Here is a 113,767-nt window from a genome sequence, read left to right as displayed (position 1 = left end):
CGGGTTGAGCGGGGTGCTGCTATTTTTTTATTGTATTTTGAAGTTACCGCTGGCAACAGCCATTTCTCTGAATAATACCTGGCCTTTGTTTCTTGCTTTTCTGGCGGTGATATTCCTGAAAGAGGAGTTTAACTGGCTACTGGTTGTGGCAGTAGCGGTGGGTTTTATTGGCGTGGTCATGCTGCTTCGTCCTACCCTGGCTGAAGATCAATGGTATATGGCATGGATTGGCGCCGGTTCGGGGCTGTTTGGCGGTATCGCACATTTACATATCAAACAGCTAAGTGAACAGGGTGAATCAGACTGGCGTATCGTGTTTTATTTTACGCTGGTGTGTACGGTTGCTACCGGTATATGGCTGATATTTACTGCCTTCAGCCCGGTGAATCTGCAGAGCCTGACATTGGCATTGGGTATTGGTGTAACGGCAACGCTGGCACAATTGGCAATTTCTCGTGCACACCGAGGGAGCAATATCATTATTGTCGGAGCACTTTCCTATAGCACGGTATTGTTTGCAGGGCTGATGGATCTGTTCTTGTGGGATGACCGACTGCCTGTTTCGGCCTGGATAGGAATGGGGCTGATTATTATAGGAGGATTGTTGAGTATTCGGGGAATATCGGTGCGACGGACAAATATCGTTACTCTTGATGACTGATATTCCATAGCGCTGCCAGCCTGGTTGAAAGGCCTGATTGCGTCAGAACTACCATTTATCTATGATTTAACATTCATTACTCGGAGCTGATGACCAATGATCAATATTGAAGAGACCGGCAATCTTATCGTTGTTGCAATTATCGGGGAGTTTACTCTGGATGACTTCAAACAATTTGAAGAACAGGTACTCTACAAATTTCATTTCAATGGGGAAGCCAATTTGCTGCTGGATTGGCGAGATATGGTGTCTTATACAGTAGGTGTTGCCTGGGAGGAGGTCAGGTTTATGCGCGAACACGGCAACAAAATTAGTCGTGTGGCAGTAGTGACAGATAGTCAGTGGCAAGTATGGAGTGCGTGGGTTTCTAATTTGTTCACTGATGCGGATGTGGTCGTTTTTTCTGATTACGATGAGGCGTATGCCTGGGCCAAGGTCTGATCGAATGCGGGTGTCACATTCAAAATCGGATGGTGATGATATGGCTGACTTGGTGCAGGTATGATGATTGATTATCTGGTGCTGAAATATGTGCATGTGATGAGCGTTGTAGTCAGTTACACATTATTTCTGCTGCGCGGGATATGGATGTTGCGTATTTCACCACTGTTGCAGCAACGTTGGGTGAAAATTACACCACATGTTAATGACACGATCTTATTGCTGAGTGCTGTAACGATGGCAGTGATTGCGCACAGGAATCCACTTGCTGAATATTGGTTGGCGGCTAAGATTATTGGTTTGCTTGTCTATATCGTGTTGGGTTACACAGCTTTCAGACTAGCTAAGACACGTCAAGCAAAGGTAACTGCCTGGCTCCTGGCACAAATTGTGTTTATCTATATTGTGTTAGTTGCTCTGACAAAAAACCCTCTCCTGCTGTTTTAATACCAGGTTGATAATCCTGTCGTGAATCTTTGCGGAATTTTGTTGAAAGATTATCATGAATGAATTTGTCTCAAGGCAGATGCGGTACAACAATCAGATATAATGAATAAAACATTCTGTAACCCGGAGATTGAAAGAACGGGTTTCATAAGTTAATAATTTTACGGGTAAATAATATGGATTATTCCTACGAGTCGGAATATACGAAATTCATGCGGGAGTTGCTTGCCAAGCGGCCTGATCTTATCGAGAAGCAGAAGGAGGCTCGTGCGATCTGGTGGGACAAAGAAGTTGACCGAGACGCATTAAAACGTTTCAAGGAAGCCAGAACACCACAAAAGAGCTATGTCTATTTTTCATGGCCGGAACCAGCCAGGGAGCAGGAGCAAAAAACAGAGGAATAATTCTATTTACGGCACCTTCGTTCCTGATGTGTTCAAGCGGTAATTAGAAGGTAATAGTATAATACCCGCATATATAACCCTCAGTCCAACGCTGCTTGCCGTTTTTCAAACTCCTTGGGTGGAGCATACAACAGTACATCAGCAGATCGTTTTTTCTCACGCGCCCATAGCTCAGTGGATAGAGTACCGCCCTCCGAAGGCGGGGGTCGCACGTTCGAATCGTGCTGGGCGCGCCATCTTTCAATAGTAAATCTGATCAAGGGGCATCTAGCACGAATGATCCTTCTCAGCCTTCTGTATTAATTTGGTGATTACCAGAACTAACCCAATCGAAAGATCGGAGAAGTTTTTGTTAGCGTTGCCGGTAACCGGGCCGCTGATAGTAGGGTTCTCTCCGTCCCAAGGCTGGTGTGGTGAAATAGCTGAACAGCATTACGTCTACTATTTTGGCCTGTTCTCGATTCTGGTGTACCAGCCCTGATAGACTTCATCCGGCCACAGGGATTTTATCCAGATCAGGATGTCATCAATTTCTTGATCTTTGAGGATCCCTTCCCAACCAGGCATGCGGCCTTCACCCGGAGGACCACCATTCAGTATAAAGCGTTTTAGTTCTTCAGTGGAATGGTGCCAGGCGTGCGCAGTGCCATTCAGTGGTGGCGGCGGGTACCTGCCGTTTTCTAGTGGTTTGCGCCAATCCGAAGTGCCCTCCGCGTTCTGGCCGTGACATACCGCACAGTTTTTCTGGAAAAGTGTTTGGCCATGCGCAACTTGATCGGGGTTAAAATTGCGTGTGATTTGTTCCGGAGATATATCCCTGCCCAGAATGCGATCTAAGGCACTGCCTGCCGAGCGAGTATCAGTTTGCTCTGAGCAGGCAGCAATAAGTAACAATGACATAAGCGCTACGGCTCTTGCAGATATCACGTTATTTAAGTCTTAGAATTGATTCGGTTGTACTATTTTCAGGTATTTTATCTGCCTGTTGTAATTTTCCCGGGCCATATCGATTGTAGATTTCTGCTGAGCCCCGTTTGTCTCCAGGTTTTCTGATCAGCAGCACGTTATAGGCATCAACACGTCCGGTTTCCATGCCCGGGGAACCATGTGGCATTCCAGGAGCTGACAAGCCGACTGCTCTCGGGCGTTCTTTCAGCAATTGTTTGATATCATCAACCGGAACATGCCCTTCTATGGCATAGCCATTAACCAGGGCGGTATGACACGACCCCAGTTCGGTGGAGATGCCAGCTTCTGCTCTGGCATCATCGTTGCCTACGTCATGGATGTTAACGGTGAATCCGTTGTCACGCATGATATCCACCCATTTAGCACAACAGCCGCAAGTTGGACTTTTATACACTTCCATGGTTGCAGCCACTGCCATGCTGGCGGCGCCTGTTAGTGCGATAGTTAGCAGGGAACGGGTAAAGAATTTATTGAATTGTCTTTTCATGTGCTCTCCGATATGGTTTTGCCTTGTATTCACTTGAATTGGCTAGAAAGGGGTAATTAATGATAAATGCGTCCTGAGCATTTAGAAAAATGGAACTGTTTCTTGCGCGGTTAGACATTGATAACATGTATAACGTTCTCCCCGATTTCTGGCTGGCTAATCGTTACATTGTTATAATTTTTTGCTTGAGTGGTGTTGTTATTTAAATATGAAGCCTTGAAGATATAACTATAACTGACTTTCTCATATATCCGTGATAGACAGCAGAAACAACTAATTATTGTGTTGTTCAAGTGTGAATTTATACAAATGTTCTTTCTTTAACTTTTTGTGGAATAGTTACCCGGCTGATTTTTTTGATAGCTTTCTTACTTTATTTTTCTATAAATTCATATGATTACGGATACATTTTCCAGAAAATTCGAATACAGCACTAATAAGTTGCGTAAAAGACTGAGGCGGCTTGTTGGCACGGCCATTGCCGATTTTAATATGATTGAGAGCGGTGACCGGATTATGGTGTGTTTGTCCGGTGGAAAGGATAGCTATGCGCTGCTGGATATTTTACGCAATTTGCAAGCACATGCGCCGCTGGATTTCGAGCTGATTGCAGTTAATCTGGACCAGAAGCAGCCGGGTTTTCCTGAGCATGTATTGCCTGGTTATTTGTCAGAAATAAATATGCCCTTTCGCATTGTTGAACAGGATACCTATAGTGTTGTAAAACGAGTGATTGCTGAGGGGAAAACGACCTGTAGCCTGTGTTCCCGTCTGCGCAGAGGGGTGCTTTACCGGGTGGCAACCGAGCTGGGGGCAACCAAGATTGCTCTGGGACATCATCGCGACGATATTTTGGAGACTTTTTTCCTGAATATGTTTTATGGGGGCAAACTGAAAGCAATGCCTCCCAAACTGGTAAGTGATGACGGGTGTCATGTGGTAATCCGACCGCTGGCATATTGCAAGGAAAAGGATCTGGCTGCTTATGCTCAGCTTGTCCAGTTTCCTATTATTCCTTGCAATTTATGTGGTTCACAGACGAACCTGCAACGGCAGGTAATCAAGGAAATGATGCAGCAATGGAATAAGAAATACCCCGGCCGGCTTGAAACGATGTTTACAGCTTTACAAAATATTCAGCTTTCACACCTGGTGGATACCAGCCGCTATGATTTTGTTGGAATCAAGCCGCATGGTATTGCGACGGAAGAAGGAGATAAGGCATTTGATGAGGAGTCACTTCCTGCCAGCCCGGTTGGTATGAATCATGATGATGACGCATCCGAGCTGGATGAAGCATGCAATACCGGGGCTGTCCAGGGTGGCACTATATAGCATGTCTTCTTCAGTATATCTCTGCTTTACTCAATCCCGGCTTCGTGCGCTTGTTGATCAGCATGATAGCTGGAGCGCACCATTGGACCACAAGCAGCGTGGCTGAATCCAAGATTGGTGGCAATGCGCTCGAAGGTTTTAAAATCTTCGGGTGAAACATAGCGCATGACCGGGTGGTGACCAATACTGGGTTGCAAATATTGGCCAATGGTCAGCATATTGACCTGATGTACGCGTAAATCCTGCATAACTTCAATAATTTCTTCATCGGTTTCCCCCAGCCCCAGCATCAGACCGGACTTGGTCGGAATATGAGGGAAAGCTACCTTGAAATCCTTGAGCAGTTGCAATGAATGTGCGTAGTCTGCGCCCGGCCGACACTGCTTATATAAGCGCGGCACAGTTTCGAGATTATGGTTCATCACATCAGGGGGACAGGCGGATAGTTTCTCCAGTGCGATTTCCAGCCGACCACGAAAATCCGGGACAAGGATTTCAATCCGTGTTTGTGGAGATTGAGCACGAATTGCGCGGATGCAATCTGCAAAGTGTTGTGCGCCACCGTCTCTAAGATCATCGCGATCTACGCTTGTGATGACAACATAATTGAGTTTTAGCACTGCAATAGATTTGGCCAGATGCATAGGTTCATCCGGATCGGGGGCATGAGGCCGGCCATGCGCTACATCACAGAACGGGCAACGCCTGGTGCATAAGTCACCGAGTATCATGAAGGTTGCTGTACCACGCCCGAAACATTCCCCAATATTCGGACAGGAGGCTTCCTCGCAGACGGTATGCAATTTATTTTCACGCAGCAGGCGTTTTACTTCTTGGTATCTCTGGCTGTTAGGTGAGCGCACGCGAATCCAGGAAGGCTTGCGCAATAGTTGGCCAGATTTTTCCAGATCTATCTTGATTGGGTTGCGTGCCGTTTTGGCGGTACCTCTTTGGTGGGTATCAGCGACCATGAGTGGTGATTATCCTATGTTAAGCATTGGTTAATTGAGCAATAAAATTGTGCACCAGTTTGGTGGCAAGTACTTCTTTGTTGTCCGATATGCCGAGATCTATTGCCTGTGTGACACGCAAGCCGGGATAACCACAAGGATTGATTGCAACAAAGGGAGTAAGATCCATGTCAGCATTAAAGGCGATACCGTGATAGCATGCGCCGCGTCTTATTTTCAGTCCCAACGAGGCAATTTTGGCGCCGTTGACGTACACTCCGGGCGCATCTTGGCTGCCGTTTGCAACGATATCGTATTCATCCATTAAGTTTATCACGGCCCCTTCCATTTTTCTGACTAGTTGTCTGATACCAAGCTGCCAGCGATGTAAGTCCAGCAATAGATACATGATTACCTGCCCGGGGCCGTGATAGGTTATTTGTCCTCCCCGGTCGGTTTTGATGACGGGGATGTTGTTAGGAAAAAGCAGGTGCTCAGGTTTCCCGGCAATTCCCTGAGTGTAAACTGGAGGGTGTTCCAATAGCCAAATCTCATCAGGGGTTTCACGAGTACGCTGCTGCGTAAAATCTTTCATGGCCTGCCAGGCTGTGAGGTATTCCGTAATCCCCATGTTTTTTACTGTAACAGTAAACATATAGCTTGTTTTCGGAACATGATTCGGTTTGTGTGCCCGTTGTTCAGGGTGAAGGCATGTGTTTTTCTATAGAATGGGCTTATTACTCGTGGTGAGTATGATGATATCGAACACTGATCAGCCTACAGAAGCATCGTTACCATTGGGTGGTTATACAGTGTCTGATAGAGAGAATCCAGCTGTGTGCGCGAAGTTGCGCGGATTGTGCAGGTGAGGCTCAGGTAAGTTCCACTTTTACTAGTGCGAACTTCGAGAGTTGTATCGTCAAAGTCAGGAGCATGTGTTTTGACAATGGTCAGCATGGATTGAGTGAATCCCTGCTGTGCCTTCCCCATAATTTTTATCGGGAAATCACAAGGATATTCAATAAGTGATTCTTCTGTCATGAGATTGTATTACTGGGGTAAGGCGTGTCCGCGCATTACTGCTTGTTTATATGCTTGATAGTGTCTATTGAGCTGCTGAAATATGGGGCCGGGCACACCATTGCCTACTGGCTGCCCGTCGAGCTGGGTAATGGGAAGGATCTCTTTAGTGGAAGAGGTGAGCATGACTTCCTGCGCGGTACGTAATTCGGTCTCTGAAACATCTCTTATTGCGTGAGGAATGTCATGAGTTACAGCCAACTCGAGTACCACATCGTAGGTGGTACCAGGCAAAATACGATGATCTTTGGGGGGGGTCAGCAGCTGGTTACCTTTCACAATAAAAATATTGCTGGCTGCTCCCTCGGTCAGTAATCCATTACGCAGCAGGATGGTTTCTATGGCATGTTCATCTACCGAAAGCTGACGTAATAATATATTAGGCAAGAGAGAAATAGTCTTGATATCGCAGCGACCCCAGCGATTGTCTTGTGCGGTGACAGCCGCTGCTCCGGATGCGAGCAATCCTTCGGGCGGTGTCAGTAGAGGGCTGCTCATCATAAAGACGGTTGGTGTTACTCCGTGAGGGAATGCGTGATCACGTTTCGCTACGCCACGAGTAATATGCAAGTAAAGATACTGGTCATCGTATTCATTCAGCTCAATTATGCGTGTAACCAGATCAATCCATTGTTTTTCAGTATGTGGATTCTGGAGGCGTATCCCGTCAAGGCTGTACTGCAGGCGGGAAAGATGTTCGTTCAGCCGGAACGGCTTGCGCGAATAGACTGGTATAAGCTCATAGACCCCATCCCCAAAAATGAAGCCCCTATCCAGTATCGGAACTGTAGCTTGTTCTATTGGTAGAAATTTTCCGTTGAGATAAATCATGCTTTTATTGTCCGCGAGATTAGTTGAACAGCATTTTCAGATTATCCCATGCGCGCCCGAAGAAATTGGCTGTATCAACAGCCTCCAGCGCAACCAGGGGGTAAGTGGCCACTTCCAATCCGTCCAGGACGAATTTTACCTTTCCTATTTCCTGGCCTTGATCAACGGGTGCAATAAGTGGCTGGCGATATTCCATTCGAGCCTTTACCCCTTCGACTTTGCCTTTAGGGAGTGAAAAATAGATATCCTGATTAAAGCCGATTTTTATTTTATTTTGTGTGCCTTTCCAGATTTGAACATTTGCGACCGGCTGGTTCTTTTTGTAAGGGTGTGCCGTATCGAAAAACTGGAACCCATAATTCAGCAGGCGTTGGCTCTCGATACTGCGTGCATTAGGTGAAGCGGTACCCATCACTACAGAGATAAGGCGCCGGTGATCACGCTTTGCTGAGGTAACCAGGCAGTATCCGGCAGCTTCTGTCCACCCTGTTTTCATGCCGTCAACATTAGGATCCGTCCATAGAAGGCGGTTACGGTTTTGCTGGGTAATGCCATTGTAGGTGTATTCGCGTAAGGAATAGAGTGGATAGTATTCTGGAAAATCCTTGATAATTGCTGCTGCCAGTAATGCCAGATCATTAGCTGTGCTGTAGTGATCAGGATGAGTTAAGCCGGTTGAGTTGGTAAAATGCGTGTTGTACATGCCCAGGCGTTTTGCTTCTTCATTCATCATGTGCACAAGCAGATCCTCCGAACCGGCGATCAGTTCTGCCAGAGCAACGCAGGCATCGTTCCCTGACTGTACAATTACCCCATGAATTAACTCATCAACAGTTACTGGTTTGTTTGGCTCGATAAACATACGTGATCCTGCCATGCGCCAGGCTTTTCTGGATACGGGCACGATCTGGTCCAGCTTTATACGTTCCTGCTTCAGTGCGGAGAAGACAACGTAGGCTGTCATCAGTTTGGTGAGTGAAGCAGGATCCAGTCGCTCATGCTGGTTAGAGTTGGCGAGTGTCTGGCCGCTGTGAAAATCGGTCAGAGTAAAGGATTTGGCAGCAATCGACAGTTCCGGCTGTTGTGACCATGCCGGAAAAACGGGCATTAATAAGAACAGGAAGAGGATAAACTGTTTCATGAGGGTCAGCAAAAGCTTCATTATACTCTGACTTTGCAGTATGTATTTCTTGAATCCAGCTTGTCTGGATGCAAATTTGACATTCTTAATGCGCTAACTCATAATTCGCGGTTATCTTGTACTATAAAAACAAAGGAAATTCAGTGAAAACCTTTTCTGCCAAGCCATATGAAGTAAAGCACGAGTGGTTTGTGGTTGACGCAACCGATAAAGTTCTGGGTAGATTGGCGGCAGCTATTGCTCATCGCTTGCGTGGCAAGCATAAGCCTATTTATACACCGCACGTAGATACTGGTGATTATATTGTGGTTATCAACGTGGATAAATTGAGAGTTACTGGCAACAAGGCGGAAGATAAAATATATTATCGCCACAGTGGCTATCCCGGGGGTCTCTATGAGACTACTTTTAAAAAGATGCATGCGCGTTTTCCTGCCAGACCACTTGAAAAAGCTGTGAAAGGTATGTTGCCCAAGGGTCCGCTTGGGTATGCCATGATAAAGAAGTTGAAAATTTATGCCGGGGATATACATCCTCATGCGGCTCAGCAACCGCAGTCACTGGAAATTAACGCTTAATCTTATAAATTATGGCTATTCAATATAACTACGGAACCGGTCGCAGAAAAAGTGCAGTTGCACGGGTTTTTATTAAACCAGGTACGGGTGTCATCACGGTAAATCATAAACCTGCTGATGAGTATTTTTCTCGTGAAACAGGGCGTATGATCATCCGTCAGCCATTGGAGCTGACTGGAAATAGTGCCAATCTGGACATTATGGTCAACATACACGGAGGCGGAGAATCCGGGCAGGCTGGTGCGGTCAGGCATGGCATTACCCGTGCGTTGATTGATTATGATGAAACACTGAAATCGATCTTAAGTAAAGCAGGCTTTGTAACAAGAGATGCACGTGAAGTAGAGCGGAAGAAGGTTGGTTTTCGCAAAGCAAGACGTCGCAAGCAGTTTTCTAAACGGTGATTGTTGTTTTCCAAACGATACGAAAAAGCCGCCCTCTTTGTTGGGCGGCTTTTTCGTATTAGGTTTACTGTACAAAATACCGACTGCTTTTTGATAAATAATTAATTTTTCAGCTGTTGTTTCCTAGAGATGATTAATGTTGGTATTGTAGGCGGGACAGGTTATACGGGTGTCGAGTTATTACGTATTCTCGCACAGCACCCGAAAGCCAAGCTTAAAGTTATTACCTCTCGTCAAGAGGCTGGAACAGGAGTTGATGATCTTTTTTCCAGTTTGCGCGGACAGATTGCGCTTAAATTTACTGATCCGCTCAAGGTGGATTTTGGGAAATGTGATGTTGTCTTTTTCGCAACACCAAACGGTATTGCTATGCAACAGGCAAGTGCACTACTTGAGTCTGGAATAAAAATTATTGATTTGTCTGCTGATTTCAGGATTAAAGATGTTGCGGAATGGGAAAAATGGTATGGCATGTCGCACGCAGCTCCTGAATTGGTGGCTGAAGCAGTCTATGGCTTACCCGAAGTTAACCGTGAAAAAATCAGGAATGCAAGATTGCTTGCCAATCCCGGTTGCTATCCAACAGCGGTGCAGCTGGGTTTTATCCCACTGATCGAGGCAGGTGCTGTTGATGCAAGTCATCTGATAGCTGATACCAAATCGGGTGTTTCCGGAGCAGGGCGCAAGGCTGAGATACACACGCTGTATGCAGAAGCGTCAGACAATTTCAAGTCTTATGCCGTGGCGGGTCATCGTCATTTACCTGAAATCAGACAAGGCTTATCTGAAAGATCAGATAAGCCGATTGACCTGACTTTTGTTCCCCATCTGACCCCAATGATTCGGGGCATTCATGCCACATTATATGCAAGACTTACCCGGGATGTTGATTTACAAGCTTTGTATGAAAACCGTTATGCCAATGAACCCTTTGTTGATGTTCTCCCGGCAGGCAGTCATCCGGAAACACGTTCTGTACGCGGTTCAAATTTCTGCCGGATTGCCGTTCATCGTCCCCGGAATGGCGATACCGCAGTAATACTTTCGGTTACCGACAACCTGGTTAAAGGGGCTGCCGGGCAGGCTGTTCAAAATATGAATATTATGTATGGCCTGCCGGAGAGTATGGGTATTCAGCATATTCCGTTGTTACCCTAGCAGTTTGTGATTGAAGAGTGAAGTGACTGAAAGAACGTCATTCTGCAGATAATGTATGCATAGTAATACCCCGGGAATTTCTAAAGAATGAGAGAACGAGTTGCTGCATAACAAAAAAAATATTAATGCACCCAGGGTGGTTATACGTCCTCATGTTCCCTGGTATCGACGTTTGCTGATAGCAGCTATTGGGATATTACTGGTAGCCTTGCTTGCTTATGGAATGTACATGGTCGGGCAAGGAGCGGCTCAACCAGCCAGTAATGTTGCAGCAGCAGACCCGGTTCTCGAACAGATATTGGAATCAAACAGTTGTCTGGAGAAATATGACTCTGTTCTTTGCTCACAGCTTGCAGAGCTTGTCAGGCAGTTGCAGATCAGTAATGCGACACGCGCTGATCTGGTGAAGCAGGTTAAATCTCTGGATGAGGAAAATGAGCGCCTGAGAGAGGACCTGAACTTGTTTCAGCAGATGGTTTCCGGTAACGAGGAATTACCTGGCGTCGAGCTGGTTATTCATCGCTTTACGCTTGAACAAGGTCAACTTCCTGGTGAATACCTGTATACACTATTACTTGCCCAAGGCAGTCAGCGTTCAAAAGAATTTAACGGCAAGCTGGAGTTTGTGGTTGGGTTACTTCAGAACGGTGAAGAAAAATTTATTTCTCTTGTAGACGAGAATGCATCCAAGGAATTTCCGATAAACTTTCGCTTCTACCACAGACTGGAGAAAAGTTTCCAGATACCAGCTGATACGGTAGTAAAAAATTTGCAGGTTTTTATCTATGAGAATGGTTTAAATGAAGCGGTGCTGACAAAAACGATTCAGTTATCTCAAAAGGAATCGGGGAATGTTCGGAAAAAAACGTAGGGTAGTTAGTGATATTGATACATTAATCGGGGAAAATACCGTGATTACCGGCGATATCCAGTTTGCTGGTGGGTTGCGGGTTGATGGCCGTATCAGCGGTAGCATCATGGCGGCGGGTAATACGCAGCATTCCTTGCTCGTGTTGAGTGAACAAGGGGTGATTGAAGGAAAAATCAAGGTGCCGTATCTGGTGATTAATGGAATTGTCAAAGGACCGATTCACTCCGATGAGAGTCTTGAACTGCAGCCCGGTGCAAAAATTACCGGGGATATTTACTACAAAACTATAAAAATTCACCAGGGTGCTGTAGTTGAAGGAAAAATGGTTTGCCATGAGAACTCGCAACCGGAGAAGTTGATTACCTACGTCGCATCAGCCGAGGAGCAGAAAGAAAAAGTGGAATAATTCTATTGTGGCTGGTTTGATCTGACTAACCCAGCATTTCTATTGCGTGCTGAAGTGTGGCAGCAGTCAGATTTTCACCACCCAGCATACGAGCAATTTCCTCAACTCTTTCTGCTGCATCAAGTTCTGTAATATGGCTAGCTGGCAGTTGTTTATCATCTGTTCCGGCAATTTTAGATACGCGCCAATGATGATCTCCCTTGGCCGCTACCTGCGGAAGATGCGTAATGCTGATTACCTGTCGCGTTTCTCCCAGTTGGTGCAGTAATTTACCGACTATTTCAGCAATGCGTCCACCTATTCCGGTGTCTACTTCGTCAAAAATAAGAGTGGGAGTGGTACCAATCTTGCTGGTAATAACCTGAATCGCCAGGCTGATGCGCGATAATTCACCGCCGGAGGCTACTTTATTCAATGGCCGCAATGGTAGATCCTTGTGGGCGGACACCTGAAATTCAATCTGCTCCAGGCCATGCAGATTGCCTGATGTCACAGGTATCATTGCCACATTGAAGCGACCACCGTCCATGGCCAGCACCTGCATGGATTCTGTGACCTGCCCGGATAGTTGCGTTGCCGCACGCTGTCTTGCCAGACTTAATCTGCCTGCAAGATTTTCATAATCATTCCGAGCGGATTTCTCTACTTCTGCCAGCATTTCATTGTTTGAAATGTTTTCCATTACCTCCAGACGCTGCCTGGTTGCTTCCAATAGCTCTGATAGCATTTCCGGAGAGGTGCGATATTTTCTGGCTGTTCCATGGATAGCAGCAATACGTGTCTCGATTTCCTGCAGCTTGTGGGGATCAATATCCAGATGTTGCTGGTAGTATTTTAGTTCATACACTGCTTCCTGCAGTTGTATTTGCGATGATTGTAACTGGCTGCAAATTGGTTCGAGTGTTTTGTCAATATTCGTCAGGTTGTGCAGGTGGGTGATCACTGCGCTGAGTTGTGGCAGTGTCGCAGTTTCACTTTCCGATAATACTTCCAGACTGGACTGAGCAGTTTCCAGCAGGCTGGCTGTATGCGTCAACCGGTTATGTTCCGCTTGCAGGATTCCCCATTCTTCAGATAAAAAGTTCAGAGCGGTCAGTTCCTGCAGTTGCCATGACAAAAGCTCGTACTCTCGTGTGTTTTGCTCGCTTTGCTGCTCCCGTGAGAATCTTTGTTGACATAGATCTTGCCAGTGCCGATAGGAGGAGGAGACTTGCCGGGCAAGATCTGATTCACCTGCCCAGGTGTCGAGCAGTTCGCATTGCTTGTGGCCCTGCATCAGCAATTGGTGGGCGTGTTGGCTATGGATATCGATCAACCATTCACCTGCTGTTCGCAATTGCTGCAGGGTGGCAGCATGTCCATTAATGAAATTACGCGAACGCCCGCTGGTTTCCATGATTCTGCGCAGCAGACAAATGCCAGTTTCATCTTCCAGTGCATTCTCCTGTAGCCATGTCTGTAGCGCAGGAATGGCACTTATATCAAATTGTGCGGTGATTTCGGCACGTTTACAGCCATGCCTGATTTGACTTGTATCGGCGCGCCTGCCTAATACAAGTTCCAGTGCGTCGATCAGAATGGATTTTCCTGCACCTGTTTCACCTGTCAGAACGGTAAAGCCGGGTTTGAAGAGCAGATCAATGTGATCAACGATAACAAAATTCTGAATGGATAAATTTTGCAACATGGATACTAACGGCTGTTTTTCTGAAGGATGCTGCTCCAACCGAGTTTCTCCCGCAGCATACGGTAGTAACTGTGATGGACGGGATGCAGAAGTTTTATTGTTTCCGGACAGCGCCGAACTAATACTCTGTCATGCTCGCCCAGATCAAACCAGGAATGGCTATCTGTATAGATCTTTGTCTCAGTTGTATAATGAACCTTGATTTCAATGACTGCATCTGCACCGATTACGATTGGACGGTTGCTAAGCGTATGCGGGCAGACAGGAACCAATATCATCAGGTTGAGCCCGGGGTGTAGGATTGGCCCGCCGGAGGAAAGTGCATAGGCAGTTGATCCGGTAGGGGTTGCAATAATGAGGCCATCCGATCTTAAAGAATAAACGTATTCTTCATTAATATGGACCTCAAGCTCGATCATGCCGCTGCTGATGCCGCGATGAAGCACTACATCGTTGAAAGCCAGTTCTTTAAAGACGCTTTCCCCATGACGTGTGACTTCGGTGGTGAGCAGCATCCTGTTTTCCACAATAAATTGGCCCGCCAGCATGTCATTCAGTGTTGCATACATGGTGTCGACTGTAAGGTCTGTCAGAAATCCTAATCTGCCCTGATTGATGCCAATCAGCGGAACACTGAATGGAACGAGTGTGCGAGCAATATTAAGCATGGTGCCATCTCCCCCCAGCACAATTGCAAGATCAGCCTGTCTGCCGATTTCTTCCAGAGCCACTACAGGATATTGGTTTTTGCCAATATGCATGGCTGTTAAATCATCCAGTACCACGCTGGTGCCCCGGTCAGTCAGATATTCTGCCAGATTCAGCAGAGGCGTCATGATATCGGGATTTTTGTGTTTCCCAATTAATGCAATTGTTTTGAATAAAGTGCTGCTCATGTATGAAAAGAGAGGTGGAACAGTAAAAATATCTGGATTTCTGCTTTAGGTGATCTGGATGAATTCAAGTGATTGTAAGTACTGGATATTACCGCAGCCTATACCGAAAAAGTAGAAATGAGTCGAAAAACTGTATTCTACTTATGCGTAATATTTGAAACCTCCGCTTCAGGCTGTCCCTGCTCGTGGTGGGACTGATTCGTGTAAAATAAATAAATGCTTAACGAACGCGCAAAAATTCTGCTTAAAACCCTGGTTGAACGGTATATCCATGAAGGCCAACCTGTTGGTTCGCGTTCACTCGCCAAATTTTCAGGACTGGATCTGAGCCCGGCCACGATTCGTAATGTAATGACTGATCTGGAGGAAATGGGGTTTGTTTCTAGCCCGCATACATCTGCCGGGCGTATGCCAACCACACTTGGCTACCGTTTTTTTGTTGATACCTTGCTGGTGGTGCAATCCCTGGATAATGAACAGATTACTCTGCTGGAAAACCGGATGCACCCAAATAACCCATCGCATTTGATTAATGTTACCTCTCGCCTGCTTTCAGATTTGACCCAGTTTGTTGGTGTGGTGGTAACACCCAAGCGAATGGGAGGGGCGGTATTTCGCCATATTGAATTTGTGCCATTATCTGAAAAACGGATCTTCCTGATTCTGGTAACGCCAGAGGGAGATGTTCAGAACCGGATTATTTTTACTGAAACGGCTTACAGCCAGTCTGATCTGATTGAGGCTGGAAATTTTCTCAATCAGCACTATGCTGGTTGTGCACTGGAAGAAATTCGTTCCGGGTTACAGCACGAATTGACACAGTTGCGCCGGAATATGACAGACCTTATGAATGCGGCAATAGAAATAGGTAATGATGCTCTGCAAGAAAGCAGTGAAGCAGTGGTGATTGCCGGAGAACACAAATTGTTTGATGTCCGTGATTTATCGGATAATCTGTCTAGTTTGAAACAATTATTCGAGCTGTTTGAGCGAAAATCAAAGTTGTTGCAGTTAATGGAATTAAGTCGTCAGGCGCGTGGCGTTAAAATCTTTATTGGTGGTGAGTCTGATGAAACCATGCTGGAAGAGGTCAGCGTGGTAACCGCCCCCTATGAAATGGAAGGAAAAATTGTGGGTACTGTGGGGGTGATCGGTCCACGGCGCATGGCTTATGAGCGCATTATCCCTATTGTTGATATAACTGCCCGTCTGCTTTCAAATAATCTGTCGTAATATTCCGCCCCCTATTTTTTATGTCACGAATAATGTTGCCGGAGCCAGCTTATCGACACGGTTCAATTGATAGAGTCGGTGTTCTGCTGATTAATCTGGGTACGCCAGATGCTCCGAACGCCAAGTCTCTGCGAATCTACTTAAGACAGTTTCTGAGTGAACCTCGTATTGTGGAGTTCCCGCGCTGGTTGTGGTGGCCTATTCTGAACGGTATTATTTTGAATATCCGGCCGGGCAAATCAGCGAAGAAGTATATGCAAATATGGGCACCGGAAGGTTCTCCACTGAAAATACATACCGAGCGGCAGACAGAACTTGTCGCGGCTTTATTGAAGAAAGAGCTCACCCCGGTTCCGATAGTTGAATATGCAATGATTGTCGGCAATCCATCTATCGCAGAGAAGCTACGGCAGATGAGAGAGCAGGGTTGCAGCCGGATTTTGGCGCTGTCGTTATTTCCCCAGTATGCTGCCAGTAGCGCTGGTTGTGCATTGGATAGTGTTTTCACCGAGTTGAGAAAGATGCGTAATATCCCTGATATTCGCACCATCAAGCATTATCACGATGATCCGGGCTATATTGCAGCATTGGCGCAGAATGTTCGTGATTACTGGGAGAAACACGGGAGACCTGACAAGTTAGTCATCAGTTTTCACGGTGTGCCACGTAAAACTCTGGAGATGGGAGATCCTTATCATTGTGAATGTCAGAAAACCGGGCGATTACTGGCTGAGGCACTGGAATTGACGAATGACCAGTATCAAATATGTTTTCAGTCGCGTTTTGGCTTTTCCCAGTGGTTGAATCCCTATACTTCAGAAGTTCTAAAAGAATTAGGTAAACAGGAAACCAGGCGGGTGGATGTTGTCTGTCCAGGATTCGTCTCAGATTGTCTGGAAACACTCGAAGAAATCGCAATGGAAGGTAAAACAATCTTTACCGAGGCCGGAGGGGGAGAATTTCACTATATTCCCAGCCTCAATGAACATCCGAAGTGGATTAAAGCGATGGGAGACATTATTCAAACACACTTGACAGGATGGGTTGCCCGGCAGTATTCCGAAGAAGATGCAGAGCAGTCACGCAAGCGTGCGCTGGGGCTGGGAGCAAAAGAATGATTTACGCATCTGTATTTCTTGTTGATTGATAATCCAGCAGTGGATTTGCCCTGAATTGGGGCTGAATATATGATTGATTTATATCCGGTTGTAGTTGGGAGAAAAGAATGGGTATATCCATGATGAAGCTATTGCTCACCTTCCTGCTTGTCAGCTTTCTGGCGGCTTGCGCGACTTCTCCTACCGGTCGGACACAGCTCGTATTTATGCCGGATACTGAAGTGAACAGTATGGGTTTACAGGCCTTTGATACCTTGAAGCGTGAGAATCAGATCAGCCATAATGCGGCGAACAACCGGTTTGTCAATTGTGTTGCCAGCGCAATTACCCGGGAAGTGGGGGGTGAATGGGAAGTGGTTGTATTTGAAGACCGGTCATTGAATGCATTTGCATTGCCCGGTGGAAAAATTGGCGTGCATACCGGCTTGCTCGATCTGGTGGATAACCAGGATCAGCTGGCGGTTGTCATTGGCCATGAAGTCGGGCATGTGACGGCACGCCATAGTAATGAACGTTTATCTCAGCAGGTTGGAACGAATCTGGGAATATCACTTGTCCAGGCAGTTGCTGCGCCTCAATCTGCGTTGGGACAAACTGCAGTCGGTTTGCTGGGGATTGGAGCGCAATATGGGATTATTATGCCGTATAGCAGATTGCAGGAATCTGAGGCGGATATGATTGGTCTGGATCTAATGGCCAAAGCAGGATTCAATCCATCGGAAAGTATAAAACTGTGGCAAAAAATGGAACAGGCCAGCCAGGGTGCACAGCTGGTGGAATTTCATTCCACTCACCCCTCGCATACCTCTCGTATCCAAAATCTGCAGGCATATTTACCAAAAGCGCAACAATTACGGCAGCAGGCGAATGCTGCAGGGAAAAATCCACGTTGTACTAAATGAAGAATATCGAATTTATTGGCAGCTGCAGACTGATGGCCAGAATCATTTGCTATGCAGTCACTGAATAGCTGTCTACCAGTTTTTTGGAGATCATTTTTTATATTTAGGAGATAAAAACAAATGTCGCAGAAACACCCTGTTATCGCTGTAACTGGATCTTCCGGAGCCGGAACATCTACTGTCAAGGCAAGTTTTGAGCATATTTTTCGGCGTGAACGGCTGAATGTTGCCGTGGTAGAAGGCGACAGTTTCCACCGTTATGACCGAGAATCCATGAAGCGAGCGGTTGAGGAATCGGAAAAAGGAGGCGGACGACCTATCAGCCATTTCGGCCCGGAAGCCAATGAGTTTGAAAAGCTGGAAACCTTGTTTCGAACATATGGAGAAAGCGGTTCCGGGGAAACTCGTCTTTATCTGCATAATGAAGAAGAAGCCAAGCCCTACAATCAGAAACCCGGTACATTTACTCCCTGGAAAACAATTGCACCCGGCACAAACCTGCTGTTCTACGAAGGTCTGCATGGCGGAGTGAAGAGTGATACAGCGGATGTCGGCCAGTATGTAGATCTACTGGTGGGTGTAGTTCCAATCGTCAACCTGGAATGGATTCAAAAAATATACCGTGATACCGCTGCCAGAGGGTATTCGTGCGAGGCGGTGACGCATACTATTCTGCGTCGCATGCATGATTATGTCCATTACATTACCCCCCAGTTCTCACGTACACACGTTAATTTTCAGCGTGTGCCAACAGTTGATACCTCCAATCCGTTCATTGCACGGGATATTCCTGCACTGGATGAAAGTATGGTCGTTATCCGCTTTCGTGATTATCACGGTGCTGATTTTTTCCCTTACCTGCTTAGCATGCTGAATGGATCGTTTATGTCCCGCCCCAATACCATCGTTGTTCCTGGTGGCAAAATGGGTATGGCGATTGAATTGATCCTGACGCCCCTGATCCTGGATCTGGTGGCAAAAAGCAAGAAATAGTTTTTCTGATATCATCCCGTCTGGCTCAGATAGCAGCCGGGAAATTCGGCTGTTCCCTCTTATATGACTGCTCTACTTACTGATCTCAACCCGGAACAGCTGGAAGCCGTAACTTGGCCGCACCGGTCCGCTCTGATACTGGCGGGTGCCGGAAGTGGCAAAACCCGAGTGCTGACTACACGGATTGCGTATTTGCTGCAATCAGGTCTTGCTCAGCCACAGAATATTCTGGCAGTTACATTCACTAATAAGGCTGCACGCGAAATGATCGCGCGTATCAGCACAATGCTGCCTGTCAATATTCGTGGTATGTGGATCGGCACATTTCATGGCTTGTGTCATCGCATGCTGCGTGCCCATTATGAAGATGCAGGGCTGCCGCAGGTATTCCAGATACTGGATATGGCCGATCAGCTGGCTGTTATCAAGCGGATACTGAAAGAGCGCTCGTTGGATGAGAAAGCGCTACCACCCAGACAACTGCAATGGTTTATCAATAACGCCAAGGAAGAGGGATTACGAGCCTCACAGGTTGATACACGTGGTGGTTTCAATCGGACTCTGGCTGAATGCTACCAAGCGTACGAAGCTGTCAGTATGCGAGAAGGTACCGTTGATTTTGCTGAGCTATTGCTGCGTTGCTATGAATTGTTAAGTCGTAATGAAATTCTGCGGAACCATTATCGTAGCCGTTTTGAACATATATTGGTAGATGAATTTCAGGATACTAACCGGCTGCAATATAAATGGATCAAATTACTGGCAGGCTCGGGTTCACAACAACATGCTGCCATTTTTGCTGTCGGGGATGATGACCAGAGCATTTATGCATTCCGGGGAGCGCATGTTGGAAATATGCGTGATCTTGAAAAAGATTTCAGCGTATCTAAAATTATCAGGCTGGAGCAGAATTATCGCTCACAAGGCAATATTCTGGACGCAGCCAATGCACTGATCGAGAACAACGAAGGACGCCTAGGTAAGAATCTGTGGACTGCTGTGGGGAAAGGTGAATCTGTGCGGGTTTATTACGCTGCTACGGATATGGATGAAGCCAGCTTTATTGTTGATGAAATCAAGGCCCTACACGCTGAAGGATTATCCCTCTCCGAGATAGCTCTGCTTTATCGTTCCAATGCGCAATCACGGGTGCTGGAACATGGTTTGTTCAATGCATCTATTTCTTACCGTGTTTACGGTGGTATGCGTTTTTTCGATCGGCAGGAAGTAAAGCATGCACTGGCTTATTTGCGACTGGCTGCTTCGCCGGATGATGACAATGCCCTGCTGCGGATCATCAATTTCCCTCCCAGAGGAATTGGTGCACGCACATTGGAGCAATTGCAGGACCAGGCGGGAATACTTGGAATTAATCTTTGGCAGGCGGCACTTAAGGCATGCGGGGAAGGGAAAGTTGTTTCTACCAGGGGTAGTCAATCTGGAAGAGGGATAGCAGGTTTTGTTAATCTGGTTCTATCCATACAGCAAGCATGTGAAGGACAGCCATTGCCGGAAATAATCCGGCGTGTAGTGGATCAAAGTGGGCTGGTGGCACATTACCAGGCTGAGCGTGAGGGTAACAATGAGCGCCTGGAAAACCTTAAAGAGCTGGTCAATGCTGCAACCAGTTTTGTGCATGAAGCCGAAGATGACAGTCTCACAGCTTTTTTGGCACATGCCTCACTTGAAGGTGGTGAGCACCAGGCGGAGGGCTATCAGGATGCGGTTCAATTGATGACGGTGCATGCTGCAAAAGGATTGGAATTCCATTCAGTATTTATCAGTGGCCTGGAGGAGGGGTTGTTTCCTCATGAAAACAGCCGTAATGAGCCGAATGGGCTGGAAGAAGAAAGACGCCTGATGTATGTGGCAATGACGCGCGCACGGCAGCGCTTGTATCTGAGTTATGCAGAGAGCCGTATGTTACACGGCCAGGTACGGGTGAATGTGCCTTCCAGGTTTGTTGATGAAATTCCGGAGGAACTACTGAAAAGGTTACGATCATCCGGTTTTTCTGGGGCGGGGTATCGGCAGGGATTTTCAGGAACCGGACAAAGTACTGTCAGCTCTGCCTATTCTCGCCAGGGAGGAGGGAAAAATATACCCGTCGCTACAGCTGGGGTGGCTTCGCAAGGATTGAATACGGCAGGGTTTCATATTGGTCAGCAGGTATCGCACACAAAATTTGGTACGGGCACTATTGTAAATTATGAGGGCAGTGGATCTGATATACGAGTTCAGGTGAATTTCCGCCAGGCGGGTACAAAATGGCTCTCACTTACCTATGCAAAACTGGTTCCTTTATAAATTGGATTATTTTGGCTCATCGTTCTCAATCTGGCTGGCATTTTCCTTGTTTTCATTTGTATCCTGATCAGACTTGGTGTTTTCATCTTGTTCGTAGTGAAAAATATCCTTGTAACTGACGTATGCTGAGGCGAATGCAACCGGGAACCATACGATGAAGCCGAGTCCGTAGAGCATGGCTGAAAGCATGGCAAGAATAAACAGGACAATAAAATAAATCTGGAAAGCAAAGAGATTTTTTAGGCACGCAAAAAAACTTTTACGTATGGCGATGAGAGGAGGCATTTTCTCAAAGATCACCAGCATGGGAGCAAACCAGATTGCCATCAGCAGTGGAATACTTAGCAACAGGGAAAATAAAGTAGCCGACAATATGTCGTTCATGACCCCAGCCAGCTCGGTTTCATCAAATCGTTTGCCATGCAGCCACATGTCAATAGCGGCATCTCCTCCGCGCAGCATGAAGAAACCGGTAATTAGAACATCACCGACCAGGTAAATTCCACCGATCGTGATAAGGGATACGGTATATTTCTTGAATCCGTAAAACAGATATTCCAGTTCGAGTTTGCCGTTTAAATCCAGCTGCCTGCATCCAGCCATAATACCAGCTACAAAGACAGGTACGGTCAATATGCCGATGAGACTTCCCAGATAGGGGATAAGCCCCAGTGTCGTTCCGATCAGTAAATAAGTAAAACACAAAAAGATCCAGTTAAGAGGCGTCTGGCGGAAAAAATAAAAGCCGCTCAAAATCCACTGTAATCCCTGTTTGCCGCGTACATATCGTGCTTCCATCGTAATTTCTCCAGTATTTAAAGTACGCTCGGCCAGAATTTTAATTGTTTATAGAGCGTATGTGAAAAGGGTGACGATAATCTGCCTGGCTTCAGACCTGAAGAGAAGGGAGCACACTCGGATTGGTCAGATGGTATTCCAAAATTCTTCTGAAGTGTTCTGGATCCTTTTTATGTGTCAGCTCGCCCGGGCGAGGCAGATAATAGTCATACAGACGCGATAACCAAAAACGCAGCGCACCCGCTCGCAGCATAGTGGGCCAGGCAGGGTGTTCTTCCGCTGTTAATGGCCGGGCGGCCTGGTAGGCCTTCACGAGGGCATGCATGCGCGCTTTGTCCGTTACCCCATCCTCAAGCGTACACCAGTCGTTTGCAGTAATAGCCAGATCGTATAGTAAAGCATCGTTACAGGCAAAGTAGAAGTCGATAATTCCGCCAATGCCGGTGGATGTAAATAAAACGTTATCACGGAAAAGATCGGCATGGATAATGCCTTGAGGAAGGTTGGTTGTGTGCTGTTTTATCTGGAATTGCAATTCCTCATCAAGCAGGCTTTGCTCCGAGCGGGAAAGGAAGGGCATGACTGTTCCGGCAGCAGTTTGCCACCAGTCCAGTCCGCGTGGGTTTCTGTTTTTGCCAGAGTAGTTCAGTCCTGCCAGGTGCATTTTGGCGAGTGTTTTTCCGACCTGTGCACATTGTTCTTCCCTGATTTGTGTCATGGATTGCCCAGGTAGGAAGGTCACGATAGAGGCTGGTTTACCATTGAGCATACCTAGCAAAGCGTGATCTTGTGATTCAACAGGTTTGGGGCAGGGAATACCCTGCCCGGAGAGATATGCCATTAGATTGAGATAAAAGGGCAGTTCAGTGCTGGTCAGCTTCTCGAACAGGGTAAGAATAAATTTACCTTGTGTCGTGGTAACAAAATAATTGGTATTTTCGATTCCGGATGAAATACCCTGCAAATCAATCAGTAATCCAAGTGAGTAATTCTGTAGCCAGACGGCAAGTTGTTCTTTAGTAACCGGAGTGAAGACGGACATGAATGAAGCGCTGAAAAGATGGTTTGTAAAGGGTAAGGTGGCAAATAAATTGGCGAATTTACTGGAGATTGCTCAGGTCCCGGTGAATCTTGCTCAAAAGCGATAAATCTCCCACATTGGGACACTTACACCAGACCCCATATCCCCCCGGTGAGTCATTCCGGCAGCACTGCGCCGGTTCAGGAGGTAATAAGGTTTTCCGATTCGAGGGGTAATTTTGATCATGTATAACTCGCCATTAACACGATATTCCTCGATTGTTTTGTCTTTTCCTTCGTGGATTGTTATTTCTGGCTCTAGGGATGGATCCAGATCCAGTTCGGGGGGAAGAGCGCTCTCTTCGCGACTAGAAGGAGGCTCCGGAATTTCCGGTAATGGAATCAGGTTATCCGGTTGCGGTTTACTTTGTGCGAATACCAAAGGGGACATCCAGACCAGATTGCTGCAGAAAAATAAAATAGTTACTGACCTCATGCTGATGTATCCGGATAGTTGGAATATTCTGGTATTTTCCTGACAGAAATGAATCTGTCGATGTCAAAGATTGAGTTGTATGTTACGTTCAGCAGCTGAAGGCTCAAACCCGGAGGTTTCGTAGTAGCGGAAAATTGCGTCTACGACTTGAGCGGGTTCATCAACGATTTGAATAAGATCCATATCCTCTGGGGAGATGAAATTATCCTGGACGAGTACCTGGCGAAACCAGTCAATCATTCCCTGCCAGAAATCTGAACAGACCAGAATGATCGGCATCTTGCGGGTCTTTCCAGTCTGGACCAGGGTCAGCGCTTCCATCAACTCATCCAGTGTGCCAAATCCACCTGGCATAACGACGTAGGCGGTTGCAAACTTGATGAACATATATTTGCGAGCAAAGAAGTGGCGGAAGGTCTGACTGATATCTTGATAGACGTTACGACGTTGTTCGTGAGGTAGCTGAATATTTAGCCCTACACTGGGAGATTTACCATAAAAAGCGCCTTTGTTGGCGGCTTCCATAATGCCTGGCCCTCCACCGGATATGACTGAGAATCCGGCATCCGACAATTGTCTTGCGATTGCTTCGGTTAATTTATAATGCGGGTGGTCGGGATGAGTTCTGGCGCTGCCAAAAATACTGATGGCAGGCTGGATACATTCAAGTCGCTCCGTGCCTTCAACAAATTCTGCCACAATACCGAAAACTCGCCATGATTCTCTGGCTGACCAGGGTTTTTCCAGGGTAAGAGCATCCCCCAACTTTGCTTGTAAACTCATAAAGGTCCTTATTTGATGAAAACACTCGTGCTGGTCGATGGTTCTTCTTACCTGTATCGTGCCTTTCATGCATTGCCCGATTTGCGTAATCGCCTGAATGAACCTACTGGTGCAATTTATGGCGTACTGAATATGTTGCGTCGCCTGTATAAAGAATATCAACCAGATTATAGCGCGTGTGTGTTTGACGCAAAAGGTAAAACATTCCGGGAAGATATCTATCCACAATATAAAGCAAACCGTCCGCCGATGCCGGCAGATCTGGCTAGCCAGATAGATCCCTTGTATGCCTGTATCCGGGCAATGGGATGGCCGCTGCTGGTGGAAGAGCGGGTTGAGGCGGATGATGTCATCGGTACGCTGGCCAGACGTGCGGCAGGTGAGCAGATACAATGTGTTATATCGACGGGTGACAAGGATATTGCGCAATTGGTTGAGCCAGGTATACGACTGGTAAATACTATGAATAGTGAATCACTGGATGAGGCGGGTGTTCTACAAAAATTCGGTGTGATGCCTGCGCAAATTATCGATTTTCTGGCATTGGTGGGGGATAGTGTAGATAACATTCCCGGAGTAGAAAAAGTAGGCCCTAAAACTGCGGTGAAATGGCTTAATCAATATGGCTCATTGAATAACCTGGTCGCACATGCACATGAAATAAAGGGTGTGGTAGGTGAGAATTTGCGCAGGGCACTAGACTGGTTACGGGTTTCAAGAGAGCTGCTGACAATCAAATGCGATGTTCCGCTTACAATGGGTTGGCCGGATCTGGTTGCTGCTCCTCTTGATGCTGCCCGGTTGATAGAGCTTTATGAGCATCTTGAATTCCGGAGCTGGTTACGCGAACTCAGGCAATCAGATCCTGAAACAAACACAGCAGCTATACCTATATATGATCCATTAGTGCAGGGAGAAAGAAACAGGGATAGCCGGGATTATCAAATCATCTTGACTGATTTTCAGTTTGAAGAATGGATCCAGCAATGCGAGTCAGCTGAACTGGTTTCGATTGATACTGAAACAACCAGCCTAAATCCAATGGAAGCAGAACTGGTGGGGCTTTCGTTATGTATGGAACCGGGCCACGCGGCTTACATACCGCTGGCACATCATTACCAGGGTATGCCCTCACAGCTGAATCGTGAACAGGTACTGCAACGGTTGAAGCCCTGGCTGGAGAATAGTGATATACCCAAGGTAGGTCAGAATCTGAAATACGATCGGCATGTATTTGCTAACCATGGGGTCATGCTGAACGGAATCGCACACGATACACTGCTGCAATCGTATGTGCTGGAGTCCCATCTGTCACATGATCTGGATAGCCTGGCCCGCCGACACTTGGATATCCAGACCATCAGCTATGATGATGTAACCGGGAGGGGCGCAAAGCGTATCGGATTTGAACAGGTGGAAATTCAACAAGCGGGGATTTATGCTGCTGAAGATGCTGATATTTCCTTGCGTCTGCATCATTTTTTATATCCGATCATCAGTAAAGATGCTCACCTTGGGCATGTTTATCAGCAGATTGAAATGCCATTGCTGGAAGTTCTGTTCCAGATAGAGCGTAATGGCGTGTTGTTGGATACCGATCTTCTGCGGGAGCAAAGTGGTGAACTGGCACAGCAATTGGTCATACTTGAGCAGCAGGCCCATTCCCTGGCTGGCCATGCTTTTAATCTGAACTCGACTAAACAGATACAAGAGATTTTATTTGGGCAGCATAAGTTGCCAGTCATCAAAAAAACACCAAAAGGTGTGCCATCCACTGATGAAGCTGTTTTACAACAGCTGGCTCTGGATTATCCGTTACCCAAGGTCTTACTGGATTACCGAAGTCTTGCCAAGCTCATATCGACTTATATCGATAAGCTACCACAAATGGTGAATAGACAGACCGGTCGTGTCCATACGAATTACGCACAGGCTGTGGCGGTTACTGGTCGCCTGGCGAGTAACGATCCCAATCTGCAGAATATTCCGGTACGCACGCCGGAGGGCAGGCGTATCCGTGAGGCATTTATTGCTCCGGATGGCTGGTACATTGTTTCAGCAGATTATTCCCAGATTGAGTTGCGTATCATGGCGCATATTTCCCAGGATGCTGGATTAATACGGGCATTTTTAGGAGGGCAGGACATCCATAGTGCTACTGCTTCCGAGGTATTTGGCACTTCTGTTGATCAGGTGAATGCGGAGCAGCGCCGCTACGCTAAAGTCATCAATTTTGGTCTGATTTATGGCATGTCGGAATTTGGGCTGGCTACACAACTGGGTATTGATCGTAGTGCTGCGCGAACGTTTATTAATCGTTATTTTGCGCGCTACCCAGGAGTGGCAGATTACATGCAACGTACAAGAGAGTTTGCGAGGCAGAATGGATATGTTGAAACCGTGCTGGGAAGAAGGTTGCAGTTACCCGATATTCGCAGTAGCCAGCATAATCGCCGGATGGGAGCCGAACGGGCGGCAATTAATGCCCCCATGCAAGGTACGGCGGCTGATATTATTAAATTGGCAATGATTTCTGTACATCAATGGCTGGCAAAAGCGCAACTTCAAAGTAAATTGATCATGCAGGTACATGATGAATTGGTGTTAGAGGTGATTGAGGATGAACTATTTGTAGTTAAGGAAAATCTAAGGGGATTGATGGAAAATACGTTTAAGCTGGATGTGCCATTGAAGGTTGAGATCGGGGTTGGAAAAAATTGGGATCAGGCGCATTAACTTTCTATCTGATCCACCTTCTTTTCGAGAATCTTGTGAAATTTCTTGACTAATAAGTGGCATCTATTTAGATTGAGCTGTTATAGAATAATTTATGATTATAAAGGAGGATATTTACAGATATGGATATCGCATCGGTATTGTTAACCGGACTTATTGATTTGCCGTGGTGGGGATATATTATCGTGACGTTGGTGTTTACCCACATAACGATTGCCAGCATTACTATCTTTTTGCATCGTCATCAGGCACATCGAGCATTAGATCTACATCCCATACCTAGCCATTTTTTCCGTTTTTGGTTGTGGTTGTCATCTGGCATGGTAACTAAGGAGTGGGCGGCAATCCATCGGAAGCATCATGCAAAATGTGAAACCGTGGATGATCCCCACAGCCCGCAAATTTTTGGGATCAGAAAGGTATTGAGCGAAGGAGCTGAGCTCTACAAGATCGAAGCCAAGAATCAGGAAACGCTTGATCGCTATGGACATGGCACCCCGGATGATTGGATGGAGCGCCATGTATATTCCAAACACAGTGTGGCTGGCATCGTGTCAATGCTAATTATCAATGTGGTATTGTTCGGTCCGATCGGTTTATCGATCTGGGCTGTACAAATGATGTGGACGCCGGTATTTGCAGCGGGTGTCATCAACGGTATTGGTCACTACTGGGGTTATCGCAACTTCCGTCCAGGGGATGCGAGTCGCAATATTAGTCCATGGGGGATACTGATTGGCGGGGAAGAGCTGCATAATAATCACCATGCCTATCCGACCTCCGCCAGATTGTCTAACAAATGGTATGAGTTTGATATCGGCTGGATGTATATCCGGATACTGGAGATGATGGGATTGGCAAAGGTGAAAAAAACAGCTCCCAAGCTGCAACTTAATAAAGCCAAAACCCAGTGTGATCTGGAGACATTGCAGGCGGTTATTTCCCATCGATATGAGGTGTTGGCGAAATATACCAAATCATTGAAAATTGCATTCAAGAATGAACTGTCATCTCTACAGCAAGCAGCAGTTGAGCTTGGAGTGGATGGCTCGACTCTGAAAAACTGGGTACTGGCTGACGCAAAAACCTTGAAGGAAGAGGAGCGTACCAAGCTGGATCAAGTATTGAGCCATACTCAGAAGCTGGATACGCTTTACCGTATGAGAGAAGAGCTGTCCGCGATATGGGAACGGTCGGCGGCAACCAAGGATGAGTTGCTCAAGCAACTTGAAGACTGGTGTCGTCGCGCAGAAGAAAGTGGTATTGAGCTGTTGGAGAATTTTTCACGCAGACTAAGATGCTATGCGTAACATCTTCTTTCTGCTTCGGAAGGAAGTAAGTTAAGCAATAAAAAACCCGCTAAAAGCGGGTTTTTTATTGCTGGTAACAAATTAAAAGAACAAAATGCATTTATTTTAGTTTTGTTTCTTTGTACATAACATGTTTTCTCGCTACCGGATCAAATTTTTTGAGCTCCAATTTTTCCGGGTTGGCGCGCTTGTTTTTGGTCGTGGTATAAAAGTGACCTGTACCTGCTGAGGATTCCAGTTTTATTTTTTCACGCATAAATACACCTTTCTTGGTTCGTCGTCTTGCCGAGTGTCAATCAGATACGTTCTCCGCGCGAACGCATGTCGGCAATTACTGCATCGATGCCGTTTTTATCTATGGTACGTAACGCGGCATTGGTAAGACGTAAACGTATCCAGCGATTTTCACTTTCTAACCAAAAGCGGTGTGATTGAAGGTTGGGTAGAAAGCGGCGTTTGGTTTTGTTGTTTGCATGAGAGACATGATGGCCGCTCATGGGACGCTTTCCCGTGACTTGACATACACGCGCCATGTTACTAACTCCTGTCATTAAAATACTGAAGCCTTGCATTATAGCTTGTAGAGATATGTTTTTTCAATTTAAATCAAGCCCCGTTCTGCAAATGATACGGTTTCATTGTTACCAATTACAAAGTGATCAAGCACTTTCACATCTACCAGCGCAAGCGCCTGTTTGAGAGATTGGGTCAACATTTCATCTGCCCTGCTGGGTTCGGCGACTCCGGAAGGGTGATTATGCGCGAAAATCATGGCAGCTGCGTTATGATACAGGGCGCGCTTGACTACTTCACGTGGATAAACACTGGCTTGGGTGAGTGTGCCACGAAATAGTTCTTCGATCATTATGGTTCGGTGTCTGGCATCCAGAAAAATACCGACAAAAACTTCATGTGGCTTTCCTCCCAGGCTAAGACGGAGATAACTGCGCACAGACTGTGGTGAATCCATAATATCACCGCTTTTGAGCTCTTCTGCCAGTGCACGTCTTGCCATTTCCATAACTGCCTGCAATTGTGCAAATTTTGCCGGCCCCATTCCAGGCAATTTACTAAATTCGTGTAAATTCGCTGCACATAGTTTTGTCAGGCTGCCAAAATGAGTTAACAGATTACGTGCCAGCTCAACTGCACTTTTTCCGGTAATTCCAGTACGCAGAAAAATAGCTAGTAATTCCGCATCGGAAAGTACGGTTGCGCCTTTCTGGATTAACTTTTCCCGTGGACGTTCGGCTTCCGGCCAGTCTGAAATTGCCATATTTAAATGAATCCTGTAAAAATGAGTGTGTTTAATTTAGTAATACGAATGAACGGTCATTGTGGGTAAAAATGAATAGCTATTTGTTTTTATTCAAAAATATGTCTAACCAACTGAATATAGATTTATTGTCATGATTTCAGCTTGCTCGCTTGCAGGAAAGCGCCTGTTATTGGGAGTAACAGGCGGTATTGCTGCCTATAAGGTGGCGGAACTGACCCGGTTGCTGATGCAGGAAGGAGTGGAGGTACAGGTTGTAATGACTGAATCTGCTTGCCGGTTTGTCGGTGCACCTACATTTCAGGCGCTGACAGGCAGGAAAGTATTTACTGAGCTTTGGGATGCAGGTGTGCTAAACAGCATGGCGCATATCAATCTTTCCCGGGAGGCAGATGCGATTTTGATTGCGCCAGCGAGTGCAGATTTCATTGCCAAAATCGCGCATGGCTTGGCTGATGATTTGCTTTCTACGCTTTGTTTAGCGCGAAACTGTCCTTTGCTGATCGCTCCAGCCATGAACTTACAAATGTGGGAAAACGCTGCAACTCGACGTAATCTGACTACCTTGCAACAGGATGAGATTACAGTACTCGGCCCGGATAGCGGTTATCAGGCATGTGGAGAAACCGGGGCAGGGCGCATGCTGGAGCCGATAAATTTGCTGGATGCAGTGCGCAGTTTCTTTCAGCCTAAATATCTTGATGGCAGGCGAGTACTGATTACAGCCGGACCTACTTTTGAGGCGATTGATGCGGTCAGGGGGTTAACTAATCGGAGTTCCGGAAAAATGGGATTGGCAATTGCGCAAGCTGCGCTTGCGGCTGGAGCGCAAGCGACGCTTGTATGCGGCCCAATCTGCCTACCATTTCCGGCTGTCCACAAACTTATTCGTGTTGTTAGTGCTGAGGCAATGTTTGCTGCTGTAAAAGATGAGGTGAGCAGCAGTGATATCTTTATCAGTGTGGCAGCAGTTGCGGATTATCGTCCGGTTGAACAACATTCTTTCAAACTGAAAAAGACAGCAGCGGATATTACGCTGGCGCTGATTCCTAATCCAGATATTTTGCAATATGTGGCCGGCCTGACCAATCCTCCGTTTTGTGTTGGGTTTGCGGCGGAAACGGATAGTATTGAACAATATGCGGAAGAAAAAAGAAAAAGTAAAAAATTACCACTGATTGTTGCTAACAATGCTGTTGAAGCCATTGGCGCAAATGAGAGCGCACTGATTCTGTTGGATGAGAACGGATCACATTACTTGCCAAGAACTGACAAGAACGCACAAGCAAGGCTAGTGATGGCGCACATCGCTGGTCTCTACAATAAACACAAAGGATGAATCATCACAATGAAACAAGTTGACATCAAATTGCTCGATCCCCGTCTGAAAGATTGCTTTCCCGGTTATGCCACGCCCGGATCAGCTGGCCTGGATTTACGCGCCTGCATTGATGAGCGCACCGAGATTCACCCGGGTGAGACACTTCTGATTCCCTCCGGAATAGCTATTCATCTGGCTGACCCCGGTTTCGCCGCCGTGGTTCTGCCACGCTCTGGCTTGGGGCATAAGTATGGAATCGTGCTGGGCAATCTGGTAGGGCTGATCGATTCGGATTATCAGGGACAAATCCTGGTTTCCTGCTGGAATCGGGGGCAGACTACATTTGCACTGGCGCCATTGGAACGAATTGCGCAACTGGTCATCGTCCCGGTAATACAAGCCAGCTTCAATGTGGTGAATGATTTTCAGCAGAGTCAGCGTGGAGAGCAGGGATTCGGCAGTACCGGCAAATGCTGAGAGCCTGTTTTGTCGTACTGTTGGTAATCAGCGGGTTGAGTACGGCTGATGCCGAAAACCAACAGTTACCAATCATGAAGCTTAGTATTTTGGATCACGTAATCACCATTGAGCTGGCGGATACCACTTCAGCTCGTATGATTGGACTGATGTATCGACATAGCCTACCGGAAAATGATGGCATGCTTTTTGTTTTTCCAGCTCCTGGTATCCACTGCATGTGGATGGAAGATACCATTATCCCTTTGAGTGTTGCCTTCCTGGATGAAACAGGGAAGATCATCAATCTTGCTGAAATGGCACCCGAAACACTCACTCCACACTGCCCGGCCAGTGCAGCTCGATATGCACTTGAAATGAACTCTGGCTGGTTTGAAGAACGAGAAATCAGGGCAGGAGATCAGGTCGCGGGAATTCCGGATATGGGTGGTATGTAGTAGTGCATGCATCAATATCCTTTTGGTTACTACTCCTGATGTTATCGCTCGGCACAGAGTCCAGCGCCATTCTTTCAAGAACGCCACGTGAGTTTGAAAGAATGGCGTCAATGAACTCCTGGTAGCGAGCTTGCCAATTTTTCTTCGCGGGCTCATACAGTTCTTCTTGTATCTTGAGTGTGAGGTTTTCTTCATCAACCACGACCTTGTCCGATTTTACTGGCTCCCGGGTTGGTTGAGTCCGTCTTGCGTCGGTGTGTCAACCAGCCCGGGTAGATAGCATGCCATAGTGCCTACAATATTTCGTCTGATAAATGCTGTATCTGCTACCAGATAACTCTGGTGTAATTTATATTAATGTGAACACCTACCGCATACCGGGGAGCATTCCCTTGACTGCGCGCATCATTTTTGCCATTCCCCCCTTATTCATCATTTTCATCATCTTGCGTGCCTGCTCAAACTGTGTAAGCAGACGATTGACTTCCTGTACAGAAGCGCCGGAACCTGCAGCAATTCGGCGTTTGCGGGAGGCTTTGATGATTTCCGGTTTGGCTCGTTCCTGAGGCGTCATAGAGTTAATAATGCCTTCGGTACGATTGATAACTTTCTCATCCACATTCATGTTCTGGGCGGCTTGGCTGAGCTGATGCGGTAATTTATCCAGCATGGCGCTCATGCCTCCCATTTTTTTCATTTGCTGAAATTGCTGCTGGAAATCATTCAGATCGAAGCCTTTACCTGATTTCATTTTTTTCATCAGGCGTTCTGCTTCTTGCTGATCGGTGGTGCGTTGTGCTTCCTCAATCAGTCCAAGCACATCCCCCATACCAAGGATACGCGAGGCCATGCGATCAGGATAAAACGGCTCCAATCCGGTAAGTTTTTCAGCAACACCAGCAAATTTGATCGGTTTGCCAGTGATGTGCCGGACGGACAGTGCCGCTCCTCCGCGTGCATCACCATCGAGTTTGGTAAGAATCACCCCGGTCAACGGCAGTGCTTCAGAAAAGGCTTTGGCGGTATTGACTGCATCCTGCCCCTGCATGGCATCGGCAACAAATAATGTTTCAACCGGTTTCAGCAATTGTTCCAGCTGGCTGATTTCCTGCATCATGGCCTCATCGATACCCAGTCTTCCGGCGGTATCAACGATTACTACATCATGATGATGCTTGCGTGCGAAATCCAGAGCAGCAGTGCTAATTTCGGCTGGTTGCTGGCCGGTTTTTACCGGAAAGAAATCGGCTCCGGTTTGCTCGGCCAGAAGTGCCAGTTGTTCAATTGCAGCCGGACGGTAAATGTCACAAGATACCAGCAGCACTTTCTTTTTTTTCTGCTCCATCAACCACTTTGCCAGCTTGCCGCTGCTGGTGGTCTTACCAGCACCTTGTAGACCCGCCATTAAAATGACGGCAGGTGGAGCAACATTCAGATTGATATCCGCTTTATCTCCACCCATGATGGCCATCAGTTCTTCGTGGACAACGCCGATAAAAGCCTGCCCGGGAGAGAGTTTGCCCAGTACTTCGTGGCCGATGGCGCGTTGTTTGACCTGTTCAATAAACACTTTAATTGCAGGCAGGGCGACATCAGCCTCAATCAAGGCTATGCGCACCTCACGCAGAGCTTCCTGGATATTGCTTTCGGTCAGGCGTGCTTCACCACGCAGAGTTTTGATAACGCCGGAAAGTCGTTCAGTTAAATTGTCAAACATGTAGGCTCCTGTTGAAACGGTATCCGCTGGTGAGAGTTATTCCCTGTGTTAAACTTCATGAAAACTGTCAAACAGCACTTCAGCTTTATCCGGACGAAGGGTAGACTGGTTGTTTCCCACCAATTGTTCAGATTGATTGCCAATGCCCAGTATTCTAACTTATCTCAGTACTTCATTGCTTTACGGGATTTCCGGATGGTATTTCTGGCGAACCTTGCGCACAGTTGTACCAGCGTTGCAGGCGAATACTGCAGGAACGGCACCGAATGTGAAGTTACAGCAGTTTATGATGCTTATCCCTCTGGTGATGCATGGCGTGGTGCTTTACCGTTCGGTGTTTATGGATGATATGCTGAGCTTTGGTGTTGGCAATGCCATTTCAGCCATTGTATGGCTGACTGCCCTGATTTATTGGATATCAGGTTTTTTATCCTCGCTACAGGGATTACAAAATCTCATCGCACCGATTTCTGCCATAGCGGCGATCGCAGTTCTGATTCCACTGTTACTGCCTTCCGTCCATCCGCTGGCACATGCCGGGATGACAGCTTTCAAGGCACATTTGCTGACAGCAATGCTTGCTTACAGTCTGTTTACGATTGCCGCTCTGCATGCAGCTCTTATGACACTTCTTGAGCGTCGCCTGCATCATTCTGTTGTGTCCTCGCTCTTTGTACAGCTGCCACCGCTGCTGGTGATGGATAAAATGCTTTTCCGCCTGGTATGGATCGGGTTTATTCTGCTTAGTCTCACTTTGCTCAGCGGTATCGTATTTTCAGAGGAATTGTTTGGCAAGTCGGTGCCGTTTACGCACAAGTCATTGTTTGGTTTTATTTCCTGGGGGATATTCGCAGCTCTGCTGGCTGGCAGACATCTGTACGGATGGCGCGGGCGTACTGCCATTCGCTGGATGTTGGCTGGATTTGTTGCGCTTGTTCTATCCTATATTGGCAGCAAGTTTGTGCTGGAAATCATCCTCAATCGCTGATCGGGTTTGTGGAATAGTCTGAAAAAATTCCTGCTCTGCCGTTATTGACAAAAATTATCAATTAACCGAACTTGCTCGTATCCGGAGCTTGTCAATAAAACCACTGTGAATACCTTTGAAGCCAATATCCGGATGCTGGATGAGTTTACGGATGTCTTGTGGCTGGAAGATGGTTTGTCCCGTAATACACTAGCCAGTTATCGATCTGATCTGATGCAGCTGATTGAATGGCTCGGTCGGCAGGAACGGACAAATGGGCTATTGAGCGACGTAACGCAGGCTGATCTATTGGTATTTTTGTCCGACAGGATTACGCAAGGGAAGAAAGCAAGCACTGCCAGCAGGGCATTAGCCTGTATCAAACGGTTTTACCGGTATTTGCTGCGCCAGGGGAAGATTCTTATCGACCCTGCTGTAAATATAGATAGCCCGAAAGTCTCCCGTCATCTCCCTGTGAGCCTGACTGAATCTGAAGTAGAGGCGCTATTGGCAGCCCCGGATATCAAGCAATCACTCGGATTGCGAGATCGCGCCATGCTGGAGATACTTTATGCTGCAGGGTTACGTGTTTCCGAGTTGGTTGGTCTGGCTATTTCTCAAGTCCGCCAGGATATGGGAGTAGTGCGTATTCTGGGTAAAGGCAACAAGGAACGCCTGATTCCTTTGGGGGATGAGGCGTTGTACTGGTTGGATTTATATCTGCGGGAAGCGCGTCCGATACTGCTGGCCGGTAAACACAGCAATAAGCTGTTTATTACAACACGGGGAGATGCTATGACTCGCCAGGCGTTCTGGTATCTGATCAAGCGTCATGCGCAACAGGCAGGGATTGTAAAGCAACTGTCGCCACATACGTTGCGCCATGCATTTGCTACCCATTTACTGAATCATGGTGCTGATTTGCGCGTGGTGCAGTTGCTGTTAGGTCACAGCGATATTTCTACCACACAGATTTATACGCATGTTGCACGTGAACGACTCAAACAATTGCATGCCCACCATCATCCAAGAGGAAAACTGTAGCGACAATGGTATTCATCAATCTATTATGGGCCGCGCAATAACGGACACGCTAACTATTATAGTCGGCGCGTCCGTTATAGACACATTTATTTTAGAAGTGCCATTTAGCTGTTGCGTATCAATCTCTGGTTTCTATTTGTACCAGAGGTTCAGAACTTGTTGCATCCGGCTCTGCTAAGTAGCTGGATCTAATACGCGGCCTTTTAGCTGGCGCCAAGGATTCCTCTGGTGCTTCGGCTATTTTATCTGGAGCTGTTTCTATCATGACCAGTCCACTCTGGGTGAGATCGGGTAGTTCGATTGGCTGGCGGGGTTCAGAAGCGGCCTGTGATTCAGTATCTGATTCAGCGTCAATATTTATTGGCTCGACTACCTTGGCAGAGGCTGCTTCCTGCTCTGCTGTAATATCATCGGCTGATGTTATTGGCATAATATACTGAATCGGTTCTATGGGAGGCAGGAATGAAAGTTCCCTATCTTCCTTGCCATCAGCAGAAGGTACAGCTGGCTCAATATTTTCGCTGTCTGTAATCTGAGCTACCTCTGCCTGTTCAGTGGTTTTATTTGCATCTGCCCGCTCTTCTCGGTCACGATGCAGACCTCCGCGACGACGGCGTGAACGGCCTCCTCGTTTATCTGTTTTTCTTTCACTGATAGAATCCTCTGCCGGCGTTGTGTCTTCTCCGGTTGCCGTTGCATCAGGCAGATTATTTTCCACTCCCGATGCTTGTAACTGATCTTGTTGGCCGGCTTTGTGATGATGGTGATCATCGCTGCTCGTGCCTTCAACGGGATGTTCGGTTGATTGCTCAAGTGACAGCAGATTACCTGTTTCCTGTAATGTCTCGCTTGCTGTTGTTTCTGGGATATTGTTTCTTGTACGCTTGTTGCGACCTCGATCGCGCCTGTTTCGGCCTCGTTCGCCACGAGGAGGTCTTGCTTGGGACTCCTCCGCCGCCTGCTTAGGTTCTATCCGACTGCTGCTTGCCGGTCTGAACAGACTGAAAAATTTATCCAGGAATGAAAGTTGTTCTCTGGGTTTTTCTTCTGGAACTGGTGCGGGTTGTTCGGGCTTGATACCAGTGACTGCAGCTTTTGGCCGGATTGCCTTGGGTTCTTGTGAAGTAGATGGCAGCGTGATTTCTTCAGTGATTTTCTCCACCATTCCGTAGCTTGGCGGCAATTCTGTTGATTTGACATCCTCATGACGCAGCCGGTTTATCGTGTAGTTGGGTGTCTCCATATAGATATTGGGGATCAGGATGATGCCAACTTTCAGACGTGCTTCAAGCCGGTATATTTCTGATCGTTTTTCATTCAGCAGGAATGTGGCAACATCAACCGGCAACTGCACCTGCAGCATGCTAGTCTGCTCTTTCATGGCTTCTTCCTGGATAATTCTGAGTATGTGTAGCGCAGATGAATCTGTTCCCCGGATATGGCCGGTGCCGTGACAGCGAGGACAGGGGATGTAGTTGCCTTCCCCGAGGGAGGGCCGCAGACGCTGGCGGGATAATTCCAGCAATCCAAAACGGGAAATTTTGCCGATCTGGACGCGTGCACGATCCAGGCGCAATGCCTTCAGCAGATTGGTTTCCACTTCCCGCTGATTGCGGGTGACTTCCATATCGATAAAATCAACGACCACCAAGCCTCCCAGATCGCGCAAACGCAATTGTCTGGCGATTTCGTCAGCGGCTTCAAGATTGGTGTTGAGTGCAGTGGTTTCTATATCAGAGCCCCGTATGGCACGCGCCGAGTTGACGTCAATTGAAACCAGTGCCTCGGTATGATCAATCACAATCGAACCACCGGAAGGCAGTGTAACCTGGCGAGAATAGGCCGTTTCAATCTGGTGCTCAATCTGAAAACGGGAAAACAGAGGAATATCGTCCTGGTAGAGCTTTAACCGGTCAACGTTCGCCGGCATGACATTGGCCATGAACTGGTATGCCTGCTCATATATCTCAGGGTTGTCGATCAGAATTTCGCCGATTTCCGCATGGAAATAATCACGAATGGCGCGAATTACGAGACTGCTTTCCTGATAAATCAGAAAGACACCGCTCTCACTATTGGCTGCTTCCTCGATTGCACGCCAGAGTTGCACCAGATAGTTCAGATCCCACTGCAATTCCTCTTCGTTGCGCCCGATGCCAGCAGTACGCGCAATGATACTCATGCCGTCGGGTACCTGAAGATGGTTGATTACTTCACGCAGCTCTGCCCGTTCTTCCGCGCTGACACGGCGTGAAATACCTCCTCCCTGCGGGTTGTTGGGCATCAGAACAAGGTAACGACCAGCCAGTGAGATATAGGTGGTGAGTGCAGCACCTTTATTGCCGCGTTCATCCTTGTCAACCTGTACAATCAGCTCCTGACCTTCGCGCAGCAGTTCACCGATACGGTGACTGGATCGCTCAGTATTTTTGTCAAAACAGGTGGGGGCGATCTCCTTATAGGGTAAAAAACCGTGGCGTCCGGCGCCATAATCAACAAAAGCTGCTTCAAGGCTTGGTTCAAGGCGGGTAACAGCAGCTTTATAAATATTACTTTTGCGTTGTTCCTTGCCCAAGGTTTCAATATCTATATCAATGAGCTTCTGCCCATCTACAATAGCGACACGCAGCTCTTCGGGCTGGGTCGCATTGAATAACATGCGTTTCATTTAGTGTCTCCCGCGCTCGGTGTACGGGTAAACCTTTCGTTCACTGTCAGTGTGGCATCCTGGTATTTTTTACACAGATCTGTCTGTGGCCAGAATGTTGGCCATGGTACGGATAATGGTTTCGATATCCTGGTGAAATAGACTAATCGATAACTGTCACTCGGCATTTCGATCCCCGGCTGACCGGGTCAAAAATGAGTGAGACACAGGGCCGGCAGAGAACATACCCTGTATGGCCGGGTATGGGATCAGGAACTTGAATCTATGTATATGTCGAGCGCGTAAATTAATTACCATCGCTACTTTTTAATATGGTGAGCGACATTAACCAGCCAGAAACTGGATTCATCCAGAGTATGAAAATGAAACTCCGGATATATGACTTCTTAATAGACCACGCAATCGCTTCATGGTGAAAAAACAGATTTACAGGAATTCGGGTTTGAAAAGTATAGGTAAAAGCAGGGCACCCGGTAAAGAGAAAATTATGCCGGGCATTATATCGGAACATGCGGTAGTTAAACAGGTTGATGAAACAGCTGAAGGCCAACGTATTGACAACTTTCTCGTCAAAGCCCTCAAAGATATACCTAGACGTCATATTTATCAATTGCTTCGCAGTGGACAGGTGCGTGTTAACAGCAAGCGCATTAATGCAAGCTATCGTTTGCTGCTGAATGACAAGGTGCGCATTCCACCTGTTCTCAAGTTGGCAAAGCCAATATCCCGGCAGGCACCGTACCGGGCAGAGCAATTCGATGCTCTGTATCAGGATGATCATCTGCTGGTAATCAATAAACCAGCCGGAACAGCAGTTCATGGGGGCAGTGGCATCAGCTATGGTGTGATCGAGCAGTTGCGTAAACAACACCCGGACTGGAAATTTCTGGAACTGGTGCACCGCCTTGATCGTGAAACGTCGGGTGTGCTGCTGCTTGCCCGAAAACGGCAAGCTTTACTGGAGCTGCATAAACAGATCCGCGAAGGGACAGTCCGTAAACATTACCTGACACTGGTTCGCGGGGAATGGAAAAATTCGTTACAAAATATCCGCTTACCTTTGCTTAAATATCTGACTGCAGAAGGAGAGCGGCGCGTGGCAATAGCTACCGGCAGGAATGATCATGACAAAGTGCAGCAGGCCCATACACTATTTGCTTTACAAAAAACCTGGGAAGCTTTCAGTCTGCTGGATGCCGAGCTTAAAACCGGACGTACCCACCAGATTCGGGTGCATCTGGCGCATCTTGGCTTTCCCATTGCCGGGGATGATAAATATGGTGATTTCGGATTGAACAGGCAATTGCAGAAGGATGATGGAAGCGGTTTGGTATTAAGACGTATGTTTCTGCATGCCTCGGTATTTATCTGCACACACCCGGTAACCGGCGAACTTTTGCGCCTGGAAGCGCCCCTTCCAGATGAGTTACGGATGTTTTTGAGAAATCTGGATCCGTATTTCAAGATACCTTGATATTTTTATCAAGAAGTTGGAGGGTACACCCATACAAATTTATTGTAGCAATCCGGTGGTTGTATCAATTTCATCACTCGGGTTTTTGTTAGTGGCAGGTGCCTGTGTTTGTCGTAACTTCAACACGGAAACCAGTGCAGGCCAAATATTATCAAGCATTTTTTCCTGAGCCTGGGCAGTGGGATGTATGCCGTCTGCCTGAAAGAATCCAGTTTGATCACCAAAACCTTCCATCAGGAATGGAGCCAGTTGTAATTGCTGATCCTTTGCCAAACGCGGGTAGATATCACGAAACTTTTGTGTATAACTTATGCCATAATTGGGCGGTAATTGCATGCTGATCAGGAACGGGGTGACGTTGTGTTGTTTGCAGATCAGGATAATTGCTTCCAGATTTTCGTAAATGGATGAGATTGAACGGCCTTGCAAACCGTCATTTGCTCCCAGTGCAACGATGACGATATCCGGTTCGTTGTTTTTAAGTGCTTGCTCTATCCGTTTGCGCCCGCCTAAGGTAATTTCTCCACTGATACTGGCGTTTATCACCTTGTAATTAGCGGGCTGGCTTTGTAATCGCCGTTCCAGTAGATTCACCCATCCGGATTCCGGTGGCAGCCCGTATCCTGCGGATAGGCTGTCTCCCAGCACCATGATTTTGGTGTCTGTTCCCGACCAGGCTGAATTGAATGGGAAGGTACCGAATAAACATAATATGACAAACAATAGTTTTTTCATGGCAAGAAAATTGACTGTTGAACAATTGATTCCCGTAAATGGTAATGATCAGCCTATCATACAGGCCAGCAATTTAACCAGAGAAGTGGAAACAGGGGGAGAGCGGCTGACTATTTTGCAGGATATTAATCTACAAGTCAGCGCGGGAGAATCAATTGCTGTGGTTGGCGCTTCCGGCTCGGGAAAATCGACCTTGCTGGGTTTGCTGGCAGGGCTGGATGTGCCGACCCGTGGTACTGTTTTTCTGGATGGAGAAGATATTTTTAAGCTGGATGAGGATGAACGCGCCAGTTTGCGTGGCAGGCTACTGGGGTTTATGTTTCAGTCATTCCAGTTGCTGCCGTCACTGACCGCGCTTGAAAATGTCATGCTGCCGCTGGAGCTGTCAGGTGCTGACAATGCCCGTGATGTTGCACATAACTGGTTGGCACGGGTAGGGTTAGAAAAAAGGGTTAGGCATTACCCCAGGCAGCTTTCTGGGGGGGAGCAACAGCGTGTGGCGATTGCACGGGCTTTTGTCACACATCCTAAAATGTTGTTTGCTGATGAGCCAACCGGCAATCTGGACGCGACAACCGGAGCCCAGATTATTGATCTGATGTTCCAGATTAATCGAGAGCAGGGAACCACACTTGTTCTGGTGACGCATGATAAAAGCCTTTCTGCCCGGTGCTCCCGGGTTATCGAGCTGGTTGCCGGCCGGGCTGTTGATTGATGGGCACCACACATCCCCTAGATTTTCCTGAAAGACTGATTTTTAGAAGTGCTCTGATATGAATCGGCCTTCCTGGTTTCCAGTCATTCTTGTTTCGAATCATCTGTCCAAGGTCATCCTGAAATGAATATGATCAGGCTTTCTCTACGCATGCTGCTGCGGGATTGGCGGGCGGGAGAGTTGTATATTCTTACGCTTGCGCTCGTTATAGCGGTGAGTAGTGTAGCAACCGTCAGTTTCTTTTCAGATCGGGTGCAAAAAGCACTGGTGCTGGAAAGCAATCAGTTATTGGGTGGGGATCTGCTGATAACTTCCGATAATCCGGTGCCGCCCTCTTATGCCGAGCACGCAAATCAGATCGGGTTGAGGACTACTCATCTGGCTAAATTTCCCAGTATGGTCAGTTTTGGTGACAACAGTCTTTTGACGAGTATCAAGGCAGTCGCACCTGGTTATCCATTGCGGGGAGAGTTGAAGCTGACTAACCCGCCAACGGAAGAAAATGTTGCTCAATCCGTCAGGATTGCCCAGGGAATTCCTAAGCCTGGAACAGTCTGGGTGGGTGAGAAGGTGATAGATGCATTAAAGGTGACCCTGGGCGACAAGGTTGAGGTAGGCGCTGCCGAATTAACGGTTGTGTCCATAGTAGAAAGCGAGCCGGATCATTCTGTCGGTTTTGTCAGTATGAATCCCAGATTGCTGATGAATGAGAAAGATCTGGCTGCTACCCGGTTAATCCAGCCTGGCAGTCGGATTAGTTATCAGCTTCTGGTGGCAGGAGAGGAGCCGCAGGTAAAAGAATTCAGATACTGGATCAAAGACAGATTGTCTCCAGGTGAGCGCGTAGTGAGTATTCAGGAAGCACGCCCGGAAATCCGTTCAGCACTTGATCGCGCTGGCAAATTTCTGAATCTGGCAGCCCTGGCCAGCGTGGTAGTGGCAGCGGCTGCTATTGCACTGGCTATTCGTCGTTTTATTCAACGCCATCTGGATGGTTGCGCGGTCATGCGCTGCCTGGGTGCAACCGAATCGGATCTGCTGCGCCTGTATTCGTACTACTTCATTGTGTTGGGTTTGGTTGCGAGCCTATCAGGGTGTGTACTTGCCGTGCTTACCCAGGAGTTTTTGTCGTACTGGCTGGAGGAGCTGATTGGGGTGACATTGCCCTTGCCAAGCTCGCTGCCCGCTATTCAGGGAATGTTGACCGGTATGGTGCTGCTCTTGGGTTTTGCCTTGCCACCTCTTCTAAATTTGCGGCAAGTGCCTGCGTTGCGGGTGATCCGGAGGGATCTGGAATTAGTCAATATGCACAGCCTGGCTGGCTATGGATTTGGGGTAGGCATACTATCCATATTATTTATATGGAAAGCCGGGTCATTCAAGCTGGGAATAATGATCATGCTGGGTTTTTTGCTGGCGGTCATCTTCTTTGGCCTGTTCGGCTGGCTACTGATCAGGCTGTTTCTGCTGACACGTTCACCTGGCTCCGGCCCGTGGAGCTATGGGCTGGCCAATATCCGCAGGCGGGCCATTCCCAGTCTGGTACAGGCGACTGCGCTGGGGCTGGGGTTAATGGCATTGCTGACATTGACTTTGACCCGCAATGATCTGCTTCAGGACTGGCAAGCGCGTCTGCCGGAGAATGCGCCTAATCGGTTTCTGGTTAATGTTCAGCCGGATCAGCAGGAGAAGCTGATGGTATTTTTCGATGGGTACGCTATCCCGCGACCAAAAGTTTTTCCGATGGTGCGCGGTCGGCTGTTGAAGATCAATGATCGGGCGGTAAGTCTCGAAGATTATCCTGATCCACGGGCGAAGCAGCTGATTAATCGTGAATTTAATTTATCCTGGACAGATACGCTGCAAGCGGACAATGAAATTGTGGCCGGACATTGGTGGCGCGAGGAAGCTGTCTCTTCCGAACATGAGCTGTCGATGGAGGAAGGGTTTGCTGAAACACTTGGCCTCAAACTGGGAGATCGTCTGAGTTTTTATACGGGGGGAGGGAGTTTTTCGGCAACGATTACGAGTTTGCGTACGGTGGACTGGGATACGTTCCATGTAAATTTCTTTGCAGTGGTTCGCCCCGGGTTACTCGACAATTACCCTGCTAGTTATATCACCAGTTTTTACTTACCACCTGACAAGATTCATATCATGCAGGAGCTGACCCGTATTTTTCCTAATTTTCTGGTTATTGATGTGGCAAGCGTGATCGAACGTGTGCAAAGTATGATTGGGCAAGTGACACACGCGATCGAATTTGTCTTTCTGTTTACGTTGCTGGCGGGATTTGCTGTGATGTACGCTGCGATTGCCTCGACTCAGGATGAGAGAATTTATGAAGCCGCAATTTTTCGCACACTCGGAGCAAAAAAACAGCAGCTTGCACGTGCGTGGGCGGTGGAATTTGCAGTACTCGGGGCATTGGCAGGTTCTTTTGCGGCAGCAGGGGCAAGCGTACTTGGCTATCTGATTGGCAAATACGCACTACACATTACTTATTCACCCAGTCCATGGATTGGGGTAATCGGCATACTGGTCAGCGTGATCGGCGTAACAGCGTTTGGCTTGATCGGAACACGTGTAACCTTATCCCAACCGCCGTTACAGGTACTGAGGAAGTAAAGCAGTTATTTATCGGGGGGAACCAAGATTACACTTCCCCGGTATGCGTATTGTTGTGGGTGGGTGTTGGTTCCTTCTCTGGATTTGAGATTTCAGATGTATTGTTAGGCGGATCCAAGGGGGGGACACCAGGGTCATTTTTTGCACGATCACGATACAGTGCGGCACGGCTCAATAATATAAGTGTTACTGGTGTGGTGACGATAACAAATGCGCCGATCAGCAATTGGTGCAGCACAAGCCGTGATTCCATTACACTGAAATAGATAATTGAAGCGGTAATGATACCGGCTGTCCCCCAGCTGGTTCCCAGTGTCGGTGCATGAATACGATCATAGAAACTGCGTAAACGATAGAGCCCGAAAGAACCAATCAGCGTTAATCCGGCGCCAATGAGCAGAAAGAGAGCGATGAGTAATGCGGCCCATATGGGTAAATCAGCAGCCTGATTCATTCGATGACCTCCCCACGCATCAGGAATTTAGCAAGCGCCACGGTTGCCACAAAACCCAGCGCCCCGATAATCAGTGAAGTTTCGAAGTACAGTGAATTTCCGGTGCGTATGCCAAAAACAAGCATCAGTAGCATCGCATTGCCGTAAAGTGCATCCAGCCCCAGTACACGATCCTGGGCGCGTGGCCCCTTGATCATGCGAACCAGTGCCAGCGCCATGGCAATTGCCAGCGCGATCTGTGCGATGGTGACAGCCCAAGAAAGGATAGCGGCGCTCATTCAAATATCTCCCGTAGCAAGTATTCATAGCGATTTTTGATCAAATTCAACCAGGCGTCTTCATCAACCAGATCAAAGATATGCAGTATCAGCACGCTGCGCGCCGAGTTGTAGTCGATCCAGGCTGTACCGGGGGTGCTCGTGATGATGATAGCCAGACAAGCTAGCCCAGTGGGATCGCGTAAATCAAGCGGAATAGCCATGAAATTCGATTTTCCAATCCGTTTGCCGCCATGCAGAATAATGCTGGCGACGGCAATATTGGAACGTACAATATCGTAAAACACGATTGCAAATAGTTTAAGTAACAGATCCCAGCGCCTGAGTCGTGGTTTTGCTGGGCCCAAAGCCGCGAATCCCCAGGCTGCAACAATGGCGGTGATTGAGCCAAGTAAAAATTGATTGAGTGAGAAACCGGCCAGTAGCAGCCAGGTGACAACCAGCGAAACAACAAGCAGCGGATAAGGAAAGAGCTTACTCATTCTGCCACCTCTATCGATTGTGGCGGCGCAGCACGGGGCGCATTCATCACACCTTCAATATAAGGTTGCGGCGTATGCAGGCTGGTTGCTGTTGCTTCCATGAAGCGCATCACTGGCCCCGCCTGTATCGTCAATACCAGTGTTGCGCACAGCAAGGCGGCAATTGGCAGGATTTCGATAAATAGTACTCGTGGCAGCATGGTATCGACTGGAAGTACCCAGAAGGTGTGAATACCGGAACGACTCATGGCAATCAGCGTAGCCAGCCCGGAAAGAATCAACAGTGCCATGAACCACCAGGACGTTGCCGGGATAATATCCATCTGGCTTGTTATATCAGGACTGAATAGCGCGGAAAGGATGACAAATTTAGCAACAAAGCCCGAAAGGGGTGGCAGGCCAATTAATAAAATGGCACAAGCTGCAAAGCAGGTGCCAAGCACAGCAATCGTTCGGGGGATGGCTACGCCTACGATTTCTTCATCTTCCATTTCTTCATCCTGATAACCGAAAGCCTCCATGGTAACGGCCAGCACGCTGGCTGCCATATTTTGTCCCCTTTCAACCAGCTCGATGAGCATGAATAGTGCACTGATTGCCAGCGTGGAGCTTACAAGATAAAACAGGGCACCGGCGGTCACTTCGGTTTGCACCAGGCCTATGCTTGTCAGCAGTGTACCGGATGAGATCAGTACCGAAAAACCAGCAAACCGTCCCAAAGTCTGTGAAGCGAGGACGCCGACAGTCCCGAAGCCAATGGTTGCCAGGCCGCCGTATAGCAGTATCTGTGCGCCTGGACTATCCGGAAAATCGGGATCATTTCCAAAGAAAAGCAGCGCCAGGCGTAACAATACGTAGATGCCAACTTTACTCATGATGGCAAAGATAGCGGCGGAGGGTGCTGGCGCTGCGGCATAGGTAGCCGGCAACCAGAAACTCAAGGGCCACATGCCAGCCTTGATCAGAAAAGCCACACTCAGAATGGCCGCTCCGGATTCCAGCATCATGTGGTTTGCTTCACTGATCTGCGAGATACGTATGGCAAGATCAGCCATATTAAGCGTGCCGGTAACACCATAAATCAGGGCTACTCCGACCAGGAACAGTAGTGAAGCGACAAGATTGATGGCAATGTAGTGTAACCCTGCTTTTATCCGGAGTAAGCCCGATCCATGCAATACCAGCCCGTAGGAAGCAGCCAGCATGACTTCAAAAAATACAAATAGATTGAATAGATCTCCAGTCAGGAACGCACCATTCAATCCCATCAGCAGCAACAGAAACAACGTATGGAAATGTACTCCGGCCTTGTGCCAGCGTCCCAGTGAAAATATCAAGGCGGACAGGGCGAGTGTGGCTGTCAAAACCAGCATCATAGCGGATAAGCGATCCAGCACCAGATTGATAGCGAATGGGGGTGGCCAGTTACCGAGCAGATAGACAGCAATTCTGCCTCCAGTTGCTTCATTATCTGTATGAGTCAAACGCAGCAACAGAACCGAGACTGCCAGCAGAGCAACCGTTGACAGAATGGATAGGGAAGCTTTCAGCTTGCGTCCGCGATCATCCAGGAAAAGTTGTAGTGCACCAGCGATGAGTGGAATCAGAATGGGGGCAATAACAAGATGTTCCGGAGACAATTTCATCGGTCCGGTTCCTCGCCATCTACATGATCGGTACCTGTCAAACCGCGCGCGGCCAGCAGAATAACCAGAAACAGCGCTGTTGTGGCAAAGCCAATGACAATCGCTGTCAATATCAGTGCTTGAGGCACCGGATCGGCGAAGGCAGCCGGATCAACCCGGACACCGGCCTGTGTAACGGGTGGCCTGTCCATTACCAGTCGGCCGACACTGAAGATAAACAGATTGACCGCATAAGAGAGTAATCCCAGTCCGATAATGATCTGATAAGTACGGGGGCGTAGCAGTAGCCAAACACCTGATCCAACCAGTATTCCGATACCAAGCGACAGAATCAGCTCCATCAGTCGTCCTCCTGGGTTTTGGCAGATTCAATGGCACGTGCGCGGTGGCTGCGGATCGACTGGTGTGCGATAGCGATCAACATCAGAGCGGTTGCGCCGACCACCAGCAAGAGGACACCAAGATCAAAGAATAATGCGGTAGCTACAGGTATTTTGCCGATCAGCGGTATCTCCAGGTAAGTGGAATGAGAGGTCAGGAACGGGAATCCAAATAGCCAGGATCCCATTCCAGTTAATGCTGCCAGCAACAGGCCAAGGCCAATCCAACGAACTGGCAAGATACGCAAGCGATCTTCCACCCAGCGGGTGTCACTGGCAAGATATTGCAGTAATAAGCCGATTGCCAAGGTAATGCCGGCGGCGAATCCACCTCCTGGCAGATCATGACCACGCAGAAAGAAATAGACAGCCAGCAGAATAATGAACGGAAACATCCACTGCATGAGAACGGCGGGCACCATCAGGTAATCATGCACTGTTTCCCCAACCTTACGATTGGGATGGCGGTCATCAAAGTCATTTTGTATACGCTGCTGCTCCGGAATTTCAATACTGTCCGGTGCGGGGCGAAAGCGCCTCAGCAGCGCATAAACGGTCAGTGCCACAATACCCAGTACTGTGATTTCTCCAAACGTATCAAAACCACGGAAATCAACCAGGATAACGTTAACAACATTGCTGCCGCCGCCTTCCGAATAGGCCCGTTCCAGGAAGAATCCGGCAATGGTTTCCGGCAGCTCAGCGTTGGTCATTATTGTATAGGCAATCAGTGTCATTCCCCCTCCGCAGCTGACGGCAAGCACGAAATCACGCAGCCGGCGTGTGCGTGCAATCAGTGTCGTGGCGTCATCAATTTGTTCCATCCTTTTTGGCAGCCAGCGCAGGCCAAGCAGGATCAGCACAGTGGTAACGATTTCAACCAGCAGTTGAGTAACCGCCAGATCAGGTGCGGAAAACCAGACAAAGGTGATACAGGTGACAAGACCCGCCCCTCCCATCAGGATCAGTGCAGCCAGCCGGTGATATTTAGCCTGATACGCAGCTCCAAGTGCACAAGCGATGCCAATCCCCCAGAGCACAGCAAAGGCGGGATCCATTCCGGTGGTCGATTCCAGGTTGAAAGCAGGATCTGTTCCGAGAAATGGCCAGCACCCCGCGATCAACGCGATGAAAATGACCAGAAACAACTGTGGCTGCAAACGTTGTGTGCCGAATGTGTCCTCCATCCAGCGTGCCCAACGCCAGGAGAGCGTAACCAGTGATCGCTCAAAAATTCGCTGGCCCTTGAGTTGCCGTATACCAGGCGGTCCATCCTCGCTTTGGGCGAGATAATTCTGCAGCATCAGATAGAGCAATGCACCGCCAATGAGTGCTGTCATACTCATGATCAGAGGTGTGTTAATCCCATGCCACACGGCAAGGCTGTAGAGTGGTGTGTATTCGCGCAATACCGAAGTTACAGCGGTATGCAGATAAGGGCCAATGGTTATACCAGGGACAATACCGATGATGAGACAGGCCAGTACCAGAAATTCGATTGGCCGTCGCATCCAGTGAGGAGGTTCGTGAGGTTCTCGGGGAAGCCCCAGAGGTTTGGGTCCGAAAAAGACGGTATGAATAAAACGTATGGAGTAGGTTACTGAAAAGGCACCGGCAAGCGTGGCGGCATAAGGTAATACGCTATCCAGTACAGAACCGGAGTGTTGCCCGAGTGTTTCAGAAAAAAACATTTCTTTTGATAAAAAGCCGTTGAGAAGCGGTACGCCTGCCATGGCTGCGCTGGCTACCATGGCAAGCGTGGCGGTAATCGGCATAAAGCTGAAGAGCCCGCTGAGTTTGCGCATGTCGCGTGTTCCCGCTTCATGGTCGATGATACCGGCGGCCATGAACAGAGAGGCTTTGAATGTAGCATGGTTCAGCATGTGAAAAATCGCCGCCACTGCAGCCAGCGGACTGCCAAAGCTCAGCAAGGTCGTAATCAAGCCAAGATGGCTGATGGTCGAATAGGCCAGCAATCCTTTGAGGTCTTGCTGGAAAATAGCGAAGTAAGCACTGAGCAGTAACGAACTCATACCGGCTAATCCGAGCAATAAAAACCATTCATCCGTGCCGGATAGTACCGGCCATAGCCGAGTCAGCAGAAATACACCGGCTTTTACCATGGTTGCCGAATGCAGGTAGGCCGATACCGGCGTGGGTGCGGCCATTGCATTAGGCAGCCAAAAATGGAATGGAAACTGTGCACTTTTGGTCAGCGCGCCCAGCAGAATAAGCACCAGCACGGGGACATAGAGTTCATGTTCCCGGATGGTGTTGCCCGCAGCCAGTACATGATCGAGATCGTAACTGTCGGTGATGTAACCAAGGAGAACTAACCCGGCAAGCAGACAAAGCCCGCCGGTTCCGGTGACGATTAGTGACATGCGTGCACCGTCACGCGCTGCTGTATTGTGATGCCAGTAACCAATCAGCAAAAATGAAAAAATGCTGGTGAGTTCCCAGAAGATCGCCAGCAGGATCAGGTTACCTGAGATGACGATCCCTTGCATGGCACCCGCAAAAGCCAGCAAAAAGGAGAAAAAACGCGGCACCGGATCCTCGGGGGACATGTAATAGCGTGCGTAGAGCACTACGAGAAAACCGATACCGGTAACCAGTATTGAAAACATCCAGGCGAAACCATCCATCCTGAGTGTGAAATTCAAATCCGATCCGGGCAGCCATTCGATTTCGTTACGGAGTATTTCTCCCGCTGAAATAGATGGATAAAGGTAGACAACAATTGCAAATGCGGTGATCGTTATGCACCCTGACAACCATGCTTCTGTATTGCGGGCATTGGCTGGTAACAGGGCTGCCAGAGCGCTTCCAGCAAATGGCAACAGTATCAGGAGAAGAAGGAGATTCTCGCTGTTCATTTTCAGGTAAACAATGTAAATGGTACTGCCGGGAATGCCGGCAGAATTAAATATGATGACCAGTTACCGGATGGCTCGTTGATCGGTATCTAATAAGACAACTGTATGCGGCAACTGGGGAACAAACATCAGATATGCTGGAAATTGTTAGCAGTATCGCAGATAGAGGCACCGCGATGGCCACAAGTTTCCGGAAATTATACTGGTGATAATCTGATAACACTTGCCAGATTAAAAATAACTTCCCGATTCAGTTTTATTTTTATCTGGCCAGTTTATGCAGAAAGTATCAATGCTGAGGCACAAAATTGAAAGGTGAACTACAAGTAGATGTAAATGAGTAGAATCCGCGTGCAGTAGTATTTTGTTTATCCAATGGATTTGTACATCTGGCCGCTCACCAACTGATTCTCAAGGAGTGCCTTTCCCGCTGCTACATTTGAGTGAGGGTAGCCAGAGTGCTGCCTAATAATTCAGTCAACCGGACACAAACCCCGCTACGCGGTCTTTGCACCGATCACCTCAGGAGAAGCCTGCATGAAACTAGCCAAGAAATCAGACGCTGAAATCCTTTCGATTGCCGATCCGATTATGGATAATTTAATGGATGCTTCAACGGCAATCGACTATGAAAGACACGTTAGGGACTTTACAGGCCGCTTGAAAAGCGTCCTATCAAAAGAACGACTGGAGTGGATATGCCAAGACTATCAAAGCACAAAGGGTTTCTTCACTAAGCGAGAATTTGTTGCTATCTTTCGGCGCCCTGAATCAGTAGCCGTCGTCTGGAAACAGGGTTTTAGCAAACAACCCGGCGATTTTGTGGCAGAGATGGTTTTAGTCCAACAAGACGGCAAGTATCTTGTTGACCACGTGATGATTTTCTAAAGCATGCTCACTGTTCGTCGCAGTTGATCACCTGCGGCGGTGGTTGAACTCGGGAGGTTAGGCAGTCAAGAGGCTGGTTTTTGTGGGTGACGTGAGAGAGTAGGTTGGGTTTTCTGCTAATTCAGAAAGGGTAATCATTATGAATCAATCATTATGGGATTTAACCGGTAAGACAGCTATCGTTACTGGTGGTGCTGCAGGAATCGGTCGAGCCTGTGTGCAAGCCTTAGCCCGCGCTGGTGCGAGCGTGATGATTGCCGATCTGAATGAAAAGGTGGCGCGAGAAACGGCACAGGAAACCGCTGTCGCCACGGGTGGTGACGTACGCGGCGTGGCCTGTAATATCCTCGAAGATACACAATTGGTCGCAGCGGTGGACGCAACGCTGGAAGCGTTTAACCGTATCAACATTTTGGTCAACAATGCCGGTGGTGGAGGGGCTGGACGCGAATCACCACAAGACATCACGGTTGAAGTGTTCGCCCGCGATTTTCAGCTCAATGTGTTTGCTGCCTGGCGGTTGGCACAGTTGGTCGCACCACATATGACTAAAGATGGCTATGGCTCGATCATTAACATAACGTCCATGTCATCCATCAATAAGAGCCCGGCGATGAGTGGCTATGCTGCTTCCAAGGCCGCTCTCAATCACATGGGTGCCAACCTTGCCTTCGATTATGGTCCTATCGTACGCATCAACGCGGTTGGCCCAGGTGCCACCCGCACCGCAGCATTGAAGACAGTACTGACGCCAGAAATCGAGAAACGCATGCTCGCACACACACCCATCAAGCGGCTCGGTGAACCCGAGGATATTGCTGGTGCAGTACTTTATTTTGCGGCCCCGATCTCTTCTTGGGTGAGTGGTCAGACGCTGTTCGTGAACGGCGGAGGAGTACAGACTCTTGATTAATTTTACGTACGTTTGTCGTCTTCTCAAGATCATAGCGATGTTACTTGCTGCTGGCATGCTGGGTGCGTGTGTCATGGGCACTAACACAAACCGTGCCGGGAGCATGGAGGTGGTTGTTGCTACCACGCCCGGTTCTTTGTTATCGGTACAAACCCAGCCCCTGGAGGCGGCACTCGCGTATGCCGGGCAGCGTTATCTGATTACCTACCGCAGCCGTGGCGTTGCTGGCGAGCCGATTGTGGCGTCTGGCTACGTGTTGCTACCGAAGGGCGAGCCACCTAACAGCGGTTGGCCAGTGTTGGCATGGGCCCACGGCACGACCGGGGTCGCCGATATCTGTGCACCATCGGCCATCTATCCAGGTGGCCCGGAGGATAGCTATCATCAAATTGTTCTCCCAGTGCTGGACTGGTGGCTGGCCCAGGGCTACGCGGTGATCGCCCCAGATTACCAGGGGTTGGGAACACCCGGCGGTCATCCTTACATGAACGCGGCTAGCCAATTACACACCGTAGTTGATGCGGTGCGTGCGTTGCATTGGCTACGCCCAAGCGCTATCAGTCCGGATTGGGTAGTTATGGGGCACAGCCAAGGTGGCGCAGCCGCACTGGAGGTGGCCGCCCATGGTCAGATTGACATGCCCGAAATGCATCTGCGTGGTGCTATCGCCCTAGCACCTGGCGGTTATCAGTATGCCGACATTGCAGAATACGTATTGGCGCACCCTCGTCTGGATCCTGGTATAACGGCCTTCTTGCCGATCGTTTTGCTGGGCGCTGAGGCAGCGGCTCCATCGCTTGATGTGGGCAAGCTTGTCAGTGCAGATATGCAGCCGTTGCTGAATTTTGCACGCAGTCGCTGTTTATCGGAGCTGCGCCAGGAAATCACCAAAAGTCCGAGCAGCGTGTTTAGGAAAAACGCAGATGTTAAGCCCTTACTGGGCTATCTCGCACACCAGTCTATTGAAAACATGTCACCGACGGTGCCCGTGATGCTCATCCAAGGCACGGCAGATAAGCTGATTAACTCACACGGCACTCGAGCCTATTATCAAAAGCTCTGCAAAGCGGGCAAGACAGCTTTTTACCACGCGATATCCAATGGTAGCCACCGCGATGCCTTGAGCCAGAGTCAGTCTGTAGCGCAGCAATTTCTTGCGTATCTCGACGGGGAAGAGATGCCAGTCTGTTCAGTGGATGGCGGGATCTGAACGGACCGAACACCCCTGTCGGAGTGCCGCTGGATTCAAGCGTTGAAAGCACACAGGAGGTTTGATACTCAATTTAAATTGGATGTTGTTCACCTGGTCAGGGGTCAAGAGGCGGAGAACCGCCAGTTGCGCTCGGATGACGACCGACAACAAATACAACTACCCAGTGGCACCAAACCCACTTAACCAGCAGTTCTGTAGATTACGAATTACACACTGCAGTAAAACAACCTATCACAGTGTCTGAAATTACTTGACCACTACACACAGCCTCAATGGCCAAAGACGGATTCGGTCTCTATTCCTTCTCATCCTCGACTAAAATACGCCTATTCCAGACGAAGGTTCAAGCATAGGAAGATAGGGCTTTGTATACAAAGACAAATTATTAATCGTCATCTTTGCAAACATTGAAAGCATGGGGCAATCCAGTAGTATCAACGCCGATCATTACCAGAAGGTATAACCAACCATGTGGAGTGCGACAATTGCAGTATTCAGTTTTTGCTGACTATTGCCGTAACGACACGTTTCTTAATTGCCTCGAAAAGTTCGGGTATTGCGATGGTATTCGAAAAGTTGAACACGAAATCCGGGATGAACCCGCCTGGATTGGTAAGCAATGTATAAGTGAGGTGCGTGTGTTTGCCGCCATCCAGGGGTGCTGCCAGCCATGAACCCTCATTAAGCCTGATACGTACCACGCCTTCGATCTCAGGCCTCGCCTCGGGCAAGGTGGACCACTCAACCTTGAAAGTACTGTTGTTTGCTGTCGATCCGTACGTTAGCCTGACTTTGAGCGGATAGTCACGCTCATCAATAAACGGTGGCGCGATACGTGCATAAGTAACCATCTCGTTATTGCTGGCGCGGCTGAGCACTTGCGATTCTTTCACATAGGGTATGAACTCGGGGTAATGCTCGAAGTCAATGAGAACATTGAAAACAGCTTCGGGTGGAGCCTCCATCTCGGAAATCGCGATTACTCGGTATCCCTCTACTTCGTTCTTCGTAAAAACGACAAGGCCGTGCTTGTGATAAACCTCCGTCCAATCTGACCCCAGGCTGCTCACCTTATCTGCCTCCTCTACTGAAGCTGCCAACACCAATCCGGCCGTTCCGGTTGCGACCACAGTAATAGCGGCAAAGATAATGGTGGAAGCGGCAACAGAATGCATAGAATTCCAGTTAAAAATGAGATCACGATTTCACCTTCGACAAAAATTCTATCTCTATTACATATCCTGGTCACGTCCTAAGTATTTTGGTCAAGTTAAACTTGGGTTAACGTGCTCGAAAAACATGACAAGTTGTTCAAGCGAATGGGGTGCTACGTGCCGCCACTTGGGGGAATCCAGGATTATTCGTGACGCAGGGCTTCCACAGGTTTGAGTGCAGCAGCTTTTCGGGCGGGGTAGAGACCGAAGAAAATACCGGTGATGGAGGCAAATGAGAAGGCCAGAGCAATTGTCCCGGATGTAATGACAATGTCAATCCCGGCAATCTGGCTGGCGAGCCACGCGCCGCCAATTCCCAGGGCGATACCGGTCAGTCCACCCAGAGTACAGATCATCAGTGATTCCAGCAGAAATTGGGTAAGGATCATGCGCTGATTGGCCCCGATTGCCATGCGTATTCCGATTTCACGAGTGCGTTCTGTAACAGAGACCAGCATGATATTCATGATGCCGATCCCGCCTACCAGTAGCGAGACGGATGCAATTGCACCCAGCATCCAGCCCATGATCTTAGCGGTGTTGCTGGCCACAGAAGCCAGTGCGGTCAGGTTACGAACAGTAAAATCATTTTCCATATGGTTGCTGATGCGGTGGCGCTGCCGGAGCAGATGTGTGATCTCTGCTTCGGCAGCTTCCATGTCGTTCTCCGATTTGGCACGAACCATCATAAAATTGATGGAACCGGGAAACTGGTTACCAATAATCTGTCGCTGCGCAGTGGTGAGCGGAATAAGCACATTATCGTCCTGATCGCGCCCCGACAAACTTTGGCCTTTAGCAGCCAGTACACCAACAACCGTGAATGGCCGATTGGTAATCCGGATGATTTTTCCCACCGGATCTTCATCACCAAACAGGCTGGTTGCGGTGATATGTCCCAGAACAGCCATACGTGCGCCGGAGCGTAAATCTCCTTCTGAAAAGATGGTACCGCTGGCAATTTCCCAGTTGTTTACGGAGAAATAATCTGGCGTAACACCTGTCAAGATGGTGCTCCAGTTGTTTGCACTGTAGTTGAGTTGTGCTGCGCCCGAAATGACCGGGGCGGTTGCATCGATCATGGGTAATTCTGCAATGGCTTGCGCATCCTGTACTGTCAGCGTTTTAACACTACCAATGCCCCAGCGTACGCCACCGGAAGAAGTCGCACCCGGCATGATGATCAGCAAATGGCTACCCATTGAGGCGATGGCGCTGTTGATGCTGGTTTGTGCACCTTGTCCTACGGCAAGCATAAGCACTACTGCTGCCACGCCGATGATCATGCCAAGCATGGTGAGGGCGGTGCGCAGGCGGTTGGTCTGCAGTGCCCGCATGGCTTCACCGATGATGGTCAGTAAATTCATGATGAGGAAGTGGGGGAGGTGGCGAGTTTTTCCATTGGACGATCCTCAATGATGCGTCCGTCCTTGAGCCGGATCAGACGTTGTGTCCAGGCAGCGATATCCTCTTCATGGGTAACAATAATGATGGTCATGCCTTCTTCACGATTGAGACGATCAAATAGTTGCATGATTTCGTAGCTGGTTTGTGTATCCAGATTGCCGGTAGGTTCGTCAGCGAGGATAAGTTGTGGCTGGTTAACTAGTGCACGGCTAATGGCAACACGCTGTTGTTGCCCCCCGGAAAGCTGGTTGGGCTGGTGTGTGACAAAATTGCCAAGCCCGGTTTGCTGCAGCAATGACATTGCTCGCTCGCGACTTTCAGCACGGCTGCGTCCGGCGTACAGTAACGGGATGGCCACGTTATCCAGTGCGGTCATGCGCCTGAGCAGATTGAATCCCTGAAAAACAAAGCCGATCAGTTGGTTGCGGACGCTGGCCAGCTGGTTACCAGAAAGTGCTGATACATCACGTCCCGCCAGTCGGTAATGGCCGCTAGTGGGGGTATCCAGGCAACCGAGTATGTTCATCAAGGTGGATTTTCCGGAGCCGGAATGCCCCATGATCGCCACAAACTCCCCTTGCCGTATTGTCAGGTTGATATCAAACAGCACTTGCAGGCTAAGGGCAGAATCGGCGGGATTGCCCAGATAGTAAGTCTTGGAGAGCTCTTCCACCTCTATCAAAGGGCCACCCGCACGGCCACGGGAATTATCTGCAAACATCATTGTTGATTCATCAGAATATTCTGAACTTGAAGTTGCTGCCGCCCGATTTATCCTGTTTGCTGCTATCAATTTCCTCGGTGATCAGTTCGTCATTTACGTTGAGCTCATCTGAAAGAATTTCAGTGAAGCTGCCATCTGTAATGCCTGTTGTCACTTTGACCGGTACTGGCCGGTTGTTTTCCAGCCGGTAGAGCAACCGCTGGCCAGGCTGTGTTTCAGTGGGCTTGGCAAGTTCCTTCTGACTGGGCTTATAACGCAAGGCAGCATTGGATACACGCAGCACGCCGGATTTCTCATTGACAATAAAACGTACATTGGCGGTCATGCCGGGCAGCAGGCTGCCATCTTCATTGATGACTGTCGCAATAACGCTGTAAGTCACTACATTTTCCTGGATGGTGGGATTGAGCCGTATCTGTTTAACCACAGCAGAAAATTCACGGTCCTGGAAGGCATCCACCGTGAATACCATGGTCTGACCATCATGAATCTGGCCAATGTCCGCTTCCACTACGCTGATTTCAATTTGCATCTGTTTCAGGTCACGCGCAATCTGGAACAGGATAGGTGTCTGGAAGTTAGCAGCAACGGTTTGCCCAATGTTGACGTTACGGGCAATGACAACACCGGAAACAGGTGAACGGATGATGCTGTAATCCAGATTGGTACGGTCACGGGCAATCTGCGCCTGACTGACGACAACCTGTGCCCGCGCTGAATCGAGCAGTTCTTTTGTTTCATCCATCGCTTCTCTGGAGATAAAACCTCTTTCAACCAGATCACGGCTGCGCCTGGCTTTATTAGTGGCTACGGATAATGCAGTCTGTGCACTTTTCAGGTTAGCCTCGGATTGTTGCAGTTGTGCATCAAGCAATGCGGGATCCAGTTTTGCCAGGATTTGGCCGGTTTTCACCAGATCATTGAAATCTACAAACAGCTGGATCACTCTGCCGGAAATCTGTGTGCCGACATCAACCAGTTCCAGTGGGGTGAGTGTGCCATTGGCGGAAATCGTGCGTGCAATATCTCCGTGATCAACAGTATGTGTTTTGTAGTGCACTTTGCCGGATTCATCCCGGAGTGAGAAGTATCCATAGAGTGCGGCAGCTAACAGGATGATCAGGGAAAAGATGATTTTTCCGCGTGAGTTAAACATAGGGGGCAATATCTTTATCGTATGAGAAGTATCAGGTGGCTGAGTTTTAGCAGAAGATGAAAACCATTGAAAGGTATTTATTTGTTTTTCTCTTCAGCAGCCACGAATTCCTTGATTTGGCGCAGACGGGCCTCTACGCTGGAGAGCTGGTAAAAATTATCATGCTTATGGCGTAGCGCAACCTGGAGTTGTTCAATTGCTGCCCGGAGATTTCCCTCGCGGATCAGTGCTTCAGCTTCAGCCTGGTGTTGCAGCAGGGCGTTTCCCAGTGCAGCATGACATTGTGCCGTCAGCCGGTAAAGCCGGATATCATCATGAATAAAGCGAGATTGTCCATCGATGAAATTCAGCGCGGTCTGTGCATCTTTGTGTTCCAGTAGTGCATCAGCATAATCATAAACAAGCGCACGATAATGCGGAAAAGATTGTAACGCAGCCTGGTACAGTCTGAATGCATCGTCGATTTGCCCGTCAGCAAGCTTAACGCGTGCAGCAAGTGTTTCAATCATGGCAGCCGATTGCAGATAATCGCCCTCCACCTGAATGGATTTTCCAAGGCGGTGATTTCTTAGGGGCTGCGCAGAAGAATCGGATTGGATAGTCCGGTAAAGTGTATTTAACTCCTCGTCTGCCTGTTTGAACTGCTTGGCGCGCAATAGCGCTTGAATCAGGCCGTAGCGCTCAGCAATTTCATTAATATAGCGTTTATCCTGCAGACGTGCCTTGAATTCACTGACAATTGAAGCCGGGTTACCCCGAGAGGCGCGGATTTTGGCGCGCACCAGATGAAATTCCAGGCTGTCCGGAACTTGCCGGTAGCCCAGCTCCCGGGTGCGATTCTGAATGTCAGCGATACGCTCATGGGTAACCGGGTGAGTCATAAGGTACGAAGGAATTCCATTTTCATAGTAGCGACTGGCGTGTTGCATGCGCTCAAAGAAGGATGACATGCCGTGTGGATCGAATCCTGCCTTGACAAGCATGCCGAACCCGACACGGTCTGCCTCCTTTTCGTGTTTGCGAGTGAAGTTCAGTTGGGATTGAATCGCGCTGGCTTGGGCGGTGGCCAGCACCGCCTGGCCTGCCTGGGGATTGGAGCGTGAAGCAAGAATCGCAATGGCCAGCGCTGCGATCGAACCAATGATGCCCAGATATGAGCTTCCGGAGAGCATTCTGGCCAGGTGTTTTTGGGTGACGTGTGCAATTTCATGTGCCATGACGCCTGCCAGCTCGGATTCATTTTGTGCAGCGGTGATTAGGCCGCTATGAAATCCTACGAATCCACCGGGAAGTGCAAAAGCATTGATTGAGGAATCATCAATGGCAAAAAATTCAAATGGATTATCTGAATTTGTCTGGCCGGCAGCAGCAATCAGCCGATAGCCCAATCTGGCAAGATAGTCAGTGATTTCAGGATCATCCAGATAACTGGCATCAGCGCGGATTTCACGCATGATCTGCATCCCGATTTGCCGCTCCTGATGAGATGTTACCGTAGCTTGCGAGACATCCCCCAGATCAGGCAGCTCCTGTCCAAAAATATGGGCTGGAAATAGCAAGGGCACGATGATGATAAGGTAGTGAAATTTCATGCTGTGTTTGACGAACGCTGACAGACCGAGTTCCTGCTCCTGTATTACAGCAGGCCGTGATTCCAGCCACCAGTACGATAACACCTGTTGTAGACGAAATCGCGCAACAACTGTTGAATTGAGGAACAGCAGCATATTACTGGGGATGATCATTGCCAGAAACCAGACGTGATCGGGAAGCGCCAGGATCGGCCAAAATCACGTCGGGTAATGCGGATGCCGGGAGCTGCCTGTCTGCGTTTGTACTCGCAGGAGTGGATCATGCGCAGCACTTGCCGGACGGTTTCCTCCGGATAATTCATAGCAATAATTTCTGTGGATGACAGGTTGTTTTCCACATGGGCTGTAATGATGGCATCCAGTACGGCATACGGCGGGAGGTTGTCCTGATCGGTTTGATCGGGGCGCAGTTCAGCCGAGGGCGGGCGCTGCAGGATGCGCTCCGGGATAATGGGTGAAATTCCGTTGCGGTAGTGGCAAAGCTGGTAAACCAGTGTTTTACTGACATCCTTGAGGATCGAAAACCCACCAGCCATATCACCGTATAGTGTACTGTAGCCCACCGCAGTTTCAGATTTGTTACTCGTTGTCAGTACCAGTTTTCCGGATTGATTGGCTAATGCCATCAGCAAGGTTCCACGGATACGGGCCTGCAGATTTTCCAGGGTGGTTTGGGGGCCGGTAGTCGGCCAGGTTTGCAATTCAGTGTGTAATGTTTGTCTGAATTGCTCAAACAGCCCGGTAATAGATATCTTGGTGTAATGCACGTTCAGGTTGCCTGCCATGATTTGTGCATCTTGCAGGCTGATGTCGGCTGTATAAGGGGAGGGCATCATCACGCTGTTGACTCGATCTGCTCCAAGTGCATCCACCGCAATCGCCAGTACCAGCGCTGAATCAATACCACCTGACAGGCCAATCACTACCCCGGAGATTCTGTTTTTTTTAATAAAATCGTACAAGCCTAGACATAGTGCCGAGTATACGCCTTCGATCCGATCCGGCAGCGGAGAACATTGTCCGGGCATCAGTTGATGATTATGAAGTTCAATCAGGCCGAGTGTTTCCTGGAAAGCTGCCAACTGGCAAACGAGTTGGCCACTGTGATCCATCGCGAATGAAGCACCATCGAAAACCAGTTCGTCCTGCCCGCCGACCGGATTGATGTAAACAGTTGGCAGGCCGGTCTGAGTAATACCTTCACGCAGCGCCCGATAGCGTTCGGTCTGGCCATCAATAGTATAAGGTGATGCATCCAGCGTCAGTAAAACCTGCGCGCCAGCAGAACGCAAAGCCTGCAAGTGTGCCGGATGCTGGTAATCAGAAAAAGTGGTCAATCCGAAAAGTGTACCGCTACACTCAAACGTACAAGGCCGGTTGCCAGGAGTGAAATAACGGCGTTCATCCAGCAGCAGATTGGTGAACAAATGATTTTTACCATAAGTGATAAGCAGGCGGCCATCCCGAATAACAGAAACAGCATTGAGCAGATTACCGTCCATGCGGTGTGGATGCCCGATTACCAATGTTACGTCATGTATCTGCGTGGCCAGATCCATCAAAGTCTGATGGCAGGCTTGTACAAACGCTGGGCGCAGCAACCAGTCTTCCGGTAGGTGGCCACATAGCGCCATTTCAGGGGTGATGATCAGCTCGGCGCCGGCTTCCCGGGCCTGCTGGCAGGCGTGCAGTATTTTGAGTGAGTTACCGTTCAGATCACCTGCCGTGCAGTTGATCTGAGCAAGTGCGATTTTCACTGTGGGAGGATATGCGGGCCGGCAGTTAAGATCCGGTCAGAAAGGCAGATTTGCATCCGGTCTGGCTTGCAGAATGATTCGGCGAAAATCTTGCTGAATACGTTTCAGCGCATCCTGGTTATCTGCTTCAAAACGCAGCACCGCGACCGGGGTGGTATTGGACGCCCGGATCAGGCCAAATCCATCTTTGTATTCTACCCGCAGGCCGTCAATCGTAATCACCTGATCAGCCTCGGGAAAATCGGCCTCTTGCTGGAGCTGCGCAATTAAAGCGTGGTTTTCTCCTTCCTTGAGCCTGATTTGCAACTCCGGGGTGTTGATTGTGTCAGGCAGGGCGTGCAACACTGCATCCGGGTCGGCTTGTTTGCTCAACAGTTCCAGCAGACGCGCCCCTGCGTACAGACCATCGTCGAATCCGTACCAGCGTTCCTTGAAGAAGATATGACCACTCATCTCGCCTGCCAGCAGTGCACCGGTTTCCTTTAACTTGGCTTTGATGAAGGAGTGCCCCGTTTTCCACATAACAGGTTTGCCACCGTGTTGCGTGATCCATGGTGCCAATGTGCGAGTGCATTTAACATCGTAAATGATTTGGCTGCCAGGGTTTCTGGATAGCACATCGGCTGCAAACAGCATGAGCTGACGATCCGGGAAAATGATGCTTCCATCCTTGGTGACAACGCCCAGTCGGTCACCATCGCCATCAAAGGCAAAACCGATTTCAGCATCGGTAGTAGCAAGTGTGCGGATGACATCCTGCAAATTCTCCGGTACTGAAGGATCAGGATGATGATTCGGGAAAGTACCATCCACTTCACAAAACAGCTCGATCACTTCACAGCCCAGGCGACGATACAGTTCCGGCGCCAGAATACCAGTTACGCCATTGCCGCTGTCCACCACAATTTTGATTGGCCGCGCCAGCTTGACATCCTCCACGATGCGTTGCAAATAAGCGGGAACGATGTCGTGCTGGCGATAGCCACCTTGTCCATGCGTCAGGTTATTTTGCTCAATACGCAACCGTAATGATTGAATGGTCTCGGCTGCCAGCGTTTCACCTCCCAGCACGATCTTGAGACCGTTATATTCTGGCGGGTTGTGGCTACCGGTCACCATTACCCCCGAATAATTACAGAGTTCGTGCGCAGCGTAATACAGCACCGGGGTGGCGACCATACCAACATCAATGACATCAATTCCACTTTTACGGATACCGTTCGTCAGGGCTTGCACCAGTTTGGGGCCGGATAGACGGCCATCGCGACCCACTGCAACGGCTGTCAGCTGACGTGTGCGTGCCTCGGAGCCAATGGCATGGCCGATCTGTTCCACTACTTCCGGAGTCAGTGCGGTTTCTACGATGCCGCGTATGTCGTAAGCCTTGAAGATTTCGCGTGGAAGTGTGCTCATGCAGTGATGATTCCTTGATTCCGGTAAATGATGAATGATTGGAAAGCCGGTCTTTTGCCGTGTTATGCGTGATGATGATCCGGATCCGGCGTGCCGATCAGGGTGTAGCGTGTACCGCAGTAAGGACACATGGCTTTACCAGTTGCTTCTATTTCGAGAAAAACACGTGGATGCCAGCTTTTTGTATCCATAGCCGGGTTGGGGCAGTACAGTGGTAAATCATCCGGATGGATTTCAATTGCTTGTGGGTAGGTGACTGTAGCAGGAGTGCTCATAGGGAATTCCGTCTGGTTTAACAATTAAACGTAATGCAGCCAATCGGCATGTTTATCTGATTTGCCGTTGACACAATCAAAAAATGAGGTTTGCAACTGCTCGGTAATCGGGCCGCGTTTGCCATTACCGATCATGCGGCAATCCAGTTCACGAATCGGTGTAATTTCTGCCGCCGTGCCGGTAAAGAATGCTTCATCTGCACAATAGACTTCATCGCGCGTAATCCGCTTCTGAACCACTTCCATGCCGGCTTCCTCTGCCAACTGAATGACCGTCGCGCGCGTGATACCTTCCAGGCAGGATGTCAGATCAGGCGTATAAATCCTACCTTTCTTGATGATAAAAATATTTTCACCAGACCCTTCTGCGACATAACCATCTACATCCAGCAACAGGGCTTCCTGATAGCCATCCTGCGCCACTTCCTGATGCGCCAGAATTGAATTGGTATAGGTAGATACTGATTTGGCACGACACATATTGATATTGACGTGATGCCGGGTGAACGAGGATGTCTTCACGCGGATACCGTTTTCCAGTGCATCGTCACCCAGATAGGTTCCCCATGACCAGGCAGCGATTGCAATATGGACAGACAGGTTTTTGGCAGACAACCCCATAGCTTCCGAACCATAAAAGACGATCGGGCGAATATAGCCGGAAACCAGCCCGTTTTGTCGAACAACATCCAGTTGCGCCTGTGTCAGCGTGGCTTGATCAAAAGGGATTTTCATTCTGAAAACATGTGCCGAATTAAACAGGCGTTCTGTATGCTCGGGCAAGCGGAAAATAGCTGTTCCCCGGGGTGTCTGGTAGGCGCGCAATCCTTCGAATACTCCCATTCCATAATGCAGGGTATGGGTGAGCACATGTGTCGTGGCGTTGCGCCACGGAACCAGTTTTCCGTCATACCAGATAACCCCGTCACGGTCCGCCATCGACATGCTGAAACTCTCCTGTATTAGATCTGTAAATTGGACGACGGAAAGTACCGACGTCGGGTCATTGTTTTTTTTGAATCTGCCGGAATTTTGACCGGTTAAGCTTTCCCTGAAACCTTTATTTGTATTCTAGCGTATTTTTGCTGACGGGAACGCCAGCACAGTTTGATGGATTCGAAATCATGGTAAAAAATGTGGTAATTTCAGGAAGTATTTTCACCTTCAATTATTTCTGAGTAATTATCACTATCCATGCAATCACCTCGTTTCGATGCACTGATTATCGGTAGCGGCCTGGCCGGGTTGACACTTGCTCTGAATCTGGCAGAAACCCAAAAGGTCGCACTGATTACCAAGCGAACGCTGTACAACAGCTCCAGTGCCTGGGCGCAAGGGGGAATTGCAGCTGTACTGTCGATGGAAGACTCGCTGGAAGCACATATCAACGATACGCTGATTGCCGGCGCGGGGCTGTGTAACGAAGCCATGACCCGTCATATTGTAGAAAACGGCCCGCGAGCGGTCAGGTGGCTGATCGAACGAGGGGTTAATTTTACGCGCGATGATCACAATGAAACCGGTTATCACCTGACACGTGAAGGCGGTCATAGTGTCCGCCGTATCATCCATTCTGATGATGCGACCGGCAAGGTAGTACAGCTCACACTCACCAGGCAGGCAGCTCAGCACCCGAACATTACCGTGCTGGAACACCATATTGCAGTGGATCTGATCACCAGCGAAAAACTGCCTCATGCCCGAGGTAGTAACCGCTGTTATGGCGCTTACGTGCTTGATATTCATGCCGGGAAAGTACGCACGATAGCGGCACAGAATACAATTCTGGCCACTGGCGGGGCAGGCAAGGTCTATCTGTACACTACCAATCCGGATGTGGCAACCGGGGATGGCATTGCCATGGGGTGGCGTGCAGGTTGCCGGGTTGCCAACATGGAGTTTGTCCAGTTTCATCCCACCTGTCTGTATCACCCGCATGCAAAATCCTTTTTGATCACTGAAGCAGTGAGAGGTGAGGGCGGAGTGCTGAAATTACCTGATGGCGAGCGTTTCATGCTCAAGCATGATGAACGGGCTGAACTTGCTCCGCGTGATATCGTGGCGCGCGCAATCGATTTTGAAATGAAAAAACGCGGACTGGATTGCGTGTTTCTGGATATATCGCACCAGCCCGCCGATTTTCTGGTGCAGCATTTTCCGACAATCTATAAGCGTTGCCTGGAGCTGGGCATCGACATTACACGTGAACCCATTCCGGTGGTTCCCGCAGCGCACTATACCTGTGGCGGTATCGTGATCGATCAGCGTGGAAGAACGGATCTCGACAATCTGTACGCGATTGGTGAAACTGCGCATACTGGACTGCATGGTGCCAACCGGCTGGCCAGTAACTCCTTGCTGGAATGCCTGGTAACCGGTCTTTCAGCGGTTGAAGATATCCTTGCCCGATCGCCCGCGCCGGATTTGCCATTGCCTGACTGGGATGAAAGCCGTGTAACGGATGCGGATGAAGAAGTCGTCATCTCCCATAACTGGGATGAATTGCGCCGTTTCATGTGGAATTATGTCGGTATCGTGCGCACCAACAAGCGATTGCAGCGGGCGCAACACCGCATCAGACTGCTGAGCGGGGAAATTGATGAATACTATTCCAATTTCCGGGTAACCAGCGATTTGCTTGAACTGCGTAATCTCGTGTGTACTTCAGACCTAATCGTTCGCAGCGCCATGCTGCGGCATGAAAGTCGCGGATTGCACTACAGCCAGGACTATTCGGAAGCCTTGCCACGAGCCACTGATACGATCTTGTCACGATAGCGACGAAAATGAGAAGTGACTCGAAGCTTGGTATCGGACCATGAGGGCGGAGATGTTCGCCGACTTCAACGATTTGCGCGGAACGTTCGCCAGCGCCGACTATGTGGATGGGCTTACGGTGTTCAACATCGGCGGCAACAAGTACCGGTTGATCGCCTCGATCCACTACAACCGGCACAAGGTCTACATCCGCGCCGTGCTCACCCACGAAGAGTACGATCGGGATGAATGGAAGCAGACAAGGAGAAACTGATGGCCCATACCCACAAAGTGGCGCCCGAACCGCAAGCAATTCTTCGGGTTTGGCCGCTGTTCAAGGAAGCGGTCGGCGTGACCTCGGTTCGCACTGAGGAGGATTATGCCCAAGCACGGATAACTATCGAAGCCCTCCTGGATGAGATTGGAGACGATGAGAATCTGATGTTCTCGACTACCTTGCCGATCAAGTGGCGGCCTATGAGGATGAGCATTACCCGATTCCCAAGGTTGAGCCAAAGGAAGTGTTACGCTTCCTGATAGAGCAGCAGCACGGGCTGAAGCAGGAAGACCTTGCGGACTGTGCTCCACAGGGCCGCATTTCCGACATCCTAAGAGCCTGTTTATGATCTTCTGAGTATCAGTGCCATGAAGGCCAGATGAATAAACTGCAAGCTGGTGTTAAGTTTGCGCTCGCAGTTTTTCCACAGCCGTCGGTTCTTCTCCAGCCAGGCAAAGCTGCGCTCGACGATCCAGCGCTTGGGGATAACCTTGAACGTGTGCAATTCACTACGCTTGGCAATCTGCACTGTCACGTGCTCGTCCAGGATGTCCTTGACGTCCTGGGCAAAAGGCTGACCGATGTAGCCGCTATCACACAGCAGACTTTGGACTTGCTTCAAGTTCGGTTTGCAGCGCTTGAGAGCCTGCAAAGCTCCTTTGCGATCGGTCACTTCCGCAGTGGTTACCGCAATAGTATGTAGCAAACCCTGGGTATCTACCGCGATATGACGCTTGATGCCTGATACCTTCTTGCCTGCGTCATAGCCCTTCTGGCCCGCCGTGTCCATGTTCTTCACGCTCTGCGCGTCCACGATCAGGAACGTGCTACAAGCGTTGCGCCCCAACTTCTCTCGGGCCGCTCCAACAGGCTGACGCCATTCTGGTCGGGCTCGCTCCATTTGCGCCAATAGGCATATACGCTCTGCCACTTGGGAAACTTGTCGGGCAGGTATCTCCATTGACAGCCAGTGCGCAGCAGATACAACACCGCGCAAAACACCTCGTACAGATCCACTGTCGCAGGCTTGGTGCGGCAGCGTACACTGCGCAGTAATGGCTCTATCTCGGCAAACTTCTCTCGGCTGATGTCGCTGGCGTATTTTGGTCTCTTCACCTATTTATTATCAGGGGTGAGAAACAGATTGTAAACAGGTTCTTACATCGCTAGCTTTCCTGCGGAGTAAACGAGTCTTCGTCTACCCCGCTTACCCACTACACCGATACAAAGCTCGCCGCAAAACCCGCAAACGCAGCGCCTACAACAACGAGTGGGATAATCAGCTTGGATTTGAAATAAAAAAGTGCGGCGAGTGCTACAGTAAAGATAATCACGGTTATGATGTTCACAACACTCACCACCACCAGGGCGATGCTTGTCCCTGCGATCAGACCGACGACACCTGACGTGATGCCTTCGAGGAACTCACGTACACGCGGTTCGCTGACCAATTTCTCCAGAGGATCGTGCGCAAGGAGCGTGAAGGCAAAGGCAGGCAGGAAGATGCCTGCTGTCAGTATGATTGCTCCCATAGCTCCGTCGCCAAGGTAACCGACAAACGTCGCAAAGATAATCAGTGGTGCGGGCAGCAAACCGGATAGCGCCAGGCCATCGAGGAATTCGGTATTCGTCATCCAGGCACCGTCGGTAACAGCATCCTCCTGTAGGAACGGTATAACGGTGTAGGCACCGCCAAATGTGAGCATCCCTGCCTTTAGTCCTGAGATGAACAGCTCCCATAGCGACCGCTGGGCCTCGCTTTGGCCCTGTTGAACCGCCACATTACCCATACCGACGAGATGGAAGTCGTTAGAAACAAGCACGCCGATTACTCCAAGGGCGCACAGGATCATCAAGGAGATGGCAAGCGACGTTTTATCTCGCTTCGCCAATACGTAAATTACGCCTCCTGCAATGAGTATGATTGTGAAGTGAACGCCTGTGAGCTGAGCAGCCGTCGCAATGATCGCGATAAGCCATAACCATCGATCGATCAATACATGACTGCCGATACGATGGACTGCGCGTACGATGAGTGCTGCAACAGACGCTTGCACGACTGCGAAAATGGTTGCAAAAGTGCCTGTCGTCTGTAGTCCATAACGAATATACAGACACGACAGAGTCATCATGAGTATAAAGCCAGGCAGCATGAAGCCCAATCCTGCCAGAATACCACCGATGCGCCCACGCGCCAGCATGCCGAAATATACGCACAACTCATGTGCCTCAGGGCCTGGCAGCACCTGATACATTGCTAATACCCGGTTGAAGTGCTGCCGACTCACCCATTTCTCTTCCTCGACCAGTTCGTGCTGGATCATCGCGATCTGCGCAACGGGCCCACCCCACGCCAGTGAACCGAACTTCAAAAAGCGCAAAAAGAGACGACCAAGCGACTCGTGTGGTACGCGTACCGCGCTCTCATTCAGCGAAATAGGGGATGTATCTGAATTCGGTACTTTGGTACCTTGGTTTGAAGCGTCCATGCGTTCTCCTCTATAGGGAATTTAACCTTAAGATTGGAGCAAGCCTTGGACGCGAGCGTCTTGAGTGGGGAGGCTGCTAAATCCCCAAATTTTAGGGTGCAATGTTAATTTTTATTGTTGGAAAAAACAAGAACAGACTAAAAAGAAAAATAGGAAGTGCAAATCGGGGCACAGACGTTGGTGCAAAAAACGTCCATTTATTGGACTCAATCTGTAATTTTCAGAAGATAATTGCATCAGTTGACTGGGTGTAACTGGCTGTTCTCTTGATCACCGCCACAGGGTAGACTACTGGCAGCGCTCAAAGTGTGGTCGACTATCAGAATTGCTGATGTTGCTGCTCAAGTGCTGGGTATTTCTCGGTGACAGATATACGTTCTGATCCGACTTGCTCGGCAAGGCTCAAAACCTATATTTTATAGGTTAGGTCTATAAAACACCGATTGACAGTCGGTTTATTGATGCCTAAACTTATCTTTTTAATTGTCAGGCTACTTGCGTAGTTGATTGCTTTATGTATGGTTCAAAGCGTTTTCATTTAGGCGAGCTGGAATTGGCAGTTCTCGAATATCTATGGAGCAACGGCGACTTCGATGCCAAAGGCGTTTATAACACTTTGGGGAAAATGCGTGGCATTTCACACAATACCATTCAATCTACACTTGAACGCTTATTCAAGAAGAAGCTATTGATGCGTCAAAAAATCAGTCATGCTTATATTTATCACGCTGCCGTAAGCCGTGATGAACTTATGGGCCGCATGATCAAGGATGTTGTTAAGGTCATCTCTAAAGAAGACACCGATAGTATGTTGGCTGCTTTCATCGATATTGCGGCTCATCATACTGATGATTCTCGGTTGGATAAACTAGAGCAGTTGATTAATGAATATCGCTTAAAGAATTAGGGAAACGCTAATTTATGTTGTCATTGCCAAGAAATATAGCGACATGGTGATCCAGAAAATTGATTATAAAAATCATCTGGATTGTTACCTGCTTTATTACATTTGAAGTTGCAATGACATTTATTGGTTTAGTTAGTACCTCCCTGGAATACGATACTAAAAGCTTACTGTGACCCTACATTTAATCCAGTCAGGCTTTTTAGCGCTACTCTTTTTTACGGGTTCAGCGGCATTACTATCTATACCTTTGTATTCATGGACGAAGGACAAACTGATTCAACTGCCTTGCTATATACGGTTTAATTTATTGACGTTGTGGCTGCTGAGCCCCGTTTTAATAGGGATGCTATTGGCTTTAGGCGGATTATTTCCTTCCTGGACAGATAGTCATGAAATAGCAACAAAACACTGTGCCAGCCATACTAATGGCATAGCACATTTTTGCTGGTTTGATCCAATTGTTCATCTACCTAATGTGTTATGGCAAGGTGGAAGCAGCCTGCTAGCGATGATCATGTTGTTTAATATATATAAAGGTATCCAGTTACTGACCAGGCATCAAAATTTTCAAGCAGCACTCCGGATGGTCAGCCGACTGGATCATAAAGCTGGTGTTTATCGCATTGCCAGTAAGTATTTATTTGTTTTCTCTTGTGGCCTGTTTACACCTCGTATTTTTATTTCCACACAGCTCATGGATCAGTTATCGGTTAAACAGTTGGATGTAGTACTGGCGCATGAGCAAGCACATTGCCGACGACGCGATGTGTTACATCGCTTATTAATGAATTTGGCAGCTCTGTTTCATTTTCCTGCTCTACGTCGACATTTACTGGCTGATTTGGCATTGTCACAGGAACAAATCTGCGATGAAACTGCTGTGCTGAAGGTCAGGGATCGTATTTTTGTGGCAGAAACCATCGTTAATCTGGCTCGCCAATTAAATACACGGATTCCGGAACAGGATATAGGTACCACTGCGTTCAATGGCAGTCATATTGATGTCAGGATTCAACAACTGCTGGAGCCACCCAAACCAGTAAGTCGTAGCAGTATATTTTATACAGTACTATTTTTTAGTATTTTGTTTAGTGGCATGCTGGCGGTAACTATGCCTTTGCATCACTTAATCTAACTCTCATGAGCAATCTATAGAATGGCTCAGTTCAAAAATCATCTACCAAAAATACCGATTAATAATCGGTATTTTGTGACAAACACTTTATTTATGGCTCTGCTAATGCTTTTTGTACCAGCATATGCACAAAAGGCTGCATTTTTAACTGAAGCACAGACGGTAGAAAAGGTTTTGCAACAGGCCAGTATCCAAGATTGGATCAAAGGTACTATCAACGAGGCGCAAAGTGATATTGAAGAATATTCGCACTGGGAAAACCCAACGATCTATTATTTGCTGGATAACCCTCGCTTGCGAGACCAAAATGCAACTGAACAATCTTACATGATCAAGCAGAGTATTGATTTAAGCGGGCGACGTAAATTAAGACAATCAGCAGCCGAATTTCGCCTGCTGTCTGCCACAGATGCAACACAATCCCGTCTTGCCTTATTCAAAGCTAAAACTCGCCTGTATTTCTTTGACGTGTTGTATAAGCAACTGCGGTTGCAGGCTATTAGTACCTGGTTACAACACCTCGTTGAACTAGAGAAAATTATCCGCAAACGGGCTTTTGCGGGCGACGTACCCGGTTATGATTTAAAACGTTTGCAGCGCGAACATGCTTCTGCTGTGACACACCAACAAGCTGAGCAAGCAGCGCTGCATCACAGCTGGGAGCTACTAAATGCTTTGTGGGGAGACTATGACACAGTGGATTTTGGGTCTGGCGTCTCAGGCGAGCTCTTGCCAGCAGCACCTGTGGCTTTAGATCAGCTCTTGGCAGCACTGGAACAGAATCCGGCTTTGCAAAGCCTCGCCAAACAAAAATCCGCTCTTAACTTAAATTCAGAAGCAGCTGAGCGCTGGAAAATTCCCAAATTCAATCTTGGTGTTGGTGCCAAAACGTTTAATGCCACCAACTATTCCGATACAGCGTTACTGGTCAGCATAGAAATACCATTACCACTCTGGAGTCAGAATAATGCCGAGCGAATACGCTATCGTGCGCAGGCGCAAAAGGTTGACGGCAAGTACCGCCTGGAGCATCAAAAAACATATGGTGAAATTCGCGGCTCATGGCAAGAATTGACAGGTCTGTTACAAGCGATACAGACCTTTGAGCAACGAGGTCAAACTGTCTCGGACGAACTTATCAATATCGCTAGCATTTCGTATCAAGCTGGTGAAATTGGAGTTTTTGAGCTACTGGATGCCTATCGTGAACGATGGGCCTATGATCTGGACAGATTAGATCTTATGCGTAAGGCCCGCACTGCAAGTATTGAACTGGATCGATTGACAGACACTGGGATCATTCCATGAATAATGTAATGAGAATCCTCACTCTACTTTTCCTGATACTTCTGACAGCCTGTAGCAGACAGAATACAAACATTGATAGCCAATTATCAAAGCCTACAGCATATGATTTTACTCACTACAGTGATAAAACTGAACTGTTTGTCGAATTCCGGGCATTAACAGTCGGGCAGGCATCCCTGTTTGCGGCGCATTTTTCCAGGCTCAGTGACTTTCATCCTGTTACAGAAGGCACGGCCACAGTTATTTTGAGCAGTAAAGATTATCCTGCAGAGCGATTCTCAATTAACTCACCTTCAGTACCCGGTATCTTCGTCATCAAGGTGGAGCCTCGCTATGCGGGTCAGCGACAACTTACTATTGAATTGGCATCGAAGGCATTTACGGTCCGCCACGAATTAGGTGAAGTGCCAGTTTACCCGGATCTCGCGGCAGCTCTTGCTGCAGCAGATGCTGAACAAGAAGAAGACAGCGGCGATATTCCCTTCCTCAAGGAACAACAATGGAAAATAGATTTTGCCACCGAAATTATTGATCAACATGAATTGCAACAATCAGTACAGGCACTAGGTTTCCTAAAAGCTTCTGCCGGAAATGAAGCCTATGTCAGTGCCCCAACCAGTGGGCACTTACTGACACAGGCTGACGTATTGCCGAAAGTGGGCATGCCAGTGAAACAGGGACAAATACTGGCTTCATTGGTGGCACGCCTCAGTGGTGCCACTGATATGGCACAACTGGAGTTTGAGGTTCAAAAAGCACAAGCGGAAGATCAACTGGCTCGCAGTGAATTGAATCGTCTACAACCGCTCTTTGAGATCGAGGCGGTTGCCAAGCGCAGGGTTGTCGAAGCACAAAGTAGAGCTGAAGTTACGAAAGCCCAGTTGAACGCCGCAAGGAAACGCCTGGAGCAAACGTGTAACCAAACTATTGGACGTGCTTCCGGAGTGCCTGTTTACGCACCGATCAGCGGTATTCTGGCACAAGTAACTGTTGCTTCTGGCAGCTATGTCGAGGAAGGTAAAGAACTGTTCCACATCATCAACCCCGATACCTTATGGTTGGAAGTGAGAATTGCCGAATCCGATGTTGCACAACTGAAAAAACCTGAGCGAGTTGGCTTTAAAGTGGACGGCTTCACTAGCGAATTCCAGATTCAGTTAGGCGAAAACGGCAAACTTATTTCTTACGGTCAAGTAATTGATTCAGTCACACGCACGGTGCCTATGGTTGTCGAGTTCCAAAATCCACAGAGGCAATTATCAGTCGGTTCATTAGTGCAGACACGCATCTATACAGGCGAGAAAATAGCATCAATTGCCGTACCTGAGACGGCACTCATTGATGATAACGGCCAGGATGTAGCTTTCGTACAGTCAGGAGGGGAGTCATTTCAACGCCGGGTGTTGCGGTTAGGACTTAGGGATCGTGATTTTGTGCAGGTACTCAGTGGCTTAAATGAAGGGGAACGTGTCGTAACAAAAGGTGCCTATCTGGTTTTTCTGGCTGCTTCATCGCCTGCGCAATCAGGTGCTCATGGCCATGCACACTAGCGGTTACTAATTATGATTGCACAAGCTATCGCCTGGTCATTAAAAAATCGTTTGTTTGTATTAGTCGGCTCTGCTCTCCTGTTGTTATGGGGTATTTATGAAGCTCAGCGTATGGCTGTAGATGTTTTGCCAGATCTAACGGCTCCTACTGTCACTGTCATCAGCGAAGTGCGCGGCATGGCACCTAGCGAAGTCGAACGGCTGATTACCTTTCCTATCGAAACTGCTTTGAACGGCGCGACCGGAGTACGTCGCGTGCGATCCAATTCTGGTATGGGTCTGGCAGTAATTATCGTCGAATTCGACTGGAATACTGATATTTACCAAGCTCGCCAGATAGTCGCGGAGAAACTGCAGCTGGCTCGTAGCAGTCTGCCACCTAACATCGCAAGTCCAGTGCTAGCACCGATCGCTTCCGTGATGGGAGAGATCTTGTTTATTGCCTTGCAATCAGATCAGCATGACAGCCTAACGCTAAAAACCACGGCGGACTGGATTGTCAGGCGGCGATTGCTGTCAGTACCAGGTGTTGCGGAAGTGATTCCGATAGGAGGGGACACCAAACAATATCAAGTCCAAGTCAGACCTGAGCGTCTAGCCGCGTATAAGCTTACTTTAGCTGAGGTAGTCAATGCTGTCCGGGACAGTAACCGCAATGCTTCTGCCGGCTTTTACACTGTTTCAGGCCTGGAGTATTTAATTCAGGGCATCGGTAGAATTCTCCATCTGGATGACATCAATGAAATTGTTGTCGCCGAGCGCAACGGTCAGCCCGTACTTATTCGGCATGTTGCCGACATTAAGATAGGTGCGGCACTTAAACGCGGTACCGGTTCGCATAATGGTAAATCAGCTGTCATCCTGGGCGTGCTCAAACAACCGAGTGTAAACACTTTAGAGCTCACCCAGCGTCTGGATGAAGTATTGACGAATATTCAAAGCTCTTTTCCAAAAGGCATGACACTTGATGCAAATATCTTCAGGCAAGCTGATTTTATCGAAGTTTCAATTCATAATTTATTTAATGCATTACGGGATGGTGCAGTTCTGGTAGTTCTGATTATTTTTATATTCCTGATGAGTGGACAGGCAACATTAATTACTTTGCTTGCCATTCCACTATCCATGATTGCTGCGATTCTGACAATGAAAGCCATGGGCGCGACCATTAATACGATGACCTTGGGTGGTCTGGCTATCGCGCTAGGTGCTTTAGTCGATGATGCCATCATTGTTGTCGAAAATACGGTCAGGCGTATGCGGGAAAACAGCCGTTTGCCAGAAGAAAAACGTCTCCCGGTGATTACTCTGGTGTTCAAAGCGAGTCATGAAATTCTGGGTTCAATCGTCTTTGCTACTCTGATTATTATCCTGGTTTTTTTGCCGCTATTTTTTCTTAGTGGAATAGAAGGCCGTTTATTACAGCCATTAGGCTTTGCTTATATCGTAGCCATCGCCGCTTCATTATTAGTTGCAGTAACCATCACTCCGGCACTTTGTAGCCTTCTATTACCTGCTTCCCATGCAATTCGTGAAGATAAGGAAGGCCGTTTAGTGACTTGGCTAAAGCAACAGTATCTATTCTTGCTGGAGCATACTCTTAAACGGTGGAAGTTAATCAGTATGCTTTCAGCAGCGGGTCTTACCGTAGCTTTGATTGCATTAGCATTTTCTGGACGGGCCTTTTTGCCAGAGTTCAATGAAGGCAGCTTGACCATTAGCGCAGTTACTCTTCCAGGAACTTCCTTGCAGCAGTCAGACCAGCTCGCGCAACGTGTGGAAGAAATCATTTTGCAGCATCCGGAAGTGATCTCAACAGCTCGGCGTACTGGGCGTGCGGAATTGGATCCACATGCGCAGCAGGTTTTTGCTTCAGAAATTGATGTTAGTTTAAAGATGCAAGATCGCGGTAAAAGTGAATTCTTGTCTGACTTAAGGACATCTTTGACTGCCGTGCCTGGCATGACAATCGTCATTGGTCAGCCTATTTCCCATCGTATCGACCACATGCTGTCCGGCACACGCGCTAATATTGCCATCAAGATTTTTGGTCAGGGTTTGACTGAACTGCGGAGATTAGCTAACCAGATCAAGGGTCTGACGGCCAAAGTGAGTGGAGCGGTAGATGTATCAATCGACAATCCCGCCGATGTACCATTTCTGGATATCAAATTCGACAGAAAAGCGATTGCCCGCTATGGTTTGACGATCGATACCGTATCGACAGCGATCGAAACGGCTTTTGCCGGTCAGGCTGTGTCAAGAATAATGGAAGATGTTGGTAGTTTTGACCTGGTTGTCCGTTATGGCGCTGGCACACCGGAAGATTTAGACATCATCCGTTCCACACTTATCATGACCGTTTCTGGTGCTCAATTACCTTTACATGCCTTGGCTGATATCCGCAAAACACGAAATCCGAACACCATCAACCGTGAAAATACGCAGCGCAAGATTGTGGTTATGGCTAATGTTGCCGAACGTGACCTGGCTGGCGTAGTCAAGGATATTCGTACCAGTATAGAACAAAATGTCAGCCTCCCTAGCGGCTATCATGTTGAGTATGGGGGACAGTTTGAAAGCGCTGAGCAAGCCACTCAAACATTATCCATTGTCGGTTTTATTGTTATTACAGGTATCTTTCTGCTGCTGTTTGTTGCCTTTCATTCGGTGGGCGATGCGTTATTGGTGATGTTGAATTTACCACTCGCGCTGATTGGGGGCGTGATAGGTATTTATATTTCGGGCGGTATATTATCTGTAGCTTCTATTATTGGCTTTATTACCCTGTTTGGTATCGCCACACGCAACGGCGTCATGATGGTCAGCCATATTCACCATCTCGTCCAGGAAGAAGGTATGCGTGATTTATACCAGGTTGTTAAACAGGGTGCTCTTGAGCGCTTGTCACCTATTCTGATGACTGCCTTGGCGACAGGTATTGCACTGATTCCTCTGGCATTGGCGGGTGGAGAACCTGGTAGTGAAATTCAGGCGCCAATGGCCATTGTCATTCTGTTTGGGCTAGTGACATCGACTACTCTTAACATGTTGGTAATCCCATCCTTGTACTTACGCTTCGGTTCTTTGCGGAAAGTATTAACCAATAACAGTTCCACAGAATGATCTACATTTTTATCAAAGTGGTCATTACCAGTCTGTTGATAGTTTCAATAGCTGAGCTCTCGAAACGCAGTTCATTGATTGGCGCTTTACTGGCTTCTCTGCCACTTACCTCCGTTTTGGCGATGTTCTGGCTTTATATTGATACCCAAGATGTAGGGAAAGTAGCAGATCTGGCAACTGGTATTTTTTGGATGGTTATTCCCTCTCTGGTCTTCTTTGTCAGCTTGCCATTGTTGCTTAAAGCAGGAATTAACTTCTATCTGAGCATGGGTTTTTCCCTATCAGCGACAGCTGGCTGTTATTTTATAATGATATTTATTCTGAAGTACTTTGATATTAAATTGTAGCCTAATTGTAACGGCTTACATTTATTCACACTGGTTTGTATTCCATTGCGGAGTACTCACATGCTTGTTGATGCGATTTATAATGGCGTCATCCCGCTGTCGTTGTTGTCAGACTCTTCTAGCATGAAATTGGCCCGTATAGTGGTAACTGGTAACGAAAATTTCAGCTTGTTCTACTATCTCCCGCGCATCGGCAGGCTCGACGGAATCACCTTTGTAGTCGGCTACCAGCCGGATTTCATGCGCTCGGTTCAGAAGGCGCCCCACCTCTTTCGATACCGGGCCGTTCTTGACCAAAAAATTGCTGAAAGCCCCGATCAGGCCGCTATGGGTGCGACCAATATTTGACTCTACCGGTGCACCCGATGCCAGTAACGCTGCGCGGGCAGCGTCGAACATAGCGTAGTAAGCACGGTTGGTTGCGCCATCCACGTCACCAAGATTGAGCAAGGCTCGCGCGGGCAAACAGGCCGTGTTAGCCTTTGCCATCAAGATGCCTGATGTCAGTTGTCGATTGCTCATAATCTAACTCCCTCCCGGATGATGTTGTGTAGCAAGGCGGGGTTCGCGTAATTCTCCGGCTGCTCCCACTCGTTAAGCCAGATTGGAAGCGGTGAGATGAGAATGCCAGTTTCGAGTAATACATCAAAAGCAACATCGGCCATATCCAGCTTGGCGACCAGGAGGCGTTGATGCTCGCCGCGCAAGAGCACAGCAACGTCCGCATCGCTGTCTGGGCGGTGCGTGCCACGCGCACGACTGCCATAGACAATAGCTTCAGCTATGTCGTAGCGATTACCGATCAAGGTGAGGAAGAGACGAACTGCTTCCTCTGTGTCATGATCAATGCGATTCATATAAATCCCACAATGAAATCCGAATTTTCTGGTTTTCTATTCAAGCTGGTACCTGAATAAATTCAACTAAGAATTCAGGAACTCTATCAAGAATGACTTAAGCGTCAAGTGTAAAACCAAAACATGTTGACTGATATGTCAATCCACCATTTTCAGATACTGGTATAGCGTCTCACGGCTGATACCAAAGTTGCGGGCAATTAACGTTTTTTGTTCCCCTGCCATAACTCTTCGCTTTAATTCTGCTACCTGCTCACTATTGAGCATTTTCTTGCGTCCCCGGTAGGCTCCACGTTGTTTGGCAAGTGTAATGCCTTCTCGCTGCCGCTCGCGGATCAGGGCACGTTCAAACTCCGCAAAAGATCCCATCACCGACAACATCAGGTTGGCCATCGGTGAATCCTCACCAGTAAAGATCAATCGTTCTTTGACAAACTCAACCTGGATACCTCGCCCGGTAAGATCTTGTACCAGCTTGCGCAAATTATCCAGGTTACGTGCCAGACGATCCATGCTATGGACGACGACTGTATCGTCTTCACGTACAAAATCTAGCAACATATCAAGTTGTGGTCGCTGGGTATCTTTACCCGATGCCTTATCAGTAAATACACGATCTACCTGAATACCTTCCAGTTGTCGTTCCGGATTTTGGTCAAAGCTGCTGACTCGAACGTAACCAATGCGCTTACCTGACAAATTAACTCCAAAAGTAATATATGTCAGAGTGAAATCTATTACCTTTGATTAGAAATGTCAATAAAATTTGATTGGCACCCTATTCTGACGCTTGTGCGCGATGTATCCTGACATCAGGTTAGGGTATGCCTCAATCTGACGGCTGCGAACCGCCAGGGACAGGCGCAATGTCAGATTCTGTCGCGGCCTTGGCGCGTGCCTGGAAGCGTTCATAGCAATCCAGCCCGCAGAAATGTTCGACGTATTCCGCGCCTTCCGGGGTGAAGGCGGCATCGAGCGGAATTTCTTTGCAGCATACGCAGCAGGTGGTGCAACTGGCAGTGTTCGGGGCGTTTGCGTTCATGGTGGTACTCCTCCAGATTGGTAGCGAAGCTCAAAGCTGCCCACTCTCGGCTGGCTGGGAAGCGGTCATGATCTTCCCTTGAAGGCCCGCAGCAGCCGCGTCACAGACAGGACAAACAAGCCGGTCAGCGTGAGGGCTGCAATACCCCAGTGCTCCCCGATGAACGCGCCGGCCGTCGTGCCGGCTAGCACAATGGCGAGAATCGGCAAATGGCAGGGACAGGTGAGCACGGCCAGCGCGCCCCACAAGTAGCCGGTGATCGGTTTGTGCGTCTCAGACGGCAAGTGCTCTGGGCTGTTCATGGCAGACTCTCCGCGTGCTGTGCCGGTTCGGTTGGCATGGCGGCCAGTTGCATTTCGAGGCTGGCCAGGGCCTCGCGCCGACGCTCGACGAGTTGCCGCAACACGGCAAGCTGCGCAGACGCACCGTCACCGTCCGCAGCATCCAGCGCCCGGCACAGCCGCGCCAGTGCGTCCAGGCCGATACCCGCTTCGAAGGCAGCCCGTACAAAGCGCAGCCGTTGCAACGCGGTGTCATCGAACAAGCCGTAGCCGCCCGTGGTGCACGCGACCGGCCGTAGCAATCCGCGCAGCAGGTAGTCGCGCACGATATGCACGCTCACCCCGGCATCAAGGGCCAGCCGGGACACTGTGTAGGCGCTCATTGAACACCTCCTTTTCCTCATCCGGCGCAGCACGAAAGCTGCTTCACGTCCTTGCTGAAGGTCTGCGCCGCGAGCTTCAGCCCTTCGACCATGGTCAGGTAGGGGAACAATTGGTCGGCCAGTTCCTGCACGGTCATACGGTTGCGAATGGCGAGCACCGCCGTCTGGATCAGTTCACCCGCTTCCGGGGCCACCGCTTGCACGCCGATGAGCCGTCCGCTACCTTCCTCGATGACCAGCTTGATGAAGCCGCGTGTGTCGAAGTTGGCAAGCGCACGCGGCACGTTGTCCAAGGTCAAGGTGCGACTGTCGGTCTCGATCCCGTCGTGATGTGCTTCCGCCTCGCTGTAGCCCACGGTGGCGACCTGCGGGTCGGTGAACACCACGGCCGGCATTGCGGTCAGGTCCAGGGCCGCATCGCCGCCAGTCATGTTGATCGCAGCACGGGTGCCGGCCGCTGCCGCCACATAGACGAACTGAGGCTGGTCGGTGCAGTCGCCAGCCGCATAAATGTGTGGCGTACTGGTGCGCATGCCCTTGTCGATGACGATGGCCCCCTGCGCATTGGCAGCGACTCCCGCCGCTTCCAATGCCAGGCTGCGCGTGTTCGGTGCCCTGCCAGTGGCGACCAGCAGCTGGTCGGCGCGTATTTCACCGTACCCGGTGGTCAGCACGAATTCGCCGTCCACATGCGCGACCTGGCTGGCTTGCGTGTGTTCCAATACCTTGATCCCTTCGGCACGGAACGCGGCTGTAACGGCCTCGCCGATGGCCGGGTCTTCGCGGAAGAACAGCGTGCTGCGTGCCAGGATCGTCACTTTGCTGCCCAGCCGGGCAAAGGCTTGCGCCAGTTCCAGCGCCACCACAGACGAGCCGATCACGGCCAGGCGCTCGGGAATGGTGTCGCTGACCAGGGCCTCGGTGGAAGTCCAGTAGGGTGACTCTTTCAGGCCCGGAATCGGCGGCACGGCCGGGCTGGCACCCGTGGCGACCAGGCAGCGGTCGAACGCCACCACACGCTCGCCGCCATCGTTTAAACGGACGGCAAGGCTCTGGTCGTCCTTGAAACGCGCTTCACCATGCAGCACGGTGATGGCCGGGTTGCTGTCCAGGATGCCTTCGTACTTGGCGTGGCGCAGCTCATCGACGCGCGCCTGCTGCTGGGCCAGTAGTTTGCTGCGATCAATCGCAGGCACAGTCGCCGCGATGCCACTGTCGAATGGGCTTTCACGGCGCAAATGGGCGATATGGGCAGCGCGGATCATGATCTTGGACGGCACGCAGCCGACATTGACGCAAGTACCGCCGATGGTGCCGCGCTCGATCAGCGTGACGTTCGCACCTTGCTCGACGGCCTTCAGCGCCGCCGCCATCGCGGCTCCGCCGCTGCCAATAACGGCGACGTGCAGTCCGTCCCCATCACCACCAGCCTTGTCGCCACCGCCCAGCCATCCCAGCGCCTTGCCAAGCAGTCTGCCCCGCGCTGAAGTGGATGGGGCATCGGCGGGTGTGGCCTTGTAGCCGAGGCCGGCCACAGCGGCGGTCAGCGCCTCTGGCGAGGTGCCGGGATCGGTGGCGAGTTGCGCGGAGCCTTTCGGGTAGGACACGAGCGCCGACAGCACGCCCGGCACTTTCTCCAGGGCGTCCTTGACATGTGTCGCGCACGAGTCGCAGGTCATTCCGGTGATATTCAAATACATTGCATCGTTCCTTTTCGTTTCGGCAACTGCCAATGCAGTTAGCCGTGTTTGGGTGGTAGTTCGCAGCGGCGGTTGGCCGGTGAGAGCAGATCCCAGATCGACACCCCGATCATCAAGGCCAGACCGACATAGAGGAGGTTCGCCGTCCACCAATTGCCAAAAAACAAGAGCATGGCCGCCAGCACGATGGCTGGGCCGACCATCCCGAGCAGGCTGCGGTACCATTGCCGATGACTCAGCCAGCCCAGTGCATTCGCCAGCAAAGCCACGACTGCGAACAGCGGCAGCAGCTTGGAGATAAACAACCCTTCGTATTCCTGTAGAAAGCCAAGGCCGATGGCCGCGCCCAGGCTGGCGATAGCCGGGAAACAGGCAGCGCATCCCATCGCGGAAACAACGCTGCCAAGCGCGCCAGCCTTGTCGGCAATGCGTGTAATCAGTCCCATGATCGCCCCAGGTTCGGGTTCAGTGGCTCACTGCTTGACGCTGGACGGATAGCCCGCGTCTCCGGTTGCCTTGGTCAGCTTCTGCACGCTGGTCTTGGCATCATCGAACGTGACAACCGCTTCGCGTGTCTCGAAGGTCACGTCAATTTTGCTGACGCCTTCGACCTTGGAAATCGCCTTCTTGACGGTGATCGGGCAGGTGGAGCAGGTCATGCCCGGTACGGACAGCGTGACGGTCTGGGTGGCGGCCCACACGGGGGCAACAACGGCAGCGAGGGCGAGGGCGGCAAACAGTTTTTTCATGATGAACTCCTGTGATTAATAGAAAAATGGCATGACGTAGGGAAATCCGAGCGCGACCAGGACCAGCGCGGCCACGATCCAGAAAATGAGCTTGTAAGTAGCTCGCACTTGGGGAATCGCGCAGACCTCACCCGGTTTGCAGGCTTGCGCCGGGCGGTAGATGCGCCGCCAGGCGAAAAACAGCGCGACCAGCGCTGCGCCGATGAAGATCGGGCGATAGGGTTCCAGCACCGTCAGGTTGCCGATCCATGCCCCGCTGAACCCCAAGGCGATCAAAACCAGCGGCCCCAGGCAGCAGGCCGACGCAAGAATGGCGGCCAGCCCACCGGCGAAGAGCGCGCCGCGCCCGTTTTGTGGTTCAGACATACGCTTGTCCTTTCAAATTTGGTTTGGATAGCTTAAGCTTACTTCCGTAGTTATGTACGGAGTCAAGCGATATGCAAATTAATTTTGAGAATCTGACCATTGGCGTTTTTGCCAAGGCGGCCGGGGTCAATGTGGAGACCATCCGGTTCTACCAGCGCAAGGGCCTGCTGCCGGAGCCAGACAAGCCCTATGGCAGCATTCGCCGCTATGGCGAGGCGGATGTAACACGAGTGCGGTTCGTGAAATCGGCCCAGCGGCTGGGCTTTAGCCTGGACGAAATCGCCGAGCTACTGCGGCTGGAGGATGGCACCCATTGCGAGGAAGCCAGCGGCCTGGCCGAGCACAAGCTCAAGGATGTGCGCGAGAAGATGGCCGACTTGGCACGCATGGAGGCCGTGCTGTCTGAACTGGTGTGCGCCTGCCATGCGCGGAAAGGGAACGTTTCCTGCCCGCTGATTGCGTCACTGCAAGACGGAACGAAGCTCGCTGCATCGGCGCGGGGGAGTCACGGGGTGACTACGCCTTAGCGTGCTTTATTTTCCGAATTCTGAGACGACCCCTATATCAAAACACCAAAAGAATTGTAGTCATGTGTTACTGACTTCTGATATTTAGTGCAATCATCTTCTGAAAATGACATAGGCCAATTTAAGTGGCTAACAACAAGGTAGCCAAAATAGATTACGCTTGCGTATTTTTGGCTACTTATGACAAAATGGCCAATTAAGGTATACCCCAACTAACCAAGCACTACGGCGCATCGGTGCTACCCCAAATTGGCTAGGAAACCATATGATCGACAACCGCAAATTACAACGACTGCAAGAACAACGGATTGAGTCATCAGCAAGGCTTTTCCTTGTGCGCTGCTGCATCGCGCTGCTGTGCGTTGGGATCTTCCATTTGATCGACCAAAGTTCAATCACTTGGAAGGCACTTGTTTTGTATGTTCTCGGTACCCCCCTGCTACTTTGGCTCTATGATCGATGTTTTTGCAGCCGCCGCTGACTTACACACAACTTGTTTTGATCGTTGGGTCACGAATAGGCTGAGGATGAATCATGGCTGGCAAGATGCTAACAGTTGATAACGCTGCAATCCTTAAGATTGCTCGCATTTATCTGCGGGTTTCGACTAATGAGCAGGATTTGAAGCGCCAGGAAACCATCATTGACCAGGCAAAGGCGGAAGGTTTCTACATTGCTGGCACCTATCGTGAGAAAGCATCCGGTGCGCGGGCTGACCGGCCCGAACTGCTACGCATGATCGACGAGCTTCAACCCGGAGATACCGTCATTGCCGAGCGTATGGATCGGATCAGCCGATTGCCGCTTGATGAGGCTGAGAAGCTGGTGGCTGCGATCCGCGCTAAAGGTGCTCGGCTGTCTGTGCCTGGTGTGGTTGATCTGTCTGAACTGGCGGAAACGTACAAAGGTAGTGCCCGTATCGTTCTGGAGGCAGTACAGGATATGCTTTTGAAACTTGCGCTACAAATGGCTCGCGATGACTTTGAGACGCGCCGGGAGCGGCAGAAACAAGGAATAGAACTGGCGCGGCGTAACGGTAAATATGCGGGTCGCCCGGTAGATACGGCCAAGCACGATAAAATCATCGTTCTGCGCTCCAGTGGCCATAGTATCGCTGAAACTTCTCGACTTGTAGATTGCAGCAAAAGTCAGGTCAAACGAATATGGGCAATGTATCGCGTGGCGAAAGCAGAGCAGGTTGATCCAGTTTTAAACGCAGGTTGTTACACTTATTCATCCAGCATAGATGGAAGTATAGAAATGACAGGAGAAGACCAATAATTGAAAACCGTAAATGTCTGGGTGCTAGCAGGGTTAGTGCTGTTATTCGCTGGTGAAAGACTGGTGCATAAAGGGGTAATATTGGACATTGTCAGTATTGTGCTGGGTTTTGTTGTGCCAGAAAGTAAGAGCACAAGTACAAAAGAAATTAAACAAACTATTGGTGATACCAGCGGTATTGCTATTAATGCTGGTGGTGATGTCAATCTCGACATTGTCCCGCAGTCATACGAATATCAAGAACTAAAGCGGAAAGTTGATAACGCCAGAAGAAATCTGGTGAAACTTCCAAACGATCCTGATTTTCAAGAAGAGTTACAAAAGGCTGAAAAGAATTTAAATGATTTTATTGAGGGTATCCATAAATTACTGGCAGAGATCGACAGAATTCCATTAAATAGTGAGAGAGGTGCGAAGGCAAGACAATATTTTGAACAAGGCAAATATCAAGAAGCCCGCGAGATATTGGATGAGAAAGAAATGAATCAGGAGAAGCAGTACTGGCTCAAAGAAAAAGAACAAGGCAAGAAACGGGTTGAGGAGGCTACAGCCTATCTTGATAGTTTAGCGGTTGAATATATCTTTAAAGCCAAACTGACTGCGCTAGATTATCAATTAGGTGATCAGCGTATGGCTCGAACAAGAGAATTATTTGAAGAAGCATTGGAACTCGGTAGAACCCCTGAACGTTTGTTTGATTACGCTCTATTTTTACAAGAAAACAATCAATTTGTCGATACAGAAAAGCTCTACATGGAGGCATTAACTATTCGCCGCCAACTGGCCGGGAATCATCCTGCCGTCTATCTGCCTGATGTGGCTACTACGCTCAACAACCTGGGAATAGTGGTTGCAGCTGATAGCAGCCGGCGCGAAAAGGCGGAACAGCTCTACCAGGAGGCATTAACCATTCGCCGCCAACTGGCCGGGAATAATCCTGCCGTCTATCTGCCTGATGTGGCCAAGACGCTTAACAACCTGGGAAACCTGGTTGCAGCTGATAGCAGCCGCCGCGAAAAGGCAGAACAACTCTACCAGGAGGCTTTAGCAACATACCGCCATCTAGTCGGGAATAATCCTGCCGTCTATCAGCCTTATGTGGCGATGACGCTCAACAACCTGGGATTACTGGTTGCAGCTGATAGCAGCCACCGCGAAAAGGCAGAACAACTCTACCAGGAGGCTTTAGCAACATACCGCCATCTAGTCGGGAATAATCCTGCCGTCTATCGGCCTGATGTGGCGATGACGCTCAACAACCTGGGAAACCTGGTTGCAGCTGATAGCAGCCGCCGCGAAAAGGCGGAACAACTCTACCAGGAGGCATTAACTATTCGCCGCCAACTGGCCAAGAGTAATCCTGCCGTCTATCGGCCTGATGTGGCGATGACGCTCAACAACCTGGGATTACTGGTTGCAGCTGATAGCAGCCGCCACGAAGAGGCAGAACAACTCTACCAGGAGGCTTTAGCAACATACCACCATCTAGTCGGGAATAATCCTGCCGTCTATCGGCCTTATGTGGCCAAGACGCTTAACAACCTGGGATTACTGGTTGCAGCTGATAGCAGCCGCCGCGAAGAGGCAGAACAACTCTACCAGGAGGCTTTAGCAACATACCACCATCTAGTCGGGAATAATCCTGCCGTCTATCGGCCTGATGTGGCGATGACGCTCAACAACCTGGGAAACCTGGTTGCAGCTGATAGCAGCCGCCGCGAAAAGGCAGAACAACTCTACCAGGAGGCTTTAGCAACATACCGCCATCTAGTCGGGAATAATCCTGCCGTCTATCGGCCTTATGTGGCGATGACGCTCAACAACCTGGGAAACCTGGTTGCAGATGATAGCAGCCGCCGCGAAAAGGCGGAACAGCTCTACCAGGAGGCATTAACCATTCGCCGCCAACTGGCCGGGAATCATCCTGCCGTCTATCTGCCTGATGTGGCGATGACACTCAACAACCTGGGAATAGTGGTTGCAGCTGATAGCAGCCGCCGCGAAAAGGCGGAACAACTCTACCAGGAGGCATTAACTATTCGCCGCCAACTGGCCAAGAGTAATCCTGCCGTCTATCGGCCTGATGTGGCGATGACGCTCAACAACCTGGGATTACTGGTTGCAGCTGATAGCAGCCGCCGCGAAGAGGCAGAACAACTCTACCAGGAGGCTTTAGCAACATGCCGCCATCTAGTCGGGAATAATCCTGCCGTCTATCGGCCTTATGTGGCGATGACGCTCAACAACCTGGGATCACTGGTTGCAGCTGATAGCAGCCGCCGCGAAGAGGCAGAACAACTCTACCAGGAGGCTTTAGCAACATACCGCCAACTGGCCGGGAATCATCCTGCCGTCTATCTGCCTGATGTGGCAAATTCGTTAAGTGCATACGGTTTTGCTCATCTAAGCTGGCACCAGCCTAAGAATGCCATACCTTACCTAAGAGAAGCAGAAGAAATTTTTACAATTCTTGCGAGACAAGAACGCCAGTTTTTTAAAGGAAAACTGGATTGGATTCAACAGTTGTTGCAGCAAGCAAGTGAAACTGAAAAGAAATAAAACGTAAACCGTATATTGTCAGTCCAATACTTAGTCCGTTTTGGCAATAAGGATTGAAATGATGAGCAAAGGTATCGAAAATCAATGATAGAGCAGTCTCAGTTAGCGTTCGGCAGATCTTGATTTCAAGTGGTCGAGATTTTCGAGTGTGAACAATCTTATTCTGCCGGTGATCGTAGACAACTTCGCAAGCATCATAGGCACCTGCGATCAAACCTTTCACGGGTTATTAACTACCGATTCCGAGCTTCTCCATCGACACATTGTGGACAGCTTCTTCTATATCGAATGGTAAATATGCATCGGTAAACGTTGAGTATTATTTAAAAATACCAATGGAAATGACAATTCAATAGGAATACCACGTCAGTCGCAGTTAATTCTGGTTTGCACCGATCAAATGCAGGTTCATTTGCAGTTATCTCTGGTTTGCGGGGGTGGATAGATGCAGTTATTGCTGGCTGAAAAACACGCTAAATGTAGGTTGATCCTATTTGAATATGCAGGTTATTACAGTTATCTCTCTGTTACAACTAATCAGAACTCAACATTAGCTCATTGAAAATTTGCATTGGATCTTCAGGCTGAAGTGCCCAACGGTAGGCGGGGTGAACCTCCCAATCATAGCCGAACTCTATGAATTTATTTGATAAATACCTGTTTTCTTCAAAGTACTTTCTATCAATGCCTGTAGAAATCTGTTTCCGAGCTGTAATGAAGTTTATTTTATATAGGAATGCTGCAAGTTCTTTGGTATCAATCTGATTTCTATTTGCCCAGCGATATTTTCCTTGTTCTTCAATTGCTTTTATTTTTTTTAGTAATTGGTCTGTCGTATATACATAGCCTTGTGATGCTCTTCGCTGAATCTTTGTCGGCCTCATACCAAGAATTAATTTTTCAATTTCAGGAAGCTCGGAACGATATTCATTGATTGTATCTTGTAGCCTACCCTGCGAATATTCTTCAAAAATATTTTCTAATTGATTTGTAGTAATCCGCTTCGCATCTTTCGTTTTCGCTTCTCTACCTGCCAAAGTTAGTAGTTTGACCAAATCACGAGGGCGTTTCCTGATCAAAGACATCAATACCCGATACATAGGAGCATCTCTCCAATGCCCTTTTCCCGTAAATTTCTCCTCGATTATAGGAGCAAGGTATCTCATCAATTCAAATTGATGCTTTTTTAGTAGCTCAGCCTCATCTACTTCTCTACCAAAATAACTCTCAATCCTCTTGACAAGTAAAACCAAAATTTCATGATTAGTCCATGAATACCAAATTACTGAGCCCTCTATTTTATCGGTAGATTCATCCGATGTGCGCGCCAAATAGTAAACATCAGATCTCAAACTCACCCTAAAATAAATACCTCTATTTTCAGTCGATATATCTCTTACAGCATTTAATAGTGCGGAAATTCTCTGTATATCATGCTTTCGACCTTGCCACCCTCTATCTAGGTCATCAATATAAACCGAAATTTTGTTATTTTTTAGGAAATCTCGCAGGATAGCTTCTTTTGAAGGAGTCAAATTAACCTTGTTACCTAGTTCTAAGGTTGAAGATAAGAAGTCTAACGTGGCGCCGCTATACTGATTTAGCTTTGCTCTCCAACCCTCGAAAAGCATACCGAATGAGGTGAGGGCATTTTGTGTGATGATTTCAAGGATTCCTATCTTCCAATCTCTTATAAGTTTTAGGAAATCATCAACATCTTCTCCTATACCGATAATATCATCGGGCTTAATTAAAACTGTAAGTCTCTTGTTTTCTGTTTCCTCATCAATTGCAACTTGAAAAAGAGCTGACTTACCTATGCCTTTATGACCAACTATTATCCGCAACGGAAGATCGTTAACGACTTGAGAATACACCTTACTTCTAAAGTAGTAATCTTTTAGCCTTTGAGGATCTTCATCTTCAGCAGCCTCGTGGCCAAATAACCGTTGTAATTCATATTCATGAAATTCCATACTTCTCTCTTTAAATATACTGGTACCTAACATGTTTCATACTCTTATCACCATTGGTGATAAAACAACCAAACTTTCTAGGTCTGCTGGTTGTGTAACGTTAGCGTCCTTATTTTCTGGAAGTTTATGGGCTTGTCGTTATGCCCAGCCTTCGTACTTCAGCTCTCGCAGCTGAAGATTGCAAAAATCCACAATTCCAGCTTGCAATAAACACATATGTAGCAACGCTGTCATTTTCAGAAGATAAGTGTACAAAAATTCAGGAGTAGACTTACCTACTGCGCTCTTATCTAGCAAAACAGCTATTCGTTGTGCTTTCGTTCCCCTGTATTTTGCCTCACCCATACGTTCCTTCTTGCCGTTACACCTATATCAGATAAAGACGGGCGCACCTTATGCGCCCTGCTGGGGATCAGGCAGCGGTTTGCATCGCGGGGGTTTGTTCCTCGCCTTGCTCGGTGGCTGTATCGGCCAGATCGGCCAGGAATTCATAGGCGGCGCTGGCGTGTTTGGCAGCGGTGAAAATTGCGCTCTTGTCGTTTTTAAGTACCTTGATCCATGAAGCCAGGTACGAAGCATGGTTTTCTACCGTGGCATCAATGAACCTGAAATGACCGGCTAGAAACGCTGAACCGAGTTCGGCCACCAGTTCTTCAAAGGCGTAATGTTCATCACCAAAGCGGCGCGACTTGGAAAAATCACGGTCAAGACGGCTTTTGTGGCCTGTCCAGTGGGTCAGTTCGTGGCAAGCGGTGGCGTAGTAGTTCGCGGATGAAATGAAGGCTTCACGCTCGGGTAAAACAATGGTGTCAGTGCTGGGCCGATAAAATGCGCGGTTGCCGTGGTGTTCGATCTGTGCTCCTGACGCGGCGATGAATTGCTCCGCGATTTCATCCTGCGAAAAAGCGGGCAGTGTCATGTCGTCGATGTAGTCTTGCAACTGCTCCGGTACGTTGTCGATCTGATCCAGATTGAACAAGCTAAACGCCTTTGCCATCGGGAAAAACTCGGCTTCTTCCTGTGACTCTTTGCGTTTAAGCATCTCGAAGTACACGCAAGCAACAGATTTTTCACCCTTACGAACCTGTGCGCCTACGGCCTGGGCCTGCTTGTACGTCATCCAACGATTGGACGAAAACCCGGCTTCTTCGCGCTGTGCCCAAAGAATCAAGATATTGACGCCCCGATATGGTGCCCCGGTGCTGGCATTGCAAGGCATCCCAGCGGCTGCGGCAGCTTTCCAGGTTTTTTTCCATGCTTCGGTGCCTCGTTCCATCAGTGCCACGATTCGATCAGTAATGGCCTGCTTTACATCGGTTTTCACCCCTGTTTTTTGGTGAGCCTTGCTTTTGGCTTTTGTGTTTTTTTGGTTGTGATTGGTCGCGTTGGTCATGATAGTTACCTCATTTGGTTGGTTAATCTGTTTTTTGGAGCCGCCTTGACGCATAAAGAGCGAAGGGGGCAGGACTGTGCAAGGGCGCGTAGCGGCCCCGCGTGGCTGGTGCGGCCCGCAGCGTAGCGAGGACACGGGCCAGGCGAGGTTTTACCCTTGAACAGGCATGAACCCGTAGCTATGCGTCGGTTGAAAGGCGGGGCCAAAAGGCTGATTAACCGGGTGTGGCAAATGATGTAGATCGGCGCGACTGGTTTTTACAACTGAAAATATAAAGCAGGCTTCGGCCTGCCTGGCGCTTCGGCAATCTGCGCAGCAAAAAAAACGCCTCTGAAAAGAGGCGTTCTCTGGTACTGAAATATGTTCTATCCGCTGGCCCCGTTGCTAAAGCAACGGGTCATATCTTTGTGCATTTCCTGGCCTGCTTCTGCACCGTAGGCCAGCCGATACAAGCTGGTCAGTTTTGCGGTTTCTTCCGCACAGCGGTTGCGCAACTCGTCTAGTACGGCCTGTGTAGGGCGTTTTCTGGCAGCGTCGATCAGGTTTTCAAGGCTGACATATTTAACGGTGTATTGGGTATCTAATACGATAAGTTCACTCACTGAAATTTCCTCCGGGTAGTGTGCTGCACTGTTTGTCTATCAGTTGGGTTTCGCCGGGTCGAAACCCTAGCAACATGTATTGGCCCTGGGCCAACTCCAAGGCCTGCGCAGCAGGCCGATCAGGATATCCGGATTACGAACATAATCCGTAATTAATAAAATAAACAGCTCCTCCCCGTCCTCAATCAGGCGAAGATGCCACCTTCTGATTTGATATGGGGTCTATCGCCATCTGCCGCAGTTGAACGTCGCCTTTAGCAGGCGTGTTGCAGTGCTGCTGCAACATACGGTTTACTGCTTCGCTGTAGTGATTCCTAAACCCAAAACGATAGCCCATTACGATCATGACGCCGAACACGACGAACATCATAGTCATTGCCGTTTGCAGGAACGAACGCATGGCTGACGTTATCTCGGCTGGGTCGGCCTTTTGAAACTCGCGCACCAGATCCGTGTACGACTCAGGCGATATAATCGCCAGCGCCACGACCATCCAAAAGACCAGGAACGGTATCGCGAAGAGCAACTTTTCAACGACCACAAGCGCCATGCGGCCCAGGTTAAAAAACTGCGCGAGCGCTATCCGTCCGTCACGGGATGCCATGCGTTGCATGGCTGCATACTGCGAATCGGACACCTTGCCGATTTCGACGCTATTCATGCTGACGTTCCACATGATCGGCTGATCGGCCTTAATGCGGGCGATTAATCGTTTGTCGTGCCTGTCGGCCAGAAAGTTGAAGAAAAAGTTTCCTGCCATCGCCATCACGACCACATACAACAAATCGGGCCAATCATTGTAGATGTCGAGAGATAGCACTAATATCAAAGAGAAGGGTACCGCTATCATGGCACTTAACGACCATCTTTTAAGTCTGTTATTCATATCTATCCTTGTTTAAATCGCCTTCATACCTTGCCACATCGACTTTATAGATGCTTAAACTTACACTTGCATCTGTAGCTATCGGATCACTCATGATATTTTCCATTCACTGATTAGTTACATTGCCCGTGTAACAGGACGGTTTTACCGGCCACTAATCCCATCGCTTGATATTGGCCCAAGGCCAATTCTAGCGCCATCTTAGCGGGCTGTTTCGACTCGTGTCGAGTGTCTGTATTTGGTTCCATGTCCTCGATCTGGAAAAGATTTCCGCTACTGTCAAAAAATCCAACTTGCAGTGGCATCCAGGTGTCACGCATCCAAAAAACACGCGTAGCCGCTTGCGGCCAGGTGAAAAGCATCCCGGCATTAACGTCATGGGTTTTTGATAGGCCGCGCTCCTGCTCGCCCTGGGTCGTCGCCAAGGGCACGTTATAAAGCGTCTGGCCGGTGGAAAAATACAGGGTGCATACAGTAGCTTGCCCGCCTGCGGCTACGCCGGTCATGCAAGTCACTGTAAGGGCCAGCAGGCCCGCGAAACGGGCAACGCTCATAGATGTTCAGGTTTCCTTTTAAATGGCTATTGTGGTTTAGCGGAAGTCGGTAGATTCATTAAAAAATGAAAGGCCAGGCGATGACCCGACAGACTCAAACACATAGCCAAAATCGTCATCATGGTCAGTACCATTTACATCGCCAGCGCGAAGGCGTGATAGGACGGTTTCGAGCTGGTTGATAATATCCTCGCGGCGGCTATGCCGCGTACCCTGCAAGCGAATAACAATTTGCTGCAACGGGTACGCGTGTTCAATCCAGTTTTGATTAGTCATTGATGATCTTCCTATGGTTTGTCAGCGCGATTTCGCGCTGGCCTGCTCCTGTTCGGTGAGTTGTGAGATATGCAGATAAATCCCCGGCACGGGGGGCACTTGATGCAAGGCTTGTGTGGCGCCTCGTTCAAGGGGTAGATCAGCAGCAATCAAGCCGATAACTCGCTTACCCTCCACAACGGCCCATACCGCAACAGGGTAAACAATTGGCGGGCCATTGGGGCTAGGGTTGTCGTGTCGAAAAAACCAGTCTGTAGCCGGGGAAATCTGTGTATAAACCATAGGTGAATCGTTCATCTTTTCCTTCCTTATTTTTTGGGTGCCTGAATTCTTGGTTCCTCTGCCTTGACGGCGTTTTCGTAATCTTCCAGCCAATCTACAAGGCTCTTGATGTATTCGCGCTGCTCGGGAGTTTGCCTTTCGATCACTTCCAGCATTTCCGGATAGAAATTTGCTCGATCCAGTTTTAACGTGCGCCCTTGCCCGCCAATCAAACCAGCAGCCAGGCGCAGGCGCAACTTTGCGCGGTCGGTAAACTTCTGATCCTTTTTTTCGGTACTGTGCTCAAGCAATCGTTTCATTTAAAAAAATAGCTGTATAGTGCTGATAGAACAAAAGCCCAAAACAGCAAACCGAAAACAAAACTGCCTTCTCCCTTTTCTTCTTCCTTGCGCAGCCGGTCGGTTGCTTCCTGCATTTGTGCTTGATTCATGATTTTCTCCTTTCGTTTGGGTTAGCGTTGAATATCGCGATTAATGTCGCGGCTCAGGTGGATCTGTTTTTCGCCTGTCCGTGCCAGGCTGATTTGTTGCTCATTCCAGCGTGATTTAATAGATTGAGCGATAGCCCCGGCCTTGTTCACGCTCTCAATGCGTAAATCATGGGCTTGCGCCCGCAACGATTGCGCTTGTGCCTGATCTTGTGCAGATATATCCAGCGTATCATCTGCACCAGGTTCTTGTCCGTTGCGGATGCGCCATGCTTCTATTTCAAGATTGACGGCTTGCTGGTAGTCCTGTGCAATTTCATTAATATGCTGGGTGTACTCGCCGCCATATCCCGGCAAACGGTTTACCCAGCGCCATTCTTTTTGAATCTCAACTTCTGCTGCATGGCTGTAAACCTCGGTTTGAGTTTCTTGTTGCTCGTATTCGTATTGGCTCATAATGTTGGGTATATCCTCAAATGGCAGATAATCTTCAGGGCTGGCCGCACCCTGTGCGGCCACACTGATTGTCGTATTTACGAGCCTTTGACCACACTTATAAGTCAATATATAAGTATACTTACTTATAAAGTATTTTTGTGGGCAAATGCTCGATGTTTTTATGTAAACACGTTCACCTTTAGGCGTACCAGGAAACGTACTTCGGTTTGCCGTCCCATTTCTGCAAGCTGGTTAGGCTCAAGTTTCCACCGTACAGGCAGTGCCGCCCGGCTGCGCGGCGGGTCGATTCCTTGGCAGTTGGAACAAACTCGCCGGGATTTGGTACGGTTACGCCCGCCATGTTGCCGCTACTGCTCGCCGTTGTTGCTTGCTTTATCTGACGAACAACAGCAGAACGAGCCGAAGGCACCCGGACAACCTCGTAAAAATCAACGTTGGTCTGATCGTAGCCCCACGATGAAAAAAGAATATCGCCTACACTCAGATCGTGTGCGGTTTCACGCCGGGCACGCTTGCAGTTCTCCATCTCGGTTTCGGTCTTAACAAGTTCAGCCAGGTAGGTTTCGCGGCGCTCGTCGTCAGCAAACGCAAGAAAACGGCACGGCTTACTTTGTCGGCCTTTGTATGCAACAAACGCCGGGCCTTTCTTGCTCTCGTAGCAATAAGCAACAATTGCAGCAGCGGGGAATTCACGGGTTTCAGCATTTTCTGGAATAAAGCGGTTCATGGTATTTTCTCCGGATTTGGTCGGACATGGTGCCCCTGACGGGGCACCTGCCAGGATTAATCTTCAGTGGGCTGCATAATAGTGATAACCGGCGCAAGGTCATCGCCTGGGCCAATGGTTGCAGCTAACGCAACGCGACATGGGCGGTTGCCTCGGCCTTCACGCGGAACACGGTAAAGCTCGAAAATACGGCGCCGGTCGTTGCCCTTCGCACGACAAACAACAAATGCCATCCAAAGAACATCCCAAAGCCTCCCGCTTTCATCTTGGGTAACTGCTTTCCGGGCTTCAATTCCATCGTTCCATTCAACACAATCAGCCCATGCAGCGCGTGACATGGCCACCGGCACGGTAAAACCTGCCTCTCTGGCGGTGTCGGTTACGTCAATCAGTTCGCCATCAGCAATAGCTTGTGCGCGACTGTAGCTATGGATTAGGTCGGTAGCTTGAAAAAGATTATTCATGGTTATCACCCCTGTTTAATTTGGTGGTTTAGTTGGCCAAAACGCAACACGCTGCGCTCGGCCAGCTCGGCATCACAAATACTCGCAGCGGTTACAAGGCCACCGCCGTATTTAGCCCAACTTATGACCGTTAAAGTGCCATCGGGCAAACAGCCTCTATAGTCCTTGTGTGTACCGCGCCAAATTTTCTTGAAGGCCGCTTCACGCTCGTTTTTCCGCTTTTCAACCCCTGCTTTGCTAGTTGCATTGCCGGTTTTTTGTTTTTGAATTTGCGCTTGGTGATTCATGACAATGTTCTCCTTTGGTTGTGTGAATCTGCTTCGCTGAGTGCCTTTTGCCGTGATTGCCCGTAGGAAGGCCAGACAGGACAGGCCGGAAAGGGAGAAATCCGAGGCCGCAGCGCAAGGAAGCGTAGTGAGTGCGAACGGGTGACGATTTCAGGGCGTAGCCCGGCCCTTGAAGGAATGGCAGGGCTGGACAACTGTTTAGGGCAGGCGAAAGGAAATCAGCGAAGCTACACAACGCGCCAAAGGCGACTTGGACATGATTCACTCAAATTCAGCGGGAACCGCTATGGCAGGCGAGCAGTGCCTGCCTTGGATTTAGGGCGTGTCCGGTAAGCAGTCTCGAATGAGACTGCTGATACTTCATGCAACACGACGGTTTGTCGCGATGCCTGACAAGTTCAGTTTTGTAGAGATACGGCGTGGACGCGCCTGGCGCGTTTATTGTGTTCGCCAGGCGAACATCTGGCGTTAACTGTAGTAGGTTTGTCTTTCGATCAGTGCGAAGGAAGCTGAATAGGAAAATTCCCCGGTTCAGGGTTTTATTATTTTGCGTCTTTTAGGTTTGGGTGGATTTTCAGCTTCATAGCGAGCCAACGCTTCTTCAAAGCGTTTGATGATATTGTAGGTATTTTGTTTTGTGATTTCATATTTTTCCGCAATCACTGTCAAAGTGTCTTGAATCACAAAATGATCGTAGCAGATTTGGATGGATTTTTCTCCTGCTCTGCTGTACCGAAGAATTTTATCGAATTCGACCTTTCGCTCTTTAATAGCGTCTTTGTTCGTATATAGCTGGTAATGTTTGATCGTGCATCGTGCGATCTTTAAAACACCTTCAACCGTTGAATTTGTTTGTTGAGCAATTTCATCCAGACTTTTTGACGTAAAAAAAAACTCATGCGCTGTGTTGTATTGCTTCTTGGGAACGTTCAGCTTATTGAATACGGGCCTGATTTTAGCAATGGTTTCCTGAGCGGTTTGCGCATCTTCCATCAGTGTAGCAACCGCTCTAAATACGTTTTGTTTCGTGGTGTCGAATGTGGTGGTTATCGTGCCCAGGGAATGACGTGCCACCAGATAATCTCTGGCAATTGCCTGGGTATTCTCGCGTGTACGTGTAAACGCAAGCGTCCGCTCAAAATCGGGCGCTTGCATCCGGTTTTTGGAATAATAATAATGTTTTTTTAAAGTCATTCACTCGTATGTTTAAAGATTCTTCGCTTTGTCTATCAACATATCTAAGTTGAAACCCTCTGACTTGGCGAAGCCTGCTGAAAGGGCGGCTAATTTTAGCCTACCCATTGAAGAGTCGTCATAATCTCTTTGCCGAATCCCTTCGGAAACCGCAGCAACCCATTCTACAGTGTCTGCACCTTTGTCGAAAAACCCTCGTAGCATTTTTTCAAGTGTGGCGCGGCCTTCCTCGTCGTCAACCTGTAAAACATCGTCCCTTGCCTCATTATTGAGTTGGATGGAGGCTGATGTGGCTGGGAAAACGGTAAAAACCTGGCCGGGTGCCTCGGCGTCTCGGTTACGCGACGTGGCCTGGTTTTCTTTGGCCTTTTCGTCGTCTTTCTTGGCCGCCTGACGTTTGGTTGGCGCTACCTCAGCCTTGGCATTGCGCGAAATTTCGCGCATATTGCCAGATTTGGCAGGTTTTGCAGAGGAATTATTATTCCCGTCTGCGTCCGTTGTAGCTGTGGTTTTTTTTGCAGTGCTGGCTGCTTTGAGCGCATCTACTGTTTCTTTTGCCTTGGCTGGGTTTACTTTCTCGATCTGACGTACATCGCCGATGACTTCTATATCGGCGGTGATGTTCTCCGAAATAAGGCGTTGTGCCTGTTCGGACAGGTTTAGAAGCCCCCGAATTTTGTAAATCCATACGCGCCCACTCTTGGGCTTGCCGTACTTTTTCAATACGGCTTCAACGTCGCCGCCACAAGCGTCCAGGTCGCGCTGGATGCGTTGGGCTTCCTCTTGCAGGGTCAGATTCTTGCGTTTGATGTTTTCAATGAATTGGGCGGCATCGGCTTCCTCGTCGGTCATGGATTTGACCAGTACGGGGATGGCCTTCAATCCGGCCATTTTCGCAGCACGGTAGCGCCGCTCTCCGGCTACCAGTTCGTACTTGCCGCCTTGCATGGGGCGCACAAGGACAGGCTGCAAAACGCCTCGCGTTTTAATGTCGTCGGCCAGTTCGGACAGCGGGTTTTCGTCGTTCTCAAATTCCGTGCGTATCTGCTTTTTGATAATGATGAGGTCTAATGGGATTTCGGGAGCTTTGGCCATTGACTGTTCAACAGCCAGCGATTGAATGCCTTTACCAAACTTTCCAGCGGCAGCTTTAATAATAGGATTGGTCATGTTGATCCTTTATATGTATGGTTATCAGTCAAGGTTCTCGGGTCGCCACTGTCTGATAATTTCTTTAAAATCGTCGGCCAGCTCGAAATGATCCGGGTAATGGTGTTGTTCTGCAATCAGGCTGAAGACAGTTTGCATGTCGCGACATAGAGGTAAGTCCACAGCCCATAGTTTTGTGAGGCCGAAACCTCCATAGGTATCTGCATCCCACCATGCCAGCAAGAATTCCGCAATGCAGCGGCTCTGTCCTGTATCACCTTTGGCTGCTTCGATTAGGCGCACCAGCGCCTGCTTTTGTGCGACGGTTGGGGGATATGGTTTGTAGCTCATGGCCTGTATTGCCTCCAGGGGAATCGCCGATAATCCTCGGGGCTTGGGTTGTTTATCGCTGGTCATTGTTGGCTCTCCAATACATTTAATTGTTCAAGCACAGTTCGGCAATTGTCTTTCCATTCCTGTGCAGCTTTGCGATGGCTGGAACCATTGACAGACCGCCATACGGGTTTTCTGGCAGAAATCGCAGCCTTTACAGCATACCGCAAGCTAAAAGCGTAGGGCGTGATAAGCGATCCGTAGGCTTGGCGCAAGCTGACAAGTGTGGCGATTTCATCCTGGCTGCGGGTATTGATCTGATTGGGCACGATGCCCAAGTGAACCAGGCCAGGGTTTTCTGCCTCCTTCACAAGTGAAATGGTATCTAGCAATTCGGCTGCGCCGTCGATAGCGAAAATATCCATTGTCAGCGGCGTTATCACGGCATTGGACGCGGCCAGCAGCGCGGCCAATACCTGACCCAGCGCGGGGGGCGCGTCGATGATGCACAAGTCATAATCGTCTGCGAACTTCCCCAGCACAGTGCGGGGCGCAGCCAATTCCGGGCTATGAGGGTCGATAGTGCCTTTGATATGCTCCGATAGCTGCGCGTCGGGTGCGATAAGATCAATGCCTTCATCGGTCGCCAGCGGCTTGATGCGCCGCCCTGTCTGGGCGTTAAACAGGCTACTGGCCGTCAAGGCCGTGTAGTCTGGCGTGTGGGCAATTCGGCTTGATCCGGTCAGTATCAGTGTGGCATTACCCTGGGTGTCGAGATCAACAAACAACACTTTTAACCCGGCTTCAACAGCGGAAAAGGCAAGGTGTAAGGCGATGGTCGTCTTTCCTTGCCCGCCTTTTTGGGTTGCTACTGCAACTACTTTCATCTGTGTTTTCCTTTTTAAACTCTACCTGTAGGTCTGATTTTATCCGAAATGCTACCTGTAGGTCTAATCTTATCCGAAATACTTCCATCATGTCAATAAAAGAGTACACTTAAAATTCAATTTTTAGTAAACTCATGTTATTTAGGTTAAGTAACTCTATTTGTACCGCTTCGGCGGCGTTATTCTAGGAGTGATTTATGAAGAAAATTGTTATAAGAATAATCAGCGTTGGAATGCTAACTGCTTCAACTTCGGGTGCCGCAACAGACACAGCAGAACAATTTTTTACTGGTGATACACGCTTGGCATGTGAGGCGATCCTGTGTTTGTCCTCGTCACAGCGCCCGGATGAGTGCAGTGCTTCACTGAGTCGGTATTTCAATATTACGCGCTTGAAATGGAGCAATACAGTCAAAGCACGGCGCTCGTTTCTGAATATGTGTCCTACTGCGAAGGATGTATCTGCAAACATGCCCCAGCTTGTTGAGGATATTGTAAATGGCGCGGGCCGTTGCGATGCCGATTATTTGAATCGCACCCAACGGGTACAACTTAAACGCAAGGTATGCAAGGGTTGGGATAATAGCTTTATGAGCAGTTCTTGTAACACTGAAACGTATTACGGAATTAAGAACTCACTCCCCGATCACTGTGCGGCGTATTGGAGCAATAACTATACGGACGTTGCTGCCAAGTACATAGGGACGATGGAACAGAACGGCAGGTGGGTGCCTAACAAAGATTTTGTGTCGGAACAAGCGCGGTGGGAACAAACGCATCCGCCCAAGCAAGAAGAATATCCATGGTTGAAGCGTTAAGTGCGCTGTACGATGTTCGCCTGGCGAACATCGTCAGTTGAAAAAAGCCCTGCGTTATTGCAGGGCTTTTTCTTTAAAGTATTACTTCAGAAAATGATTGATCATTTCAATTTCTTGCTCAGTTAGGCTTTCCTGTTCGACCCTGGCTACTCCAGCGGCCAGTGCGTTCAGATAAATATCACTGATAGCTTTCATACGAGCCAGTGCCTGGGGCGTGTCGCCGCCTTGGTTGTGTATCGCTGCGTTGGCTTGTTCGATCTGAGCAATTGTATACATATCGTGTTTCCCTTTAGTCAAGTTGTGGGGTGCCTTCGTTATCCCCGGTAGTAAATTTGCAGCCCTCGCGCCATCGGTCGCAACTCCAAAAATGACCACTGCCGTCCTTGCGGGCCACGCGGCGTATCTGGCCCTTCTTGCACTTGGGGCACTTGTAGAGCTGATCGGGTTCTACATACGGCCCTGGTTCGCCGTCCACGTCCTCCACAGTGTAGCTGCACGGATTCTTGTCCTTCCACCGGCTGCAACTCCAAAAATGGCCGCTGCCGTCCTTGCGGGCAATGCGGCGTATCTGGCCTTTTTTGCAATGCGGGCATTCGTGGCTTAACCTCTGTTCTCGCGGTTGGCCTGGTTCGCCGTCCTCGTCCGATACAATGTATTCACATGGATCTATTTTGGCATTGCGCTGGTCGCAACTCCAAAAATGGCCGCTGCCGTCCTTGCGGGCGATGCGCCACAAAGTGCCCGTAGCGCAAGTAGGGCAGGGTCGGGAGATTTTGGCCAACTTGGGCAAGGTCGGGGCAAGAATTTGAGATACTTGTTCTTTAACCCATGCTGTTTGCTCGGCCAGAAAATCATCTCGGCTTAACTCGCCACGCTGTACAGCGGTCAGGCCCGATTCAAAGCGAGCCGTAATACCGGGGCTGGTCAACTCACTTGGCAGGCTGTCAATTAGCCCTCTTCCGGTATCGGTGCTGATAATATATTTGCCCTTGGCCGCAAGAAATCCACGCTTGCCCAAGTCCTCAATGATGGCTGCACGAGTGGCCGGAGTGCCAATGCCGTCACCATCTTTCAACAACGCTTTTTCGTTTTCATCGTCAACATAACGATGAATATTTTCCATTGTGGTTTGCAAGCTCGCTTCTGTGAAGTGCTTCGGTGGCGTGGTCTTGCGCTGGTGCGCTTGCACGTCGATGCATGTTACCGCGTCGTCTTGCTCCATGCTGGGTAGTGCCTGGCCGTCCTCGCCCTCGTCGGCGTCCTCGTTGGTGCTGTTGACATATAGGACAGTCCAGCCCGCATTGGTGATGACGCGCCCCTTGGTGCCGAAAACATGCTGGCCGATACTGGTCTGCACGGTGGTTTCGTCAAACTCGCAGGCCGGGTAAAACTGCGCCAGGTAGTTTTGTGCAATCAGCATGTAGACGTTCATTTCCTCCTGGCTCAAGGCGCTCATGTCGCCCTGATAGCCGGTCGGGATCATGGCGTGGTGCGCCTCGATCTTTTTATCATTCCAGATAGGCGATTCGATGCTGGTATCAGCGCCGTCAATCCATTGCTGAATCTGCGGCAAGTTGGCCGATAGGGCGGTCAGAATGTTGGGCGCAGCTTTAAACTGCGATGTGGGCAGGTAGCCCGAATCGGTACGCGGGTAGCTGGTCAGCTTGTGTTTTTCGTACAACGCCTGGCAGATTTCCAACACCTGGGCAACCCCGTAACCGAAGGCGCGGGATGCTGCCGTGGAAATGCCGGTCAATGAAAAGCCGGTCGGCTGCCGCTTGCGTCCGGCCTTGATTTCAAGGCTAGTAATCGCGCCTGGCTGGCCCTGCACGTCATCAATGACGGCCTGGGCTACGGCTGGATCAACCAAGCGGTTTTCATCGTCCAGCCCTGTATCATCGGGAGGATTCCAGCGGCCTATGTAGCTGCCGTTTTCGTGCTGCATGGTAGCCTCTACAACATAGAAAGGTACCGACACAAAATTTTCTATCAGCCGATCTCGCACGACGACAAGGTTTAACGTAGGAGTTTGCACCCGGCCAACAGGCCGCACACCACTGCCACCGTTTACCCGTTCCGTAATGGTCTGCGCTCTGGTGCAGTTAATGCCATGTGTCCAGTCTGCGCAAGCCCGCGCCATTGCAGCGAAACCCCAAGCCTCATAGCGCTCATTCGCAGCAAGGCTGCGTAGACCTTCATCAATACTGGACGGGTCTTGTGCGGACACCCAAAAGCGCAAAGTGCGCTTTTGATTGCGGTGTATCGCTAAAGGTACATCTACGATGGCCTGTCCCTCCCGGTCGGCGTCACCGGCATTGATAACTGTATCAATGCGCGGATCGTCTAGCCAGCGCTTGATATTGTCAATCAGATCTTTGGCTTTTGGATTGGGCACCCAACGCCATTGATTCGGCACGAAAGGTAATACGTCAGCTCGCCAGGTGGCTAGAGCCGGGTCGTAGACTTCTGGTTTCGCCAGCTCGTACAGGTGCCCAGCGCAATAGGTAACGATCGCATCGTCACACTGCCAGTATCCGCGCTTGCGCGTGGCTCCAGGTAGTCTTATCGCGATGGCTTCCGCAGCGGATGGCTTTTCAGCTATAAATAATTTCATATCGTGTTTTCCTTTTAACGTCTACGAATTGGCGCGTTGACGCGAATAGGGGCCGCAAGCGGGTTACTCGCATCTTTGATTTCAAAATCCAGGCCGCTACGCCGTGCGGCCTCGATCATTTGCTGCTTGAATGCGGTATCCCCGTTCAATGTCAGAGATTTACCGTATCGGCTCACAGCAACTTTTAGAGCAAGATCATAGGTACGCCGCTCGGGGTTAAGTACTTCAACCCCGAGCCTGGTGTCTTTGATGATGGTCTTGCCCTGGTCTTGATAGATGACGTTCCCGCCAATATCTACACGGTAATTGGGCAGCGCGAAAACAGGCTTGCCCTCGCCCTGGCCTTGAATAAAATCCGGCCCAACTGTCTCGGTCTGGTTCTGCTGCATTTTTCGCAGTTCCCCCAGCGCGGCCAGATCGCCATGCTCGGCCAGATTGTGCAGGAACGTGCGGTATTCAGCATTGCGCCCTGGTGCTTTTAAGGTGCTGTACACGGTTTGGCGCTGCTGGGCGATTTCTTCCAGCGCGATAACACGCACTGCGCGGGCCTTGGCCATTGCGCCTTGACGCTCCAAGCCGGTTAGCTTCTGCGCGGCCTGTTTCTGTTTCTTGTACAGACTGCGCACGGCCAGCGTTTCAGCACGAAAATGTTCTCTAGCGTGATCACGCTCGTTCTGCCGGTGTTTGTACGATTGGCCGCGCCATTCATTGAAAGCTACCCATATTTCCAAGTCTGGCTGGGGGAGGACATCTGATAACGATGCCTGGTGGCACTCCATCAAAATAGGCTGGGCATCCAGCCACGATTTATTCAGGTGCTTGGTGAAGAAGTCTCCCAGGTTGTACTGCTTACCATCGTGGAATATGCGCGGGGTACCATCGCGCCCTACGCCGGTCGAATATTGGGCCGGGTCGATTTTGTAGTACCTGGCTGCGGCCTCGATCACCAGCGCCGGGTTTGTCTCGGCTTTCAGCCGTGCCGCATTGACCGGGCCGCGTTCTTCGCGCACCTGCGCCCGGATTACGCTTTTCTGTCGTCCAGCATTTTTTTGAGGGTCGCCAGCTCGAATCGCTTCTTGTTCCAAAGCCGTGCGAAGTCGGCCAGCGGCAAGCTGGGCGGGTTCAACGTCAAGCGTAACTGCTCGATTGCCTTCAAGAGTTCTTGCTGACTGTATAAGTGCCTCGCGGCATGTAGTTTCAAGCTCTCGCATTGCCTGCAAAGCGCGGCTATTTGGTGTGCTTGCAAGGTCTACTCCTTCGGCTCGTCCTGCTCCTGGCCAATGCTCGGGCCGTCGCATTCCGTCATCGGCACCGGGTTCAGGCTGTCCCAACTTACCAGGTACATTACCCGGCAATAGCATTTCAGTCTGTCCTTCGTCGAAAACCATACCGAGTGCGGACAAGTCTGACAAACGGTGAATTCGGTCGGGAGGCGGGAAGGTTCCAACCTTTGCAATACGGGGCTTATAACGGTTGAGTCGTGTTCTGCCATGTCTATTCTCCTTGGTTATTCCAGGCTCTGCCGAATCGCCGCGATTTCGCGCGTGATTGGCTCTATTAGTTTGTTCATCTGCTCTAGGAGCACGTCCGGGCGGCTGGCCGCTTCCTGGCCGCGTTGCAGTGCCTGCGTGATGCGGGTTAATTCCTGCGTGATGACTAGATTCTGTTCGGTCATGGTCGCCATCATCTGGCTCAATACTTCTATCCTGGCTATTAATTCTTCCTCGATGTTCATACAGTCCTCGGTTTAAAGTGCGCAACAATGCTGTGCGTGATTGTTGCCGTTTTTCGGCAAGCCAGTCTGTCTTGCCTTGTTCATCCAATTGCTTATATGCAGCCCATCGGCCTTTGCTTGATATATAGCGCACTTCCAAAGCACGATGCTGCGTCCATTGCTCTACCTTCGCAGCGATCTTTTCTGCGTCGGGGCGAAGGGTCGGGGCCGTGGTTACAGCCTGTAAAGATTCAGGGGTAATGTCTTTAAGATTGATGCCCTTGTCAGCCCATGCGAGTTTGACGTTCAGATAGTCGCCGTCGCGCCCGTGGCGCACCCGCACGGCTCCGTATTGCTCGGCAATGCGAGCTATATCCTCAAGGGTCTGCGCCCCAGCCTCAATAGCCTCGCGCTTGATATAGGTGCGTACCTCTTTAGCTGATAAATTTTCAAGGTCGGCCTTATGCCGCCCAAGAGGGGAGGGGGCCGGTTCGGCACGGGGCGCGTCATACGGGCTTTTCAGAGAAAAATCATTGTTAATTTTTTCCTGTATAGCGTCGTGAAAAGCTAGGTTCGCGGCACCGTAGCCTAGCGGGTCTAGGTAGGCGTCATTGCTGATGTTTCTCTTTGGGATAACTATATGAACGTGCGGGAGCCGTTCATAGGCTTTGCCGGTTGTCGCATGTATATCATGCGTGACTTTTGGAATATGCGCTTCCGCGTAGAAAACATATTCCTCGGCGTCATAGGCGGCCATGAGATCGCGTCGGTACTGTTCGGTTACGGCGCGTATCGTTTCCAGATTCACTTGGCCCTGGGCCGGGGTATCGCTTTCCGTGTACTGCTCGGCAAAGCTAAGGGTGATATGCAGGTAACGGCTATCCCCTTTCTGCCTGGTTTCAATCTGGTTAATTGTGCTGTCCATCAGATCTATATCGCCCGCCAAGGGGATACGATCATCTATCAGGTCGCGGTCGTATTCGCGTCCCCTTTTGCGCCCCGTTTCCAGATATTCGCGGATGCCGCCCGCTGCGGCGTTAACCCTGGCGAGCATAGGTAATCGTTTCGTTTAACAGGGCGCGAATATGGTCAAGCCCTTCGATGGCTTGCAAACATTCGTCCCTGGACAGGGTACCGGCAAGCTGGGCGCTGTTCAGCGTGTGGGCAACCTGGTTAAGGTTATTGCCCATGCGGTTGATCTGGGTAGCCAGGGTGCGCAAATCGGCGCTGGGCTTGGCCCGCTCCACAATCCGGGTGCGGTTATTCAGGATGGCTTCTTCAAGCCATACCTTCGTGGACACCCCGGCTTGTGCGCTGGCCTGGTTCAGCCGGTCGTAGGCTTCATTTCCAATGCGGAATGAAACTACGGCGGTTTTGGTCGATGCGCGTTTCTGCTTCATTGTCGTATTCGCCCCGCGAATATTTAAGGTGCTGGCGTAGTCAGCTTTCGATTCATGCCAGGCCACAGGGCCAGGCTATCCGGTTTCAAAGGTGGAACCTTTGGCACAGGGTATTTTACCGAAGGCGTAGCCAAAGTGTAAACATACCAGTAGTGCCTTTTTGCATTATAGGCATATATCAAAGCTGCTGCCATTAAAATTTGCATTAATTACGTTCATATCGTTTTATTTCGTCTTTATTGCGTTTTAATAATTTTATATAACTTGATAATTCTGTTTTATTAATTTAATATTCAGTTTTCATTTCAGCTTATATATGTTTTATTTCGTTTCTTATCGTTTTATTCTGCTCTGAACCGTCTTTGGTCTCTATGAGCGATTTAAATAGCCCATTGGATTTTTATAAATCCACCAAAACAACCAAGTCGGGTGGGTTACACCGGATAATGAAACAAATGGCGTTCCTTCATTATTTGGGGCTGCCGTTTAAAGAGATTCACAAATATGCGGTTGAACAGGGATACAAAGGCACATATTCGTCATTCACGAGTTGGCTGCGTCGTAACGTAGATTTCGACGCAGAAATCCATAAGCATGAAAATGAATTCAGAGAGCTTGACCCTCGACCGCCTTTAAGTGGCACTGAGAATTTAAAAAAATTAGGTGATTGCCCAAAGACTTCTGGCAAGACAGCGACGAGCGAAAATGAAATGTTCGCCCCGCGAACACAACGAGAAAAAACGAAACCGTCTACTAGGCGTCATAAAGCGGAGCCGAGTGTTACAGAACCGTCAACAGAGACGGAGCAACAGCCTTCACCAAGGGACGTTTTAAAAAAATGGAAAACGCCCTCTTATGAAGATCAATTAGATAAACACGGAATAGGAAAACACGATGACGAAGATAGCAGTCGTTAATTTCTCTGGCAATGTAGGGAAATCCACGCTAACAAAACATTTACTGGCCCCTCGACTTCACAATTGCGAAGTCATTCAGGTGGAGAGCATCAACACAACAAATGTTGATGGCGAAAAAGTGAGCGGCAAACATTTCAAGAAGGTTATTGAAGAAATCGCCTTGCACCAGAACGTCGTTGTAGATGTGGGATCATCAAATGTCGAGCTGGCATTCGCGGCACTAAAAGACCTTGACGATGCCCACGAGGATTTTGATTACTTCGTAGTGCCCTGCGTGCCTGATGGCAAACAACAAAACGATACTTTGGAATTGCTAACGCAGTTGCAGGAGTTCGGTATACCCGGCTCAAAAATCAAAGTCATTCTGAATTATGTGCCTCGTGATGAAGTGCCGGAATCTTTGTTTCCTTCCATCGTTGGTTACTGCTCGGAAATGGGAATCGGCTGGGCAACTGTGTATTACAACGAGGTATTTGAATTACTTACTAAAAGCACGGTGGATCAAGTCGTGGCCAACCTGGACGATGTGACCGCACGCATAAAAGAAATTCAGGCCAAACCCGCTGAAGAACAAAACAAGAAAAAATTACGGGAACTCTCCGGCCTGAGAACAAGCGGGCGCATGGCAAAGGGCGTTAAGAAACATTTCGATGAAATCTTTGGGACACTCTTCAATGAATGAGCGACCCGCATCAACAATCCTGGAGCAAGTCCATGCCGACTTGCTCCTCGATATACAAAAACTTTTGCTTGAAACCGAGACGTTGAAAAAAGACTTGCCCCAGTTGTATAAGAACGTCACTGGCGACGTAGAAAACGCGGCAAAAGTTGCTCAGGATGCTTTCAAGGATATGGAATCTATGGCGCGTGCTCTGGCCATCCATACTAACAAAGCAAAATCTGATTTTGAAATTGAGTCTGAAGCACTCCAAGCCAAAATAAGCAAACAAGCCGAATTAAATGCAAAAACCATCACGGCAGGTTTTTCTCCATTCACCAAACACCTGTGGTTATTAAGCGCACTGGTAGGCTGCAATTTGTTGATTAGTCTGGCCTTTGGCCTGGCCTATCTGCTGAAGTAATCCGCCTTGCCTTGCAAGGCGACACCCCTTTTTCTGTTTATAAAAAACGGCGGCTCTATGCCGCCTTTTTGCGCCTTGCGCAATGCTTGTATCAAGGATGCAGACTGCTGAAAACAATCTGCTCGGCCTTAGTGAGAGCGTTTAAGTTAGTGTATATTATTATTGTTAAAAAAGTATTATCAATTGTTGACTTTATGCAGTTAATCATGGATAATACTAATGTTACCGGTAAAGTCTTTTTGTTATTTTCTTATGATTGATTTGCCTCCAGATTGCCAAGCCGCTCTGCGCGATCCAGTGATGCAACAGATTTATCAAGTTGAATCTGGGTTTAATCCGTTTGCTATTGGGGTTGTGGGTGGGCGCTTGGTTCGCCAGCCGAATAATCTTGCCGAGGCGGTTGCAACAGCCAATTACCTGACTAACCTGGATCGAAACTTCAGCATTGGACAAGGGCAGGTAAACAAAACCCATTTTGTGCGTCTGGGCTGGGACAGCGATATTAAAGCAGGCTTCGATGTGTGCAAAAACGTTGTGGCAGCATACGAAATTTTTCAACAATGCCAGTCCTGGGCGATCGGTTCTGGATTCAATGCAACACAAGAATACAGTGCAACCAATGCGGCCCTGAGTTGCTATTACTCCGGCAAACTGGGTGCTGGCAAAACAAACCCTGATGTGACCCGCTATATCAACAAGGTAATTTCTTCAACACCCAGGAACCCGGTCAACATGGATTCCGCATCACTTGTCATCCCATTGGCCAGTTCGGAAAAGGGCAAGATTACTAACGTTAACGCGGATCAAACCGGCGTGCGCGTTAAGGTCGTTAAGCCTCAATCAGCCAGTATGCTTTTATCTGGCAATTCTTCTGTTAGCAACACCACTTCATCAATGATGTTAATCAACCAAGCAAAGGATTAAATATGAAATCAGTGCGTAGTTTGGCAATCAGTATGGCTTTGGTCAGTTCACCTGCATTCGCGCAGCTTGAACGCGGCACGACGATGCTCAATAGCGTTTCAACGTGGCTTTTGTCTATCGGGGTGGTTGTGCTGACAATTGCGTTAATGTTTGTTGGTTTTCGCATGATGTTCCAAGCCGCTCAATGGAAAGACGTAGCGCCTGTTTTTTGGGGGGGTGTTTTGATTGGCGGTGCGGCAGGTATTGCCGGTATGTTAATCGGTTAAGGTTATGGTGGACAGTCGAGACAGGGTATTTAAGGGTGCTACGCGCCCTCCAATGATGTTTGGCATTCCTATCGTGCCGTTCATTCTGATTGTTGGAACACATATCCTTGTGGCGCTGTGGTCATTCGTGTTGGTGTCCGGTTTTGTCTCGGTTGCAGTATTCGTTTTGCTGGCATTCATAATAGTCGTGCTACGCCAGGTCAACGCGGACGATAACTTTAAGCTGGCTCAAGCCTTCATGTATTTCCGTGATATTGGGTATCGCACCAATAAGCAGTATTGGGGCACTCATAGCATAGGGCCAGTCACGTACAAAAAGCGGAAATGAAATGAGTAAAAGCACAACAGCTAAAGAGAAAGAGGACATATTTTCGCAGCAGCGCAGATATGCCAATGAGGAAGATTCGCTAGAGCGAATCGTGCCGTTTTCAAGCATTATTGATGATGGCAGTCGATGCTTCAAAATGAGCAAACGCTGGTGAGTCTGGCTCTTGCCCAGCGCCAGTCGCAGAGTTCTTTAATGGCTCAAGCGAGCGCAGAAGAAGGCAAGCGAGCCATTAAGGAAAACACGGCAAACCCCTTTATTGGACGGTAATCATGATGAATGTCCAAAGGATAGTGTCCGTCGTTTGTATAGGGTTTATCTTCGCTTTGGCTGGCTGCGATAACAACTCACAAGAGATTACGGCCAAGAAAATGATTAAGGAAAATACCGCCAATCCATTTGCGCCCAATGCACAAAACGGACAATCAGATTCAAAGACAGGCTCTAGCGTTGAATCTGGAAAACAAGAGATTACGACCAAGAAAATGACTGAGGAAAATACCGCTAATCCGTTTGCGCCCAATGCGCAAAACGGACAATCAGATCCAAAGCCGGTGCCTGGCGTTGAATCTGGAAAACAAGGTAAATAATTATGGCTGACATTGGAGTAATTGAAGATCAAGCTACCAAAATTCTGAGTTTGGTGGAATCGTGGGGCGACATACCTAATACGCTTATTGTGTGGGTTACTCCGGTGTTGGTGTTAGGTTTGACGATTCTAATAATGTGGCATGGATACAAGATCGTTCGCGGCGTAGGTGGGCAAGATCACCTCATAGACGTGCTGTTTATATCAATACGGGCTTTCCTAGTGTTCTCGCTGTGCTTGGTGGCTGGAACATACGCAAGCAACGTCATGGGAGTAGCAACGGAATTACGGGAAGGACTAACCGGGCTGTTCACAGGAACCGATGCAAACATATATGCCCAACTTGACGAAGTAATGAACAAGTCATCGGATGCCTACAAAGATATTCTGATCTGGTCTTATGACCATCTGAAAATCGGCATTACAGGTACGGACTTCACGGGACTGACCTCGATGATAGGTGGAGCCTTTATGGTGGGCTTTATCCTCGTATATGCGATGGTTGCAGCCATCAATATGCTCATAATTGATTTCTCTCTTGCAATCATATTCGCAGTTGGCCCCTTGTTTATCGCCAGTTTGGCATTCCAAGGAACCGCGCAATTTTTCAATACCTGGCTTGGTGCATTACTCAAATACATTTTTACTGCTGTTGTCGTCACCGCTATCGTAGGCTTCGGCACGACCATAGTGACGGGCTACGCAAACGGCTTATCTAGTACGCCTGTTGAAGCTCTGGACTTCGTTGGAGCCACAATGTCGGCAGTCATGGCCTCCGTGATTCTCATTTTCTTGACGTTTAAGGCTGCGCAAATCGGGGCCGATCTGTCCGGTGGCGTTGCGTTGCAACTCGGCACACTGGCTCACGCTGCCCGTTGGGCAATCAACCCAGCCGGGGCCGCATTATCAAATACTGTAAAAGCAGCCCACGATGCCAGCAAAATTGCCAGCGCTGGTACGGGTTACATAGCCGGTCGTGCTTCCCGAACAGAATTAGGTAAAGCAGTGGGTTCTTCTCCTGCCATGAAATCTGCAATGGCAGGTATCAATACTATGGCACAAATTGGCAGCGGTACCCGTACTGCCTTAAGCCATCGTTCTGCTATCAGTGCTGCTCGCACTGGTTTTCAATATGGTGCATCTGTCAAAGAAGGAACAGGCACGATTACAAAATAAATCCATGTAGTACCTCATTCTTGTTTCGCATTACTTAAAAGGAATTTTCGCTATGAAAATTTTGCAGGTGGCTCTTTTTTGTCTTTTTGTTGCTGGTTGCACTTCCGCACCAAAACTTGAGTACCCAACGGGCAAGGAATCGGTCAGGCAACCGATCAATGTTTTACATCCGACATTGAGTGAGACTGTTCCATTAAAAGCCGCGCCAGCGGGATTAAACCCGGAGATCAACGGTATCTCTCCAACAAACTAAAGTATCAACCCCTCAACCCGGAACGACTCTTAATTCTTCTCTCAGATTAGAGTAATTCCGGAAACCGCAATCGAAATTATTCCACAAAACGCGGACTGTAAGGAAAAACCATGAACGAGGAAAACACAAAAAAACCCGGCGACATTACCCCGAACGACGACTTGCGCGACGTTACCTGGGAAGCAGAATTAAACGCCACTTTGCGCAATTCTCTAAAACGCCATGCAGCGCTTAATTATGTACTCGCGGTCGCGGTTGTTGCTCTGACAATAGCTCTGGCTGTGCTCATGCCACTTAAACAGTTAGTGCCCTATGTTGTGCGCGTAGACAATTTGACCGGGGCAACTTCTATCGGTCAAACCGTACAGGATTATGTAGCAGAATCTGAATTAGCTGATAAACACTGGGTGAATAAGTTTGTTGTTGCGCGTGAACGCTATAACTACCACTTAATACAAGATGACTATGACACCGTTAAGAGCCTTGCTGGTGATACGCCGTGGAAACAATACAACGAACTCTTTAGCGGCCCCCAAGCCCTTGATCAGCAATTCGGCAAGAATATCCTGTTCACCCCTAAAATCATCAGTATCTCGCTGACGGAAACAGGCGGGCAGAAATTTGCCACGGTACGTCTGTCGGTTCAGCAACGTGACCTGCGTACAGAATCCAAGCTACGTGCAGTCCATAAAGTTGCCACGCTTCGCTATGAATATGAACCACGTTTGTTCATTAGTGAAAAGGCTGCGATTAATAACCCGTTTGGTTTCACTGTCTTGGGCTATCAAACTGATGACGAATTCACAGGTGGTTAGCAATGAAAATAATCGTGATTGCATTGGCCCTGGCTCTGCCTGTCACCGCTCAGGGATTAGATTTTAGCGCAGCGCCTGATAATACTCGGGTTCGCACTGTCCGCTATACAGATAATACGGTCGTTCGTGTTGTGGGCTATGTGGGTAGTCCTACTGTTATTGAATTTGGTAAATCGGAAACTGTTGAGGACGTTGCAGGCGGTGGCATTATCGACTGGGATATTGCAAAGGTCGGCAACCGCGTTTTTATAGCACCACTCAAGACGGCCAAGCCTGGCACGATCATTGTTGCAACAAGCAAGCATTCCTATGTACTTGATATTGTGCCGGCCTATAAGGGCACAGTGCACTCTAACCGTGTGTCAAAAGTCATGTTTTCTTACGGCACATCCAAAAAACCACAAAGAAACTCTACTCAAGACCATGTTCGCCTGGCGAACATGAGTTATTCGATGGAGTTGGTGAATACCAGCGTCGATATTCGACCTTTGCGGGTCTTTGATGATGGCAAATTCACGTATTTTTATTTCCTAGAAAATACAGATATTCCCGTCATCTACGAGTCATCGCCTGGCAGTCGTGATGAATGGCTGACGAATTTTCACAAGGCGAAAGATGGTGCCATTGTGGTACACGGAATTGCTAAACAATGGAATCTTCGTCTGGACAAAGCCATTATCGGTGTTTTCAACGATGGCTTTAAATCATCTGTATACCCCGTAGAAACATCGTCTCTTAACGCAAGGGGGCCGAAATGAGTGAAGCTATTAAAGAAGAAGATTTCAACCAGGAACCGCCGCAAGAGTCGCATGAATTTAAGGGCGAAACCAAAAAGAGCGGGGTGATGCGCTCCAGGGTAGTTACCCTGGCACTGATGTTCAGTGTTTTTCTCGTGGCTTTACTGTTAGTTATCTGGTTCGGAAAAACGAAATTGTCTGATTGGCGGGCTGAACGTGAAGCAAACCAATCAGCTAAACAGGCCACCGCCAGCCTAAGCGCGAATCAACGCCGAGGGCGCGACTTTGATGTAAGTGATTTTTTTGCCAGATCGGAGCCGGAACAACCTGCAACACCAGCCCCAAAACAATTACCCGATAACTTTTATCAACCCGGCCCTGCGACGCATGTTCCTTTGGCTGGTGGTACAGCAGGCCAGCCTGGGCACGCTCCCGCTAATGTGCCTGTATTACCGCCCATGATGCTCTCGGGCGAAAACAATAACCGGCCTGCCACAGTACAGGATCAGGCGCATATGATGAGCCGGAAAGAGATGCCCTCAAAAACCGAACAGGCAAGTGCCGCTGAGTTAGGGGATCGTTCGCTCGTTATCACACGCGGATCGTATATCCCATGTATTTTGCAAACGCAGCTTTTCAGCAATGTGCCAGGCCAAAGCGGGTGCGTGATTCCTGACGACATCTATTCTGATGATGGATCGCGGTTACTTATCGCACGTGGCTCTACTGTTGTCGGCCAATACGGGCAGACATTGCAACACGGCGATTCTCGCATTGCTGTGGTATGGGAACGCATTAAAACCACGGATGGTTTTGTGATCGACGTAGATAGCGGCGCAGCCGATGGCGTGGGTACGATGGGTGTTAGTGGCTTCGTCGATAACCATTGGTCTGAACGCTTGGGCGCGGCCCTCCTGCTGTCTTTAATTGATGATGCAGTAGACATTGCTATAGCACGCCAGCGCGGTTCGGGCGGAACGATTTATGGCAACTCAACCGCTCGATCCGGCAAAAATGTTTCTCAAAAAGTGTTGAATGCCACCATCAATATCAAGCCCACACTCAGCGTAAATCGTGGCGCTCGCCTTATGATTTATGTCAGCAAAGACCTCTGGTTTGACGATGTTTACGGGGGTTAAGATATGAACTCAACAGTTTTGAAATCTTTAGAAACCAATCTTGGTACTGCGGGGCGGTTTCCCAATGCAGAATATGTACCGTTGCAAGATGACGCCGCAGTACAGGCATATCTTGCCCCATATGAGCAATGGCGCGAAGATCCCCGTGTAACAGAAATCGCTGTCAATAATGATGGCCGGGTTTGGGTGTACACAAACCAATGGGATAGCTACAACGTGCCGCAGATCAACCAGCACAGCTTATTGTCGCTCGGGGGCGCTATTGCGACCTACACCAATTCGGCACAAGGTTGGAATGCCGCTTATCCGATCTTATCCGGTTCTTTAAAAGACAATTCGCGGATACAACTTGTGATGGAGCCTGGCGTACTGCGCGGGCATGTCTCGTTTACGCTTCGCCAACCATCGAGGGCGCGTATTTCCTTAAAGGAAATGGGAGAACAGGGTATGTTTCAGGGCACTACCCAATCCACATTTGCTATTAAACCGCATGAAAAAGAACTGCTGTCCTTGGTGAAGTCGGGCAAGATCATTGAATTTCTAACAAAGGCGGTTCAGTACCGCCAGAATATTGTTTTGTCCGGGGCTACTGGCTCTGGAAAAACCACTGTGATGAAAGCCCTGGTTGATGCAATCGACCCTGGCGAACGCATCATTACCATCGAAGATGCTCACGAATTAAGCCTTACACAGCCTAACGTGGTGCATTTGCTCTATGACAACGCAAAAATGCGTCCTGGCTCTGACACGCCGGTTTTGTCGGCTAAAGATGCACTGCTTAGTTGCCTTCGGATGAAGCCCGACAGAATCCTGCTGGCCGAGATGCGCGGCTCAGAGTGTTTGTATTTTCTTCGCGCTGCATTAAGCGGGCACCCCGGCACACTTACGA

The 113,767-nt window shown here is 49.0% G+C and carries 121 protein-coding genes, 1 tRNA gene and 1 pseudogene (2 of these 123 only partly in view); 56 read left to right on the top strand and 67 right to left on the bottom strand.

The window, feature by feature from the left end; all coding sequences use genetic code 11:
• The 5 genes from BM331_RS02595 to BM331_RS02575 all read left to right on the top strand — a co-directional run.
• Positions 1-661 carry the 3' portion of a DMT family transporter gene (locus tag BM331_RS02595; RefSeq protein ID WP_074926724.1) on the top strand. Its footprint begins 206 nt before the window's first position, so 661 of the gene's 867 nt are visible here — the last part of the coding sequence; its start codon lies off the left edge, out of view; the stop codon is at positions 659-661.
• Between the two features lie 96 nt (positions 662-757).
• Complete coding sequence (locus tag BM331_RS02590; RefSeq protein ID WP_074926722.1) at positions 758-1,102, top strand: SpoIIAA family protein; 345 nt, start codon at positions 758-760, stop codon at positions 1,100-1,102.
• Positions 1,103-1,162: 60 nt separating this feature from the next.
• A complete protein-coding gene (locus BM331_RS02585) occupies positions 1,163-1,549 on the top strand; it encodes a SirB2 family protein (protein WP_074926720.1) in 387 nt (128 codons plus the stop codon).
• Between the two features lie 176 nt (positions 1,550-1,725).
• The gene (locus BM331_RS02580; protein ID WP_074926718.1) at positions 1,726-1,953 is read left to right on the top strand and encodes a DUF3460 family protein; all 228 of its coding nucleotides are present in this window, start codon (positions 1,726-1,728) and stop codon (positions 1,951-1,953) included.
• A 160-nt stretch (positions 1,954-2,113) separates the two neighbouring features.
• Positions 2,114-2,189, top strand: a tRNA-Arg gene (locus BM331_RS02575).
• A 205-nt stretch (positions 2,190-2,394) separates the two neighbouring features.
• Here the strand turns inward: BM331_RS02575 and BM331_RS02570 are convergent.
• On the bottom strand, positions 2,395-2,880 hold the full coding sequence (locus BM331_RS02570; protein ID WP_143100915.1) for a c-type cytochrome: 486 nt from the start codon (positions 2,878-2,880) through the stop codon (positions 2,395-2,397).
• 1 nt (position 2,881) lies between these two features.
• A complete protein-coding gene (locus tag BM331_RS02565) occupies positions 2,882-3,409 on the bottom strand; it encodes a DUF411 domain-containing protein (protein WP_074926714.1) in 528 nt (175 codons plus the stop codon).
• Positions 3,410-3,802: 393 nt separating this feature from the next.
• Here BM331_RS02565 and ttcA point away from each other — a divergent pair, with 393 nt between their 5' ends.
• A complete protein-coding gene (ttcA, locus tag BM331_RS02560; protein WP_074926712.1) occupies positions 3,803-4,744 on the top strand; it encodes a tRNA 2-thiocytidine(32) synthetase TtcA in 942 nt (313 codons plus the stop codon).
• A 26-nt stretch (positions 4,745-4,770) separates the two neighbouring features.
• Here the strand turns inward: ttcA and lipA are convergent, their stop codons facing one another.
• The 5 genes from lipA to BM331_RS02535 form a co-directional block, all read right to left on the bottom strand.
• A complete protein-coding gene (gene lipA, locus BM331_RS02555; RefSeq protein WP_074926710.1) occupies positions 4,771-5,715 on the bottom strand; it encodes a lipoyl synthase in 945 nt (314 codons plus the stop codon).
• Positions 5,716-5,734: 19 nt separating this feature from the next.
• Positions 5,735-6,349, bottom strand: coding sequence for a lipoyl(octanoyl) transferase LipB (gene lipB / locus BM331_RS02550; protein ID WP_074926708.1), 615 nt, complete (start codon positions 6,347-6,349; stop codon positions 5,735-5,737).
• A 122-nt stretch (positions 6,350-6,471) separates the two neighbouring features.
• A complete protein-coding gene (locus BM331_RS02545; protein WP_074926707.1) occupies positions 6,472-6,735 on the bottom strand; it encodes an HP0495 family protein in 264 nt (87 codons plus the stop codon).
• A gap of 9 nt (positions 6,736-6,744) precedes the next feature.
• Positions 6,745-7,605 (bottom strand): D-amino acid aminotransferase, encoded by an 861-nt coding sequence (locus BM331_RS02540; RefSeq protein WP_074926705.1) that lies wholly within the window; start codon positions 7,603-7,605, stop codon positions 6,745-6,747.
• 19 nt (positions 7,606-7,624) lie between these two features.
• Positions 7,625-8,746: a D-alanyl-D-alanine carboxypeptidase family protein gene (locus BM331_RS02535; RefSeq protein WP_074926832.1), complete on the bottom strand. Its 1,122-nt coding sequence runs from the start codon at positions 8,744-8,746 to the stop codon at positions 7,625-7,627.
• Positions 8,747-8,889: 143 nt separating this feature from the next.
• Here BM331_RS02535 and rplM point away from each other — a divergent pair, with 143 nt between their 5' ends.
• The 5 genes from rplM (at position 8,890) to BM331_RS02510 (ending at position 12,163) form a co-directional block, all read left to right on the top strand.
• Entirely contained in the window at positions 8,890-9,324 is a 435-nt protein-coding gene (rplM, locus tag BM331_RS02530; RefSeq protein ID WP_074926703.1) for a 50S ribosomal protein L13, read from the top strand.
• An 11-nt stretch (positions 9,325-9,335) separates the two neighbouring features.
• Positions 9,336-9,728, top strand: coding sequence for a 30S ribosomal protein S9 (gene rpsI, locus BM331_RS02525; protein ID WP_074926702.1), 393 nt, complete (start codon positions 9,336-9,338; stop codon positions 9,726-9,728).
• A gap of 129 nt (positions 9,729-9,857) precedes the next feature.
• Entirely contained in the window at positions 9,858-10,886 is a 1,029-nt protein-coding gene (argC, locus tag BM331_RS02520; RefSeq protein WP_074926700.1) for an N-acetyl-gamma-glutamyl-phosphate reductase, read from the top strand.
• Positions 10,887-10,986: 100 nt separating this feature from the next.
• Positions 10,987-11,757: a DUF6776 family protein gene (locus tag BM331_RS02515; RefSeq protein WP_074926698.1), complete on the top strand. Its 771-nt coding sequence runs from the start codon at positions 10,987-10,989 to the stop codon at positions 11,755-11,757.
• Positions 11,738-12,163, top strand: a complete 426-nt coding sequence (locus tag BM331_RS02510; protein ID WP_074926696.1) for a bactofilin family protein — start codon at positions 11,738-11,740, stop codon at positions 12,161-12,163. Before BM331_RS02515 ends, BM331_RS02510 begins: the two co-directional genes overlap by 20 nt.
• 25 nt (positions 12,164-12,188) lie before the next feature.
• Here the strand turns inward: BM331_RS02510 and recN are convergent, their stop codons facing one another.
• Entirely contained in the window at positions 12,189-13,850 is a 1,662-nt protein-coding gene (gene recN / locus BM331_RS02505; protein WP_074926694.1) for a DNA repair protein RecN, read from the bottom strand.
• Between the two features lie 5 nt (positions 13,851-13,855).
• On the bottom strand, positions 13,856-14,746 hold the full coding sequence (locus tag BM331_RS02500) for an NAD kinase (RefSeq protein WP_074926692.1): 891 nt from the start codon (positions 14,744-14,746) through the stop codon (positions 13,856-13,858).
• Positions 14,747-14,962: 216 nt separating this feature from the next.
• Here BM331_RS02500 and hrcA point away from each other — a divergent pair, with 216 nt between their 5' ends.
• The 5 genes from hrcA to BM331_RS02475 all read left to right on the top strand — a co-directional run bounded on the left by hrcA (position 14,963) and on the right by BM331_RS02475 (position 21,299).
• Positions 14,963-15,979, top strand: coding sequence for a heat-inducible transcriptional repressor HrcA (hrcA, locus tag BM331_RS02495; protein WP_074926690.1), 1,017 nt, complete (start codon positions 14,963-14,965; stop codon positions 15,977-15,979).
• Between the two features lie 32 nt (positions 15,980-16,011).
• A complete protein-coding gene (gene hemH, locus BM331_RS02490) occupies positions 16,012-17,097 on the top strand; it encodes a ferrochelatase (protein ID WP_371265321.1) in 1,086 nt (361 codons plus the stop codon).
• Positions 17,098-17,204: 107 nt separating this feature from the next.
• The gene (locus BM331_RS02485; RefSeq protein WP_083414655.1) at positions 17,205-17,999 is read left to right on the top strand and encodes a M48 family metallopeptidase; all 795 of its coding nucleotides are present in this window, start codon (positions 17,205-17,207) and stop codon (positions 17,997-17,999) included.
• 120 nt (positions 18,000-18,119) lie between these two features.
• Entirely contained in the window at positions 18,120-18,992 is an 873-nt protein-coding gene (locus tag BM331_RS02480; protein ID WP_074926684.1) for a phosphoribulokinase, read from the top strand.
• 63 nt (positions 18,993-19,055) lie between these two features.
• The gene (locus BM331_RS02475) at positions 19,056-21,299 is read left to right on the top strand and encodes a UvrD-helicase domain-containing protein (protein ID WP_074926682.1); all 2,244 of its coding nucleotides are present in this window, start codon (positions 19,056-19,058) and stop codon (positions 21,297-21,299) included.
• Positions 21,300-21,305: 6 nt separating this feature from the next.
• On the opposite strand, the gene BM331_RS02470 is transcribed toward BM331_RS02475, so the two are convergent.
• The 4 genes from BM331_RS02470 to BM331_RS02455 all read right to left on the bottom strand — a co-directional run bounded on the left by BM331_RS02470 (position 21,306) and on the right by BM331_RS02455 (position 24,396).
• Positions 21,306-22,097, bottom strand: coding sequence for a BPSS1780 family membrane protein (locus tag BM331_RS02470; RefSeq protein ID WP_074926680.1), 792 nt, complete (start codon positions 22,095-22,097; stop codon positions 21,306-21,308).
• Between the two features lie 91 nt (positions 22,098-22,188).
• Entirely contained in the window at positions 22,189-23,139 is a 951-nt protein-coding gene (locus tag BM331_RS02465; RefSeq protein WP_074926678.1) for a homoserine kinase, read from the bottom strand.
• A gap of 93 nt (positions 23,140-23,232) precedes the next feature.
• On the bottom strand, positions 23,233-23,568 hold the full coding sequence (locus BM331_RS02460) for a DUF2782 domain-containing protein (RefSeq protein ID WP_256214785.1): 336 nt from the start codon (positions 23,566-23,568) through the stop codon (positions 23,233-23,235).
• A gap of 108 nt (positions 23,569-23,676) precedes the next feature.
• Positions 23,677-24,396: an LOG family protein gene (locus tag BM331_RS02455; RefSeq protein ID WP_074926675.1), complete on the bottom strand. Its 720-nt coding sequence runs from the start codon at positions 24,394-24,396 to the stop codon at positions 23,677-23,679.
• Positions 24,397-24,411: 15 nt separating this feature from the next.
• Here BM331_RS02455 and polA point away from each other — a divergent pair, with 15 nt between their 5' ends.
• On the top strand, positions 24,412-27,132 hold the full coding sequence (gene polA / locus BM331_RS02450; RefSeq protein ID WP_074926674.1) for a DNA polymerase I: 2,721 nt from the start codon (positions 24,412-24,414) through the stop codon (positions 27,130-27,132).
• Positions 27,133-27,254: 122 nt separating this feature from the next.
• Positions 27,255-28,442, top strand: a complete 1,188-nt coding sequence (locus tag BM331_RS02445; protein ID WP_074926672.1) for a DesA family fatty acid desaturase — start codon at positions 27,255-27,257, stop codon at positions 28,440-28,442.
• Positions 28,443-28,542: 100 nt separating this feature from the next.
• On the opposite strand, the gene rpmG is transcribed toward BM331_RS02445, so the two are convergent.
• The 3 genes from rpmG to radC all read right to left on the bottom strand — a co-directional run bounded on the left by rpmG (position 28,543) and on the right by radC (position 29,718).
• Complete coding sequence (rpmG, locus tag BM331_RS02440; RefSeq protein WP_011633875.1) at positions 28,543-28,698, bottom strand: 50S ribosomal protein L33; 156 nt, start codon at positions 28,696-28,698, stop codon at positions 28,543-28,545.
• Positions 28,699-28,738: 40 nt separating this feature from the next.
• Positions 28,739-28,975, bottom strand: a complete 237-nt coding sequence (gene rpmB, locus BM331_RS02435) for a 50S ribosomal protein L28 (RefSeq protein ID WP_074926671.1) — start codon at positions 28,973-28,975, stop codon at positions 28,739-28,741.
• Positions 28,976-29,043: 68 nt separating this feature from the next.
• Positions 29,044-29,718 carry a RadC family protein gene (radC, locus tag BM331_RS02430; RefSeq protein WP_011633877.1) on the bottom strand — a complete coding sequence of 225 codons (675 nt, stop codon included), beginning with the start codon at positions 29,716-29,718 and terminating at the stop codon, positions 29,044-29,046.
• Positions 29,719-29,851: 133 nt separating this feature from the next.
• Here radC and coaBC point away from each other — a divergent pair, with 133 nt between their 5' ends.
• The 3 genes from coaBC (at position 29,852) to BM331_RS02415 (ending at position 31,953) form a co-directional block, all read left to right on the top strand.
• On the top strand, positions 29,852-31,057 hold the full coding sequence (coaBC, locus tag BM331_RS02425; RefSeq protein ID WP_074926669.1) for a bifunctional phosphopantothenoylcysteine decarboxylase/phosphopantothenate--cysteine ligase CoaBC: 1,206 nt from the start codon (positions 29,852-29,854) through the stop codon (positions 31,055-31,057).
• Between the two features lie 9 nt (positions 31,058-31,066).
• Positions 31,067-31,516, top strand: coding sequence for a dUTP diphosphatase (dut, locus tag BM331_RS02420; RefSeq protein ID WP_074926667.1), 450 nt, complete (start codon positions 31,067-31,069; stop codon positions 31,514-31,516).
• Between the two features lie 74 nt (positions 31,517-31,590).
• Positions 31,591-31,953: a DUF192 domain-containing protein gene (locus BM331_RS02415; protein ID WP_256214783.1), complete on the top strand. Its 363-nt coding sequence runs from the start codon at positions 31,591-31,593 to the stop codon at positions 31,951-31,953.
• Between the two features lie 367 nt (positions 31,954-32,320).
• On the opposite strand, the gene ffh is transcribed toward BM331_RS02415, so the two are convergent.
• Positions 32,321-33,670, bottom strand: a complete 1,350-nt coding sequence (ffh, locus tag BM331_RS02410; RefSeq protein ID WP_074926664.1) for a signal recognition particle protein — start codon at positions 33,668-33,670, stop codon at positions 32,321-32,323.
• Between the two features lie 142 nt (positions 33,671-33,812).
• Here ffh and BM331_RS02405 point away from each other — a divergent pair, with 142 nt between their 5' ends.
• On the top strand, positions 33,813-34,658 hold the full coding sequence (locus BM331_RS02405; RefSeq protein ID WP_074926663.1) for a cytochrome C assembly family protein: 846 nt from the start codon (positions 33,813-33,815) through the stop codon (positions 34,656-34,658).
• 105 nt (positions 34,659-34,763) lie between these two features.
• Entirely contained in the window at positions 34,764-35,681 is a 918-nt protein-coding gene (gene xerD / locus BM331_RS02400; protein WP_371265319.1) for a site-specific tyrosine recombinase XerD, read from the top strand.
• Positions 35,682-35,799: 118 nt separating this feature from the next.
• On the opposite strand, the gene BM331_RS02395 is transcribed toward xerD, so the two are convergent.
• On the bottom strand, positions 35,800-38,349 hold the full coding sequence (locus BM331_RS02395) for an Rne/Rng family ribonuclease (RefSeq protein WP_074926661.1): 2,550 nt from the start codon (positions 38,347-38,349) through the stop codon (positions 35,800-35,802).
• A 487-nt stretch (positions 38,350-38,836) separates the two neighbouring features.
• Here BM331_RS02395 and BM331_RS02390 point away from each other — a divergent pair, with 487 nt between their 5' ends.
• The gene (locus BM331_RS02390; protein ID WP_074926829.1) at positions 38,837-39,823 is read left to right on the top strand and encodes an RluA family pseudouridine synthase; all 987 of its coding nucleotides are present in this window, start codon (positions 38,837-38,839) and stop codon (positions 39,821-39,823) included.
• Positions 39,824-39,862: 39 nt separating this feature from the next.
• Here the strand turns inward: BM331_RS02390 and BM331_RS02385 are convergent, their stop codons facing one another.
• Positions 39,863-40,558 (bottom strand): arylesterase, encoded by a 696-nt coding sequence (locus tag BM331_RS02385; protein WP_256214782.1) that lies wholly within the window; start codon positions 40,556-40,558, stop codon positions 39,863-39,865.
• On the opposite strand from BM331_RS02385, the gene BM331_RS02380 reads away from it, so the two are divergent.
• Positions 40,557-41,273, top strand: a complete 717-nt coding sequence (locus BM331_RS02380) for an ABC transporter ATP-binding protein (RefSeq protein WP_177217820.1) — start codon at positions 40,557-40,559, stop codon at positions 41,271-41,273. The two genes, BM331_RS02385 and BM331_RS02380, sit on opposite strands and share 2 nt — an antisense overlap.
• Positions 41,274-41,396: 123 nt before the next feature.
• Positions 41,397-43,901, top strand: coding sequence for an ABC transporter permease (locus BM331_RS02375; RefSeq protein ID WP_074926657.1), 2,505 nt, complete (start codon positions 41,397-41,399; stop codon positions 43,899-43,901).
• A 28-nt stretch (positions 43,902-43,929) separates the two neighbouring features.
• Here the strand turns inward: BM331_RS02375 and mnhG are convergent, their stop codons facing one another.
• From mnhG to BM331_RS02345, 6 genes are read right to left on the bottom strand one after another with little or no spacing between them, the layout of a single operon-like run.
• The gene (mnhG, locus tag BM331_RS02370; RefSeq protein ID WP_074926655.1) at positions 43,930-44,355 is read right to left on the bottom strand and encodes a monovalent cation/H(+) antiporter subunit G; all 426 of its coding nucleotides are present in this window, start codon (positions 44,353-44,355) and stop codon (positions 43,930-43,932) included.
• Entirely contained in the window at positions 44,352-44,633 is a 282-nt protein-coding gene (locus BM331_RS02365) for a K+/H+ antiporter subunit F (protein ID WP_074926654.1), read from the bottom strand. The genes mnhG and BM331_RS02365 overlap by 4 nt, the downstream gene beginning before the upstream one ends.
• A complete protein-coding gene (locus BM331_RS02360; RefSeq protein WP_074926652.1) occupies positions 44,630-45,115 on the bottom strand; it encodes a Na+/H+ antiporter subunit E in 486 nt (161 codons plus the stop codon). The genes BM331_RS02365 and BM331_RS02360 overlap by 4 nt, the downstream gene beginning before the upstream one ends.
• Positions 45,112-46,761, bottom strand: a complete 1,650-nt coding sequence (locus BM331_RS02355) for a monovalent cation/H+ antiporter subunit D (protein ID WP_074926650.1) — start codon at positions 46,759-46,761, stop codon at positions 45,112-45,114. The genes BM331_RS02360 and BM331_RS02355 overlap by 4 nt, the downstream gene beginning before the upstream one ends.
• Complete coding sequence (locus tag BM331_RS02350; protein WP_074926649.1) at positions 46,758-47,102, bottom strand: Na+/H+ antiporter subunit C; 345 nt, start codon at positions 47,100-47,102, stop codon at positions 46,758-46,760. Before BM331_RS02350 ends, BM331_RS02355 begins: the two co-directional genes overlap by 4 nt.
• Positions 47,102-50,020: a monovalent cation/H+ antiporter subunit A gene (locus BM331_RS02345; protein ID WP_074926647.1), complete on the bottom strand. Its 2,919-nt coding sequence runs from the start codon at positions 50,018-50,020 to the stop codon at positions 47,102-47,104. The genes BM331_RS02350 and BM331_RS02345 overlap by 1 nt, the downstream gene beginning before the upstream one ends.
• Before the next feature lie 537 nt (positions 50,021-50,557).
• On the opposite strand from BM331_RS02345, the gene BM331_RS02335 reads away from it, so the two are divergent.
• The 3 genes from BM331_RS02335 to BM331_RS02325 all read left to right on the top strand — a co-directional run bounded on the left by BM331_RS02335 (position 50,558) and on the right by BM331_RS02325 (position 53,031).
• Complete coding sequence (locus BM331_RS02335; protein ID WP_074926644.1) at positions 50,558-50,908, top strand: hypothetical protein; 351 nt, start codon at positions 50,558-50,560, stop codon at positions 50,906-50,908.
• 139 nt (positions 50,909-51,047) lie between these two features.
• Positions 51,048-51,821, top strand: a complete 774-nt coding sequence (locus BM331_RS02330) for a glucose 1-dehydrogenase (RefSeq protein WP_074926643.1) — start codon at positions 51,048-51,050, stop codon at positions 51,819-51,821.
• Between the two features lie 37 nt (positions 51,822-51,858).
• The gene (locus tag BM331_RS02325) at positions 51,859-53,031 is read left to right on the top strand and encodes an alpha/beta hydrolase family protein (protein ID WP_218154533.1); all 1,173 of its coding nucleotides are present in this window, start codon (positions 51,859-51,861) and stop codon (positions 53,029-53,031) included.
• Positions 53,032-53,528: 497 nt separating this feature from the next.
• Here the strand turns inward: BM331_RS02325 and BM331_RS02320 are convergent, their stop codons facing one another.
• From BM331_RS02320 to BM331_RS02280, 9 genes are all read right to left on the bottom strand, one after another.
• Positions 53,529-54,209 (bottom strand): SRPBCC family protein, encoded by a 681-nt coding sequence (locus BM331_RS02320; RefSeq protein ID WP_074926641.1) that lies wholly within the window; start codon positions 54,207-54,209, stop codon positions 53,529-53,531.
• Positions 54,210-54,391: 182 nt separating this feature from the next.
• On the bottom strand, positions 54,392-55,615 hold the full coding sequence (locus tag BM331_RS02315) for an ABC transporter permease (RefSeq protein WP_074926640.1): 1,224 nt from the start codon (positions 55,613-55,615) through the stop codon (positions 54,392-54,394).
• Complete coding sequence (locus BM331_RS02310) at positions 55,612-56,379, bottom strand: ABC transporter ATP-binding protein (protein ID WP_074926638.1); 768 nt, start codon at positions 56,377-56,379, stop codon at positions 55,612-55,614. The genes BM331_RS02315 and BM331_RS02310 overlap by 4 nt, the downstream gene beginning before the upstream one ends.
• Positions 56,380-56,389: 10 nt before the next feature.
• Positions 56,390-57,535: an efflux RND transporter periplasmic adaptor subunit gene (locus BM331_RS02305; RefSeq protein WP_074926637.1), complete on the bottom strand. Its 1,146-nt coding sequence runs from the start codon at positions 57,533-57,535 to the stop codon at positions 56,390-56,392.
• Positions 57,536-57,612: 77 nt separating this feature from the next.
• A complete protein-coding gene (locus BM331_RS02300; protein WP_371265318.1) occupies positions 57,613-59,280 on the bottom strand; it encodes a M48 family metalloprotease in 1,668 nt (555 codons plus the stop codon).
• On the bottom strand, positions 59,277-60,884 hold the full coding sequence (locus BM331_RS02295) for an NAD+ synthase (RefSeq protein ID WP_074926635.1): 1,608 nt from the start codon (positions 60,882-60,884) through the stop codon (positions 59,277-59,279). The genes BM331_RS02300 and BM331_RS02295 overlap by 4 nt, the downstream gene beginning before the upstream one ends.
• 36 nt (positions 60,885-60,920) lie before the next feature.
• Positions 60,921-62,297 (bottom strand): phosphomannomutase/phosphoglucomutase, encoded by a 1,377-nt coding sequence (locus tag BM331_RS02290; protein WP_074926634.1) that lies wholly within the window; start codon positions 62,295-62,297, stop codon positions 60,921-60,923.
• 62 nt (positions 62,298-62,359) lie between these two features.
• The gene (locus BM331_RS02285) at positions 62,360-62,572 is read right to left on the bottom strand and encodes a zinc-finger domain-containing protein (protein ID WP_074926632.1); all 213 of its coding nucleotides are present in this window, start codon (positions 62,570-62,572) and stop codon (positions 62,360-62,362) included.
• Between the two features lie 24 nt (positions 62,573-62,596).
• Positions 62,597-63,517 carry a branched-chain amino acid transaminase gene (locus tag BM331_RS02280; protein ID WP_074926631.1) on the bottom strand — a complete coding sequence of 307 codons (921 nt, stop codon included), beginning with the start codon at positions 63,515-63,517 and terminating at the stop codon, positions 62,597-62,599.
• 249 nt (positions 63,518-63,766) lie between these two features.
• On the opposite strand from BM331_RS02280, the gene nadB reads away from it, so the two are divergent.
• A complete protein-coding gene (gene nadB / locus BM331_RS02275; protein WP_074926629.1) occupies positions 63,767-65,350 on the top strand; it encodes an L-aspartate oxidase in 1,584 nt (527 codons plus the stop codon).
• Between the two features lie 31 nt (positions 65,351-65,381).
• A pseudogene (locus BM331_RS11780) lies at positions 65,382-65,603 on the top strand (type II toxin-antitoxin system HigB family toxin); the annotation flags it as partial.
• Between the two features lie 346 nt (positions 65,604-65,949).
• Here the strand turns inward: BM331_RS11780 and BM331_RS11380 are convergent.
• Together BM331_RS11380 and chrA are read right to left on the bottom strand one after the other, a co-directional pair.
• Positions 65,950-66,722 (bottom strand): IS5 family transposase gene (locus BM331_RS11380; protein ID WP_371265317.1). Its coding sequence is split into 2 segments (ribosomal slippage): positions 65,950-66,467 and positions 66,467-66,722, totalling 774 coding nucleotides; the frame shifts between segments, so codons are not numbered across the junction.
• 98 nt (positions 66,723-66,820) lie between these two features.
• Entirely contained in the window at positions 66,821-68,095 is a 1,275-nt protein-coding gene (chrA, locus tag BM331_RS02250; protein WP_083414652.1) for a chromate efflux transporter, read from the bottom strand.
• A gap of 514 nt (positions 68,096-68,609) precedes the next feature.
• On the opposite strand from chrA, the gene BM331_RS02245 reads away from it, so the two are divergent.
• The 6 genes from BM331_RS02245 (at position 68,610) to BM331_RS02220 (ending at position 76,468) form a co-directional block, all read left to right on the top strand.
• Positions 68,610-69,002, top strand: coding sequence for a BlaI/MecI/CopY family transcriptional regulator (locus BM331_RS02245; RefSeq protein ID WP_074926624.1), 393 nt, complete (start codon positions 68,610-68,612; stop codon positions 69,000-69,002).
• Between the two features lie 343 nt (positions 69,003-69,345).
• Positions 69,346-70,137, top strand: a complete 792-nt coding sequence (locus BM331_RS02240; RefSeq protein WP_074926623.1) for a M56 family metallopeptidase — start codon at positions 69,346-69,348, stop codon at positions 70,135-70,137.
• A 21-nt stretch (positions 70,138-70,158) separates the two neighbouring features.
• Positions 70,159-71,445, top strand: coding sequence for a TolC family protein (locus BM331_RS02235; RefSeq protein WP_074926621.1), 1,287 nt, complete (start codon positions 70,159-70,161; stop codon positions 71,443-71,445).
• The gene (locus tag BM331_RS02230; protein ID WP_074926620.1) at positions 71,442-72,995 is read left to right on the top strand and encodes an efflux RND transporter periplasmic adaptor subunit; all 1,554 of its coding nucleotides are present in this window, start codon (positions 71,442-71,444) and stop codon (positions 72,993-72,995) included. Before BM331_RS02235 ends, BM331_RS02230 begins: the two co-directional genes overlap by 4 nt.
• A 12-nt stretch (positions 72,996-73,007) precedes the next feature.
• On the top strand, positions 73,008-76,121 hold the full coding sequence (locus tag BM331_RS02225) for an efflux RND transporter permease subunit (RefSeq protein ID WP_074926618.1): 3,114 nt from the start codon (positions 73,008-73,010) through the stop codon (positions 76,119-76,121).
• Positions 76,118-76,468, top strand: a complete 351-nt coding sequence (locus BM331_RS02220; RefSeq protein ID WP_074926617.1) for a DUF3147 family protein — start codon at positions 76,118-76,120, stop codon at positions 76,466-76,468. Before BM331_RS02225 ends, BM331_RS02220 begins: the two co-directional genes overlap by 4 nt.
• A 108-nt stretch (positions 76,469-76,576) precedes the next feature.
• On the opposite strand, the gene BM331_RS02215 is transcribed toward BM331_RS02220, so the two are convergent.
• The 10 genes from BM331_RS02215 to BM331_RS02165 form a co-directional block, all read right to left on the bottom strand.
• Positions 76,577-76,990, bottom strand: a complete 414-nt coding sequence (locus BM331_RS02215; protein ID WP_074926615.1) for a HEPN domain-containing protein — start codon at positions 76,988-76,990, stop codon at positions 76,577-76,579.
• Positions 76,987-77,274, bottom strand: coding sequence for a nucleotidyltransferase domain-containing protein (locus BM331_RS02210; protein WP_218154531.1), 288 nt, complete (start codon positions 77,272-77,274; stop codon positions 76,987-76,989). The genes BM331_RS02215 and BM331_RS02210 overlap by 4 nt, the downstream gene beginning before the upstream one ends.
• A 189-nt stretch (positions 77,275-77,463) precedes the next feature.
• A complete protein-coding gene (locus tag BM331_RS02205) occupies positions 77,464-78,024 on the bottom strand; it encodes a recombinase family protein (RefSeq protein ID WP_074926612.1) in 561 nt (186 codons plus the stop codon).
• A gap of 130 nt (positions 78,025-78,154) precedes the next feature.
• Complete coding sequence (locus BM331_RS02200) at positions 78,155-78,367, bottom strand: DUF3330 domain-containing protein (protein ID WP_000993245.1); 213 nt, start codon at positions 78,365-78,367, stop codon at positions 78,155-78,157.
• A 65-nt stretch (positions 78,368-78,432) separates the two neighbouring features.
• A complete protein-coding gene (gene merE / locus BM331_RS02190; RefSeq protein WP_001087807.1) occupies positions 78,433-78,669 on the bottom strand; it encodes a broad-spectrum mercury transporter MerE in 237 nt (78 codons plus the stop codon).
• Positions 78,666-79,031 carry a mercury resistance co-regulator MerD gene (merD, locus tag BM331_RS02185; RefSeq protein WP_001277463.1) on the bottom strand — a complete coding sequence of 122 codons (366 nt, stop codon included), beginning with the start codon at positions 79,029-79,031 and terminating at the stop codon, positions 78,666-78,668. Before merD ends, merE begins: the two co-directional genes overlap by 4 nt.
• A 17-nt stretch (positions 79,032-79,048) precedes the next feature.
• The gene (gene merA, locus BM331_RS02180) at positions 79,049-80,731 is read right to left on the bottom strand and encodes a mercury(II) reductase (RefSeq protein ID WP_003055149.1); all 1,683 of its coding nucleotides are present in this window, start codon (positions 80,729-80,731) and stop codon (positions 79,049-79,051) included.
• A 38-nt stretch (positions 80,732-80,769) separates the two neighbouring features.
• Positions 80,770-81,177 (bottom strand): organomercurial transporter MerC, encoded by a 408-nt coding sequence (gene merC / locus BM331_RS02175; RefSeq protein ID WP_000522993.1) that lies wholly within the window; start codon positions 81,175-81,177, stop codon positions 80,770-80,772.
• A gap of 27 nt (positions 81,178-81,204) precedes the next feature.
• Complete coding sequence (merP, locus tag BM331_RS02170) at positions 81,205-81,480, bottom strand: mercury resistance system periplasmic binding protein MerP (RefSeq protein WP_000732276.1); 276 nt, start codon at positions 81,478-81,480, stop codon at positions 81,205-81,207.
• 15 nt (positions 81,481-81,495) lie between these two features.
• On the bottom strand, positions 81,496-81,846 hold the full coding sequence (locus tag BM331_RS02165) for a mercuric transport protein MerT (protein WP_001294660.1): 351 nt from the start codon (positions 81,844-81,846) through the stop codon (positions 81,496-81,498).
• A 71-nt stretch (positions 81,847-81,917) separates the two neighbouring features.
• On the opposite strand from BM331_RS02165, the gene merR reads away from it, so the two are divergent.
• The 3 genes from merR to BM331_RS02150 all read left to right on the top strand — a co-directional run bounded on the left by merR (position 81,918) and on the right by BM331_RS02150 (position 86,213).
• Positions 81,918-82,373: an Hg(II)-responsive transcriptional regulator gene (gene merR / locus BM331_RS02160; protein ID WP_001166628.1), complete on the top strand. Its 456-nt coding sequence runs from the start codon at positions 81,918-81,920 to the stop codon at positions 82,371-82,373.
• A gap of 534 nt (positions 82,374-82,907) precedes the next feature.
• Positions 82,908-83,654: a recombinase family protein gene (locus tag BM331_RS02155; RefSeq protein ID WP_256214779.1), complete on the top strand. Its 747-nt coding sequence runs from the start codon at positions 82,908-82,910 to the stop codon at positions 83,652-83,654.
• Positions 83,655-86,213, top strand: coding sequence for a tetratricopeptide repeat protein (locus BM331_RS02150; RefSeq protein WP_074926611.1), 2,559 nt, complete (start codon positions 83,655-83,657; stop codon positions 86,211-86,213).
• A gap of 533 nt (positions 86,214-86,746) precedes the next feature.
• Here BM331_RS02150 and BM331_RS02145 read toward each other — a convergent pair.
• The 13 genes from BM331_RS02145 to BM331_RS02085 all read right to left on the bottom strand — a co-directional run bounded on the left by BM331_RS02145 (position 86,747) and on the right by BM331_RS02085 (position 94,546).
• On the bottom strand, positions 86,747-88,222 hold the full coding sequence (locus tag BM331_RS02145) for a P-loop ATPase, Sll1717 family (protein WP_256214778.1): 1,476 nt from the start codon (positions 88,220-88,222) through the stop codon (positions 86,747-86,749).
• 379 nt (positions 88,223-88,601) lie between these two features.
• Positions 88,602-89,582, bottom strand: a complete 981-nt coding sequence (locus BM331_RS02135; protein WP_074926608.1) for an ArdC family protein — start codon at positions 89,580-89,582, stop codon at positions 88,602-88,604.
• A gap of 365 nt (positions 89,583-89,947) precedes the next feature.
• Entirely contained in the window at positions 89,948-90,184 is a 237-nt protein-coding gene (locus BM331_RS02130; protein WP_074926607.1) for a hypothetical protein, read from the bottom strand.
• A gap of 181 nt (positions 90,185-90,365) precedes the next feature.
• Positions 90,366-91,070 (bottom strand): hypothetical protein, encoded by a 705-nt coding sequence (locus BM331_RS02125; protein ID WP_074926605.1) that lies wholly within the window; start codon positions 91,068-91,070, stop codon positions 90,366-90,368.
• 113 nt (positions 91,071-91,183) lie between these two features.
• Entirely contained in the window at positions 91,184-91,624 is a 441-nt protein-coding gene (locus BM331_RS02120) for a DUF192 domain-containing protein (RefSeq protein WP_074926604.1), read from the bottom strand.
• Between the two features lie 36 nt (positions 91,625-91,660).
• Positions 91,661-91,900: a hypothetical protein gene (locus tag BM331_RS02115; protein WP_074926602.1), complete on the bottom strand. Its 240-nt coding sequence runs from the start codon at positions 91,898-91,900 to the stop codon at positions 91,661-91,663.
• Positions 91,901-91,921: 21 nt separating this feature from the next.
• Positions 91,922-92,197 (bottom strand): hypothetical protein, encoded by a 276-nt coding sequence (locus tag BM331_RS02110; RefSeq protein ID WP_218154530.1) that lies wholly within the window; start codon positions 92,195-92,197, stop codon positions 91,922-91,924.
• Between the two features lie 11 nt (positions 92,198-92,208).
• A complete protein-coding gene (locus BM331_RS02105) occupies positions 92,209-92,481 on the bottom strand; it encodes a hypothetical protein (protein ID WP_074926601.1) in 273 nt (90 codons plus the stop codon).
• A complete protein-coding gene (locus BM331_RS12115) occupies positions 92,478-92,612 on the bottom strand; it encodes a hypothetical protein (protein WP_256214776.1) in 135 nt (44 codons plus the stop codon). Before BM331_RS12115 ends, BM331_RS02105 begins: the two co-directional genes overlap by 4 nt.
• Before the next feature lie 21 nt (positions 92,613-92,633).
• The gene (locus BM331_RS02100) at positions 92,634-93,065 is read right to left on the bottom strand and encodes a hypothetical protein (protein WP_074926814.1); all 432 of its coding nucleotides are present in this window, start codon (positions 93,063-93,065) and stop codon (positions 92,634-92,636) included.
• A gap of 181 nt (positions 93,066-93,246) precedes the next feature.
• Positions 93,247-93,795 carry a hypothetical protein gene (locus BM331_RS02095; RefSeq protein WP_074926599.1) on the bottom strand — a complete coding sequence of 183 codons (549 nt, stop codon included), beginning with the start codon at positions 93,793-93,795 and terminating at the stop codon, positions 93,247-93,249.
• A 56-nt stretch (positions 93,796-93,851) separates the two neighbouring features.
• The gene (locus BM331_RS02090) at positions 93,852-94,259 is read right to left on the bottom strand and encodes a DUF6573 family protein (RefSeq protein ID WP_074926598.1); all 408 of its coding nucleotides are present in this window, start codon (positions 94,257-94,259) and stop codon (positions 93,852-93,854) included.
• 5 nt (positions 94,260-94,264) lie between these two features.
• Positions 94,265-94,546 (bottom strand): hypothetical protein, encoded by a 282-nt coding sequence (locus BM331_RS02085; protein WP_074926596.1) that lies wholly within the window; start codon positions 94,544-94,546, stop codon positions 94,265-94,267.
• 343 nt (positions 94,547-94,889) lie between these two features.
• On the opposite strand from BM331_RS02085, the gene BM331_RS12110 reads away from it, so the two are divergent.
• On the top strand, positions 94,890-95,018 hold the full coding sequence (locus BM331_RS12110; protein WP_256214775.1) for a hypothetical protein: 129 nt from the start codon (positions 94,890-94,892) through the stop codon (positions 95,016-95,018).
• A 59-nt stretch (positions 95,019-95,077) separates the two neighbouring features.
• Here the strand turns inward: BM331_RS12110 and BM331_RS02080 are convergent, their stop codons facing one another.
• From BM331_RS02080 to BM331_RS02065, 4 genes are all read right to left on the bottom strand, one after another.
• Positions 95,078-95,620, bottom strand: coding sequence for a hypothetical protein (locus BM331_RS02080; protein WP_256214774.1), 543 nt, complete (start codon positions 95,618-95,620; stop codon positions 95,078-95,080).
• A gap of 132 nt (positions 95,621-95,752) precedes the next feature.
• Positions 95,753-96,910: a ParB/RepB/Spo0J family partition protein gene (locus tag BM331_RS02075; RefSeq protein WP_074926593.1), complete on the bottom strand. Its 1,158-nt coding sequence runs from the start codon at positions 96,908-96,910 to the stop codon at positions 95,753-95,755.
• Between the two features lie 24 nt (positions 96,911-96,934).
• Positions 96,935-97,306 carry a DUF7673 family protein gene (locus BM331_RS02070; protein WP_083414650.1) on the bottom strand — a complete coding sequence of 124 codons (372 nt, stop codon included), beginning with the start codon at positions 97,304-97,306 and terminating at the stop codon, positions 96,935-96,937.
• Positions 97,303-98,109, bottom strand: a complete 807-nt coding sequence (locus BM331_RS02065; RefSeq protein WP_074926591.1) for a ParA family protein — start codon at positions 98,107-98,109, stop codon at positions 97,303-97,305. The genes BM331_RS02070 and BM331_RS02065 overlap by 4 nt, the downstream gene beginning before the upstream one ends.
• Before the next feature lie 197 nt (positions 98,110-98,306).
• On the opposite strand from BM331_RS02065, the gene BM331_RS02060 reads away from it, so the two are divergent.
• Positions 98,307-98,927, top strand: a complete 621-nt coding sequence (locus BM331_RS02060; RefSeq protein ID WP_074926589.1) for a TrbM/KikA/MpfK family conjugal transfer protein — start codon at positions 98,307-98,309, stop codon at positions 98,925-98,927.
• Between the two features lie 81 nt (positions 98,928-99,008).
• Here BM331_RS02060 and BM331_RS02055 read toward each other — a convergent pair whose 3' ends face one another.
• Genes BM331_RS02055 through BM331_RS02040 form a run of 4 tightly spaced genes read right to left on the bottom strand, consistent with a single transcriptional unit; the run spans position 99,009 to position 104,721 of the window.
• Positions 99,009-99,203, bottom strand: coding sequence for a hypothetical protein (locus BM331_RS02055; RefSeq protein WP_074926587.1), 195 nt, complete (start codon positions 99,201-99,203; stop codon positions 99,009-99,011).
• Between the two features lie 13 nt (positions 99,204-99,216).
• Positions 99,217-101,541, bottom strand: a complete 2,325-nt coding sequence (locus BM331_RS02050) for a DNA topoisomerase 3 (protein ID WP_074926586.1) — start codon at positions 101,539-101,541, stop codon at positions 99,217-99,219.
• A 14-nt stretch (positions 101,542-101,555) separates the two neighbouring features.
• Positions 101,556-104,309: an LPD7 domain-containing protein gene (locus BM331_RS02045; protein ID WP_074926584.1), complete on the bottom strand. Its 2,754-nt coding sequence runs from the start codon at positions 104,307-104,309 to the stop codon at positions 101,556-101,558.
• Complete coding sequence (locus tag BM331_RS02040) at positions 104,293-104,721, bottom strand: plasmid mobilization protein (RefSeq protein ID WP_256214773.1); 429 nt, start codon at positions 104,719-104,721, stop codon at positions 104,293-104,295. The genes BM331_RS02045 and BM331_RS02040 overlap by 17 nt, the downstream gene beginning before the upstream one ends.
• Before the next feature lie 305 nt (positions 104,722-105,026).
• Here BM331_RS02040 and BM331_RS02035 point away from each other — a divergent pair, with 305 nt between their 5' ends.
• The 14 genes from BM331_RS02035 to virB11 all read left to right on the top strand — a co-directional run.
• Positions 105,027-105,572 (top strand): hypothetical protein, encoded by a 546-nt coding sequence (locus BM331_RS02035; protein WP_143100913.1) that lies wholly within the window; start codon positions 105,027-105,029, stop codon positions 105,570-105,572.
• On the top strand, positions 105,550-106,254 hold the full coding sequence (gene stbB / locus BM331_RS02030; RefSeq protein ID WP_074926580.1) for a StbB family protein: 705 nt from the start codon (positions 105,550-105,552) through the stop codon (positions 106,252-106,254). The genes BM331_RS02035 and stbB overlap by 23 nt, the downstream gene beginning before the upstream one ends.
• The gene (locus tag BM331_RS02025) at positions 106,247-106,654 is read left to right on the top strand and encodes a hypothetical protein (RefSeq protein WP_074926578.1); all 408 of its coding nucleotides are present in this window, start codon (positions 106,247-106,249) and stop codon (positions 106,652-106,654) included. The genes stbB and BM331_RS02025 overlap by 8 nt, the downstream gene beginning before the upstream one ends.
• A gap of 252 nt (positions 106,655-106,906) precedes the next feature.
• Positions 106,907-107,578, top strand: a complete 672-nt coding sequence (locus BM331_RS02020; RefSeq protein ID WP_074926576.1) for a lytic transglycosylase domain-containing protein — start codon at positions 106,907-106,909, stop codon at positions 107,576-107,578.
• 2 nt (positions 107,579-107,580) lie between these two features.
• Positions 107,581-107,844 (top strand): TrbC/VirB2 family protein, encoded by a 264-nt coding sequence (locus BM331_RS02015; protein ID WP_074926574.1) that lies wholly within the window; start codon positions 107,581-107,583, stop codon positions 107,842-107,844.
• 4 nt (positions 107,845-107,848) lie between these two features.
• The gene (locus BM331_RS02010) at positions 107,849-108,172 is read left to right on the top strand and encodes a VirB3 family type IV secretion system protein (protein WP_256214772.1); all 324 of its coding nucleotides are present in this window, start codon (positions 107,849-107,851) and stop codon (positions 108,170-108,172) included.
• A gap of 1 nt (position 108,173) precedes the next feature.
• Positions 108,174-108,326: a hypothetical protein gene (locus BM331_RS11775; protein ID WP_177217813.1), complete on the top strand. Its 153-nt coding sequence runs from the start codon at positions 108,174-108,176 to the stop codon at positions 108,324-108,326.
• A 115-nt stretch (positions 108,327-108,441) separates the two neighbouring features.
• Positions 108,442-108,759 carry a hypothetical protein gene (locus BM331_RS02005; protein ID WP_074926573.1) on the top strand — a complete coding sequence of 106 codons (318 nt, stop codon included), beginning with the start codon at positions 108,442-108,444 and terminating at the stop codon, positions 108,757-108,759.
• A gap of 2 nt (positions 108,760-108,761) precedes the next feature.
• Positions 108,762-109,934, top strand: a complete 1,173-nt coding sequence (locus BM331_RS02000; RefSeq protein WP_074926571.1) for a TrbL/VirB6 family protein — start codon at positions 108,762-108,764, stop codon at positions 109,932-109,934.
• Between the two features lie 52 nt (positions 109,935-109,986).
• Entirely contained in the window at positions 109,987-110,187 is a 201-nt protein-coding gene (locus BM331_RS01995) for a hypothetical protein (RefSeq protein ID WP_074926570.1), read from the top strand.
• Positions 110,188-110,297: 110 nt separating this feature from the next.
• Positions 110,298-111,002: a VirB8 family type IV secretion system protein gene (locus BM331_RS01990; RefSeq protein WP_074926568.1), complete on the top strand. Its 705-nt coding sequence runs from the start codon at positions 110,298-110,300 to the stop codon at positions 111,000-111,002.
• Between the two features lie 2 nt (positions 111,003-111,004).
• Positions 111,005-111,760 (top strand): TrbG/VirB9 family P-type conjugative transfer protein, encoded by a 756-nt coding sequence (locus tag BM331_RS01985; RefSeq protein ID WP_074926565.1) that lies wholly within the window; start codon positions 111,005-111,007, stop codon positions 111,758-111,760.
• The gene (virB10, locus tag BM331_RS01980) at positions 111,757-112,878 is read left to right on the top strand and encodes a type IV secretion system protein VirB10 (RefSeq protein ID WP_074926563.1); all 1,122 of its coding nucleotides are present in this window, start codon (positions 111,757-111,759) and stop codon (positions 112,876-112,878) included. Before BM331_RS01985 ends, virB10 begins: the two co-directional genes overlap by 4 nt.
• Positions 112,879-112,881: 3 nt before the next feature.
• Positions 112,882-113,767, top strand: partial view of a P-type DNA transfer ATPase VirB11 gene (gene virB11 / locus BM331_RS01975; protein WP_074926560.1) — the 5' portion only. Its footprint extends 233 nt past the window's final position; only the first 886 of its 1,119 coding nucleotides appear in the window; it begins with the start codon at positions 112,882-112,884; its stop codon lies beyond the right edge, outside the window.

Source organism: Nitrosomonas eutropha (assembly GCF_900116685.1).
GTDB classification, from domain to species: domain Bacteria; phylum Pseudomonadota; class Gammaproteobacteria; order Burkholderiales; family Nitrosomonadaceae; genus Nitrosomonas; species Nitrosomonas eutropha_A.
This window is presented reverse-complemented; position numbering and strand designations above follow the sequence as displayed.

What these genes read in the sequence shown, in the direction of transcription:
- BM331_RS02590 (WP_074926722.1), top strand. Translation starts at nt 758, where the DNA reads ATGATCAATATTGAAGAGACCGGCAATCTTATCGTTGTTGCAATTATC.
- BM331_RS02585 (WP_074926720.1), top strand. Translation starts at nt 1,163, where the DNA reads ATGATGATTGATTATCTGGTGCTGAAATATGTGCATGTGATGAGCGTT.
- BM331_RS02580 (WP_074926718.1), top strand. Translation starts at nt 1,726, where the DNA reads ATGGATTATTCCTACGAGTCGGAATATACGAAATTCATGCGGGAGTTG.
- BM331_RS02565 (WP_074926714.1), bottom strand. Translation starts at nt 3,409, where the DNA reads ATGAAAAGACAATTCAATAAATTCTTTACCCGTTCCCTGCTAACTATC.
- ttcA (WP_074926712.1), top strand. Translation starts at nt 3,803, where the DNA reads ATGATTACGGATACATTTTCCAGAAAATTCGAATACAGCACTAATAAG.
- lipA (WP_074926710.1), bottom strand. Translation starts at nt 5,715, where the DNA reads ATGGTCGCTGATACCCACCAAAGAGGTACCGCCAAAACGGCACGCAAC.
- lipB (WP_074926708.1), bottom strand. Translation starts at nt 6,349, where the DNA reads ATGTTTACTGTTACAGTAAAAAACATGGGGATTACGGAATACCTCACA.
- BM331_RS02545 (WP_074926707.1), bottom strand. Translation starts at nt 6,735, where the DNA reads ATGACAGAAGAATCACTTATTGAATATCCTTGTGATTTCCCGATAAAA.
- BM331_RS02540 (WP_074926705.1), bottom strand. Translation starts at nt 7,605, where the DNA reads ATGATTTATCTCAACGGAAAATTTCTACCAATAGAACAAGCTACAGTT.
- BM331_RS02535 (WP_074926832.1), bottom strand. Translation starts at nt 8,746, where the DNA reads ATGAAACAGTTTATCCTCTTCCTGTTCTTATTAATGCCCGTTTTTCCG.
- rpsI (WP_074926702.1), top strand. Translation starts at nt 9,336, where the DNA reads ATGGCTATTCAATATAACTACGGAACCGGTCGCAGAAAAAGTGCAGTT.
- argC (WP_074926700.1), top strand. Translation starts at nt 9,858, where the DNA reads ATGATTAATGTTGGTATTGTAGGCGGGACAGGTTATACGGGTGTCGAG.
- BM331_RS02510 (WP_074926696.1), top strand. Translation starts at nt 11,738, where the DNA reads ATGTTCGGAAAAAAACGTAGGGTAGTTAGTGATATTGATACATTAATC.
- recN (WP_074926694.1), bottom strand. Translation starts at nt 13,850, where the DNA reads ATGTTGCAAAATTTATCCATTCAGAATTTTGTTATCGTTGATCACATT.
- BM331_RS02500 (WP_074926692.1), bottom strand. Translation starts at nt 14,746, where the DNA reads ATGAGCAGCACTTTATTCAAAACAATTGCATTAATTGGGAAACACAAA.
- hrcA (WP_074926690.1), top strand. Translation starts at nt 14,963, where the DNA reads ATGCTTAACGAACGCGCAAAAATTCTGCTTAAAACCCTGGTTGAACGG.
- hemH (WP_371265321.1), top strand. Translation starts at nt 16,012, where the DNA reads ATGTTGCCGGAGCCAGCTTATCGACACGGTTCAATTGATAGAGTCGGT.
- BM331_RS02485 (WP_083414655.1), top strand. Translation starts at nt 17,205, where the DNA reads ATGGGTATATCCATGATGAAGCTATTGCTCACCTTCCTGCTTGTCAGC.
- BM331_RS02480 (WP_074926684.1), top strand. Translation starts at nt 18,120, where the DNA reads ATGTCGCAGAAACACCCTGTTATCGCTGTAACTGGATCTTCCGGAGCC.
- BM331_RS02475 (WP_074926682.1), top strand. Translation starts at nt 19,056, where the DNA reads ATGACTGCTCTACTTACTGATCTCAACCCGGAACAGCTGGAAGCCGTA.
- BM331_RS02470 (WP_074926680.1), bottom strand. Translation starts at nt 22,097, where the DNA reads ATGGAAGCACGATATGTACGCGGCAAACAGGGATTACAGTGGATTTTG.
- BM331_RS02465 (WP_074926678.1), bottom strand. Translation starts at nt 23,139, where the DNA reads ATGTCCGTCTTCACTCCGGTTACTAAAGAACAACTTGCCGTCTGGCTA.
- BM331_RS02460 (WP_256214785.1), bottom strand. Translation starts at nt 23,568, where the DNA reads ATGTCCCCTTTGGTATTCGCACAAAGTAAACCGCAACCGGATAACCTG.
- BM331_RS02455 (WP_074926675.1), bottom strand. Translation starts at nt 24,396, where the DNA reads ATGAGTTTACAAGCAAAGTTGGGGGATGCTCTTACCCTGGAAAAACCC.
- polA (WP_074926674.1), top strand. Translation starts at nt 24,412, where the DNA reads ATGAAAACACTCGTGCTGGTCGATGGTTCTTCTTACCTGTATCGTGCC.
- BM331_RS02445 (WP_074926672.1), top strand. Translation starts at nt 27,255, where the DNA reads ATGGATATCGCATCGGTATTGTTAACCGGACTTATTGATTTGCCGTGG.
- rpmG (WP_011633875.1), bottom strand. Translation starts at nt 28,698, where the DNA reads ATGCGTGAAAAAATAAAACTGGAATCCTCAGCAGGTACAGGTCACTTT.
- rpmB (WP_074926671.1), bottom strand. Translation starts at nt 28,975, where the DNA reads ATGGCGCGTGTATGTCAAGTCACGGGAAAGCGTCCCATGAGCGGCCAT.
- radC (WP_011633877.1), bottom strand. Translation starts at nt 29,718, where the DNA reads ATGGCAATTTCAGACTGGCCGGAAGCCGAACGTCCACGGGAAAAGTTA.
- coaBC (WP_074926669.1), top strand. Translation starts at nt 29,852, where the DNA reads ATGATTTCAGCTTGCTCGCTTGCAGGAAAGCGCCTGTTATTGGGAGTA.
- dut (WP_074926667.1), top strand. Translation starts at nt 31,067, where the DNA reads ATGAAACAAGTTGACATCAAATTGCTCGATCCCCGTCTGAAAGATTGC.
- BM331_RS02415 (WP_256214783.1), top strand. Translation starts at nt 31,591, where the DNA reads ATGAAGCTTAGTATTTTGGATCACGTAATCACCATTGAGCTGGCGGAT.
- ffh (WP_074926664.1), bottom strand. Translation starts at nt 33,670, where the DNA reads ATGTTTGACAATTTAACTGAACGACTTTCCGGCGTTATCAAAACTCTG.
- BM331_RS02405 (WP_074926663.1), top strand. Translation starts at nt 33,813, where the DNA reads ATGCCCAGTATTCTAACTTATCTCAGTACTTCATTGCTTTACGGGATT.
- BM331_RS02395 (WP_074926661.1), bottom strand. Translation starts at nt 38,349, where the DNA reads ATGAAACGCATGTTATTCAATGCGACCCAGCCCGAAGAGCTGCGTGTC.
- BM331_RS02390 (WP_074926829.1), top strand. Translation starts at nt 38,837, where the DNA reads ATGCCGGGCATTATATCGGAACATGCGGTAGTTAAACAGGTTGATGAA.
- BM331_RS02380 (WP_177217820.1), top strand. Translation starts at nt 40,557, where the DNA reads ATGGCAAGAAAATTGACTGTTGAACAATTGATTCCCGTAAATGGTAAT.
- BM331_RS02385 (WP_256214782.1), bottom strand. Translation starts at nt 40,558, where the DNA reads ATGAAAAAACTATTGTTTGTCATATTATGTTTATTCGGTACCTTCCCA.
- BM331_RS02375 (WP_074926657.1), top strand. Translation starts at nt 41,397, where the DNA reads ATGAATATGATCAGGCTTTCTCTACGCATGCTGCTGCGGGATTGGCGG.
- mnhG (WP_074926655.1), bottom strand. Translation starts at nt 44,355, where the DNA reads ATGAATCAGGCTGCTGATTTACCCATATGGGCCGCATTACTCATCGCT.
- BM331_RS02365 (WP_074926654.1), bottom strand. Translation starts at nt 44,633, where the DNA reads ATGAGCGCCGCTATCCTTTCTTGGGCTGTCACCATCGCACAGATCGCG.
- BM331_RS02360 (WP_074926652.1), bottom strand. Translation starts at nt 45,115, where the DNA reads ATGAGTAAGCTCTTTCCTTATCCGCTGCTTGTTGTTTCGCTGGTTGTC.
- BM331_RS02355 (WP_074926650.1), bottom strand. Translation starts at nt 46,761, where the DNA reads ATGAAATTGTCTCCGGAACATCTTGTTATTGCCCCCATTCTGATTCCA.
- BM331_RS02350 (WP_074926649.1), bottom strand. Translation starts at nt 47,102, where the DNA reads ATGGAGCTGATTCTGTCGCTTGGTATCGGAATACTGGTTGGATCAGGT.
- BM331_RS02345 (WP_074926647.1), bottom strand. Translation starts at nt 50,020, where the DNA reads ATGAACAGCGAGAATCTCCTTCTTCTCCTGATACTGTTGCCATTTGCT.
- BM331_RS02335 (WP_074926644.1), top strand. Translation starts at nt 50,558, where the DNA reads ATGAAACTAGCCAAGAAATCAGACGCTGAAATCCTTTCGATTGCCGAT.
- BM331_RS02330 (WP_074926643.1), top strand. Translation starts at nt 51,048, where the DNA reads ATGAATCAATCATTATGGGATTTAACCGGTAAGACAGCTATCGTTACT.
- BM331_RS02325 (WP_218154533.1), top strand. Translation starts at nt 51,859, where the DNA reads ATGTTACTTGCTGCTGGCATGCTGGGTGCGTGTGTCATGGGCACTAAC.
- BM331_RS02320 (WP_074926641.1), bottom strand. Translation starts at nt 54,209, where the DNA reads ATGCATTCTGTTGCCGCTTCCACCATTATCTTTGCCGCTATTACTGTG.
- BM331_RS02315 (WP_074926640.1), bottom strand. Translation starts at nt 55,615, where the DNA reads ATGAATTTACTGACCATCATCGGTGAAGCCATGCGGGCACTGCAGACC.
- BM331_RS02310 (WP_074926638.1), bottom strand. Translation starts at nt 56,379, where the DNA reads ATGATGTTTGCAGATAATTCCCGTGGCCGTGCGGGTGGCCCTTTGATA.
- BM331_RS02305 (WP_074926637.1), bottom strand. Translation starts at nt 57,535, where the DNA reads ATGTTTAACTCACGCGGAAAAATCATCTTTTCCCTGATCATCCTGTTA.
- BM331_RS02300 (WP_371265318.1), bottom strand. Translation starts at nt 59,280, where the DNA reads ATGATCATCCCCAGTAATATGCTGCTGTTCCTCAATTCAACAGTTGTT.
- BM331_RS02290 (WP_074926634.1), bottom strand. Translation starts at nt 62,297, where the DNA reads ATGAGCACACTTCCACGCGAAATCTTCAAGGCTTACGACATACGCGGC.
- BM331_RS02285 (WP_074926632.1), bottom strand. Translation starts at nt 62,572, where the DNA reads ATGAGCACTCCTGCTACAGTCACCTACCCACAAGCAATTGAAATCCAT.
- BM331_RS02280 (WP_074926631.1), bottom strand. Translation starts at nt 63,517, where the DNA reads ATGTCGATGGCGGACCGTGACGGGGTTATCTGGTATGACGGAAAACTG.
- nadB (WP_074926629.1), top strand. Translation starts at nt 63,767, where the DNA reads ATGCAATCACCTCGTTTCGATGCACTGATTATCGGTAGCGGCCTGGCC.
- chrA (WP_083414652.1), bottom strand. Translation starts at nt 68,095, where the DNA reads ATGGACGCTTCAAACCAAGGTACCAAAGTACCGAATTCAGATACATCC.
- BM331_RS02245 (WP_074926624.1), top strand. Translation starts at nt 68,610, where the DNA reads ATGTATGGTTCAAAGCGTTTTCATTTAGGCGAGCTGGAATTGGCAGTT.
- BM331_RS02240 (WP_074926623.1), top strand. Translation starts at nt 69,346, where the DNA reads ATGCTATTGGCTTTAGGCGGATTATTTCCTTCCTGGACAGATAGTCAT.
- BM331_RS02235 (WP_074926621.1), top strand. Translation starts at nt 70,159, where the DNA reads ATGGCTCAGTTCAAAAATCATCTACCAAAAATACCGATTAATAATCGG.
- BM331_RS02230 (WP_074926620.1), top strand. Translation starts at nt 71,442, where the DNA reads ATGAATAATGTAATGAGAATCCTCACTCTACTTTTCCTGATACTTCTG.
- BM331_RS02225 (WP_074926618.1), top strand. Translation starts at nt 73,008, where the DNA reads ATGATTGCACAAGCTATCGCCTGGTCATTAAAAAATCGTTTGTTTGTA.
- BM331_RS02220 (WP_074926617.1), top strand. Translation starts at nt 76,118, where the DNA reads ATGATCTACATTTTTATCAAAGTGGTCATTACCAGTCTGTTGATAGTT.
- BM331_RS02215 (WP_074926615.1), bottom strand. Translation starts at nt 76,990, where the DNA reads ATGAGCAATCGACAACTGACATCAGGCATCTTGATGGCAAAGGCTAAC.
- BM331_RS02200 (WP_000993245.1), bottom strand. Translation starts at nt 78,367, where the DNA reads ATGAACGCAAACGCCCCGAACACTGCCAGTTGCACCACCTGCTGCGTA.
- merE (WP_001087807.1), bottom strand. Translation starts at nt 78,669, where the DNA reads ATGAACAGCCCAGAGCACTTGCCGTCTGAGACGCACAAACCGATCACC.
- merD (WP_001277463.1), bottom strand. Translation starts at nt 79,031, where the DNA reads ATGAGCGCCTACACAGTGTCCCGGCTGGCCCTTGATGCCGGGGTGAGC.
- merA (WP_003055149.1), bottom strand. Translation starts at nt 80,731, where the DNA reads ATGTATTTGAATATCACCGGAATGACCTGCGACTCGTGCGCGACACAT.
- merC (WP_000522993.1), bottom strand. Translation starts at nt 81,177, where the DNA reads ATGGGACTGATTACACGCATTGCCGACAAGGCTGGCGCGCTTGGCAGC.
- merP (WP_000732276.1), bottom strand. Translation starts at nt 81,480, where the DNA reads ATGAAAAAACTGTTTGCCGCCCTCGCCCTCGCTGCCGTTGTTGCCCCC.
- BM331_RS02165 (WP_001294660.1), bottom strand. Translation starts at nt 81,846, where the DNA reads ATGTCTGAACCACAAAACGGGCGCGGCGCGCTCTTCGCCGGTGGGCTG.
- merR (WP_001166628.1), top strand. Translation starts at nt 81,918, where the DNA reads ATGCAAATTAATTTTGAGAATCTGACCATTGGCGTTTTTGCCAAGGCG.
- BM331_RS02155 (WP_256214779.1), top strand. Translation starts at nt 82,908, where the DNA reads ATGGCTGGCAAGATGCTAACAGTTGATAACGCTGCAATCCTTAAGATT.
- BM331_RS02145 (WP_256214778.1), bottom strand. Translation starts at nt 88,222, where the DNA reads ATGTTAGGTACCAGTATATTTAAAGAGAGAAGTATGGAATTTCATGAA.
- BM331_RS02135 (WP_074926608.1), bottom strand. Translation starts at nt 89,582, where the DNA reads ATGACCAACGCGACCAATCACAACCAAAAAAACACAAAAGCCAAAAGC.
- BM331_RS02125 (WP_074926605.1), bottom strand. Translation starts at nt 91,070, where the DNA reads ATGAATAACAGACTTAAAAGATGGTCGTTAAGTGCCATGATAGCGGTA.
- BM331_RS02120 (WP_074926604.1), bottom strand. Translation starts at nt 91,624, where the DNA reads ATGAGCGTTGCCCGTTTCGCGGGCCTGCTGGCCCTTACAGTGACTTGC.
- BM331_RS02115 (WP_074926602.1), bottom strand. Translation starts at nt 91,900, where the DNA reads ATGACTAATCAAAACTGGATTGAACACGCGTACCCGTTGCAGCAAATT.
- BM331_RS02110 (WP_218154530.1), bottom strand. Translation starts at nt 92,197, where the DNA reads ATGAACGATTCACCTATGGTTTATACACAGATTTCCCCGGCTACAGAC.
- BM331_RS02105 (WP_074926601.1), bottom strand. Translation starts at nt 92,481, where the DNA reads ATGAAACGATTGCTTGAGCACAGTACCGAAAAAAAGGATCAGAAGTTT.
- BM331_RS12115 (WP_256214776.1), bottom strand. Translation starts at nt 92,612, where the DNA reads ATGAATCAAGCACAAATGCAGGAAGCAACCGACCGGCTGCGCAAGGAA.
- BM331_RS02100 (WP_074926814.1), bottom strand. Translation starts at nt 93,065, where the DNA reads ATGAGCCAATACGAATACGAGCAACAAGAAACTCAAACCGAGGTTTAC.
- BM331_RS02095 (WP_074926599.1), bottom strand. Translation starts at nt 93,795, where the DNA reads ATGAACCGCTTTATTCCAGAAAATGCTGAAACCCGTGAATTCCCCGCT.
- BM331_RS02090 (WP_074926598.1), bottom strand. Translation starts at nt 94,259, where the DNA reads ATGAATAATCTTTTTCAAGCTACCGACCTAATCCATAGCTACAGTCGC.
- BM331_RS02085 (WP_074926596.1), bottom strand. Translation starts at nt 94,546, where the DNA reads ATGAATCACCAAGCGCAAATTCAAAAACAAAAAACCGGCAATGCAACT.
- BM331_RS12110 (WP_256214775.1), top strand. Translation starts at nt 94,890, where the DNA reads ATGAGACTGCTGATACTTCATGCAACACGACGGTTTGTCGCGATGCCT.
- BM331_RS02075 (WP_074926593.1), bottom strand. Translation starts at nt 96,910, where the DNA reads ATGACCAATCCTATTATTAAAGCTGCCGCTGGAAAGTTTGGTAAAGGC.
- BM331_RS02070 (WP_083414650.1), bottom strand. Translation starts at nt 97,306, where the DNA reads ATGACCAGCGATAAACAACCCAAGCCCCGAGGATTATCGGCGATTCCC.
- BM331_RS02065 (WP_074926591.1), bottom strand. Translation starts at nt 98,109, where the DNA reads ATGAAAGTAGTTGCAGTAGCAACCCAAAAAGGCGGGCAAGGAAAGACG.
- BM331_RS02060 (WP_074926589.1), top strand. Translation starts at nt 98,307, where the DNA reads ATGAAGAAAATTGTTATAAGAATAATCAGCGTTGGAATGCTAACTGCT.
- BM331_RS02055 (WP_074926587.1), bottom strand. Translation starts at nt 99,203, where the DNA reads ATGTATACAATTGCTCAGATCGAACAAGCCAACGCAGCGATACACAAC.
- BM331_RS02050 (WP_074926586.1), bottom strand. Translation starts at nt 101,541, where the DNA reads ATGAAATTATTTATAGCTGAAAAGCCATCCGCTGCGGAAGCCATCGCG.
- BM331_RS02045 (WP_074926584.1), bottom strand. Translation starts at nt 104,309, where the DNA reads ATGCTCGCCAGGGTTAACGCCGCAGCGGGCGGCATCCGCGAATATCTG.
- BM331_RS02035 (WP_143100913.1), top strand. Translation starts at nt 105,027, where the DNA reads ATGAGCGATTTAAATAGCCCATTGGATTTTTATAAATCCACCAAAACA.
- stbB (WP_074926580.1), top strand. Translation starts at nt 105,550, where the DNA reads ATGACGAAGATAGCAGTCGTTAATTTCTCTGGCAATGTAGGGAAATCC.
- BM331_RS02025 (WP_074926578.1), top strand. Translation starts at nt 106,247, where the DNA reads ATGAATGAGCGACCCGCATCAACAATCCTGGAGCAAGTCCATGCCGAC.
- BM331_RS02020 (WP_074926576.1), top strand. Translation starts at nt 106,907, where the DNA reads ATGATTGATTTGCCTCCAGATTGCCAAGCCGCTCTGCGCGATCCAGTG.
- BM331_RS02015 (WP_074926574.1), top strand. Translation starts at nt 107,581, where the DNA reads ATGAAATCAGTGCGTAGTTTGGCAATCAGTATGGCTTTGGTCAGTTCA.
- BM331_RS02010 (WP_256214772.1), top strand. Translation starts at nt 107,849, where the DNA reads ATGGTGGACAGTCGAGACAGGGTATTTAAGGGTGCTACGCGCCCTCCA.
- BM331_RS11775 (WP_177217813.1), top strand. Translation starts at nt 108,174, where the DNA reads ATGAGTAAAAGCACAACAGCTAAAGAGAAAGAGGACATATTTTCGCAG.
- BM331_RS02005 (WP_074926573.1), top strand. Translation starts at nt 108,442, where the DNA reads ATGATGAATGTCCAAAGGATAGTGTCCGTCGTTTGTATAGGGTTTATC.
- BM331_RS02000 (WP_074926571.1), top strand. Translation starts at nt 108,762, where the DNA reads ATGGCTGACATTGGAGTAATTGAAGATCAAGCTACCAAAATTCTGAGT.
- BM331_RS01995 (WP_074926570.1), top strand. Translation starts at nt 109,987, where the DNA reads ATGAAAATTTTGCAGGTGGCTCTTTTTTGTCTTTTTGTTGCTGGTTGC.
- BM331_RS01990 (WP_074926568.1), top strand. Translation starts at nt 110,298, where the DNA reads ATGAACGAGGAAAACACAAAAAAACCCGGCGACATTACCCCGAACGAC.
- BM331_RS01985 (WP_074926565.1), top strand. Translation starts at nt 111,005, where the DNA reads ATGAAAATAATCGTGATTGCATTGGCCCTGGCTCTGCCTGTCACCGCT.
- virB10 (WP_074926563.1), top strand. Translation starts at nt 111,757, where the DNA reads ATGAGTGAAGCTATTAAAGAAGAAGATTTCAACCAGGAACCGCCGCAA.